Genomic DNA, 114,081 nt, shown 5'->3' on the forward strand with positions numbered 1-114,081 from the left:
CCCATCATGGGAACACACCGGGACGGCCCGCTCTGTATAAGGAGCCGCCATGGCCTGGATACTATTACTCATTGCCGGCATGTTTGAAGTCGTGTGGGCATATTCGATGAAACTCTCCGAGGGTTTCACCAAACTCGCTCCCTCCGTCCTTACCATCGTCATGATGATCGCCAGCTTCGGCTTGCTGTCGCTGGCCATGCGCACCCTGCCCCTGGGCACGGCCTATACGATCTGGACGGGCATCGGCGCCGTCGGCGCCTTTATCGTCGGCATCGTTTTTCTGGGCGAGCAAGTCAACACCATGCGCGTGTGCGCCGCCGTGCTCATCGTGTGCGGCATCGTGCTGATGAAACTGTCATCGAGCCACTGAGAGGAATCCCCATGCTCCTCGAAAACTATTTTCCCGTCCTCCTGTTCATTCTGATCGGCATCCTCGTCGGCATCGTGCCCATGCTGCTGGGCCGCGCGCTCGGTCCGCACAAACCGGATGCACAAAAACTGTCGCCGTACGAATGCGGCTTCGAGGCATTCGGCGACGCCCGCATGAAGTTCGACGTCCGCTTCTATCTGGTCGCCATCCTGTTCATCCTGTTCGATATCGAGGTGATCTTCTTGATGCCGTGGGCGGCCAATGTCAACGAACTGGGCCTGGTCGGTTTCTGGGCCGTCATGGGTTTTCTCTCCGTGCTGACCATCGGACTAGTCTATGAGTGGAAGAAAGGCGCGCTGGACTGGGAGTAAGCGACGAATCTGGTTCCACGTGAAACAGGCGCGGGGCTGGAAAGCGGAGTAAGCTTGGCTTCTGTCCTCACTGTCAGGAGTCTGCATGTCCGCCTTCCAGTTTCGCACCGTGCCCCATCTGATCGTTGAACCGGGCGCCGCCGCCCAGCTGGGCACGCACATCGCCCATCACTTCCCCAGCGTGCGCCGCGCCCTGCTCGTCACCGATGCGGGCTTCCTGCGCACGGGTCTGGCCGATGCTCCCTTGCATAGCTTGCAGTCGGCCGGCATCGAAGTCCACGTCTTTTCCGACGTGCAAGCCGATCCGCCCGAAGCCGTCGTACTGGCCGGTGTGGCCCAGGCGCAGATGTTTCACGTGGAACTGATTATCGGCCTCGGTGGCGGCAGCTCGCTGGACGTGGCCAAGCTGATCGCCGTACTGGCGCCAGGCCACCAGGAACTGGCGCAACTGTATGGCATCGGCAATGTTCACGGCCCGCGCCTGCCCCTCGTGCAATTGCCGACCACGGCCGGCACGGGCTCGGAAGTGACGCATATCGCCATCGTCACCACGGGCGCCACCAGCAAGATGGGCGTGGTCGCGCCGCAACTGTATGCGGACCTGGCCATCCTCGACGCCAGCCTGACCCTGGGTTTGCCGCCCGCCGTGACGGCCGCCACCGGCATCGACGCCATGGTGCATGCGATCGAAGCGTACACCAGCCGCCTGCTGAAAAATCCCTTGTCCGACATGCTGGCCACGCAAGCGCTGTCGCTACTCTCCAATAACCTGGTCACCGCCTGCCGCGATGGCGCCAACGTGCCGGCGCGCCAAGCCATGCTGCTGGGCGCCATGCTGGCCGGCCAGGCGTTTGCCAACGCGCCCGTCGCCGCCGTGCATGCGCTCGCCTATCCCATCGGGGGACTGTTCCACGTGCCACATGGCCTGTCGAATGCGCTGGTGCTGCCGCACGTGCTGCGTTTTAACTTGCCCCATGCCGCCCCGCTGTATGCGCAACTGGCGGCCATCCTGCAGCCCGGCATCGTGGGCAGCGAGGAGGCAAGGGCCGTGGCCCTGATCGAGGCCATGCAGAACATTGCCGTGGCCACCGGCATAGCGCGCACACTGCGCGAAGTGGGCATCGCAGCCGGCGACCTGGACCGCCTGGCCGATGAAGCCATGCTGCAGACGCGCTTGCTAGGCAACAATCCCCGGCCCGTCACGCGCAGCGACGCGCGCGCCATCTATGCGGCCGCACTGTGAGCCAGCAGACGGAGTCCGCCACCCCACCCTGCTACACTGCCGCCATGACGCCTCCCGACATCCCCATCCATCCTGACAGCACCAGCTTTCCATACGGTGCCTGTGCCGGCTGCCACGACAGCGCGCCGCTGCCGTTCGCCTTCGAGTATGCGTATCAGCCCATCGTCGACCTGGCCACGCGCAGCATCTATGCGCACGAGGCGCTGGTGCGCGGCCCCAACGGCGAAAGCGCGGCCAGCGTGCTGGCGCAAGTGAACGACGACAACCGCTACCGCTTCGACCAGGCTTGCCGCGTCAAGGCCGTGGCCGGCGCCGCCAGGCTGGGCATGCAGGGATTTCTGTCGATCAACTTCCTGCCCAACGCCGTTTACCGTCCTGAAGTGTGCATCCGCAGTACCCTGGAAGCGGCCAAGCTCCATCGCTTCCCTACCGACAAAATCATCTTTGAAGTGACGGAGGGCGAACGGGTGCAAGACCGTCCGCATCTGGTCGAGATCTTCCGCGCCTACCGGCGCTTCGGCTTCCAGACGGCCATCGACGATTTCGGCGCCGGCTATGCGGGCTTGAACTTGCTGGCCGAATACCAGCCTGACATCATCAAGATCGACATGGATTTGGTGCGCGGCATCGATACGCATGCGCCGCGCCAGGCCATCGTGCGGGCCATCGCCAGCCTGTGCCATGAACTCGGTATCCGCGTGCTGGCCGAAGGCATCGAGACGCGCGCCGAGCGCGATTTTCTTTCCGGCTGCGGCATTTCCCTGATGCAGGGCTACTGGTTTTCCAAACCGGTCTTCCAGGGACTGGGTCACATCGCCAAGTCGGCCTGGGAATAAAAACGGCCACGTGAAACGTGGCCGCAGCTTCTACATACGATATAGCCTAGTTGGGAATATCGACGACAGTCCCCGTCACGCTGATGACATTGCCGGGCGCCGGCGCCGTAGCAATCGCTGGCACGTTGACATTCGTGATCAGGGTCGACGCATCGGCGCGCGTCACCGTGCGCACCACCTGCGATGGCGGCAGAGCTTGCTTGGCATTCAGATGTGCATACATGGCGTCGAGTGCCCGGTTCAGGTACACGTGCAGCGGCACGATCAGGGTCGGCAAGGCATTGCTGAAGGAATCGAAATGGTTCGCATTGGTCACCTCGATATAGCGCAGCTGGCTATTCGCTCCTTCCACGGCGGCGTTCAGGCCCACGTAAGCGCGCGACGCGTGATTGACGGGAATCAGGGTGTCGCTGCGTCCGTGCACGATGATGGCAGGTTTGCTATTCAATTTACCGCTGGCCGCGACCTCGGTCATGCCTGCCCGCACGCGCACGCTTTGCGTGGCCAATGTTCCCTGCAGGTTGGCGCCGCTGACGGTGTCGCGCCCCGTCGCCAGGCTGCGCAGGCACAGGAAGCCGTCGAGCGACTGGTCCGCCAGGCTGTTTGACGGCGACACGCCAGCCGTGTACACCTTGGCGCCGCCCACGCTGTTCTCGTACACGACATTGCCGAGAATGCCGTTTTGCGCGGCAAAGCTGGCCGCCTTTTGCACGGAGGTAAAGGCGATCGGATTGCCGCTGCCATCCGTCTGCGCAAACGTGAAACCGCACACTTTATCGGTCACGGAGAATTTGCCGTAGGCATACGCATAGGTGACGGCCACGAGGATGTTCGTGCCCGCGTGCGCGGCCTGCAAGGGATCGGAATCAAGCAGCCAGCCATACGCGCGCAAGCGCTGCTTGGCGTCCGCCTGCTGTGCCGCCAGGTCGGCGCCGTTCAATAAGCCCTTGGCGACGAGCGCCGTGCAGCGTCCCGCGTTGCCGGCCACCGAGGCGATGCATGGTTGATACAGGGCCGCATAGGTGGCGTAGTCGAACAGCGCACGCCCGGGATTGGCCACCGCCGCCCCGCCCTGGCGCACGGTGTAGGCGCTCGATGCCGCCGGCTGGACTTGCGGCTCGCTGGCCGCCACGCCGCTGATCAAGCCCCTGGTATCCTGCTCCGCCGCCAGCAAGGCCGAGCCGGCACCGTTGGAAATGCTCGAGGCGATCGTGATGGTGTTCTTCGGCGTCAGCCGCACGATGCGCGAACTGCCGTCGCGGGCCAGCACGCCATAGCGCTCGTTCAACACGTAATACGCCATCTCGACGGCCTGCAAGGTGACCTTGCCCCAGTCCTTCTCCGGATTTTGCTGCGAGTGCGCATGCTTGAAGGCGATGCGGTTCGGGTTGGTGCCAGTCCAGGCCAGCCGCTCGGCGTCGCTCAGGTCCGGCGCGAAGAGCGCATTCTTGCCGGCGGTCACCCTGCCAGCCCGCAGGCCGTTCTGCAGGTTGACGCTGTCGTCCTCGAACACATACAAGCCCGTGCCGGAACCCTTGTCGGCATACGCCACGGCGCAGCCTTTTTTCAAGCCCCATTCACCGGAGCTGCCGATGGCGCCGTAGATGCCGCGCGAGCCGCTCGACGTGCCCGTGACGATGCAGGCATGGTCGGGGTCGAAGCTGGCCGGTACCTGCACCATCAGGGTGACATTCTTCTTGCCCGTGCCATCATCGGCATAGGCGATGTATTCACTGCCCGCGACCAGGCCCTCGCCCGTACCCACGTTGCCGGACGCATCCACGTTCGGTCCGTACAGGGTGCCGTAGCCGCTGTTGGCGGCAATGTCGAGCACGGCGCGGTAATTGGCGTAGATGGCATTGCGGCGCAGTTCAAGCGGCGTCGGCTGTTCCACGTTCGCATACGCGGGAGTTGCTCCCGCCAGCCCCGTCTTGCCGAGGCCAGCCGTCAGCAGGTCGTTCGTCTTGCCGTCGTAGTCGGCCCGCGTGATGGTACCCAGGTAGCCGGGCATCTGGTTCAGTTCTTCCGGCGCATGGTTGCTGCCGCAGGCTGCCAACACCAGCACGGTGCACAGACTGCTCCCCGCGCGCGTGATCGTCATTTGCATGGTGGTACTCTCCGTTGAAGTAACAGTGGACGCACAATGAAAAACGCCGGACGATCCGTCCGGCGTTGCTTGAAAATCAGACCACGGCTTTGGCAGCCCTGCCGCCGAAGCGGGCGATGGCTTCGCCGACGATGCCGCGCCGGAACATCAGCACGCAGATGACGAAGATCACGCCCGTCACCATGCCCACCGATTCGCCTAGGGTGCCGAACCACTCGATGCCCGTGTGCGTGGCCAAATAGGTACCGACATCGCCCAGCTTGTTTTCCAACGCAATGATCAGCACGGCGCCGAGGATGGGGCCGGACAAGGTACCCATGCCGCCCACCAGGGTCATCAGCACGACCAGGCCCGACATGCCCCAATAGACATCGGTGAGGGTTTCAAAGCCCAGCACCAGGGTCTTGGTCGCGCCAGCCAGTGCTGCCAAGGAAGCGGACAACACGATGGCCATCAGCTTGTACTTGTTGACGTCGTAGCCGAGCGAGATGGCGCGCGGTTCGTTTTCCTTGATCGCCTTGAGCACCTGGCCGAACGGCGAGTGGATGGTGCGCACGATCAAAGCGAAGCCGGCGACAAAGATGGCCAGCACGACGTAATACAAGACGGTGTCGTTGCCCAGGTCTATCGTGCCGAGCAAGGTTCCACGTGGAACACCCTGCAAGCCATCCTCGCCACCCGTGAACGGCAGACGCAAGGCCAGGAAGTACACCATCTGCGCCAGCGCCAGGGTGATCATCGTAAAGTAGATGCCCTGGCGGCGGATCGCCAGGCCGCCGATCACCAGGCCCAGCAAGGCGCCCGTGGCGACGCCAGCCAGCAAACCCAGTTCCGTTGGCCAGCCCCAGGTGCGCAGCGCGTAGCCGGTGACATAACCGGCGCCGCCGAAGAAGGCCGCGTGGCCGAACGACAGCAAACCCGTATAGCCGATCAGCAAGTTGAACGCGCAGGCAAACAGGGCAAAGCACAGCAACTTCATCAGGAAGACGGGATAGCCGTAAAACGGGGCCGCCAACGCCAGCAGCAAGGCAATGGCGTAGCCTACATTCTTATTCATCGTGGTAGCTCCAATACATGACTGATGAGGATTACTTTTCTTTGCCGAACAGGCCGGCGGGACGCAGCAGCAGCACGATGACCATCACCACGAACACCACGGTGGCCGAGCCTTCCGGGTAGAACACGCGGGTCAGGCCCTCGATGACGCCCAGGCCCAGGCCCGTCAGGATGGAACCCATGATGGAACCCATGCCGCCAATCACCACCACGGCAAACACGACGATGATCAGGTTCGAACCCATCAGCGGCGAAACCTGGATGATCGGCGCCGCCAGCACGCCGGCGAAACCGGCCAGCGCCACGCCGAAGCCGAACGTCAACGTCACCATCAGCGGCACGTTGATGCCGAACGCTTCCACCAGTTTCGGGTTTTCCGTGCCGGCCCGCAGGTAGGCCCCTAATTTGGTTTTCTCGATGACGAACCAGGTGGCCAGGCACACGGAGAGCGATGCGATCACCACCCAGGCGCGGTAGTTCGGCAAGATCATGAAACCGAGGTCCGTCGCGCCGGCCAGCGCTTCAGGCACGGCATACGGCTGGCCCGAGACGCCATAGAACGAGCGAAACACGCCTTCCATGATCAGGGTGATGCCGAAGGTCAGCAGCAAGCCATACAGGTGGTCGAGTTTATACAGCCAGCGCAGCATGGTCTTTTCGATCAGGATGCCGAGCAGGCCAACGAGGATCGGGGCGATGACCAGCATGGCCCAGTAATTGATGTCGAAATAGCTGAGGCCCATCCAGGCCAGGAAGGCGCCCATCATGTACATGGCGCCGTGCGAGAAATTAATAACGTTAAGCAAGCCGAAGATGACGGCCAGACCGAGGGACAACATGGCATAGAACGAGCCGTTGACAAGACCCAGCAGCAGCTGGCTCATCATCGCTTGTATTGGAACGCCGAAAATTTCCATGGCATCACAGTATAAAAAGCACCGCCGGATAGCGGTGTGGTATCAAGGGAAACGCGCCGCCGCAAACGGGTGCGGCGGCGCAAGGCGAACCCTGCGGGCGAAGCATGCAGGACAGAGCGCCCGCGCGCAGGCGGGCACTCTGTGGAGGTTGCTACAGCATTACTTCCACAGCGAACACTTCGACTCGGCCTTGGTCACATACGCTTGCGCGCCGGGCACGGTGGCGACCACCTTGTAGTAATCCCATGGGTATTTCGACTCGGACGGTTTCTTCACTTCCATCAAGTACATATCGTGCACCATGCGGCCATCGGGACGCACTTCGCCATTCTGGGTGAACATGTCGTTGATCTTGGTCTTTTTCAGGTAGGCCATGACCTTCTCGGTGTCATCCGTACCAATTGCCTTGACGGCTTTCAGGTAGTTCGCCGCCGCCGAATAGTCGGCCGCCTGCAACATCGATGGCTCCTTCTTCATCTTGGCGAAATAGCGTTTCGACCAGGCGCGCGTGTCCGCATTCAAGTCCCAGTACCAGCCATCCGTCAGGTACATGCCTTGCGTCAGGTTCAGGCCCAGCGAATGGATGTCATTGATGAAGATCAGCAAGCCGGCCAACTTCATCGATTTCGTCAAGCCAAACTCGTTGGCCGCCTTGATGCTGTTGATGGCGTCGCCACCGGCATTGGCCAGGCCCAGGATTTGCGGTTTTGCCGATTGCGCCTGCAGCAGGAAGGAAGAGAAATCGGAGGCGCCCAGCGGATGCTTGACGCTGCCCAGCACCTTGCCGCCGGCCGCCTTGACGACCTCGGCCGTGTCTTTTTCCAGCGAGTGGCCAAACGCATAATCTGCCGTCATGAAATACCAGTTCTTGCCGCCCTGCTTGACGATGGTGCCGCCCGTACCGCGCGCCAGCGCCACCGTGTCGTAGGCGTAATGCACGGTGTACGGCGTGCACTCTTCATTCGTCAGGCGCGAGGAGCCGGCGCCGATGGCGATGAAGATTTTTTTCTTTTCCGCCGCGACCTTGGCCATGGCCAGGCTGGCGCCGGAATTGGTTCCGCCGATCAGCATGTCGACGCCCTGCTGGTCGAACCATTCGCGCGCCTTCGAAGCGGCGATGTCGGCCTTGTTTTGATGGTCGGCGGAAATGAATTCCACCTTTTTGCCGGCCAGTACCACGCCGGCATCGGCGATCGCCATCTTGATGGCTTCCGCGCCGCCGAGGCCGTCGACGTCGGAATACACGCCCGACATGTCGGAAATAAAACCGATCTTGATGGTGTCGCCCGATACCTGGGCGTGCGCGGCGGCGGAAAAGCCCAATGCGCAAAGAGTGGCGGTGGCAATGGCGATAGCGTTACGTTTCATGGTGTCTCCGTTGGGATTATTGTTTGCTATTCAGACGATTGCTGGTCGATGACGAGTAAAACGCACTACATGGGGACTACACGCCAAGCAGCTCGGTCAATACCGGCATCTTGGCCTCCAGTTCGGATGCAGCAAAAGTCTCGACGATCTGACCGTGCTCCATCACATAAAACCGGTCCGCCAGCGGCGCGGCAAACCGGAAATTCTGTTCCACCATGACAATGGTGTAGCCCTTCGCTTTCAGGGTGGTGATCATGCGCGCCAGCCCTTGCACGATGACGGGCGCCAGGCCTTCGGAAATTTCATCGAGCAGCAGCAGGCGCGCGCCTGTGCGCAGGATGCGCGCCACGGCCAGCATCTGCTGTTCCCCGCCCGACAGGCGCGTGCCCTGGCTATGCCGGCGTTCCTGCAAGTTCGGGAACATGGCGTAGATTTCCTCCACCGACATGCCCTTCTCGCCGCTGGCCAGGGTCGGCGGCAGCAGCAGGTTTTCCTCGGTCGACAGCGAAGAAAAAATACCGCGCTCTTCGGGACAATACCCGATGCCCAGGTGGGCGATTTTGTGCGTGGCCAAACCTATCGCTTCGACGCCATTGACTTTGATGGAACCCGTGCGCGCGCCCGTCAGCCCCATGATGGCGCGCAAGGTGGTCGTGCGGCCGGCGCCGTTGCGGCCCAGCAAAGTGACAACTTCTCCCTGCGCCACTTTCAGGTTCACGTCGTGCAGGATGTGCGATTCGCCATACCAGGTGTGCAGTTGCGTAATTTCCAGCGCAGGTGCGCCGCCATTCACTTGTGTCGCCATCAATGCGCCCCTTCCAGTTCCGCGTGGGTGGTGCCCATGTACGCTTCCATCACTTGCGGATTGCGCGACACTTCCGCATAACTGCCTTCGGCCAGCATGGCGCCGCGCTGCAGGACGGAAATCTTGTCGCAAATGCCGGAAACCACGCTCATATTGTGTTCCACCATCAAAATCGTGCGGCCAGCCGACACTTTTTTAATCAGCTCCGTCACGCGGTGCACGTCTTCGTGGCCCATGCCTTGCGTGGGTTCGTCGAGCAGCATCATTTCCGGTTCCATCGCCAGGGTCGTGGCAATTTCCAGCGCCCGCTTGCGCCCGTACGGCATGTCGACCGTGATGGTATCGGCAAACTCCGTCAGGTCGACCTCGGCCAGCAAGGCCATGGCACGGTCGTTGAGCTGGTTCAATGCCCGTTCGCTTTGCCAGAAGTGGAACGAGGTACCGAGCTGGCGCTGCAAGCCGATACGCACATTCTGCAGCACGGATAAATGGGGGAAGACGGCGGAAATCTGGAAGGAACGGATCACGCCCATGCGCGCGATCTGGGCCGGTTTGGCGGCCGTGATATCTTTCCCATTGAACAGGATCTGTCCGGAAGTGGGGACCAGGAATTTGGTGAGCAAGTTAAAACACGTGGTCTTGCCGGCGCCGTTCGGACCGATCAAGGCGTGGATATGGCCGCGCTCTACCTTCAGGTTCACGTCGCTCACAGCGGTGAAACCCTTGAATTCCTTGGTCAAATTTCTTGTTTCCAAGATTACGTTTGACATCGTGTCTCCTAGTTGTACTTTTTGTACTACTTAGTCATTTTTATAATACACAACTTAAATTTAACGCACAATACAGTATAACTACGGGGATTTTTCGCCAGCCCGAATGGCGCAAACTCGCACGTTTGCCCCGCTATTTCCAGGCCGCATGTATCATTTGCGCCGCTTTTTCCGCGATCATCACCGTGGGCGAGTTCGTGTTACCAGAAGTAATGTACGGCATGATCGAGGCATCGACGACGCGCAAGCCCGCCACGCCGATCACGCGCAACTGGCTGTCGACCACGCTCGAGGCATCGCTGGCCAGTCCCATGCGGCAAGTGCCCACCGGGTGGAAGATGGTGGTGCCGATCTGGCTGGCCGCCTGCGCCAGTTCTTCCTGGCTCTGGAATTGCACGCCAGGCTTGTATTCTTGCGGCGCAAATTTTTTCAGGGCCGGTGCGGCGGCGATGGTCCGCGTCAGGCGCAAGGCGTCGGCCGCCACGCTGCGGTCCTGCTCCGTACTGAGGTAATTGGGCATAATCTTTGGCGCCGCATAGCTGTCGGCCGATGCGATCTGCACGTGACCACGCGACGTGGGACGCAGATTGCAGACGCTGGCCGTAAACGCGGGAAACGCGTGCAAGGGTTCGCCGAATTTGTCGAGCGACAAGGGCTGCACGTGGTATTGCAGGTTCGGCGTGGCTTGCTGCGGATCGGACTTGGCGAACGCCCCCAGCTGCGATGGCGCCATCGACATGGGCCCGCTCTGAAACAGCGCATATTGCAAGCCGATCTGCATCTTGCCCAGCATATTGCCCGCCATGATGTTCAGGGTTTTCACGCCCTGCACTTTGAAGACCATGCGCAGCTGCAGATGGTCCTGCAAATTGCCGCCCACGCCGGCGGCATCGACCACCGGAACAATTCCATGCTGCTGCAGCAAGGCGGCCGGGCCGATGCCGGACAATTGCAGCAATTGCGGCGAACCGATGGCGCCCGCCGTCAGCAAGGTTTCCCGCTTAGCCGTCGCCTGCCACTGCGTGCCGCCGCCCGTAAACACGATGCCCGTGCAACGGGGCCCCGACTCCGAAGCTTCAATCAACAGACGTTCCACGTGGCAGCCCGTCATGATGGTCAGATTCGGGCGGCGCGATGCCGGTTTCAAGAACGCTTTCGAGGTATTCCAGCGGATGCCGCGGCGCTGGTTGACGTCGAAATACGCGCTGCCGCTATTGTCGCCGCCATTGAAATCGCTGGTTTTCGGGATGCCGACCTGCTGCGCCGCATCGCGGAACGCGTTCAGGATATCCCATGACAGCCGCTGTTTTTCCACGCGCCACTCGCCGCCCACGCCATGGTTTTCCGAAGCGCCGCCGTAATAATCCTCGCTTTGCTTAAATAGCGGCAAGACCTTGTCCCAGCGCCAGGAAGCGTCGTCCGTCAGGTCGGCCCAGTGATCGTAATCGCCGGCCTGGCCCCGCATATAGATCATGCCGTTGATGGAAGAACTGCCGCCGAGCACCTTTCCGCGTGGATAGATCAGGCTGCGCCCGCCCAGTCCCGCGTCCGCCTGCGTGGAATACAGCCAGTCCGTGCGGGGATTGCCGATGCAATGCAGATAGCCGACGGGGATGTGGATCCACACGTAATCGTCCTTGCCGCCCGCTTCCACGAGCAAAACATTGGCGTCCTTGTCGCGTGTGAGCCGGTTGGCCAGCACGCAACCTGCCGTGCCGCCGCCCACGATGATGTAGTCGTATTCGCCTGCCGATTCCAATGAAGCTCCTTTCGGTATGCCATCAAGCTGTCACGCGGCATGTCTCCCCACCGCGTTCCGCTACCAGAGTCTGTCTTTCTTCATGCATGCATGGCTGCTGAGCCGCCTTGAGATTACCACCAGTGCCGAACCAGGGCGACATTAATCGTTGCCTGGGATACGAACAAGCGTTACGGCAAGGTAAAAAAGCATCAAACCAGGGGCGGCAAGCTGTGGATAAGCGTATGGATATCCACAGGGACGATATGTGTGTAAACGAAAAATTTTTTCAGCGGCTTTTTTTGTCCAGAAACCGTCCCAGGCAGATACAACCCTTACTCAGCGCTTATCCGCACGCCAAGCGATTGTTTACAAGGATAAATCAGGACTTATCCACAGAAGATGCCGCCGTTAACTACTATTACTATTCTTGTATACGAACTTGTTAAGGTAAACCCGACAGCGCACGCTTTGCCTGCCCTACGCCTTAGCGAACCTCCGCAAGCCTGTCTTCAAAAAAAAGCCGGGCAGCGGCGTTGGCTGACAAAAAAAATCGAGCCGACAACTGCGCGACGAAAACCGGCACGGCCGGCATCACGCACACAGCACTGCCAAACCGTTTTTCAAAATGGAAACGTCAACAGACCTGAGCAGGCACAGTGCCAGCAGACGGTTCGATGTCGAAAAAAGGGGAAATTTGAAACGATTGTGGATAAGTCACTTGATATCCACAGGATGACTTGTGCGTAAACACGAACTTTTGCACAGGCCCGCATTTTATACAATTTTGCTCCTCGCGTGATACAGCGATTATGCACGCTTTATTTTGCGTGTAAACGATTGATCCTGTTGAAAAAAAGCGACTTATCCACAGAAAAAAACGCGTTTACTATTACTACTATTTTTATATATAGATCTATTGTAAACCGACAAAAAAAGCGGAAGTCCGGGGATATTTCCAAAAAGTACGCCAAACCGTCAAAAAAAAAGCCAACGGCAACATCGCGACCCACTACCAAACCGTCTTCCAGGAATCAACTGGACGCTCACGTCGGTGAAAGAACAACGCTCGTGCCCGCTCACTGTTGATTGGCAGACATGGGCCTATGCCAACGAAACACGTTAAACATGCCACTACAGCAAGAAAAGCCACGATGTTTGCGTACTGGTGTGGATAAGTGCCTGCATATCCACAGGATGAGATGTGGGAAAAGTCGATCTTTGTCCACAAGCCAATTTTTATCCCAAACAAGTCCTCCGTGGATACAATGCTTGTGCGCCTACTTTTTTGTGCGCTAAGTCGATGATTTTTCGATGGTATACCGACTTATCCACAAAAAAATGGCCGTTTACTATCACTACTATTTTTATGTATACATCTTTATTTAAAACACAGAGACAAACGCGAACGGTGGAAAAGTCGCCGAAACGGCTGTTTTCACCATGTAAACCGTTTTGCAATCCCAAAAACCTGTAAAAACAGCATGCATACACATAAAAAAATGCGTTTAGGCATCATCAGTGCCTTGTACGAAGAACAGCAGGGGCTGGTAGAAGCCATGCAAGGCCCCCAGAGGCATTCGCACGGCATGCGCGACTACACCCTGGGAACCTTGTGGAATATCGACGCTGTGTGCGTCCTGTCGCGTCTGGGCAAGGTTGCCGCTGCCATGACAGCTTCTATCCTTGTGGAAAAGTACGGAGTTACCCACATCGTCTTCACGGGCGTGGCCGGCAGTGGGGATAAACGCGTGAAAGTGGGCGATATCGTGGTGGCTGAAGCGCTGTTGCAGCACGATATGGACGCTCGCCCTTTGTTTCCCCGCTTTGAAGTGCCGCTGACGGGCTTGCAGCGCTTTGCCACGGACCTGGAACTGAGCACGCAACTGGCTGGCGCCGCGGAAGATTTCCTGCGTGACGATGTGTCCAGCGTGCTCAAGGCGGCCGATATCGCGGCATTTGGCTTGCAACACGCGCGAGTGCACCGCGGCCTGATCGCCAGCGGCGACCAATTCATCAGCAGTGCCGCGCATCTGAACCAGCTCAAAGTAGATATCCCCGACTTGCTGGCCGTCGAAATGGAAGGCGCCGCCGTGGCGCAAGTGTGTTTTGAACTGGGCGTGCCGTTTACCGTCATGCGCACCATTTCCGACAACGCCAATGAAGAGGCGGCCGTCGACTTCATGCGTTTCGTGCAAACCGTCGCTTCGCCGTATGCGTTTACGGTGATCCAGCAATTGTGCCAGCGTCTGGCTGGTTGATTTTTCATCCAGCGTGCATAAAAAAAGGGCAGAACCACTGGTTCTGCCCTTTTGCGTTGACTACCTGCTTACATGTTAGACACTGAGCATCATCAGGCTGGCATTCCCACCGGCCGCCGTCGTATTCACGCACAGCGCCCGCTCAGCGACCAGGCGCCACAGAGGGATGGCACCGTCCTGCGTGGTAGCGATGGTGCCCACCAGGGCCCCTTCCCGTGCCGCCAGCAGCGGTTTGAGCTGGCCATCGAGGCTAGGCTCGATCATGGCGATCTGGAAATCATGCTTGACCGACTCCAGGTTGCTGACGATCTGGATGCGGTCTTTCAGCGCGGCCGGCAAGTCGCCCGGGATCAGCTCCGGCGCTTGCACCAGCACCAAGGCCTCGTTACCGGTGGCCAGGACGGCCGCCAGCTGGTTCATCAGCGTGCCCGAGGTCGCTGCCGCGCACAGAATCGTGCCGCGCGCGGCAAAGCTCAGGGTATTGCGCTCGCCTGTCGGGCCTGGCAAGACGGTGGTGCTGCCCAGCAAGGTGGTGCGTGCGTATTCCTGCGCCAGTTGCTCTACCTTGTCGTGGCCATGCATCTTTGCCCACACGGTCAGCGCGTCGAGTGCTGGCGGCGCCTGGCGTTGATGCTGCGCGCCGGCCGGCGCATTGCGCTGCAGGCGTTTCAGGTACAGGGGGCCGCCCGCCTTGGGGCCGGTGCCTGATTTGCCTTCGCCGCCGAACGGTTGCACGCCGACGACGGCGCCGACGATGTTGCGGTTCACATAAATATTGCCTACGTGCGCGCGCTTGGTAATGAAATCGATCGTTTCATCGATGCGTGTATGGATGCCCAGGGTCAGGCCGTAACCGCTGTCGTTGATCGATTGCACCAGTTGCGGCAGCTCGGAGCGCTTGTAGCGGATCACGTGCAGCACGGGGCCGAAGACTTCCTGCGTCAATTGCGCCAGCGACTTGATTTCCAGCACGGTCGGGGCGACGAACGTGCCTTTGACGGTCGGCAAATCGAGCGAATAATGGTCGATGGCCATGGTTTTCATCTTGTTGATGTGTGCCAGCAAGTTACCTTGCGCTTCCGCATCGATGACGGGACCGATATCGGTCGCCAGGCGGTCAGGATTGCCGACGCGCAATTCCTGCATGGCGCCCTTGAGCATGTGGATGGTCTTGTCGGCGATTTCCGTTTGTAGGAACAGCACGCGCAAGGCCGAGCAGCGCTGGCCGGCGCTGTCAAAGGCGGACGACATCACATCTTGCACCACTTGCTCCGGCAAGGCCGACGAATCGACGATCAGGGCATTCTGGCCACCCGTTTCGGCGATCAGGGGAATATCGATGCCTTCGGCCACGGCGCGCGCGGCCAGGTTGCGGTTGATCAGTTGCGCCACTTCCGTCGAGCCCGTGAAAATCACGCCTTTCACGCGTGCGTCATTGCACAGGCCGGCACCGACGACTTCGCCGCTGCCGGGCAAGAATTGCAGCGCGCCGCGCGGTACGCCTGCCATGTGCAGCAATTGCACGGCGCGGTGGGCGATCAGCGGCGTTTGCTCGGCCGGCTTGGCCAGCACCACGTTGCCTGCGGCCAGGGCGGCGGCCAGCTGGCCCGTAAAGATGGCCAGCGGGAAGTTCCACGGGCTGATGCAGGTGACGGGACCGAGCGCCAGGGTATTTGGCGCGTGTTCCACCTGCGCCGCGTAGTAGCGCAGGAAGTCGACGGCTTCGCGGATTTCCGCGATCGCGTTCGGCAGGGACTTGCCCGCTTCGCGCACGGCCAGGGCCATCAGCTCGATGTGGTGTTCCTCGAACAGGTCGGCCGCGCGCAGCAACGCTTGTGCGCGGATCGACGGCTCCGTGGTTTGCCAATCCATGGCGTAGGCGCTGGCGCTGGCCAGCGCCGTTTCCACGTCGGCCGGGCCGGCTTCCATGACCTTGCCCACGACATCGTCGTGCTGGGCCGGATTGTGCAGCATGTGCGTGGGGCCATTCAGGCTGACGGCGCCATCGATCAGCGGTGCTGCCTGCCATGTCTGCTGTTGCGCCAGTCCCGTGGCCAGCGTGCGCAAAGTATCTTCATTCGACAGGTCCAGGCCGGCCGAGTTCCTGCGTTCGCTGCCAAACATGTCCAGCGGCAGCGGAATCGACGGATGCGGCAAGCCGCCCTGCAGGCGCGCCTGCTCGAGCGGATCGCGGATCAGGCTATCGATGGCCACGCTTTCGTCGACGATCTGGTTGACGAACGACGAGTTGGCGCCGTTTTCCAGCAGGCGGCGCACCAGGTAGGCCAGCAGGGTTTCATGCGAGCCGACGGGCGCGTAGATGCGGCACGGCTTGTCGAGATTCTCGGGGCCGACGACCTGGTCGTACAAGGTTTCGCCCATGCCGTGCAGGCACTGGAATTCATAGTCGGTGATGCCGTCGCGTTTCGCCCAGGTATAAATGGTCGACAGGGTTTGCGCGTTGTGCGTGGCAAATTGTGGATAGATCAGGCTGCTGGCGGCCAGCAGTTTTTGCGCGCACACGAGGTAAGAGACGTCCGTGTAGACCTTGCGCGTGTAGACGGGATAGCCTTCCTGGCCATCGACTTGCGCGCGTTTGACTTCCGCATCCCAATACGCGCCCTTGACCAGGCGCACCATGAACTTGCGGCCGCTGCGGTGCGCCAGGTCGATCAGGAAATCGATGGCGAACGGGCAGCGTTTTTGATACGCCTGCACCACGTAGCCGATGCCGTCGAAGCCGGCCAGATCCGCATCGAAAGCCAGTGCTTCCATCAGGTCGAGCGACAATTCCAGGCGGTCCGTTTCCTCCGCATCGATGTTGAAGCCGATGTTGTACTGTTTGGCCAGCAACAGCAGGGTTTTGACTTTCGGCAGCAATTCTTCCATGACACGGGCGCGCTGGGCGCGGCTGTAGCGCGCATGCAGGGCCGACAGTTTCACGGAAATGCCGGGACCGTTGCGGATGCCGCGGCCGTTCGACGCCTTGCCGATGGCGTGGATTGCCGTTTCGTACGAGGCGTAGTAGTTGGCCGCGTCCTGCTGCGTCAGGGCTGCCTCGCCCAGCATGTCGTAGGAGTAACGGTAGCCGCGCGTTTCATTCTCGCGGCTGTTTTTCAACGCTTCCTCGATGGTCTGGCCTGTAACAAACTGGTTGCCCAGCATGCGCATGGCCAGGTCAACGCCTTTGCGGATCAGCGGTTCGCCGCCTTTGGCGATGAGCTTGGTCATGGCCGAACCGAGGCCCGATTCGCTGCTGGTACTGACCAGTTTGCCCGTAATCAGCAAACCCCAGGTGGCCGCGTTGACGAACAGCGACGGCGATTCGCCCAGGTGTTTTTTCCAGTCACCCTTGCTGATTTTGTCGGCGATCAAACGGTCGGCCGTCTGACTGTCGGGTATACGCAACAGCGCTTCAGCCAGACACATCAATGCAACACCCTCTTCCGACGATAGCGAGAACTCGTGCATCAGTGCATCGACGCCGGACGCGCGTGTGCGTTTTTGGCGCACGTTCGAGACCAGGCGGTGCGCCAGCGCTTGTCCTTCGGCCATCGTTTCGGTGCTGCTGGGGCGCACTTGTTGCAACAGCCACTGCACGGCGGAAACCTCGTCGCGCCTATAGGCGGCGGTGATGGCGGCGCGTTGTGGTGTCGCTTCGGGCAGGATTTCTGCCTGGAACGCAGCAAAAGGAATCGGGGTAAAAGCCGAGGGGCCTGCAGGGTGCATAAGTGCTCTTTACAAGGAAAAAGGGGACGAAAACTGACGTAATTCTTGCTCTTTTTTGGTGCAAAAAAATACAGAAAGTCGGACGTTAAGATGATTCGATTGTAAAGGGGATTCTTATGGATTAATTCTGGTAATACAGGGGACTAGCAATAGATAGTTTTTGATGCGACAATTTAACCAAATAATATTAATTTGGGGGTGATGGGAATGCTGGACAAGATCAGTAAGAAAATCCTGATGGAATTGCAGAGCGATGGACGCATCAGCAATGTGGAGCTGGCCGCGCGCGTGAACCTGTCGCCGGCTGCCTGCCTGGAGCGCGTGCGCAAGTTGCACGAATCCGGTTACATCATGGGCTATACGGCCCAGTTGAACCCGCAGCTGCTCGACGTGTCGCTGCTGGTGTTCATTGAAGTGGTGCTTGATCGCACGACACCAGAAGTGTTCGACGCCTTCAAGCATAGCGTACAAATCATTCCAGAGGTACTGGAATGTCATATGGTCGCTGGCGGTTTCGATTACCTGGTCAAGGCGCGCGTCAAGGACATGGCCGCTTACCGCGAATTCCTGGGCAAGACGCTGTTGCAGAAAGGTGTGCGGGAAACCCACACTTATGCCGTCATGGAAGAGGTCAAAAACACCACCAAATTGCCAATTAAGTGACCCTGGTGTAGCCGTCCCGTTTTTCTGATTGAGCTATCGGAACAAATGTTGTAGGGTAGAACTACAATTCTGCTATCCGGTAGCCGGCCTGAAAACACGCGCAGACGTTGTGTTCAGGGTGCAAGGTGGGCAATCGTGCCCATCCGCATACGGCCACAGCACGTCCCTCCCGGGACGTGACGGGTTCGCGCAGCGGGGGACAAATGAAGCAGTTGCAGCATCAGCTGGTGCGTTTCTTTGTATTCACGATCCTGGCCATGGCCGTTGCCTGTTGCCTGGTCTATCTGTTGCTGCTGTCGGGCGGCGACCATCCTTATTTGATTGCCTGCATGGCCGCCGTCATCGGCGCCGCGCTGCTGGCGTTTGCCGGCCGTCCGCGTGGCGAACCGGGCTTGCACCAGTTCGCCGACACGGTGGGCAATGCCATCGATGCCATCATGATCGGTGCGGCGGAAACCTCGTATTTTGTCGATTCCGTCAAACAGAAGGTGGAACTCGATGTCCGCACGGCCAGCGACATTGCCGACAGTTCCGTACAAAATGCCGCGATGACGGAAAAGATCGCCGCCAATGCGGAGCGGGCCGCCAAGGTGGCCGCCGGCGTGCGCGTGGAAAACGTGGCGGCGCGTGCCGAAGTGGACCAAGGCTTGCGCCGCATCAATACGGCACGCGAGGAAGCGCAAGGCGCATCCAGCACCATGCTGAGTCTGCAGGAAAAATCCAAACGCATCACGGGCTTCACGGAAGCCATTTCCGATATTTCCGCGCGCACCAACTTACTGGCGCTGAACGCCGCCATCGAAGCGGCCCGTGCCGGCGAACACGGCCGCGGTTTTGCCGTGGTGGCCGGTGAAGTGCGGCAATTGGCGCAGCGCACCAAGGAAGCTTCCGATGAAATCAGCGTGATGGTGCGCGAAATCAATGAACAGTCGGAAAAGGCCGCGCGCGGCATGAGTTCGCTGGCGGCCGGTGTCACGGAAGCGGCGCGCAACGTGGAAAGCGTGCATGCCTCGCTCAGCCATATCGAGCAATCGTCGGGCGAATCGGAAGACGAGATCGGGCAAATCGCCCGCGCCTCGCGTGAACACGTCGACACGACGCAAGTGATCGCCGACGCCATCTTGCAAATCCGCGACAGCATGCTGTCGACGAATGCCGAATTGCCGCGCGCCACGCAATCGGCCATGGCCCTGGCCGAGCGGGCCGAAGTGATCGCCGGCGCCCTCGGTGAATCGAGCGTGGCCACGCCGCATGACGAGATCCGCGAGGCGGCCCAGCGCGCCGCGCGCGAGGTGGGAAAATTGTTCGAACAAGCGATTGCATCGGGCCGCATCACGCGCGAAGCCCTGTTCGACCGCCACTACCGGCCCATCCCGAATACGAATCCGCCCAAGCACAACACGAAATTCGACGCATTTACGGACAAGGTGCTGCCCGACCTGCAGGAAGGCGTGCTGGCCGCCCTGCCCCATTTGGCGTATGCGGGCGCCGTCGACAACAATGGCTATTTTCCAACGCACAACAAGAAGTTTTCCCAGCCGCTGACGGGCGACTACGCCACCGATATGGTCAATAACCGCACCAAGCGCATCTTCAGCGACCGCACGGGCAAGCGCTGCGGCAGCAATACCAAGGCCTTCCTGTTGCAGACGTATAAACGCGACACGGGCGAAGTCATGCACGATTTGTCCGTGCCCATCCACGTCGAGGGCAAGCACTGGGGCGGTTTCCGGATCGGTTATCGCTCCAGCAATCACGCATAGCAAAACGCCTGATGAGAAATCATCAGGCGTTTTTTCTTGTGCAGGCGACGCTTACTCGATATGCGGCTTGGGTGCCACGCCGCCGCCGGCCGCCGTGGCCGTCCGTAAAGTGGGCGTGTTCATGCTTTCCAGATGATTACGCAGCCATTTGTGGGCGGGGCTGCGGGCGTCACGCTCGTGCCACAGCATGTCCAGGTGGACGGCCGGCAAGGTCAGCGGCAAATCCTTGTACAGCAGGGACTCCGTCATGCCCGTCGAGGCGATCAAATGGCGTGGCAAGACCGTGATCAGGTCGGAATTGGCGACCACTCGCCCGGCCGTGAAGAACTGGTTGACCGTCAACAAAATGCGCCGTTCGCGGTGGATCTGCGACAGGGCTTCGTCGATCAAGCCATGCGCGCGGCCGGAAAAGCTCACCAATAAATGGTTGGCCGCGCAGTAGTTATCCAAGGTCAATTCCTTGTCGGCCAGCGGATGGCCGCGCCGCATCACGCACACATACTTGCCGGAATACAGGCGCTCGTGGCGGATCGGCGAACCCGTTTCGCTCGACAATTGCGCCGCCACGCCGGGAAAGAAGCCCACGGCCAGGTCGATATCGCCGCGCAGCAGCATGGGGCGCGGTTCGCGCGTGGTCAGCGGCATCATGCGCACGTTGACGCCCGGTGCTTCCCGTTCGATCGAGCGCATCAGCGAGGGCAGCCAGAACGCGGCCGTCGCATCGGCCATCGCCATGCGGAAAGTGGCGTGGGTCTTCGACACGTCGAAGGTTTCCGGCGTGACGGCCGCTTCGAGGCTGGCCAGGGCCGAGCGCACGGATGGCCACAGCGCTTCGGCGCGGGGCGTGGGTTTTACGCCGTACGCCGTGCGGATCAGCAATTCGTCACCGAGGCTCTCGCGCAGGCGTTTGATGGCGTTTGATACCGCCGGCTGCGTCATCGCCAGGTGGCCAGCTGCGCGCGTCAGGTTTTGTTCCGTCATGACGGCGTCGAAAACACGCAGCAAGTTCAGATCCAGCGTCAGAAAACTCATGGAAAGCCCAAGATAAAAGTTGAATTGATTACTTAAAATTGATTACTTAGGAGTGTAAACCGCGCCGGGCACGAATATTTTCACTCGTTAAAAAATATTACAGTTTTCCATTCACGATTCATATAATTGGTATCAAGAAATGGAATTAGATTTATATGTTGCACTGCACTATAGTACTGGCAAATTCTATAATGCACTGGAACACTATGTCTACCTTCGCCTCCGCCCTGTACGCAGTATCCGCACCCGTGCTGGAGATTTCCCTGCTCAACGCCCTGCAACTCGTGCTGGTGATCGTCGCCGTGGGCGCGTTCGCCCTGCTGTTCAAGCCTTTGCTGGTGGGGATCGCCCGTGCCATGATGCTGGTGGTGCGTCCCAAGCTGAGCCGCGAAGAGCGTCTGGCGCGCCAGCAGATGCGCGAAGCGCAAGCCTTGAAGCGCACTTTGGGCAAGATGGATGGCGTGTCGCCAAGCAACGCCGCCGAATTGCGCGCCCTGTCGACGCGCGCATAAGCTCGCTGTTGCAGATGACAAGCCGGCATACGCCGGCTTTTTTTACGCCCGCGTTGTGCTTCAGGCCATATCGCCCAGCAAATGCGCGCGCAGCAAAGTGTCGGCCGGATGGGCGCCGATCCAGATTTTCAGCAGCGCATTGTAAAAGGCCAGGTCCGGCACCATGTCGCCCACCTGCTTGCCGTTCAGTTTGCACAACGTTCCCTCTTCCGGCAGCCAGTCCACGGTGAGGATGTCGCCCTTTTTCAGGCCGGGCACCATTTCGAACATGGCGCCGAACTGCATCGTCTGGCTCAGCAGGCGCGTGCGGTCGGCCTGGTCGGAACTGCGCTTCAAGCCCTGCATGAAGGCCTGGCCCAGCTCGTCGGAAGTGATGTCGCGCAGCATGACGATTTCCAGACGGCGCGGTCCGGGCAGCGCCAGGATGTCGGCCAGCTGGGTTTTCTTTTCCGGCAGGTACAGCGCGATCGTGTAGACCTTGAAGATGACCTTGTAGCGCACGCCGGCGCCGTTGAGTTTTAATTCGCGGCTGGCCAGTTGCACCGTGTCGTCCAGCTTGACGCCGCCCACCTCGACGGCCAGCGCTGCTTGTGCCAAGGCGGCGTACAGGCAGGCGGCTGCGAGGGAACGGCCGAAACGGGATGTGCGTATTTGCATCTTCTACCTCCGTGGAAACCATGGGCTGTGGATAAGTCAGCACACAGTGTAGAACAGTTGGCAGAAGCTGGCGCCACGCAGAAGTGGTCCAGAAGTGGCGCGGGAGAAAAGCTTAGGTTTTGGCGGCAGGCAGCTCAGCCTGCAGGCGTTCGTACTTGGCCATCAATTGCTCCGGGCTTTCGCGCCAGGCGGGATTGAAGGGGATGCAGCTGACGGGGCACACTTGCTGGCATTGCGGCTCGTCAAAGTGGCCCACGCATTCGGTGCACTTGTTGGGATCGATTTCGTAGATTTCCGCGCCCATGTAGATCGCGTCATTCGGGCACTCGGGCTCGCAAATGTCGCAATTGATGCATTCGTCGGTGATCAGTAATGCCATGATTTCACTCTTACTTATTGCGATGAGGCAGCGTTGGCGGCAATCTTGTTTTGCAGCCAGCGGTTCACCGAGGGGAAGACAAACTTGGAAACGTCGCCGCCCAGCGCCGCGATTTCGCGCACGATGGTGCCCGAAATGAACTGGTACTGGTCGGACGGCGTCAGGAACATGGTTTCGACATCGGGCAACAGGTAGCGGTTCATGCCGGCCATCTGGAATTCGTATTCGAAGTCGGAAACGGCGCGCAAGCCGCGCACGATGACACGCGCTTCATGCTTGCGCACGAAATCCTTGAGCAAGCCGGAAAAGCTTTCCACTTGTACATTCGGATAGTGGCCAAGCACTTCGTTGGCGATTTCCAGGCGTTCGTCGAGCGAGAAAAACGGTTGCTTGTTCTTGCTGTCGGCCACACCGACGATCAGCTTGTCAAACAGACCCGATGCGCGGCGCACCAAATCTTCATGACCACGCGTGAGCGGATCGAATGTTCCTGGATAAACGGCTACAACCATTGCGGCTCCCTGACGATGCACCAATATAGACGCGCATTATGCCTGAAATTGGTGCTGCGCCTCGGGCTAGGGAGCCTTTTTGCCTCATTTATAGGCAGATTCAGGCAGTTGCCGGCACTTTGTTGTAAGTTAGCAAATGATAATAAACGGTGCCCGCCTTGTCGGCGCGGATGACTTCCCACGGCGCCATCCATTCCGGTTTTTCCAGTGCGCTCGCTTCATCGAAGACCAGCGGCAAGCCCGATTCCGCGTAGACGATGCCGCCTTCCTTGAGCAGATTGGCACACAGCGGCAGCACTTTTGCGAGGAAATCCTGCTGGTAAGGCGGATCGAGGAAGATCAGGTCGAAGCGCTGGCCGCGCGCTGCCAGGCCCTGCGCCGTCAGCAGGGCGTCGCCGCGCAGCAGCTGGACATTATCAGCGCGCAATTTCGTCTTGTTCTCTTCCAGCTGGCGGATCACGGGCGTGTGCGTGTCGACCATGGTGACGGACGCGGCGCCGCGGCTGGCCGCTTCGAAGCCCAGCGCGCCGCTGCCGGCGAACAGGTCCAGCACCTGGGCGTTGGCCCAGTCGCCATCGCGCAAGTGATTGATCCAGTTAAATACGGTTTCGCGCACGCGGTCCGGTGTCGGGCGCAAACCGAGTGCCTGCAAAACAGGCAGCACGGAGCGTTTCCACTGGCCGCCGATGATGCGCACCTGGTTCGGTGGCGGCGCGTGGTGGACAGGGACTTTGGCGGGTTTTTTAATCTTCTTTTGCATGGGGATTTCTTCAATTCGATGGCGGCCACTATAGCATATGGCCCCCCCCCCCTGCTGGCGCTGCCCCGCTATTTGGGTTGTGTGGCCAGGGAATTGAAATCGTCGATCCAGCCCTGCATGCGCTTGACGGCGTGGGCCTTTTGCGCCGGCGTGGCGATCTTGATCACCGTCAAGACCATCTGCGCCGTGCTGCTTTCGTAGGCATCGAAGAAAGCCTTGCGCTCCGAATGTTCGAGGCGCTCGAAACTGTCCTTGATCAGGGTCGTGATCAAGCCCACGGTGGCGTCCTTGCCAAGTTTTTCCTGGTGGACCTTCTTGACCAGGTTCAACACATTCTGCTGGCGCCGCATGCGTTCATCGAGCCAGATCTCGTTGTTCAGCGGACGCGCGTCGGACGCCTTGCGGATGACGGCTTCTTGCTCGCTGCTGAAGCTGCCGAACCACAGTTCGAATTGCTCCATGGCTTTCTTGTAGCGCAGTTGCTGGCGCTTCTCCTGGTCGCCGCTCAGATATTTCTTGCGGTAATCATCATTGTTCGATTTGAACTTCTTTTCCATCTGCGCGATCTGCTCGGGTTTGAGCGAACGGGCCAGGTCGGCCAGTTCGGGCGCCGCTTTCAGCAGCAGCGCCTGGGTGCGCTGCTTGATCTCGCTGTAATCGGCCATCAGGTCCGCCTGCGTGATATTGCCTTGCAGCTGCTTCTGGCCCGTGCGCAGGATTTCCACGTAATCCTTCAATTGCGTCTTGCGGTGCCAGTCGAACAGCTTGTCGATATCCTCGCGCACCCAGCCCTTCTGGTCGCGGTCCAGGTCGACATACGCGTTCAGCCACCAGTACAGCACGGTATCGCCATTGTTGTAGGCCAGGCGCAAGCCGCTGCAGCCTGCGACGATAATGAAAAGCATGGCCAGCACGGCGTAACGAAAGCGGCTGGAGAACGGGGCCTGCGTGTTAAACTTTTTCATATTCTTAACTTATAAAAGACGGTCTATGAACGTTGTCATTCTCGCTGCCGGTATGGGCAAACGCATGCAGTCGGCACTGCCCAAGGTATTGCACCCGTTGGCGGGCAAGCCATTGTTGTCGCACGTCATCGACACGGCGCGCGGCCTGGCGCCGTCCCGATTATGCGTGATTTACGGGCATGGGGGCGCAGCGGTGCTGAAGTTGCTTGACGGCTACAAGGTGAACCATGCCGTGCAGATCGACGCCGCTGAGCAGGCGCAGCAGCTGGGCACCGGCCATGCCGTGCAGCAAGCGCTGCCTTTGCTGGACGACAGCGTGCCGACCCTGATCCTGTACGGCGACGTGCCGCTGACCAGCGCTGTTTCCCTGCAAAAACTGGTGGATGCGGCTGGGAACGATAAGCTGGCCATCCTGACCGTGGAACAGGACGATCCCTTCGGCCTGGGCCGCATCGTGCGCGAGCACGGCGCCATCGTGCGCATCGTCGAGGAAAAAGATGCCACGCCAGCAGAGCGCGCCATCAAGGAAATCAACAGCGGCATCATGGTCGCGCCCACCGTGGCCCTGAAGCAATGGTTGTCGGCCTTGTCGAATGACAATGCGCAAGGGGAATACTATCTGACCGATATCGTTGCCCAGGCAGTCGCTGACGGCGTGGCCGTCACCTCGGCGCATCCTGCCGCCGTGTGGGAAGTGGCGGGCGTCAACAGCAAGGTGCAGCTGGCCCAGCTGGAACGCATCCACCAGAACAATATCGCGCAAGCGCTGCTCGAGCGTGGTGTGACCCTGTTTGACCCGGCCCGCATCGACGTGCGCGGCGAACTCGTTTGCGGCCGCGATGTCACCATCGACGTCGGCTGCGTGTTCGAAGGCAGAGTCGAACTGGGCGATGGCGTGCGCGTGGGCGCCAACAACGTCTTCATCAACGCCACGGTGGCGCCCGGCGCGCACATCAAGCCCTTCTGCCATATCGAGGACGCCGTCGTCGGCGCCGCCTCCATCATCGGCCCGTACGCGCGCCTGCGTCCTGGCACGGTCCTGGCGGAAGATGTGCACATCGGTAACTTCGTTGAAGTGAAAAACAGCCAGATCGCCGCGCACAGCAAGGCGAATCACCTGGCCTACATCGGCGACGCCACCATCGGCTCGAAGGTCAACATTGGCGCCGGCACGATTACCTGCAACTATGACGGCGTGAACAAGTTCCGCACGGTGATTGAAGACGACGCCTTCATTGGCAGCGACAGCCAGTTGATCGCGCCCGTCACCGTCGGCAAGGGCGCCACCCTGGGCGCCGGCACGACCTTGTCGAAAGATGCACCGGCCGGCAAGCTGACCGTTTCGCGCGCGCGGCAAGTGACCATCGACGGCTGGACGCGTCCTGTGAAAATCAAGAAGTAAGCGCACCGCCCTCGGTACGCATGACGCCGTCAGCCTGTCCGGGCTGGCGGCGTTTTTTTATACCTGTGGATAATCCTGTGGAGAGTTGGCTGGCAACCCGGGATAAGTCCGACCATTTTTCCCATCCCGCATTTTCTCTGTATTGCTGTGTGTGGATAAACATGTGAACAAGCATGCGGACAAGTGATGGATAAGCCCGGTATAAACTGCGTATAAACGGTACAAAACCTGTGGAAAAGACGGGATAAGTTTTCTGGTCCAGCTTGCCGCTCCAGCGTACAAGCCAGTCCGGGCAGACTGAAAAAGCATCGCCGGTTTTTTGCTTGCCTGAACTGTGGATAAGCTTGTGTGCAATCTACGGATAAGTGATGAATAACTTATAAGTCATTGTATTATAAGGATATTTAAGAATTATTCGTAAGTATGGGCTGTGGGTAAAGCTGTGCAAAAGCCTGTGCTTAAGGCATGGACAAGCGATGGATAAGCCGGGATAAGTTTTTACACGGCATTAGCTACATATTTATTGAGGGGCCTCCTGCGAGGCCGGATGTGGCAGCCGTGAAAATCCGTGATTTTTATGCTGTGGATAAACTTGTGTATAAGCATGCGGAAAAGTGAGGATAAGCAGGGATAACTGTTCTGTCCGCTTGCTTCATACCGCGATGCGTGTCTCGAACTTGCTGCGGAACGTGGAAAAATAGCTTTTCACGTTGCGCACATTCGCGTGTGCGGCAAACAGGCGGTGCGCCAGCGCGTGGTAGGCGGGCATGTCGGCCACCTGCACCATCAGCACGAAATCGGGCCCGGGCGAGACGCGGTAGCATTGCAGCACGGCCGCTTCCTGCGCCACCAGCTGCTCGAATTCCGCCATGCGCTCGGCCGCCTGCACGTCGAGCGTGATTTCCACGATGGCCGTCAGGCGCGCGCCCACCAGCTGCGGCGCGACGATGGCCACTTGCCGCTCGATGACGCCGCTTTCCCGTAAATGCTTGACCCGCCGCAAACACGTGGGCGCCGAGACGTGCACCGCTTGCGCCAGTTCACTGTTGGTTTGCGATGCATCAATTTGCAAGGCGTTCAGGATGCGACGATCGATTTCGTCGAGGGTAATGTTGTCTTCGCTCATGGCATTGATGAATTAGAGAATATATTGAGTTTAAATGAAATAATATTTCATCACAAAATAGAGGTGAAATATTCAGTCAAATATACACGGATTTAGAAAGCATATTTCACACGCTCTGCATTAGCATGCATGCATTGATTAAATTTTAGACAGAGGTTTCCATGTGCGGCATCGTCGGCGCAGTAGCGCAACGTAATATCACTCCCATCCTGGTCGAAGGCTTGAAGCGCCTGGAATACCGCGGCTACGATTCCTGCGGCATCGCCCTGCATGCGGATGGCCGCTTGCAGCGCTCGCGCTCCACCTCGCGCGTAGCCGAGCTGGAAAAGCAGATCGGTGAAGAAGGCTTGAGCGGTTTCACGGGCATCGCCCACACGCGCTGGGCCACGCATGGCGCCCCTGTCTCCTTCAATGCCCACCCGCACTTTTCCCCAACGGAAGAAAACGCCCGCGTGGCGCTGGTGCATAACGGCATCATCGAAAACCACGACGAACTGCGCGCCGAATTGACGGCCCTCGGTTACGTCTTCCAGAGCCAGACGGATACGGAAGTGATTGCCCACCTGGTCGAGCACATGTACAACGGCGACCTGTTCGAGACCGTGCAGCAAGCCGTCAAACGCCTCGATGGCGCGTATGCGATTGCCGTGTTCTGCCGCGACGAACCACACCGCGTGGTCGCCGCGCGCCAGGGTTCGCCCCTGATCGTCGGCCTGGGCAATGGTGAAAACTTTGTCGCGTCCGACGCCATGGCCCTGGCCGGCACGACGGACCAGATCATCTACTTGGAAGAAGGCGACGTGGTCGACCTGCAACTGTCGCGCTGCTGGATCGTCGACGTTGATGGCAAGCCCGTCGAGCGCGAAGTGAAAACCGTGCACGCGCACACGGGCGCGGCCGAGCTGGGCCCGTACCGCCACTACATGCAGAAGGAAATCTTCGAGCAGCCGCGCGCCATCGGCGACACCTTGGAAGGCGTGACGGGCATCATGCCGGAACTGTTCGGCGACGACGCCTATAAAATCTTCAAGCAGATCGACCGCGTGCTGATCCTCGCCTGCGGCACCAGCTCGTACGCGGGCATGACGGCGAAATACTGGATCGAGTCGATCGCCAAGGTACCCGTCAGCGTGGAAGTGGCCAGCGAATACCGCTACCGCGACAGCGTGCCGAATCCGAATACACTGGTCGTCACCATTTCGCAAAGCGGCGAAACGGCCGACACCCTGGCCGCCCTGAAACACGCGCGCAGCCTGGGCATGCTGCACACCTTGACCATCTGCAACGTGGCCACCAGCGCCATGGTGCGCGAATGCGCGCTGGCCTACATCACGCGCGCCGGCGTGGAAGTGGGCGTGGCCTCCACCAAGGCCTTCACCACGCAGCTGGCAGGCCTGTTCCTGCTGACGCTGTGCCTGGCGCAAGTCAATGGTCACCTGTCCGAAGAACAGGAAGCGGCGCACCTGAAAGCCATGCGCCACTTGCCCGTCGCGATTGCTTCCGTGCTGGCGCTGGAACCGCAAATCATCGCCTGGTCCGAAGAATTTGCGCGCAAGGAAAACGCCCTCTTCCTCGGTCGCGGCATGCACTACCCGATCGCCCTGGAAGGCGCGTTGAAACTGAAGGAAATTTCCTACATCCACGCCGAAGCGTATCCGGCCGGTGAATTGAAGCACGGCCCGCTGGCCCTGGTGACGAATGAAATGCCAGTCGTCACCATCGCGCCAAACGACGCCCTGATCGAAAAGCTGAAATCGAACATGCAGGAAGTGCGCGCCCGCGGCGGCCAACTGTACGTCTTCGCCGACGTCGATTCGCGCATCAGCTCCGGCGAAGGCCTGCACGTCATCCGCCTGCCCGAGCACTACGGCGATTTGTCGCCGATCCTACACGTGGTCGCGCTGCAATTGCTGGCGTATCACACGGCGCTGGCACGCGGTACGGACGTGGACAAGCCACGCAATCTGGCCAAGTCGGTGACGGTGGAGTAAGCAGGGCGGATGGTGTCTTTCTCTGGTGGCGCAATGTCACCAGAGCGGCGGTCGTCGCACAGGATGCTCAAAGGCCTGGGTCGGTACGAGCACGGTATTGCTCTATCCACTTCGCCGACTGTACGATGCCGCCAAATGGAAAGAAATGCAGGCTGACCTCGCCATGTGCTGCTGTCAGGCCGGCGGCCAGGCGATCTACAAACAGATCGGGTCCCGCCGTGCCGAACAGCTTGCCGATGGAGACCCCGTACTTTGACCACATCGATGCGCAGGCGCCCACGCCGCATACTGCGGCATAGCGCGCCAGCACCGCGATGCTCGCGGGGCCCGGCACGCCCACGCGCACGGGATGGTTGATGCCGTGCGCGCGCAGCGCTTCCAGCCACGTCAACACGATGTCGGCATCAAAGGCGAACTGGGTGACGATCAAGGGCGTCATGCCGCGCATCTCGATGTTGTGGCACTTGCGTTCAAGCACCTCCCACTGCTCGGCTGTACTCATCACCGGATGGCCTTCCGGGTGGCCGCCCACGCCGATCACTTTCATGCCCGCGCGCTCAAAAATACCTGTGTCGATCAGCGCGGCACTGTCGGTAAACGGCCCCATCGGGATCGATGGATCGCCAGCGATGACGAAGCAGCGCTCGACGCCCGCTTCAGCGGCCGCGCGCTGGACGAATAATTCAAACCCGGCGAGCGAAGCGATACGGCGCGCGGACAAGTGCGGCATGGGCTCGAAGCCGAGTCTGCGCACGGCCCGCGCCGCGGCCAGGCGCGCGTCGTCGTTCTCGCGTGGCAGGTAGGGAATGGCAATGGTGGACCCGGTCAATATCCGCGGCGCCGCCGCGCTCAAAGCAGCAATGTCCTTCGAACTGACTTCCAGCGAATAGGCGTGCGTGATGTTGCTGGCGTGCTTGCGTATATCGTGATGCATCAACGGTTTTACCTTAGCTTCCTTGCGCCATGGCGATGAAGGCCTTGACGTAGTCGATGGCGGTGTCCGTCTCGCGTGCGCCCAGGAAGATCTGCTTGGCGATGCCGCGCGGGCCCAGCCGCACAGGCACCACGTCCATCTTGGTAGCGTATTCCTCGACCAGCCAGCGTGGCAGGGCGGCCACGCCGCGGCCACTGGCTACCATCTGCAGCATGATGTCGGTCGTTTCGATGGCTTTGTGGCGCTTGGGCGTGACGCCGGCCGGCAACAGGAACTGGTTGTAGATGTCCAGGCGCTCGATGTCCACGGGGTAGCTGATCAGCACTTCCTGCGTCAATTGCTGGGGCTTCACATAGGCCGCCGACGCCAGGGCATGGCCCTTGGCCACGACCAGCACCTGCTCGTAGTCGAACACGGGTTCGAATGTCAGCCCCGGCTTGTACAGCGGGTCGGGCGTGACCAGCAGGTCGATCTCGTAGCCGAACAGCGCGCCGATCCCGCCAAACTGGAACTTCTGCTTGACGTCCACATCCACGTCGGGCCACGCGGCCAGATAGGGAGACACCACTTTGAGCAGCCACTGGTAGCAAGGATGGCATTCCATGCCGATGCGCAGCGCACCGCGCTCACCCTGCGCGAACTGCCCCAAGCGCTCTTCGGCCAGGTCCAGTTGCGGCAGCACCCGGTTCGCCACTGCCAGCAAGTACTGGCCGGCCTGCGTCAGGCGCAGGTTGCGCCCTTCGCGCAGCCAGACGTCGGTGCCCAGTTGCTGCTCCAGCTTCTTCATGCTGTGGCTCAAGGCCGACTGGGTCAGGTTCAGCACGCCTGCGGCGGCCGTCAATGACCCTTGTTTCTCGACTTGCTGGACGATGCTGAGGTGGATACGTTCAAGCATTGGAATGAGCCATATTCATGGATGTATGAAATAAGACCATTATACTTCATCGATTCACCCCGTTATCATCCATCCTCTTGCTGTTGGCATTCTTCGCCCTCGCGCATCACTCCCTATGAAAGCAAACATGACACGTCCACTTCGCCTAGTCGCCGTTTCCGGCGGGCTGCAACGCCCTTCCAAGGCAGCAGCCCTGGCCGAGCACCTGATGGACCTGATCGCCGAGGAAGTGCTGTGCGAACAACGCCTGGTCGAACTGGGGCAGCTCGCGCCGCAGCTGGCCGGCGCAACCTGGCGCTCCCATCTGCCCGAGACGGTGGAGCGGGAACTCGCGGCGGTCGAGCAAGCGGACATCCTGGTGGTGGCGACACCGGTCTATCGTGGCTCGTACACGGGTCTGTTCAAGCACTTCTTCGACTTCATTGACCAGGACGCCTTGATCGACAAGCCCGTCTTGCTGGCGGCTACCGGCGGCAGCGAGCGCCATGCCCTGATGATCGACCACCAGTTGCGCCCGCTGTTCAGCTTCTTCCAGGCACGCACATTGCCGCTGGGCGTCTACGCGACCGACAAGGACTTTACCGACTACCGCCTGCAGGACGAGGCTCTGCTCCAGCGCGCCACCTTGGCAGTGCAACGGGCATTGCCCTTGATCGGCTTGACGCGCCATGCGAGATCCGCCACCGCTGAAGAGCTGGTCGCGGCCTGATACGCATCACCACGGTCAATCAACATATTCATCTTTTCGCAGAAACCAGGACAGATCACCATGAGCAAAGATTTTGTATTCAGCATCAAGAGCATTGTTTTCGATGAAAACTATCACCCATCGGACAGCACGCGATTGACGACCAACTTTGCCAATCTGGCCCGGGGAGAGCGTCGCCAGGAGAACTTGCGCAATACCTTGAAAATGATCGACAGCCGCTTCAACAACCTGGCGCACTGGGACAATCCGACCGCAGACCGTTACTCGGTCGAGCTTGAAATCATTTCCGTCGCGTTGAATATCGATGCCGAAGGCGACAATATTCCATTGATCGAGATATTGAAGCCGAACATCATCGATAAAAAAACCAATGAGCGCATCGATGGCATCGCCGGGAATAACTTCTCCTCCTACGTGCGCGATTACGACTTCAGCGTGCTGCTGCCAGAGCACAACAATAATAAATCCACGTTTGGCACGCCGGACAACTTCGGCGATTTCCATGGCAAGCTGTTCAAGCACTTTGTCAGGTCAGACACCTATAAAGCGCACTTCAGCAAGCCGCCCGTTATCTGCATCAGCGCCTCGAGCAGCAAGACCTATCAGCGCACTGAAAACCAGCACCCCATCCTGGGCGTCGAGTACCAACAAAATGAGTTCTCGTCGACCGATGAATATTTCGAAAAGATGGGGATGCAGGTGCGTTATTTCATGCCGCCCAACAGCTCCGCGCCGCTGGCTTTCTACTTTATCGGCGACCTGCTGGCCGACTACAGCAATCTTGAACTGATCGGCACCATCAGCACGATGGAAACGTTCCAAAAGATCTACCGGCCCGAAATTTACAATGCCAATTCCGCGGCGGGGAAGTTGTATCAGCCCAGCCTGAAGAACCAGGATTACTCCTTGACGCAGATTGTCTATGACCGGGAAGAGCGCAGCCAGCTGGCGGTCAAGCAGGGCAAATATACGGAAGAGCACTTCATCAAGCCATACAAGAATATTCTTGAACAATGGTCTGCGAACTACGCGCTCTGATTAAAAAAATAAACGAAAGCATTCAACATGAAAAAATTATTGCCTACTTCTACTGCCGGCAGTTTGCCCAAACCTTCCTGGCTGGCACAGCCTGAAAAACTGTGGTCGCCGTGGAAATTACAGGACGAGGAATTGATCGAGGGCAAACAGGATGCTCTGCGTTTGTCACTGCAGGAACAGCAGCACGCAGGCATCGATATCGTCAGTGACGGCGAGCAAACCCGCCAGCATTTCGTCACCACGTTTATCGAGCATCTGAGCGGCGTGGATTTTGACAAACGCGAGACCGTCAGGATTCGTGACCGCTACGATGCGAGCGTGCCGACCGTCGTGGGCGCCGTGAGCCGCCCGAAGCCGGTGTTTGTGGAAGACGCCAAGTTTTTACGCCAGCAAACCAAGCAGCCGATCAAATGGGCCCTGCCAGGCCCGATGACGATGATCGATACGTTGTATGACAGCCACTACAAGAGCCGTGAAAAACTGGCCTGGGAATTCGCCAAGATCCTCAATCAGGAAGCGAGGGAATTGGAGGCGGCCGGCGTCGATATCATCCAGTTTGACGAACCCGCATTCAATGTCTTCTTTGATGAGGTCAATGATTGGGGGATTGCCACCCTGGAAAGGGCGATCGAAGGACTCAAGTGCGAAACGGCCGTCCATATTTGCTACGGCTACGGCATCAAGGCCAATACGGACTGGAAAAATACGCTGGGCTCCGAGTGGCGCCAATATGAAGAGTCTTTCCCGAAGCTGCAGAAATCGAATATCGACATCATCTCGCTCGAATGCCACAACTCGCGTGTGCCCATCGACCTGATTGAACTCATCCGTGGCAAAAAAGTGATGGTCGGCGCCATCGACGTGGCCAGCAATACCATTGAAACGCCGGAGGAAGTGGCCAATACCCTGCGCAAAGCGCTGCGCTTTGTCGATGCCGACAAGCTCTATCCTTCGACCAACTGCGGCATGGCGCCCCTGGCTCGCCAGGTGGCAAGAGGCAAACTGAATGCGCTCAGCGCAGGCGCGGCAATCATCCGGGGAGAGCTTTCCTAGCAGGCTGGTGAAGTTACGCCTGCGCTTAAGCCGGGCGCAAGCGCTCCGCCATCCGTGCCCGCAAGGCTGCGTTCAGCAGCGGCGCCACCTGCGCAAAAGCTTTCTCGATGCGCGCCAGCAGGGCAGCGACATCATCTTCCGCCTGTTGGCGCGTGGCGAAGCCGAAACGGGTTACGTCGAGCAGCATGGCGTCGCGCGTGATGTCGCGGCGGCCGGCGGATTGTGGTCTTTAATTGGAAGAATATGAACGCCGCAGTTGATTTTTAAAGTGAACATAAAACTGAATTTAATACGATTAAATTCAATCTTATGTTCATATGATCCGTCGTCGCGCTATTCTAGAATTCCTCCCACTGGGCCGGCGCGCAGGCGCGTTGTGGCGCCGCTGTCACGGCCATGCGCATTGCCGTGCCGGCCGCTGGCCGCGCGGCAGGTGTTGGCAAGGTCGCCGCCGGCACGCCGCCCAGTTTAAATGCGCTCACCACCTGCGCCAGGGTCGCCGCCTGTTCCTGCATGGCCGCCGCCGCTGCCGCCGATTCTTCCACCAGGGCCGCGTTTTGCTGGGTGACGTTGTCCATCTCGCTGATGGCCTGGTTGATTTGCTCGATGCCGGCCGTCTGTTCCGCGCTGGCGGACGTGATTTCTTCCATGATGTCGGTAACGCGGCGCACGCTGTCGACCATGTCGGTCATGGTGTTGCCGGCTTGATGCACTAGCTCGCTGCCGGCCGCCACGCTCCGGGTCGAGTCGTCGATCAGGGTCTTGATTTCCTTGGCCGCGGCAGCCGAGCGGTGCGCCAGGCTGCGCACTTCCGTGGCCACGACGGCAAAGCCACGGCCCTGCTCGCCCGCGCGTGCCGCTTCCACGGCCGCGTTCAAGGCCAGAATGTTGGTCTGGAAGGCGATGCCGTCGATAACGCCGATGATGTCGGCGATCTTGTTCGACGAGGCGTCGATTTGCCGCATGGTCGCCACCACTTGCGCGATGACGGCGCCGCCGCGCTGCGCCACGCCGGAAGCCGTGTCGGCCAGCACATGCGCCTGGCGAGCATTGTCGGCATTCTGCTTGACGGTCGAGGTCAGCTCTTCCATGGATGACGCCGTCTCTTCCAGCGAGCTGGCTTGCTGCTCCGTGCGCGCAGACAGGTCCAGGCTGCCCGCCGCCACTTCGGACGAGGCCGAGGCGATCGTTTCCGTGCCGGCACGCACCGTGCCGACCGTTTGCGCCAGGTTGTCGTTCATGCGCTTGAGCGCCTGTAACAACTGTCCCATTTCATCGCGCGACTGCACTGTGATGTGGCTGCGCAAATCGCCCGCGGCCACCGTGTTGGCCACCTGCAGCGCCGTGGCGACGGGGCCGGTGATCGAGCGCGTGATGCCGTACGCCAAGGCCGCCGCGATGGCCAGCGCTGCCAGCGACATGCCGATCAGCAAGGTGCGCGTGTTGGCATAGGTCGCATTGGCATTGTCGCCCGCCGTGTTGGCCAGGGTGTTTTGCAAGCTGATCTGTTCAGCAATCAATTGCTTGTAGACGAGCAAGACGGGGCGCAGCTGGCCGTACAGGTAGGCGCTGCTGTCGTCCGGCGTGCCGCTCCTGATCAGTTCCAGCAAGGCTTCCTGCCCTTGCGCGTAGCGCGTGTTGGCGTCGTTCATCTTGGCCATCAGCGTGCGTTCACGGTCCGAATCGAGCATGTTCGCGAGCTTGCCGAGATTGCCGGCCGCCGTCTGGCGCGCGGCCAGGATGGCGTCCGTTTGCTTGCGCTGGTCGGCCGGATCGGCGCTGAGCATCATGTTGCGTAAGGCAATGGCGATGTCGTTGATGTTGGCCGATACGCTGTTGGCGAGCTCGATCTTCGGCATGCTGTCATGCACGATATGGCCGGTGCCCTGGTTGATCTTGCCCAGCATGGCAATGCCCAGGCAGGAGATGATGATCAGCATGGCGCCGATGGCGCCAAAGCCCACGGCGAGGCGGGTGCCGATGGTTAGGTTGGATAAAAACTTCATGGCGGTCTCAATACGGAGGGAATGGTCAAAAGGTCGGCGGCTGCGGATTGGGGGCCGCGCCGCCAAACGGAGGACGATCCTAGACCTTTTCATATGATATTTCCATAGGGCAATATGCCTAGTCGCCCCCTTGGATGCACGCCGGTTCCGCCTGTTCTGCGGCTTGCGCGTGTTTTCAGCTATATTGGCAGGCACCCGCCTGGCGGCAGGCCATGACCGGCGTCGCCGCCGATTCGGCAATTTTTCCCATTTTCAGCCTTAGGTCCGCATGACTTCTTTCCGTCTCCGTTTCTTCCCCTTCCTGCTGGCGTTGTTGCTGGCCTGCTCGCTGGCCCCGCCGCCCGCCTGGTCGCAGCCCGTCGACGATGCCGCCACGGCCGACCAGCGTCTCGATGGCTTGCGCAAGCAGATTACGAGCATCCAGAAGGCGCTCGATGGCGAGGCGGAGCTCGATGATGCGACCCTGTCGCAGATGCGCGCCGATGCGCTGGCGGCCAGCGCCGAGGCGGACAAGGTGGCCGATGCGCTCGCGCCCACGCTCACCAGCGTGCAGGCGCGGCTGGCCGAGCTGGGCAAGCCGGCGGCGGGCACGAAAGACGCCCCCGACGTGGCGGCGCAGCGCAGCCAGCTGGACCGCACCAGCAGCGCGCTCGATGCGCAAGTAAAACTGGCGCGCCTGCTGGCCGTGGAAGCGACGCAGGCGTCGGAACAAGTGTCGACGGTGCGCCGCGCGCAGTTGCAGGCGCGCCTGGGCGAGCGCACGGCGTCGATTCTGGCCGGCTCGTTCTGGAAGCAGCTGCATGCGGAATTGCCGCAGAATCTGCAACGGCTGCGGGCGCTGGAGCTGGAATTGGCGAACGCGGCAAGCGCCACGCCGTGGTCGGCCTGGGGCGGCTTGCTGGCCGCCATCGTGGCCGTGATCGGTGCCAGCGTCTGGATTTCGCGCTATTTGCTGGTGGTCACGTCCACGCGCGTGCCGCATGGCCGCTTGCGCCGCTCGCTGCATGCACTGGCCGTGCTGGTGCTGGCGCTGGCCACGCCGGGCCTGGTGGCGGAATTGCTGGCCATGGGCTTGCGCTGGGAGGGCGGCCTGTCCGAAAAAACCTCGACTTTCCTCAGCAGCTTGATCGGCATCATCTGTTTTGCCGGTTTTACGGCAGGGCTGGGCCACGCGCTGCTGTCGCCGCGCCGCGTGTCGTGGCGTCTGCTGCCCCTGCCCGATGCGCTGGCGCACCGCATGCGCAATTTTCCATCGATGTTTTCCTTCATCGTCGTGCTCGTGTGGGCGACGGAACGGGTCACCATCGTCATCAATGCGGGCCTGTCGACGGCCGTGGCCGTCAATTGCATCGTCGCCCTCGTGATGAGCACGACCATCGCCTACGGCCTGATGCGGGCCGAGCGCTGCTGGCGCCAGTTGCGCGAGGCCGATCCCGCCACCCTCGTCACGCCGCTGTGGCTGCGCTGCGTCACGGTGCTGCTGTGGCTGGCGCTGGCGTCGAGCGTCATCAGCTTGCTGGTCGGCTATGTGGCGTTCGGCAGCTTTGTCGCCAAGCAAATCGCCTGGGTCATCGTCGTGGTGTGCAGCACGTATCTGCTGACGGTGCTGGTCGACGATATCTGCATGCTGCTGGCCTCCACCCCGCCGCCGCCGGACGCGGCCCATCCCGTGCTGGCCACGCCCAAGGCGCGCGACCAGGCGGCCGTGCTGCTGTCGGGCATCGGCCGCGCCATCGTCGTGCTGCTGGCCCTGATGTTGCTCTTGGCGCCATTTGGCGAAGGTCCGGGCGAGCTGTTCCAGCGCGTCGGCAAGCTGCAGGATGGCCTGGCCATCGGCGAAGTGGCGATCCGCCCGGCTGCCATGATCCAGGCGCTGCTGGTGCTGGTCGTCGGCTTTATCGCGCTGGGCCTGTTCAAGCGCTGGCTGCAAAATAGTTATTTGCCGACCACCAATCTCGATACAGGAATGCAAGTGTCGTTCATCACCCTGTTCGGCTACATCGGCGGCGTGCTGGCCGTGGCGCTGGCCCTGTCGGCGGCCGGCATCGGCCTCGAGCGCATCGCGTGGGTGGCGTCGGCCTTGTCGGTCGGTATCGGTTTTGGCTTGCAGGCGGTGGTGCAGAACTTTGTTTCCGGCTTGATCCTGCTGGCCGAGCGTCCCGTCAAAGTGGGCGACTGGGTGTCGCTCGGTGGCGTGGAAGGCGATATTCGCCGCATCAATGTGCGCGCCACGGAAATTCAGCTGGGCGACCGCTCGACGGTGATCGTGCCGAACTCGGAATTCATTACCAAGACGGTGCGCAACGTGACCCTGGCCAATCCGCTGGGCCTGGTGCAGGTGAAGCTGCCGCTGCCGCTGGGCACGGATGCGCAGGTGGCGCGCGCGCTGATCCTGTCCGTCTTTGTCGACAATCCCGACGTGCTCGACACACCGGCGCCGAATGTGCAGCTGGACGGCATCGACAATGGCCTGTTGTTGTTCAACGCCACCGGCTTTGCCTCGTCGCCGCGCCTGACGTCGGGCATCCGCAGCGCGCTGCTGTTCGAACTGCTTAAGCGCCTGGACGAGGCGCACATCGCGATCGCCAAACCCAGCACGATGGTGCTGAGTACGGTGCCGGCGCAGCCCGAGGCGCCGGCCATGTCAGCCGTTGCACCGGCGCCCGCACCGGTACCGCCGCTGACGAGCTAGTCGGCACAAGTCAGCGCACGGTCGACCACAGCAGGGCCGCCAGGTACAGGCCGACGCCGAACGCCGTGTGCGCCATCAAGCTGCGCAGGCGGGCGGCGTTTGGGTGCGGCGTCTTGCTGGCGGCCAGGCCGGCGCCCATGCCCGGCTGCAAGATGCAAAATGGCGCGGCCACGCTCACGAGACCCGCCAGCAGCGCCGGCGCAAACGTCGGCTGGCTGACCCACTCCTGTCCCACCAGCACCAGCAGCACGGCCGCAAACAGCACGCCGATCATGTAATGGGCCGTCCAGCCCAGGATGGCTTCATCGCGCACGGGCGCCGCCTGGGCAATATTGGTGTGCGTCACGGTGCCGCGCGGCAAATGGCCGAGCCAGCGCCCCACCATCGCAAAGTTCAGCGAGGGGATGCACCAGAAGCGTTTCAAGGCCACTGCCCACACATCCATCACCGCCGTCGCGCCCACGCCGATCGCCAGCGCATCGAGCCAAAGTATTTGCATTGCCGCCCCTAACATTCAATGAATTGCTTGAATGTTATAAGGGTGCTAGCATTGTGTCAATGAAAAATGCCGATATCGAATTCCTCACCGGTTCCGCCGGGTTTGCCCATATTTTAGGCAGCGCGCCGCGTTTGCGCCTGCTCGAGCAGATCGTGCACGGCGAATATGCGGTGGAGCAGCTGGTGGAGTTGACGGGCTTGTCCGTGGCGAACACGTCCCAGCATTTGCAGCAGTTGCGGCGTGCCGGTTTCGTGCAGGCACGGCGCGATGGCAAGCGCGTGCTGTACCGGCTCGGCAGCGGACCCATCGTGCAACTGCTGGCCGCGCTGGACGTGTACGCGCAGCACCAGCGCAGCGAATTGCAGGCGCTGGGACGGGGCGACCACGTGGAAGCGATCACGGGCGACGAACTGCTCGAGCGCATGCGCGAAGCCAGCATCACCGTGCTCGACGTGCGGCCCGCGCAGGAGTTTGCCGCCGGCCACTTGCCCGGTGCGGTCAATATTCCTATTGATGACTTGCAGCGCCGCCTCGACGAATTGCCCGCGAACGCAGAGATCGCCGCCTACTGCCGCGGCCCGTATTGCGTGCTGTCCGTGCAGGCCGTGGCTGCCTTGCGCCAGTACGGCTTGCAGGCGCGCCGTCTCGGCAGCGGCTATGACGACTGGCAGGCGGCTGGCTTGCCTATTGTCAAGGCGGCGTGATGGCGGTCCCCAACAGCAAGTCGGAACTGATCGAAGCGATTACCACCACGTATGCGAAACTGGCGCAGGAGCTGGCGCGCGTGCCGCCGGCGCTATCGCGGGAGCCCGTGCTGGAAGGACAAGTGGCGGGCACGCGCATGAGCGTGTGCGACTTGCTCGCCTACCTGGTGGGGTGGAATGAGCTGGTTTTGCACTGGCACGCGCAGCTGCGCGACGGCAAACACATCGAGGACATCGCCTTTCCCGCCGAAGGTTTCACGTGGAACGCTCTGGGAAAGCTGGCGCAGCGCTTCTATGCCGACTATGCTGAACTGGGCATGGACGATTTGCTGCAGCGCCTGGAGCAGGCGAAAAACCAGTTGCTGGCGCTGGTCGAAAGCCATGATGACGCGCAATTGTATGGCCAGCCCTGGTACACGCATTACACAATGGGGCGCATGATCCAGTTCAACACTTCGTCGCCATATGCGAACGCGCGCACGCGCTTGCGGGCCTGGCTCAAGACCTTGTAGCGGGATCGGCGGGCTTGCACGGTTGCATCAGACGCTCAGAAAAATTTTCAGGCAGGATAGTGGTTTCAAGCGCAACCAACTGAAAGATCGCCATGCTGACCATCGCCCTCGCCCAGATGAATCCCACCGTGGGCGACTTCGACGCCAATGTCGCCGCCATCATCGCGCGCATGCAGCACGCCAGCGAGGAAGGCGCGGATCTGCTCGTCTGTCCTGAACTGTCGCTGTGTGCATATTACCCGGGCGACCTGTTCGAGGATGCCGCCTTCCTGCGCGGCATGCAGCAGGCGCTCGATACCGTGCTGCAGGCGTCCACGCGCTGGCCGGCACTGATCACCGTCATCGGCACGGCGCGGCCCAACTCCGGCGTTGGCAAGCCCCTGTACAACGCCTTGCTGGCGATGCGCGACGGGCGCATCGTCGCCGAATATTACAAGCAGCTGCTGCCCACTTACGGCATCTTTGACGAGGGCCGCCATTTCGAGCCGGGCCCGCCCGGCGCCTGCACCTTGACTATCGCCGGCTGCAAGGTCGGCTTCATGATTTGCGAGGATGGCTGGAATGACGATGGCCGCGCCTACGCCGTCAACCCCTTCGACGCCCTGCACGCGGCGCGGCCCGACCTGATCGTCAGCATCAACGCCAGCCCGTCCGATATCGGCAAGCGCGCGCAGCGCCACGCCGTGTTTGGCGCCGCCTGCGCGCGCGTGAACTTGCCCCTGCTGTTCGTCAACCAGGTGGGCGGCCAGGACCAGCTCGTGTTCGACGGCGCCTCGTTCGCCATGTCACCGAGCCAGGGCGTGCAATTCGAGGCGGCCCGCTTCGTCGAAGACTTTCCATTGCTGTGCTTTGCCGACGGCCGATTTACGCGTACCGACGGTACCGCGTTTCCCGTGCCCGACCCGGACGGCATCCCCGCCGTGGAGTTTGCGCGGCGCCAGATCGTGCTGGGATTACGCGACTACACGCGCCGCTGCCGCTTTACGCAAGTCGTCGTCGGCTGCTCGGGTGGCATCGATTCGGCGCTGACGCTGGCCCTGGCCGTCGAAGCGCTGGGTGCCGACAACGTCGTGGGCATCACCATGCCATCCGTGTTTTCCAGCGCCGGCTCCGTCACCGATTCCGTCGCCCTGTGCGCCAACCTGGGCATCGCCCTCTACACGCATCCGATACGCGACATCGTGGCGCAATACGAAACCGGCTATGCGCAAGCCTTCGACGGCAAGCTGCAGGGACTGCCGCTGGAAAACCTGCAGGCGCGCGTGCGCGGCACGATCTTGATGGAGTACTCGAACGCGTTTGGCGCCCTGCTGCTCACCACCGGCAACAAGAGCGAAATCTCGGTTGGCTACTGCACCCTGTACGGCGACACGAATGGGGGACTGGGCTTGATCGGCGACCTGTATAAAACGGAGGTGTTCGCCCTGTCGCGCCATATCAACGCCAGCGCGGGGCGCGAACTGATCCCCGTCGCCGTGCTGGACAAGCCGCCGTCGGCGGAACTGGCGCCGGGCCAGCGCGACACGGACAGCTTGCCGCCGTATCCCGTGCTCGATGAAATTCTCAAATGGCATATCGAAGGACGCCGCCTGCCGACGCAAGAAAGCGCGCAAGCGTTGACCCTGGTCGACCAGCTGCGCGAGACGGACGAGGGCCGCGCTCTCGTGACGCGCATCCTCGGGATGGTCGCCCGCAATGAATACAAACGGCGCCAGGCGGCGCCCATCATCCGCGTGCGTTCGCGCGCCTTTGGCAGCGGGCGTCAATTGCCGATCGCCGCCCACTACCCCACCGGAGACGACGCATGACCCTCACCTATTCTGCCGACGCGGCCATCCTGATCGGCCGCTTTCAGCCTTTTCACAATGGCCATGCGGGCTTGCTGCAAAAGGCCCTGACGACGGCCGCGCAAGTGGTGGTGGTGCTCGGCTCGGCCTTCCATGCGCGCAGCCCGAAGAACCCGTTTACATGGCAGGAGCGGGCCGCCATGATTGCCGCGACCTTGCCCGAGGCGCAGCGCGCGCGCGTGCATTACGTGGCCGTGCGCGACTACTACGATGATGGCCTGTGGGCCGATGCCGTGCGGCACGCCGTGGCGGGCGCCGTGCCGAAGGCGCAGCGCGTGATGCTGGTGGCTTGCTTCAAGGACGCCACCAGCTACTACCTGCACCACTTCCCGCACTGGCAGCTGCTAAACCTGGAGATCGACCCTGGCGCGCCCATCGGCGCGACGGCGATTCGCAACGTGCTGTTCGAGGCCGAGGACGTGGACGTGTCGCTGAGCGCCGTGGCCCAGCTGCTGCCGGCGGCCATCGGCCAGTATGTAAAAGCGTGGACCTTGCTGCCGTGGTATGCGCCGCTGGTGCAGGAATACCGCGTCATCGAAGCGTATAAAGCGCGCTGGCGCGCGGCACCGTATCCGCCCATCTTCACCACCGTCGACGCGCTGGTGCAGACGGGCGGCCACGTGCTGCTCGTGCGCCGCGGCGGCTATCCGGGCAAGGACTTGTGGGCGCTGCCCGGCGGCTTCCTGGAGCCGCGCGAACGCCTGCTGCAGGGCGCCCTGCGCGAACTGGCGGAGGAAACCCAGCTGGGCGTGCTGGCGCCCACCCTCGTCGAGGCCTTGGTCGGGGTGGCCGTGTTCGACCACCCGGACCGCAGCCAGCGCGGGCGCACCATCACGCATGCGCATTACTTCGATTTGAAGACGCGCCAGCTGCCGGCCGTGACGGCGGCCGACGATGCGGCGCTGGCGCAGTGGGTGCCCGTGGCCGCGCTGCCGGCCATGGAAGAGCAATTCTTCGAAGACCATTTCCATATCCTGAACCACTTCCTCAAGCTCACGCACGAGGGGCGCTGAGAGGGGACCATCCCCCTCCCCGCGCGTCAGGACGTTACGCGTTCCCAGCCATGCCTGACGGCCGCCTTGAACTTGTCCCACGCCGATTGCGGATACGTGTGCTCCCACGTGGAACGCAGGTCCGCTTCCACGTCGTCCCATGGGCGGCCCCGGTAGCTGTCGCTGCTTGCCATCGAATGGCCATAGCGGTAGGCGGGATCGTAGTCCTCGAAGCGCGCGCCGGTGGCGACATAGGTGGCGCTCCAGTGGCTGCGGTAATACTGCTCGTCGTCGTAATTGGTGCCGGGCAGGTTGTCGGCGCTGGGATAGCGGCGCACGTTGGCGCCCGCGCTGGACGGCGGCGGGGCCATGTCGCTGGCAAACTGCTGCGACCCTGGCGCCTCGTTCATGCTGCCCTGCTGCGATGGCGTATTGGACTGCATGCTGGCGCCCTGGCGCATCGCGCTGGCGTCTTGCGGCGCGCCTTGCCAGCCGCCGGCGCGCCAGTGATCGGCGTGCGCATCGATGTCGAGCGGCGCGTAGCGTTCGACGATGTCGGTGGCGCGCTGGATATCGGCGTCGCCGGCCTCTTCCAGGGTCAGCACGACATGCCCGCGCCGCACGGCTTCCGCATAGATGTGGCGGTCGGCGTGGCTGCCGAACAGGTCGGTGAAGAAATGCTTGACGCTGTCGAGCAGGCTGTCGCTGTCGTCGCGGCGGATGTTTTCGGTGGCGGAAAAATCGTCACTGCCCGCATCATGCAGGCGGATGCTGGCGCCGGGGAAGCCAGCCGTGATCAGGTCGTGCCGGGCGCGCTCGGCCATATCGCGCACGGCGAAAACTGCTGCCAATGTATGTGCCATGATGGTCTCCAATCGGTGAACAACGTCCTTCCAGTGTAGGCCGGGAAAAACGAAAGTGGCGCCCGTTTGCCCCTTGGAAATTGTTGTATTTCACAAGTATTGACCACGTGAAACCTCAGTCCGGCGTGCCCACGAAGGCGCGCAAAAAGTCGATAAAGGCGCGCACTTTTTCCGCGATATGCTGGGTGTTCGGATACACGGCATACACGCCCTGCTCCGGGAAGACGACGTCGGGCAGCAGGCGGCGCAGGCGTCCCGCGCGCACTTCCGCCTCCACCTGCCACTGCGGCAGCAGGGCCACGCCGCAGCCGCCCAGGGCAAAGCCCAGCAGGGCCGAAGCGGAGTCGGAATGGATGGCGGCGTCGTCCTGCGCCGTGAAGGCGGCGGGGCCGTCCGGCGTCTGCACGTCCCAGCGCAAGGGCGTGCTGAGCCGGCTGTGCGCCAGCCAGCGTGCGCGCTGCAAGTCGTCCAAGGTGGCGATGCCCTTCGCAGGCAGGCTGGCCAGGTAGGCGGGCGAGGCGACCGGCCAGATCGCGTACGGCTCGATCAGCGCGGCGCGGTAGCTTGAATCGTTGAGGGAACCCATGCGGATGGCCAGATCGTAGCCGCCCGAGATCAGGTCTTCATGCGAGGACGACGACGAGTGCTGGATCTGCAGCTGCGGGTGGGCGGCGGCAAAGGCGATCAGCGCGGGGATTACCGTGCGGCTGCCGTATTCGACGGTAGTGGTCAGGCGCAAGGTGCCGCGCAAGCCCTGGTGGCCCTGGCGCGCCGTTTCGATGGCGCCCTGCGCTTCGCTGAGCACGCGCTGGCAATCTTCATAAAAGCGCCGCCCCACGTCGGTCAGCGCCAGGCTGCGCGTGCTGCGTGTGAGCAGAGACACGCCCAGTTCCGCCTCCAGCTGTTTCAAATTAAAACTGACGACGGCCTTGCTCTGGCCCAGCACGGCGGCGGCCGCCGTCAGCGAACCGGCATCGACGATGGCGATAAAAATACCCAGGCGGTCAAGACTGATCATAGATAAAAATAAGAAGAGATGCGGGTTGCAGGGCTTTGTCAAAATAGATTTGACAGTGTAATCGGGGCTGGCCCGTTACGCAAATGGCGGTTGGCGCTTAAGCTGGCCGTTTGCCATTCGGAGCACCATGGACTATCGCAAAAAGGTCGCGGCCATCTATCTGCTGGGATTTTTCGTCGACCTGATCAACATGTTCATCACCAGCGTCGCCTACCCCGACATCGGTCATGCCTTGCACGCTTCGGTGGCGCAGCTGGCCTGGATCAGCACCGCCTACATCCTCGGTCTGACCATCGTCATCCCTGCCAGCGCCTGGCTGGCTGCCTATTATGGCAGCAAAACCGTGTTCATGGCATCGTTGCTAACTTTTTTAGTCGCCAGCATCGGCGCCGGCCTGGCGCCATCGATCGAGGCGCTGATCGCCTGGCGCTGCGTGCAGGGCCTCGGCGGCGGCTTGCTCATTCCGCTGGGGCAAAGCATGACCTACCAGCTGTATCAGCCTGCCGAGCGGCCGGGACTATCCTCCGTCATCATGCTCGTGGGCTTGCTGGCGCCGGCCCTGTCGCCCGCGCTGGGCGGCGTCATCGTCGACAGCCTGTCGTGGCGCTGGATTTTCTATTTGAACGTGCCGTTTGCCGCGCTGGCGCTGTTGCTGGCCGCCTGCTGGTTGCGCCCCGACCCGCCGCGCGGGGCCGTGCCCCGTCTCGACGTGGCCGGCCTGCTGGCGGGCAGCACGGCGATTTTGCTGCTGTTGCTGGGCTTGACCATGCTGGGCACGCCGGACGAGCTGCTGGCCGGCGCCGGCGTGCTGGCGCTGGGTGCCGTCTGCGCCTGGGGCTACGTGCGCGGTGCGCTGCGCAAGTCGACGCCGCTGCTCAACCTGCGCCTGGCCGCCGAACCGCTGCTGCGCATCGCCATGCTGATGTATCTGCTGGTGCCGGGTGTTTTCATGGGCGTGAGCCTGCTGGCCATGCTGTACCTGCAGGGCGTGCTCGGCATGTCGGCGTCGACGGCCGGTGCGCTGATGCTGCCGTGGGCGCTGGCTTCGTTTGCCGCCATTTCATTGACCGGCAAAAGCTACCGCCGCGTGGGTCCGCAACCGCTGTTCATCGCGGGCGCCCTGTTGCAGGCGGCGGGCATGCTGATGCTGCTGCGCGTGAATGCGGCCGATCAGCTGTTCTGGCTGGCCGGCGCATATGCCGTGATGGGCTTTGGCGGCGGCTTGTGCAGCAGCACGGCGCAAAGCACGGCCTTCTTGCGCACGCCGGACGCGCAGCTGAGCCAGGCCAGCGCCGTGTGGAATATCAACCGCCAGCTGGGCTTTTGCCTGGGCGTGGCGCTGCTCAGCGTACTGCTGAATGGCTTGCTGGCGGCGCAGGGCATCGCATCGCTGGACGACCCCGCCCAGCATCTGCGTGCGGCGCAGGTGTTCCACTGGTGCTTTGCGCTGGCCGCCGCCTCGTGCGTGCTGCCTTTGGCACTGTGCTTGCGCATCGACAACCGCGCCGTTCTCGACCTTTTACAACACCATGGAGTAGCAAAAAAATGACTGCAACGAATCCCTATTTTGACGACGTTTTATCCACGCATGTGCTGATCCGCGCATGGCTCTCTGGTGAGGCGGCGGCGGAAAGCTGCGCACAATTGCTGGCGCGTTTTTCGCCCGGCTTTACGATGGTGGCGCCGAGTGGAATGCGGCTCGATCACTTTGGCTTGACCAGGTTTTTCCAGGGCGCCGGCGGCAGCCGCCCGGGCCTCGCCATGCGCATCACGGACTTGCAGCTGATCCAGGAAAGCGCCGCCGGCGCCACCGTCTCCTACCGCGAATTCCAGTCGCTGCCGGGGGCGGAAAACACCGAGCGCTGGTCCACCGTCGTGTATGACAAAACGCCCGATGGCGCCTTGCTGTGGCGCCACCTGCATGAAACGTGGGCGGTGCGGGCGGATTGATCCTACAACGTGGCGGCGGGCGCGCCGATGGACAATGGCGCCATGGCGGCTAGGCTGACAAGGTCCCCTCGTTCATCAGGAGCGCCTCATGACCAAGCAAAAATCGCAGGCCGGCCAGAACCGCCAATCGGCCGGCCCCACGGAAGACAAAAGCAGTACCGACAATGACGTTGGCAAGCGCGGCAAGGATGCGGCCAGCCATACGAAGGCCGGTTCCGGCAAGGGTGCCGGCGGCGGCAAGAAGCAGGGTCGCAAGCACTGACGCAAACCCGGTGATGCGTGTTCAAGCCGGCTTGGCCGTCATCAGGTAAAACACGACGATGAGGGCGAAGAAGGCGGGCACGCCCAGCGCCGTCCAGATGCGCAGGTAGCGCCAGTACAGCGCCGGCAAGGCTAGCCCGTCGCGCGCGCTGGCCTGCGCCATGTCGCGCATGCGCATCTGCAGCCAGACGACGGGCAGCCAGCAGGCGCCCGCGACCAGATACAGCACCACGGACCAGACGATCCAGCGGCTGCCCAAGGGATAACCGGCCAGATGGGCCAGGTAAAAGCCGCTCAGGGGCTGGAACACCACCGTGGTGGCCGTAAACAGCCAGTCGGCGCGCACCAGGTGGCGGCTGACGACGGCGATGGCGCGCACGTCGCGGCTCAGGCTCGTGAACAGCAGGTAGAAGGCCGAGCCGATGCCGGTGCCGAACAGCAGGGTCGACGAGACGATGTGCAGCCATTTGACGATCAGGTATTCCATGGATGTTCCTCCAGTTGGTACAGCAGCCACAGGGCCGCCAGCATGGGCAGGTTTTTCGTCAGGGGGCCGTATGGATGCCAGAGGAATTCCGGCAGGAACACGGCGATCCAGACGGTATAGAACACGATGAGCGCGGCCTGCAGCGGCCATAGCCAGCGCCGCCACGGCGGGTGCAGCGCCAGGGTGGCCATGCCCAGCAGCAGGTCGAACAGGCAGGCGCCGGCCAGCAGCGGTGGCGCCCAATCTGGGGGCACGCCGCTGCGTTCGAGCAGGTCATAGCTGTCTTCGACTGGATGGACGCCGGACGAGACGATGGCCGTGGCGATCCACACGATGGCAATCGACAGGCGCAGCACGGGCAGCAGCCAGTCCAGCTGGGCGCGCACGGCCGCGCCGCGCGCGTCGCTGATGAACTGCGCCACGGGCCGCGGCGCGCGCCCCAGCAAACGCCGCGTGAGCCCCGCATCGGCTGTATTGCCCCGTTCGAGCATGCCCAGGGTGGCGCGGTCCGGCATGGCAAAGCCCAGCAGCCTGGCCAGCAGCAGCACGGGCGGCATCAGCCACCGGGGCAGCGGCACGACGCGCAGGCGTCCCAGCCCCATGGCCGCGCGCAGGGCCGCCAGGTAGGCCGCAAACGGCAGCGCCTGCGGCCCCACGACGGGCACGCGGCGCGTCTTCTGTCCGCCCAGCGCGCCCGCGCCGCGCACCAGCGCCACGATGACATCGGTCAGGTCGTCCACGTGCACCGGTTGCACCGGTTGCGGCGCGCGGCCGAAGCGGGGATACACGGGCAGACTGGCCAGCATGCGAAACAGGCGCGCGCTTTCGCCGTCGTCGCCATACACGAGCGAAGGCTGCACGATGACGGCGCGCAGCGGCAGGCCGGCGAGAAAATCGTCGGCCGCCTTCTTGCTCAGATGGTAGGGCGAGACGGCGCCTTCGTCGGCGCCCAGGGCCGAAAGCTGTATCACCAGCTGCACCTCGCTCTCGGCGCAGGCGGCGAACAGGGCGCGCGGCGTCTGCGTGTGCAGGGCCGCAAACGTCTGCGTGCCATGCTCGGCGATGATGCCGACGCAGTTGATGACGACGTCGATGCCGGCCAGGCGCGGTAGCCACGCGGCCTTGGCCGTGTCGCGCGCAAAATCGGCCTCGATCAGGCGCACGCGCGGCTCCTTGCCGCTGCGCGCGTGCGGCGGCGCGCGGCGTGTCGTGCACGCGAGCTGGAAACCTTCGGCCAGCAGCGCGGTCGAAACATGCGTTCCAATGAAACCGCTCGCCCCCGTCAGCAGTATGCGCATCGATACCCTTTCCTGATGGGAGTTGGATTCGTCTTTTGCGTTTCAGTTCATTGCCGCATCACCATAGGAGATCACCATGCCATCCTTGCCTGCCACCCTGCGTCATGGCGCCCTGTCGGGCAGCCTTGCCTCCCTCCTGTCCGCCGCCGCCCTGGCCCTGTGCGGGCGGCGCGAAACGGGCAGCGTGTTCGCCGCCGTCAACGCCGTCAGCCACTGGCTGTGGGGCGACCAGGCGGCGCGCCGCGACGACGCCTCGCTCAGGCACACCCTGGTCGGCTATGTCATCCACCATTGCAGCGCCATGTTCTGGGGCGTGCTGTTCGAGCGTTATGCGGCGCGCATCCTCGACCGGCGCCGCGTGGCGTCCACCGTCGCGGCGGCGGCCGGCGCCACGGCCGTGGCCTGTTTCACGGATTACCAGCTGACGCCGCACCGTTTGCAGCCCGGCTACGAGATGCGCCTGTCGCGCCCCTCGCTGCTGTTGGTGTACGGCGCTTTCGGCATCGGCCTGGCCGCCGGCGCGCTGTGGCTGCGGCGGCGCTGAGGCGCTGCGCGAGTCACTTTCCTACACGCCGGCCCGCCGCGCGCCTATCTTGCCGGCCGCTGCGCGCCAGTAGCATGGAACTTCATCCACTACCCGAGGAGAAGCGCATGCAGGAAAAACACGGTAATACGCCCCAGCACCCCACCGACCAGGGCCGCAACACGCGCATGGACAAGAGCGACGTCAATCAGTCGCAGGGCGATGCGTATGCCAACCAGGGCGGCGGCAAGCTGGCCAGCGGCAATGCCAACAGCGGCCACTGGGCCAATGACGTCATCACGCCGCAGGGCGGGCCCGACCCGGTGGAGCAGGAAAACCTGCGCACCCTGACGCAGCCCGATGGCAATGCCCATGTCAAGGGCGCGGCGCAGCGGCCGCAAAGCGAAGCGGGCAAGCTGGCTGACGACCGGCCGGGCCGCAACGAGTCGAAGGACATCCACAGATCACTGAATCAGCACGAGTAGGCCGGCGTGCTGCGAACGAGGAGAACCCCATGTTTGCACACAACAAGCGACTGCAATACACGGTCAGGGTGGAGCAGCCCAATCCCGGGCTGGCCAACCTGATGCTGGAACAATTCGGCGGCCCGCAGGGCGAGCTGGCCGCCGCCTGCCGCTATTTCACGCAAGCCTTGTCCGAGGACGATCCGGGCCGCAAGGACATGCTGTTCGATATCGCGACAGAAGAACTGAGCCACCTGGAAGTGATCGGCAATATCGTCGTCATGCTCAACAAGGGCGCCAAGGGCAGGCTGGCCGAGGGCGTCGACCAGGCGGCGGAGCTGTACCGTAATATCACGGGCGCGGGCAACGACAGCCATGTGACGCAGGTGCTGTACGGCGGCGGCGCACCCCTGGTCAACTCGGCCGGCGTGCCGTGGACGGCCGCCTACATCGACACCATCGGCGAACCGACGGCCGACCTGCGCTCGAATATCGCCGCCGAGGCGCGCGCCAAGATCGTCTACGAGCGCCTGATCAACCTGACGGACGACCCGGGCGTGAAGGAAGCGCTGGGTTTCCTGATGACGCGCGAAGTGGCGCACCAGAAGTCGTTTGAAAAAGCCCTGTATTCGATCGAGCCCAATTTCCCGCCGGGCAAACTGCCGGGCGATCCGCAGTACGCGGATGTGTATTTCAATATGTCGCAGGGGCCGGGCGAGGAACGGGGACCGTGGAACCAGGGCGGCAAGTGGCAGTACATTTCCGACCCGCGCCAGCAGATGGCCGTCGATGGCGGCACGGGCGAAGCGGAAGTGAAATTGCCGCAGGACGAACTGGCCACCGTGCAGCAGATGGCCGCGCGCACGGCATCGAATCCCGATGCCGATCCGCTGACGGGCGCCGAACTGGGCATGCGGCCGAACGGGCGCGATGGCGGCACCTCGTCCATGCCCTTGTAGCGCGGCAGGCCGGGTACCGCCAGCGTGAACACGCCGCGCGCGCTGCAGGCCCTGGCCAGACACTGGTCCTGGCCCCAGGCACTGGGCTTTGCCTTGTGCGGCGGTGGCGCGCTGTGGTTGCTGTACGCGCTGACGACCGAGCTGGCGCTGCGCCATGCCCATCTGGAGCCGGCCCTGATCGGCGGCGGCATGGCGGCAGCCGCCACGGCGTTGGGGACCGTGCCGGTGCTGCTGTCGCACAAATTTTCGCAGCGCAGCTACGACTGCTTCCTCGGTTTTGGCGCCGGCGTGATGCTGGCGGCCACCGCGTTTTCACTGGTGCTGCCGGCGCTGGCGGCGGCCAGGGAGCGCGTGGCAACGCCCATGCACGCCAGCCTGCTGGTGGCCTTCGCCATGGGACTGGGCATGCTGCTGATCGTCGCGCTCAACCTGGTGGTGCGCGAACGCGTGCGGCACGGCGCGCCCGTCGCCGCCAGCAGCCTGAAAAGGGTGTGGATTTTTGTGCTGGCCGTCACCTTGCACAACCTGCCCGAGGGACTGGCGATCGGCGTCGGCTATGCCGGCGTGGAGTTGGAACGCGCCAATGCGCTGGCGGCCGGCATCGCCATCCAGGATGTACCCGAAGGCTTGGTCGTGGCGCTGGCGCTGCGCAGCGTGGGCTACAGCCGGCGTCTGTCGGTGGCCATGGGCGCCGCCTCCGGCCTGGTTGAACCCGTGGCGGCGCTGGCGGGCCTGGCCCTGATCGGCCTCTCGTCCGCCCTGCTGCCGTGGGGACTGGCGGCGGCCGCCGGCGCCATGCTGTTCGTCATCGTGCACGACGCCATTCCCGAGGCGCAGCGCAGCGGCAATGGCGGTTTTTCCAGTATCGCGCTGGTGTTTGGTTTTCTCCTGATGATGGTGCTCGATACGGCCTTGAGCTGATGGCGCTGTGCGTGTGCGCTGCCGGAAGCACGATGTGCGTATCATGCGGTTCTTGCATTCGGAGAAAACAAAGATGCGCATAGACACGACATCGGACTCGCCAAGCTGGACCAAGGTCTTTGACATTGGTCATGAACTGCGGCAGCTTGGTCCCTTGATGGAAGAAAAATATCCTGCCCTCGACTGGGAATTGTTTGTCTGCCTGCGCTGCGTGCCGAAAGACTTGCAGAGAAAAACCTTTTGCCGCTACTACGCCAGCGACAACATGTTCGGCCTCGATATCGCCATGGACGAGGAAGACTTCGTGCCGGTGAAAAAAGACACGCCGGGACAACGCAAATTGATCGGCGCCGCTTTCTTCACTTTTTTTGCAGCCAGCATCCGGAAATACGAGAAAAAACCCCCGGGACTCCAGCCGGTTTCAGTACAACTGACCGCCGACGTGCGGCAATGGTGTGTCGAGAATCAGTGGCTCGATTCCGCCACCTGATCCACCACGCACGCACGGCCACTTAACTGAGATCGTGCAAGTCTTTTTGCAGCGCCGGGCCGGTGGAAAACTGCGAAAACACGACCTCGAGTCCAGCGCGTTCCGGCGTGCAGCACATGGGACCGACGAGGTAGCGCGATGCCACGGGAAACGGCGCCAGGCGCAGCAGCGGCCACCGCGTGCCATCGGTCGAATACTGCACGCGGATGGCGCCTTTTTCCACCGTCACGCGCAGCCAGAAACCGTCCGGCATGGCGGGCGCCAGGCTGACGGCCCAATCGGATGTATCGACCGTCAGCACGGTGCTCAACAAGAGCTGACCGTCGGAAAATTCGACGCCGCACTTGATCCAGTTTTCCGCATCGATGCGCACCATCAGGCCCGCCTGGTCGTACAGCGCTGCGTACTGCGCCGACACATGCAGCTGCGCCGTGAAATCGCCCTCGATGCCGGTGCCGAAAAAGTGGCCGCTGTCGCGGATAAAACCGTACGAGGTCTTGCGCCAGAAATCCGTGCTGGCGTCCGTCGTCACGCGCAATTGCGCGCCGTCGTCGGACCAGTTTTCCGGTGCATTGAGCCAGCTGCCTTGCGTGAACATCGTCTCTCCTTTTGATCGAAAATACTACATAGTTTGCCCCCATCCCAGCGCCTTGTACAGGGCAATCGCATCGATGTAGGACGCCGTTTCCGCCAGCAGCGCTTCGCGCCGGATATCGTACAAGGCGCGCTGGTTTTCCAGCACGGCCTGGTAGCTGCCGGAACCGCCCTGATAGCGCGTGCTGGCGATGCCGAGGGCCGCGTTGCCATGGCGCGCCGACTGCAGCAGGGACGCCAATCGCGTCTGGTTTTCCGCCAGTTGCGTGACGGCGTTTTCCACGTCTTCCTGCGCCAATAACATCGTCTGCTCATAGCGCGCCAGCGCGCCCTGCGCTTCTGCCTGCGTGCCGCGCAAGCGTGCCTTGACGCTGCCCAGGCGGAAGGCCGGATAGCTGACCGATGGCGCCACCTCGAAGGCGCGCGCGCCGCCGTCGAATACACCGCTGCCGCGCAGCGCGAAGAAGCCCAGGAAACCGCCCAGGCTCAGGCGCGGATACAGGTCGGCCGTGGCGGCCCCCACGTCTTCGCTGGAGGCGGCCAGCAGGCGTTCGGCGCGCACCACGTCGGGACGCTGCTTGATCAGGCGGTTCACGTCGCCGAGCGGCAGCTGGCCCGCCAGCGGCGCCTGTTGCCACGGCGTGGTGGCCAGCGCGATGGCGCCCGGGGTTTGACCGCTCAACACGTCGAGCCGGTACTGCGCCTGGAGTAAACCCGCCTGCAAGGGCGGTAGCATCGCCTCGCTGCGCGCCAGGTTGGCCAGCGCATTGTGGCGCTCTTCCGGCAAGCCGCTGCCGGCGCGGATGCGCGCGTCGGTCAATGCCACCGTATCGCGCCAGCTTTGCACCTGCGCCTGCGTCAGCGCCAGGTTTTGCTGGTAGCCCAGCGCCTCATAGTAATTGCGCGCTACTTCGGCGGCGATCGTCAGCCGCACCTGCCGCAAGTCCGCCTGCGCCGCGGCGGGGGGGGGCCGCGCCGAACGGCTCATGTGCCCGAGGCGGCCGAACAGGTCGATCTCCCATTGCGCGTCGAACCCTATGCGCGTGCTGGCGCTGGCGGCGCGGCTGTCTGGAGTGTCCTGCTTGACTGCGCGCTGCCATCCTGCCTGGCCCGTGACGGTGGGCAGTTCATCGAGCCGGCGTTCGTCGAAGATGGCACGCGCGGCCAGCAGATTCGCCTGCGCCTGGGCGATATCGAGGTTGTGTTCGAGCGCGCTGGCGATCAGCCGCGACAGGCGCGCATCGTCGAAAAACGTCCACCAGGCGGCCTCGCTGACGGCGCTCGCGCCGGGTGCGAATAGCGCTTGCTGCGGACTGGCCAAATGGATGGCGGGCGTGCCCGGCGTGACATAGGCGGGGCTGACGGCGCAGCCGGCCAGCACGGGGAAGAGGGCGACAAAAAGGGAGGCTAGATAGCGGTAATTTTTCATACGGATTCCTTCAGCGCCTGCGACAAATCGCGTGCGCGCGGCGTGGCATGGTCGGCCGTGTGGCGGCGGGCCAGAAAGGTGTAGACGGTGGGCAGCACGAACAGGGTAAAGAAGGTGCCGATCAACATGCCCGAGACGATCACCACACCGAGGCCGAAGCGGCTGTTGGCGCCCGCGCCCGAGGCGAACAGCAGCGGCACCAGGCCCACCACCATGGCGGCCGTCGTCATCAAAATCGGGCGCAAGCGGATCTGCGCCGCCTTGCGGATGGCCGTGATGCGGTCCAGCTGTTCATGCACCTGCAATTCGTTGGCAAATTCCACCATCAGGATGCCGTGTTTGCTGATCAAGCCGATCAGGGTCACGAGGCCGATCTGCGTGTAGATGTTGACGGTGGCGTAACCCAGGGCCAGCGGAATCAGCGCGCCGCAGATCGACAGCGGCACGGTGATCAAAATGATCAAAGGGTCCGTCAGGCTTTCATACTGCGCCGCCAGCACCAGGTAGATGACGACGACGGCCGCGAGGAACGCCAGCAACAGCGCATTGCCTTCCGTGGCGAACTGGCGCGCATCGGACTGCCAGTCATAGCTGAAGCCCGGCGGCAGGGTCTTGGCCACGCCATCGAGGAAGGCGACGGCGTCGCCGAGGGTCACGCCCGGCGCCGGCACGCCCTGGAAGGTGGCCGCATTTTGCTGGTTGAATTGCGTCAGCATGTTCGGCTCGATCTGTTCCGTCACCGAGACAACGGCGGACAGGGGCAGCAGGCTGCCATCGTCAGCGCGCACGTACTGCTGCGTCAGGGCTTGCGCCGTGAGCCGCTGTTCGCGCGGGCTTTGCGCGATGACGTCATACGCGCGGCCATCCATGCCGAAGCGGTTCAGGTAATTTTCACCCACCAGCACGGCCAGCGATTCGCCGATATCCTGCATGCGGATGCCCAGGCTGTTGGCTTTTGAACGATCCACGCGCACTTTGACCACCGGGTTGTTGTAATCGAGGTCGCTGTCGACGACGGCAAACAGGCCGCTATCGCGCGCACGCTGCTTGACGTCTTCCATGGTGCGGAACAGGGTGGCGTAATCCTGCGCGCTGCGCAGCACCATCTGCACGGGCAAGCCGCCGCTCGATCCCGGCAAGGGCGCCAGCTGGAAGGCGAAGATGCTCGTGCCTTCCACGTCGCCCACGGCATGCTGCAATTCGGCCTGGATGACGGCCGCATTGCGCGCGCGTTCGGCCCACGGCGTCAGGTTGATGCCGCCGATGCTCGATGCCGGACCTTCGCCGCCGTTGATGATCCAGCGCGAGTCCGTTTCCGGGATATTTTTGTAGATGGCATCGAGCTTGTAGGAAAAGCGCTCGACGTAATCGAGGTTGGCGTGCTGCGGCGCCTTGATCGCCGTCAGTACGCTGGCCTGGTCTTCCGCCGGCGCCAGTTCGCGCTGCGGCAGCAGGTATAAAAACGGCAAACTGACCATCACCAGCGCGGCGAAACCGGCACTGAGCCAGCGGTGGTGCAGCGAGCGGTCCAGCAGGCGCGCATAGCGGCTGGTGAGACCTTCGAAGAAATGCTCGGCGGCGCGCGCCATGCGTCCTTCCGATTGTTTGGGCTGCAGCAGCAAGGAGCTCATCACGGGCGACAAGGTCAAGGCCACCACGCCCGACACCACCACGGCGCCGGCCAGCGTGAGCGCGAATTCCTTGAACAGCGCACCCGTGAGTCCCCCCATCATGCCGATCGGCGCATACACGGCGGCCAGGGTGATCGTCATGGCGATCACGGGGCCGGCCACTTCGCGCGCGCCGACGAGGGCGGCCGCCACGGGCGTCTTGCCTTCCTCGATATGCCGATGGACGTTTTCCACCACGACGATGGCATCATCGACCACCAGGCCCACGGCCAGCACCATGGCCAGCAGGGTCAATAAATTGATGCTGAAGCCGAAGGCCAGCATCAGCGCCGCCGCGCCCAGCATCGACAACGGGATCGTCACGACGGGTATCAGCACGGAGCGCAAGGAACCCATGCACAGGTAGATGACGATGACGACGATCAGCAGCGCTTCGAGCAGGGTGTGCGCCACCTCGTCGATGGACGACTGGATGAAGCGCGCCGTCTCGAACGCCAGTTCGACTTTTACGCCCGGCGGCAGGGTTTTCTGGATTTCGGGCAGCAGCTTCTTGATGCCGTCGACGATCACCAGCGGATTGCCGCCTGGTGTGGGCGACAGGCCCAGGTACACGGCCGGCACGCCGTCCATGATGCCGCTCGTCTCCGTGGCGGCCGCGCCCAGTTCCACCGTGCCCACGTCTTTCAGACGCACGAGCGACGCGCTGTCATCGCCGCCCTTGCGTATGACCATGTCGCGGAACTCCGCCACGCTGGTCAGATCCGTGTTGACGCTGATGTTCGAGACGACGAATTGTCCTTTGACTTTGCCGGGCGCCGCCTGGTAGTTATTGCGCCGTACGGCGTCGGCCACATCGGCCGCCGTCAATCCGCGCGCCGCCAGTTTCGCCGGGTCGATCCACAAACGCATGGCCAACTGCTGGCCGCCATATACGTCGACTTTCGCCACGCCGTCGATGGTGGCGAACATCGGCTGCACGACGCGCGCCAGGTAGTCCGTCAGCGCGGGCGCGGACACGCTCTCGCTGGCAAAGCCGACATAGGCGACGGCCGAGGAATCGCCGGCCGAGCGTTCGATGACGGGGTCGAAAGCCCCTTCGGGCAGCTTGTAGCGCACCTGGTTGACCTTGGCCATCACTTCCGTCAACGCCTGCGTGGAATCGCGGTTCAATTCCATGCGCACGGTGACCGTGCTGCTGCCCTGCACCGATGACGAGGTGAGGTAATCGATGCCCTCCACCGACGATACGGCTTGCGCGATCGGCTGCGTGACAAAGCCCTGCATCAGTTCCGCCGAAGCGCCCGGATACGTGGTTTTCACCGTGATGGTCGACGATTCGAGCATCGGGTATTGACGGATCGGCAGTTGCAGGATGGCGACCACGCCCAGCATCAGAATCAAGGTACTGATCACCAGCGCCAGCACGGGGCGGCGTACGAATAAATCGGTAAATTTCATGGTGATGTTTTCCTTTACGAGCCGGTTTTGGGCGCGGCGCGTTTTACTTCGTCCAGGGTATTGGCGACCGCTTGCACGGCCATGCCGTCGGCCAGTTTCAGCTGGCCCGAAGCGACCACGCGCTGGCCTTCGCGCAAGCCGTCGAGGATGGCGATCCGGCCCCCTGCCCGCTCGCCCAGTTTCACGCCCACGCGCTTGACGGTGAGCGGCTGTTTCCCTTCCTGCTGCGCGACGAAGACCGTGTCGCCATACGCGCTGTAGGTCACGGCCGTTTCCGGCACCGTCAACTGCTGGCCCGCCTCACGCGCCACGCGCACGTTCGCGTACATCCCCGCTCTGAGCGCGCCGCGCGGATTGGCGAGCACCGCTTGCACCTGCACCATGCGCGAACGGGCGATCAGCGGGTCGATGGCGTTGATCTTGGCCGTGAAGATGTCATCGGGATAGGCGTCCACCAGCACTTGCACGGCCTGGCCCGGCGCCAGTTTCGCGCTGCTCTGTTCATCGAGGGCGAAGTTCACCATCAGCGACTGCGTGTCGATCAGGCTGGCCACCGTGTCGGCCGCGTTCAGGTACTGGCCCGCGTGCACCTTGCGGATGCCCAGCTGTCCGGCGAACGGCGCGCGGATGGTCTTTTGCGCGATCAGCGCCTCCGTCTGGCGCACGTCGCCCAGCGCCGCATCGCGCGCTGCCAGCGCACTATCGAGCTGCTCCTGCGTGGCCGCCTTTTCCTTGACCATCTGCGCGGTGCGCGCATGGCTGCTTTCCGCGTTTTTCAGTTGCGCGCGCTGGCGCAGCAGGGCCGCCTGTTCCGGCGCATCATTGAGCTGCACCAGCACGGCGCCGGCCGCCACGCTTTGCCCCGATGCGAAGCGGATCTGCGTGATGCGCCCGCCCGTTTCGGCCGCCACCTGCACCTGGCGCGCCGCTTCCAGTTCGCCTACGCCAGCGAAGTAGCGCTCCTGCGTGCCCAGCACGACGGGCACCAGCGCCACCTTGGTGGCGGGGTAGGCGGCGGCATCGGCCGCATGCGAGTCCGCGCGCGGGGTCAGCGCGGCGCCCGCGACGGCCAGGGCGATGGCCAGCGCGCAGGCGCCGACGATTTTCGTATTCATGATGAAGTCCTTTACAACTGGGAAGAAGAGGCGCAGCGGAGGCTGATCAGGTCCGCTGCGCGTTGAAAAGAAAGAACAGGCCGATGGTCCACAGCAGCAGCACCAGGTGCGTCGTCTGCAAGCCTTCCTGTGCGATCCAGTAGCCGAACCACAGGCCGCCCAGGTGCATCAGCAGCAAAAAGGCGGCCATGGCGCACAGGGCCAGGTTCAGCCAGGGCAGCGCCTGCGTCAGCGAGGCGCCGAAGAACAGCGCCACGCCCGTCCAGGCGGCGATGGCGGCCAGCAGTTGCAAGGTCAGCACCACGCCCAGCGACAGCCGGTGCAAGGTCAAGGACGTGAGCGCGCGGCGCAGCAGCGGCGTCTGGATGGTCGGGTCCTGGCGCAGCGGGTCCATGCGCATGGTGTTGCCGATGGCCCAGACGGAGCCGTGGAAGGCGTGCAGGTTGTTGATGGCGGCCAAGGTCAGCCAGATGGCCAGGCCGGTAGCGAGGATGGCGTGAAACAGCCAGATCGAGTGCTGCAGCTGCATGGGATTCCCGTCCAAAGAGTGTCTTGCCGGCATGCGGACGTGGAAACTCCTCGACAGCGGGGAGCTACCGGCCTATTATGCAAGCAATTAGTTGGTTAACTGGCCCCATGATAGTTGAGCGAAATGAATTACACAAGTAAACGTTTGGATAATAGCGAAGCGCCGCAAACGACGGAGCGCATCCTGTATTTCATCAAGACCAAGGGACCCGTCTCCACGGCGACCCTGGCCAAGACCTTGGACATGACGGGCGAGGCGGCGCGCCAGCAAGTGCAAAAGCTGGTGGCGGCCGGCTTGATTGAAGGACGGCAGGAAGCGCAAGCGGGCGCCGGCCGGCCGCGCCAGAACTGGGTCTTGACGGAAGCGGGCAATGCGCGCTTTCCCGACACGCATGCGCAGCTGACGATCAAGCTGATCGGCTCGGTGCGCCAGCTGTTCGGCGAAGCGGGTCTGGACAAACTCATCACGCAGCGCGAAGAGGAGAGCCGCGGCGCATATGCGCTGGCGTGCTCGGCGCCGGACTTGCCCACGCGGCTGCGGCAACTGGCGGCCGTGCGCGACGAAGAGGGCTATATGGCGCGCGTGGAAGCGGACGGCGACGACTGGCTGCTGATCGAAGACCACTGCCCCATCTGCGCCGCCGCGCGCACCTGCCAGGGCTTTTGCCGCTCCGAATTGCAGCTGTTCCAGGAAGTGGTGGGGCCGCACGCCAGCATCGTGCGCGAGCAGCACGTGCTGGCCAATGCGATGCGCTGCGTGTACAGGATCCGGGCGCTGCCCTAGGCTTTCGGAAACAGCGGTCGGGCCAACAGCGCCACCAGCCCCGCCAGCCACCACACGACGGGCCAGTTGCTGGCCGCCAGCAAATGCGGGATGGCAATCGGTGTGAGGAACAAGCCCACGTAGACGGCCGTGTTCGCCATGCCCAGCGCCGTGCCCGCGTTGGCGCCGCCCGCTTCCGTGGCCAGCTCCGTGTAGGCCACGCCATGCCAGGCGGACACGGCGATGCCGGCCAGTACCACGGCGGCCATCAACAGCCAGCCCGGCGCATCGCACGCGGCGGCCATGCCCAGCAGCATGAACGTGGCCAGCGCCACCAGGGCCGAGCCGCGCAGGTAGGCGGGCCGGTTCGCATGGCGGTCCGTGTGGCGTCCGCTCCAGATGCGCATCACCATGGCGCCCACTTGCAAGGCCACCATCACGGCCGTGATTCCCGCCAGGCCCAGGTGGCCATGGTCGTGCAGGAACACGGTGGCATAGCTGAGCACGGCAAACTGCGGCACGCACAGCAAGCCGATGGCGGCCACCATGCGCCAGACCTTGCGGTTTTTCAGGGGCGATGTTGCCTGGTCTTTCATCAGGCCCGTGGGCGCGTTGTGCGGCCCCGTGGCGACCTCGGCAGAGAAATCGGGCTCATGCATCCAGCGCCACGTAAAAAACGCCGACAGGCCGCATACGAGGGCCAGGGCGCCAAATACGGGCATGAAGCCATAACGCGATGCCAGGCTGGGCAGGACGAGGGCGCCGAGGCCACCGCCGAACGGCACGGCCGTCTGGCGGATGCTCATGGCGAAACCCCGTTCGCCGGGGCCGAACCAGCGCATCACGGCGCGGCCGCTGGCGCCATTCACGCTGCCGCCCAGCACGCCGACCAGGGCCAGCCCGGCCGCCAGCGCCCACAGGGGCGGCACGGCGCCGTCAGCGGGCGTGATCCACAGCAGCAAGGTCAACAGCGCCAGCATGGTGCCCAGCAAGCCGGTCAGCAACACGGGGCGGTCGCCCCAGCGGTCGGTGGCCATGCCCCACGGCAATTCGGTCAGGGCCACACCCAAGCCCATGGCGCCCAGCGCCACCCCCAGTTCCGTATTGCTCAGGTGATAGCCGCTGCGCAGCCAGATGGCCGTGGTGGGCATGCCGTTGGCGGCGGCGGAAAAGCTGGCATTGGCCGCCACGCCGACGGCCAGCACTTTCCAGCGGTGGGCATCGCCCAAGGCGGGCGTGGTGACGGGGACAGGAACAGGAACAGGAACAGCTTGGCAATTGGTGCTCATGGCAAGGACAGGAAAGTGGTTGACCCTGACAGTGTTGCGCAGTACGATCATTCTGAATATCAGATAATTTACGTTAAACCATCCCATAAAACCGGACGATTGTATTGATGCCATGAGCTTGCTGAATTTCGACATTGCCTTTCTGCGCAGCTATGTGGCTGGCATCGAGCTGGGCAGCTTTGCCCGCGCGGCGGACAAGGTGGGGCGTTCTACCTCGGCCGTCAGCGCCCAGCTGAAAAAACTCGAGGAGCAGGCGGGCATGCCCCTGTTCCGCAAGGATGGGCGGGGGCTGGCGCTGACGCCGGCCGGCGAAGTCTTGCTTGGCTATGCGCGCCGCCTGCTGGAACTCAATGACGAGGCGGCCGTCGCCTTGCGCGGCGCGGAACTGGAAGGCTGGATCAGGCTGGGCTTGCAGGAGGATTTTGGCGAAGCCTTGCTGCCCGACGTGCTGGGGCGTTTTGCCCGCGCGCATCCGAAAGTGCGGATCGAGGCGCACGTGGCGCGCAACACGGCCTTGATGGAAGGTCTGGCCATGGGGCAGCTCGACCTGGCCCTGCTGTGGGGCGGCGCGTGCATCGCCGACGTGGCTGAGTATCCGCCGCAGCAGCGCCAGCATATCGCCGAACCGGCCATGCGCTGGATCGCCTCGTCCAGCCTGGCCTGGCGGCCCGAATCGGGCGAGCCTTTGCCGCTCATTGCGTTCGACCGCGAATGCCTGTTCCAGCGCTGCGCCACGCAGGCGCTGGACCGGGCCGGCATCGCCTGGCGCACGGCGTTTACCAGTCCCAGCCTGGCCGGACTGTGGGCGGCCGCAGCAGCGGGGCTGGGCGTGACGGTGCGCACGGGCCTGGGCTTGCCGTCATCCGTATGCGCGCTCGATCACGTGGCGGCGGGCTTGCCCGCCCTGCCCCCGCTGTCGCTGGAACTGCTGCGTGCGTCACAAGTGAGCAGGCCGCCCGTCGAGCGGCTGGCGGACCTGATCATCGAGTCGCTGCAGCAAGACGCGGCTTAGAACGCCTGCGCCGTCGGGCGCAGCACGATTTCATTGATGCTCACGTCGTCCGGCTGCTCGATCGCATACGCGATGGCGCGCGCCACCGAAGCGGCGGGGATGGCAATCTCGTAGAACTCCTTGACGGCCTTGGCGCTCTCGGCGTGGCTGCTGCCCTCGCTCAATGGCGTGTCCACGGCGCCCGGCAAGATGGTGGTGGTGCGGATGGTGCCGCCGCTGGCCGCCAGCTCATGGCGCAAGCCTTCCGAAATGGCGCTGACGGCAAACTTGGTGCCGCTGTAGACGGTGCCGCCCGGACTGAAGACTTTTTGTCCCGCCACCGACGAGATATTGATGAAGTGGCCGCTGTTTTGCGCCTGGAAATACGGCAGCACGGCGGCGATGCCATTCAACACGCCTTTGATGTTGATATCGATCATGTTGTTCCACTCGTCGACTTGCAAGGCGCTCATCGGTGCGATGGCCATCAGGCCCGCATTGTTGATCAGCACGTCGACCTTGCCGAACACGGCCAGGGCCGTGTCGATCAGATTCTTGACGTCGGCAGGCACCGTGACGTCGGTCTGGGCGATGGCGGCCTGACCACCGGCCGCCGTGATTTCCTCGGCGATGGTAGTGAGCAAGTCCATGCGCCGTGCACCGAGCACGACAGAAGCGCCCAGCGCAGCCAGATGGCGCGCCGTGGCTTCGCCCAGGCCGCTGCTGGCGCCGGTGATGACAACGACTTTCCCTGCGATATGTAGACTCATGATGGATTCCCTGTGGAGGCAGCGGAGTGCTGCGGATGACATCGATCAATGCTGGCACAGCTTAGCGCATTTGCATCCCTTTTTGCTATAAAAAAGATAATTACCAAATGGTAATTGTTAGGTACGAGCAATCAGCACTTGCACGGGCGCCATGGGAAAATCGCTGGCGCCGTATTGCTCCACTTGCTTCCAGCCCGTGTCGCGCAGCAGCTGAGCCAATTCTCCGTGCCGTGTCACCGTGCGGCCCAGCATGCGCATCGGCAAGTAATACGGCAGCACGCGCGCCGCATCGCCCGGCGCCGGGGCGATTTCCGCCTGCACGCAGACGAGTACGCCACCGGGTTTTAACGCCGCCTGCATCTTGCGCAAGGCGGCCGCCATGTCGGGCACGAAATGCAGCACGGACGAGCACCAGATCAGATCGTAATCGCTGCCGATATCGTCGCAGCCCAGATCGCCGCCCACCGTTTCCAGGCGGTCGGATAGTTGCGCATGGGCGATGTTGGCGGCCGCCACGGCCACCGTTTCCGGCCAGTCGAAAACGCAGCCGTGCAAGCCCGCATGGGCTTGCGCCAGCGCAATGGCCACCCAGCCCGGCCCGCCGCCCATATCGAGCAGGCGCAAGGGCGTGCTGCCGTCCGCAAACGGGGCGATCCGTTGCATCACGGACAGGGCCGCGCGCATGGTGACGGCGCGTTGTTCCTGGCCAATTTGCTGCTGCGCGGCGGCGGCCCAGTTGATGCCATTGGCCGTGCTGTACGGCGCCGCCTTGCCGCCGTCGCGCACCAGCGTACTGAGCTGCGTGGCGAAGTGGCGCAGCGCATGCAGCCGGTACAGCCAGGCGTCGCCGCAAAAGGCCACGGAGTTGCGGCAGAAATACTGCAAGGTGGCGGCCGTGCAGCGGTAGCGCTGGGCATCTGCGTCGGCCCCGTCGCGCTCCAGCACCTGCATGCTCCAGAGCAGTTCCAGCAGCAGGGCCGTGTGCGGCGCATGCAGCGACAGGGTGTCGGCCAGCTGCGCCGGCGTGTGCGGTGTGGCCAGCACATCGAAAATGCCCAGTTCCAGGGCGGCGGCCAGCCCGTCCGCCTGCACGGGCGCGACGGCCAGGTCCCAGTACGGTTGCAAAGTGTGTTGCGACGTGAACGGCATGGCGCTTCCTTTCGGCGAGATGGGCATGGAAGCTATTTTATGCAACAATGAGAATAATTATCATTTGCATTTGTATGCGGCACGGCGCATTTCGTATGCGCGACGGCGCGCAAGGACAGGGAGGAGCGATGATGGAACAGGACAGGGAAGCGGCAGGCTGGACGCGGCGCCAGCTGGACCCGGGGATGGGCGAGTGCCGCGCCGACCAGCGCCAGGTCGACCAGGGCTTGCTGCTCGTGCATTCCGATTACCGCCCACGGCTGGCGCTCGTCGAGCAATCGAAGCATGACGACGCGGGCGGCATGGTGATCACCATCGGCCTGGAAGGCGCGTCCGCCTACGTTACGCGCGATGGCGAACAATTGCGTTTCCGGGGCGGCCATACGACGGTGACGGCGTTTCGCCACACGAGCGGCGAGCGCCGGTTCGAGGCGAATCAGCGGGCGGCGCAGTTGCGCGTGCTGGTGGGGGAAGAAGCGCTGGCGCGCTACTGGCCGGAAGGCCTGGCGTCCCTGCTGCCCGACGGCGGCGCGCGTCAGCTGGCGCATGCGGCCACGACGGCTGCCTGCGCCCTGCACGCCCGTTCGCTGCTGCGCGCGACGGACCCGCTGGCCGTGCATATCGGCGTGCTCAGCCTGCTGGCGGAGCAGCTGCGCGCACTGCGGCCGGCGCCCTCTGCCGTGCCGCGCTGGTCCGAGACCGATATCGCCAAACTGGAACGCGTGCACGCGCTGATGCAGGAACAGATGGCACAGGAACTCACGCTCGATTACCTGTGCGCGCAGGCGGGGCTGAGCTTGTTCAAACTCAAGCAGGGATGGCGCTACCGCTACAACGACAGCCCCCAGCGCACCCTGCTGGCGCTGCGCATGCAGCGGGCAAAGTTACTGTTGGGAAATGGTTGCCAGGTGGCGCAGGCGGGCTGGCAAACCGGCTATCGCCACCCGGCCAATTTCAGCGCCGCGTTCAGCCGCTATTTCGGCTACGCGCCGAAGACCGTGGCGCGCGCGAAGGGCTGAATAGCCGGTGTAGAATCGGCGGGCAGCACATACTCATACGACCCACAAGGAGACATGATGGCCCGCAAAATCTTTGTCAATCTGCCCGTCCAGTCGCTGGAACGTTCCGTCGCGTTTTTCACGGCGCTGGGCTTCAGTTTCAATGCCCATTTCACCGATGAAACGGCGACGTGCATGATCGTTGCCGACGACATTTTCGTCATGCTGTTGACGCACGACAAATTCAAGCAATTTACGCCCAAGCAGCTGTGCGACACCACCGTGGCGACGGAAGTACTCGTGTGTTTGTCGGCCGAGAGCCGCGGCGAAGTCGATGAGCTGGTGGCGAAGGCCGTCCAGGCGGGCGGCAGCATCTACAAGGAGCCGATGGATTTCGGCTTCATGTATGGGCATAGTTTCCAGGATCCCGATGGGCATCAGTGGGAATTGATGTATATGGAACCTAATTCTGTCCCCCAATAGCATCGTAGGTCGGATTAGTGCGGCAGGGCCGCACGTAATCCGACAACATTGTTGGCCCGTGGCGGTGTCGGATTAGCGGCGGCACGCCGCGTAATCCGACACGATCCGCCTGCCCAGCTTAAGAAGCCAGCGCCAGCAGATCCACCACTTCCAGCCCGGCCAGATCCTGCGTTGTATTGCCCGCAAACGCGGCGCGGCTCGGCTGGCCGTTTTTCAGCCAGGTGCGCGTGACGGCCTTGATCTGCGCCAGGGTGCAATTGAGCACGCCGGTGCGGAACTGCTGGCGCACGGCTTCCGTCGTGCCACGCTGCTGCATGTTCCACGCCGTCAGCGCTTCCGCGTACGGCGAATGCGGCTTGTCGAGGCCCTTGATGACGCAGATGATGGCCTCTTCCACTTGTTCCTGCGAGAAATCGCCGTCGAGGATTTGATCGAGCGTCGTGCCGAAGTCGGCGAACGTGCCGGCCAGACGCGGATCGCGGTAGGAGCTCAATGTAAAGGTGCCGGCGCCGGCCGCATAGCTGGCGCTGCCGCCATACGCGCCGCCTTTTTCGCGCAGGGCCGTATGCAGCACCTGGTTGGTCATCAGTTCGGCGGCCACGGCCAGGGCCGAAGCGTCCGGATTGTGCACACCCGGCACGGCCCAGGAAACGAAGCAATGGTTGATCTGGCTTGTCGCATGCAGGGCCGTGTTGGCCAGCGGCAAAGCGGCAGGTGCGACGGTTTCCGCCGGTGCGATGGCATCTGTGCTCGCTGCAGGCAATTCCAGCAAACGGGCCAGGGTGATGCCATCCTGCTCCAGGCCGGCACACAGCACGGTCGGTTGCTGGGCGATGATGTGCGCGTGCAGGGTGTCGAGTTCACGCGCGATTTCCTGCAAGCCTGCGGACGTTTTGCTCAGCTGCTGCAAGCGGCGGTAGAACGGCAAGGCGGCCGGGCCGCCGACGATGTCGTCAAAACGGCGCGTGGGCGACAGGGGAGCCGCCGAGGCCAGCATGGCGTAGCGGTTGCCCGATTCGGCCAGGCTGGAGAGTTTGTCTTGCACCAGGCTTTCGATCAGGAAAGCCAGGCGCTCTTCTTCATCGAAGCGTGGCTTGGCGATCCAGGCCGACAGCACGGCGGCAATCGCCGCGTGTTCTTCGCGCAAGCCGCTGGCCGAGAACGACAGTTCCACGCGCATCGCTTGTTGCGGACGGGGAATTGCTTCCAGGCCGATGTGGAACGAGGGCACCATGCTCTGGCGCCAGGCGCTGGCGTCGTCGAACGACATGTCGCCCACGCCCAGTTCCGGCGCCAGGTCCGTGTACAAACGCAGCCATGGCCACGACGCTTCCGGCAGGTTCGACACGTCGTACAGCACGTTGGCATAGCTGATGCCGTTGGAAGCGATGCTGAACGCCACGGCGCCGTCGACGGCGGCAGGAATCGGCAGGGCCGGACGCGGCAAGGCGCTGACGTCGCCAGGGCGGATGCGCGGCAAGACTTCGGAATTCGATGGCAGTTGCTGATGCGCTTCCAGCGCGGCGGACTCGGCCACGATGTGCTCGCGCTCGGCATCCGTCAGCGTCGCTTGCAGGGCCGCCAGTTTGGCGTCTTCCTGGGCGGCGCGGGCCGTGAAGTAAGCGCTGTCGGGCACCACGTGCGTCGTCAAGCGGGTCGGGTTGGCGATCAGCTCGCGCACCAGCTGCTTGAAGAAGGCCGGGTCTTCGATCTGCTGTTCCAGGGTTTCCAGGATGGCCGCATTGTCGAACGCGTCCATCACGTCGCCGCCGTACATGGCCAGCGGCAAGGCGTGCAGCAAGCGGCCCAGGCCGTAAGGCATGCGGCCGCTGCTGATTTCGCGCTGGCTGTACTTGATGTCGCGCAAGGCCGCGTGCAGCACGGCGGCGGGAATGCCTTCTTCCGCCGTCTCTTCCAGTGCCGTCCAGATGCGCTGGTGCGCGTCGGCGATCTGTTCTTTGGTTAAACCTTCCATGCCGATGTGGAACACCATCTGGCGGATACCCGCGTCGCGGCCATTCATGTCCGATGGACGGCCGTAGCCGGCCGATTCCATGGCGCGCATGACGGGCGCCGACGATTCACCGAGCAAGCCGTGCGACAGCAGATGCGCGTGGTAGTAGGCGATGGGGTCGCTTGACTCGCCCATCAGCCATGCGAATTGCAGGCCGAACTCATCGTCGCGCGCTTCCTGCGACGGAATCTTGACAATATTTTCCTGCGGCGCCGTCCACGCGGGCGCCAGTTGCGGCAGGCGGCGTTCGGAGAAACCGCTGAGCTTGGACAACACGCGCTCGGCGACTTGCTCCTGCACGGCCGACGCTTCGATATTGCCGGCGGTCATGATCACGGCTTGCGAAGGGTGATAGTGGCTGGCGTGGAATGCTTTCAGCATGTCATGCGTCAGTTCGGGAATGTCGAGCGGGTCGCCGCCCGATTCCACTTCATACGTCGTGCCTTTGAGCAAGGCGCTGGCGATGCCGCTGTCGAGCGCTCGCATGGGGCTGTTGAACGCGCCCTTCATTTCATTGAAGACGATGCCCTGGTACACGAGCTTGTCGCCTTCGAACGCATGGCGCCAGCCTTCCTGGCGGAAATTCAGGTAATCGAGGTTCGGGAAGAAGGCCGCATCGAGGTAGACGTCGAGCAGGTTGAAGAAATCCTTGCGGTCGGTGCTGGCGAACGGGTACACGGTGCGGTCCGCATAGGTCATCGCATTCATGAACGTGGCCGTCGAGCGGCGCAGCATCGAGAAGAACGGGTCGCGCACCGGGTAGCGCGACGAGCCGCACAAGGCCAGGTGTTCGAGAATGTGGGCGCGCCCGTCGCTCACTTCGGGCACAGTGGGAAAGGCCACCAGGAACACCATCTCAGCCTGCTCGGTATGCATATGGATATGGCGCATGCCCGTTGCTGGCTCGACATATTGCTCGATGGTTGCCTGCAAGACTGGAATGAAGTTGCTGCTGACTTTTTCAAATGTGCTCATGCGGTATGGGATCTCTGCGGTAGGTGATTCGGAGTGTCGGTGGGGCTGCATCACATGTGGGGGCAAAGTGGCGCAATGCCAGGGCCGGCGGCCACTTTGATGCCTGTATGAAGTTTTTCCCTATTGTACTAGGAGTATCTGCGCGCCGCCGCCGACGCTTGCTTGTCGGACGCAAAAGCAACAAGGTTGCCAAATCGGCTATTTTTTGACAGCTGGCGCCCCGCAATGGAGGCTTAGCGTACCATGCGCCTTTTGCATTCCAGACTGAACCGAAGGCGCCTATCTTGTCTCGACTTTCCTTTCGCCAACTGTTATTTGCCGCCTTCATTTTGACGACGGGCATTTTGACGGCCACCTCCGTGCAAGCCCTGCTGACCCTCGAACACCTGGCGCGGCTGGGGCGCGAAACGGCGGCGCAGGCGATTGCCCTGACGGAACAGTCGCAGCGCCTGTCCGAGCGCACCTTGGCCATGGAGCGCAGCGCGCGCCAATTCCTCGTGCTGGACGACCCCGTGTTCCGCGAGCGCTTCGCGGCGGCCCGCGACGAAGCGACGGCGGCGCTGCAAGTGCTGAACCGTGCCACGCCCGAGTTCGCTCCCCAGCTGGCCGACGAATGGACGGTGCAGGCGCAATCGGCTTGGGAAGTTTTACAGGCAGGCAAGCGCCGCAAGCGCGATGGCCACGCCGTCGTGTACCGCGCGTTTGCCCGCATGACGCAGATCAATGACAGCCTGGCGCGCGAAAGCAAGACGGAAATCGGCAGCCGCAACGATGCCCTGCTGGCCGAGCTGGAACGCCAGCGCCGCCTGCTGGGCGTGCTGGTGGGCGGCGCCGTGCTGCTGGCGGCCGTGCTGGCCACCTGCTTCGGCTTCCTGCTGTCGCGTCCGCTGCGCCGCATCGAGACGGCCATCGAGCGCCTCGGTGACAAGCGCTACGATCAACCCATCGTCGTCGGCGGCCCGGCCGACACGCGCCGCCTGGGCCAGCAGCTGGACTGGCTGCGCCAGCGCCTGGCCGACCTCGATGCCGACAAGGAACGTTTTCTGCGCCATATTTCCCACGAGCTGAAAACCCCGCTGGCGGCCCTGCGCGAAGGCGTGGCCTTGCTGGAAGACGAGGTGGCAGGCAAGCTCAGCGATAGCCAGCGCGAAATCGCCGGCATCCTGCAGCAAAACACGGCGTCCCTGCAAACGCAAATCGAGGACTTGCTGCGCTACAATACCGCCGCTTTTGACGCCCAGCACTTGGCGCACAGCAAGGTCGATTTGCTCGTCTTGCTGCAAGATGTGGTGGCCGGCCAGCGCCTGCAATGGCTGGCGCGCCGTTTGACGGTTGAAGTGCAGGGTGTATCCCTGATCGTGCAGGCCGACCGCGACAAGCTGGCGACGGCCCTGGCCAATTTGCTGTCGAATGCCGTGCGCTTCAGCCCGGAAGGCGGCACCGTGCGGTTTGCCCTGTCTTGCGCAGGCGGCCGCGTGCGCATCGATTGCATCGACGAGGGGGCCGGCGTGGCGCCCGAGGATGCCGCGCGTATTTTTGAACCGTTTTACCAGGGAGTGCGCCAGGCGGCCGGCGCGCGTAACGGCAATGGCATCGGCCTGTCCATCGTGCGCGAATATATCGCCGCCCATGATGGCAGCGTCACTCTTTTACCGCGCCCCGCCGGCGCGCATTTTCGGATAGAACTGCCCTTATGATGACGAGAATTTCCCTGGCCGCCATGGCCGCCTGCGTATTGCTGTTGGGCGCTTGCGCCGCCAAGCCCCCCGTCCAGACGCCCGTGCTCGTGCAAACGCCGCCGCGCGTGGTGGTGGTGGCCGATCCCCAGCTGACCGAACTGCTCGCATATCAAAGCGCCCTGCGCCTGATGACGCCGTCGGAACTGGTAAAAGCGCAACTGGACCTGGCAAAAGCCGACCATGCGCCGCACAACACCATACGCCGTGCCATGCTGCAAGCGGCCTTGCGCGGCCCTGGCGACCTGGCCCGCGCGCAAGCCTCGCTGGAACCGCTGGCCACGGCCACGGGCAAGGATGCGCAACTGCTGGCGCCGCTGGCGCAATTGTTGGGCAGCCAGTATGCGGAACTGCGCCGCCAGGAAGAGAGCATCGACAAGCTCAACACGCAGTTGCGCGACGCCCAGCGCCGCATCGACTTGCTCAATGAAAAACTCGAAGCGCTGAAAAACATCGAGCGCAGCCTGTCCGTGCGTCCTGCCGCGGGAGCGCCGAAATGAGCGAGCACGCCCACATCTTGTTGGTCGATGACGATCCCGACCTGCTGCGCCTGTTGACCATCCGCCTGAAGGCGGGCAATTATCGGGTCACGGCCGTGGGCAGCGCGGAAGCGGCGCTGGCGCGCCTGGCCGTGGAATTGCCGGCTTTGGTCATTACCGACGTGCAATTGCCGGGCCGCGACGGCCTGGCCCTGTTCGATGAAATCCGCCGCCAGCATTCGGCCCTGCCCGTCATCCTGCTGACTGCCCACGGCACCATTCCCGACGCCGTCGACGCGACGGCACGCGGCGCATTTGCCTACCTGACGAAACCATTCGACGGCAAGCTGCTGATGGAAAAAGTGGCATACGCCATCAACTTGTCCACCGTCATGCCGGCGCAAGCGTCCGGCGACGAGAGCTGGCGCGCCGAGCTGATCAGCCGCAGTTCGCAGATGGCCGAGCTGCTGGCCGAAGCCAAGCTGGTGGCGGGCTCCGACGCCAGCATCCTGATACGCGGCCCCAGCGGCACGGGCAAGGAATTGCTGGCGCGCGCGCTGCACAACGCCAGCCGCCGCGCCAAGGCGCCATTCATCGCCGTCAACTGCGGCGCCATTCCCGAGCAGCTGCTGGAATCGGAATTGTTTGGCCACGTGAAGGGATCGTTTACGGGCGCCGTCGGCAACCGCGAAGGCTTGTTCCAGGCGGCCGATGGCGGCACCCTGTTTTTGGATGAGATCGGCGACATGCCCTTGCCGCTGCAGGTGAAACTGCTGCGCGTGCTGCAGGAGCGGGCCGTGCGCCCCGTCGGCGCCGACCAGACGCGTCCGGTAGACGTGCGCTTGCTGTCGGCCACGCACCGCGACCTCGACGTGGCGATGGCCGAAGGGCAATTCCGCGAAGACCTGTATTACCGACTCAACGTGGTGACCTTGACCCTGCCGCCGCTGGCCGAGCGCCGCGAAGACATCGCCCTGCTGGCGAACCATTTCCTGCAGAAACTGGCGGCCAAGTATCAAAAACCGTTGAACGGCTTCGCGCCCGATGCCTTGACTGCCCTGGTGGCGGCGCCATGGCCCGGCAACGTGCGCCAGCTGGTCAATGTCGTCGAGCAAGTGTGCGCGCTGGCCACGGCGCCGCTGGTGCCCTTGTCCCTGGTGCAGCGTGCCCTGCGCGTGCCGTCGCTGGAAGCGCTCAGCTATAACGAAGCGAAGCAGCGCTTCGAGCGCGACTACCTGATTCAGCTGCTGCGCCTGACGGATGGCAACGTGGCCGATGCCGCCCGCCTGGCCGACCGCAACCGCACGGAGTTCTACCGCTTATTGCAGAAATATGAGCTGACGCCGGCCCTGTTCCGGGCCGATGGCGACCCTGTCGCTGAATAGCGACAAAAATAAAGCGTTATAAATCAGGGGCTTGGCGTAAAACATTGACGGTCTTGCCACAAGCTGTCGCTGCCAGGCGACAAAAAGCCCCATTTTTCCGGCCAGATCGGCGCGAAACGGGCTGGAAAAATCGAGATGGAATGTAAGTCCTTGATTTTCAATGAAATTTAAAAGCTGGCACGGCGCTTGCTGTATGGGTAGATGTGACGCTTCAAAGTGTTGCTTTATCCAAGTAAGAAGCTTTTAACTTCATTGAGAGGAACTACCATGCAAACATCGAAACTGTTCAATACCCTGGTTGCCGCTATCGTACTGTCGGGCGCCTCGATCACCGCTTCGCATGCCGCTGACTCCGCACCAAAAGCACAAGCTCCTGCTGACACCGTCGTGGCCGCCAACGCTGCCGCAGCCGTCCCTGATGAAACCATCACTTCCTCGGCCAAGGCCGCCCTGAGCGCCGATGCGCAAGCCGCCGCCCTGCCAGTCAAGGTAGCAACCCAGCAAGGTGTGGTCGTCCTGTCGGGCGACGTGCCGAGCGCCGAAGCGGGTGACCGCGTCGTGCAGATCGTCGCTTCCGTGAGCGGCGTGAAAGAAATCAAGAACGAGCTGAAAGTCAAAGCCGCCGGTTAATCCCCTCGCGCTGTACTTTACTCCGGGTTGCCCTGTCTGCGGACAGGGCATTTTTCGTTTACACCTGCAGTGGTGTTGTCGAATGACGGTCCTGCGGACCTAATCCGGCCTGCAAATCGCCCTCCATTGCGCACGGTATGCGGTCAAACCATCCACTTCCATCATGGGCTCCACCGTCGCCTCCATCGCAGGCACCTGGCCCCAGCGGTGCAGCATCCAGCCGCCGCACGTCGTGCCGCTGGCGTCTTGCGACACGCTCACTTCCTGCCCTGGCCGCAAGGCCGCCAGCAGGGCGGCGAAATGCGGGTTGTCCGTGAAACTGCCTTCCACCGTCACGGCCCCTTGAGCATCGAGGGCATCGAGGCAATAATCGCTCATCAGCGCGCAATACAGGGTGGCCAGCGCATAGCGTTCCTGGGCCGTACGTGGTGCCGGTCCGGCGATGTGCCCCGCCTGCCCGACGAAGGGGCCGCCCGATTCCGCAAAGCAGGGCAGCGCCAGCGTACCCTGCTTGACCAGGTGGGCGATATCATCGATGCCGCACACTTGAGGTTCGCTGCCCGCCAGCACGGCAAATTCGCGCCCGCCCATGAAGCGCATGCAGGCCACGGGTTGGCCCAGCGCATGCACATTGGCCAACATGTCGGCCGTTTCATCGAGCCGGCCGAGGGGCGCGCCGAAGGCGGCGGCAATGGCCCAGGTGCCGGTCGACAAGACCGTGCGCGACTGGGCTTGCTCTTGCGCATCGAGATAACGCAGCAAAGAAGCATTGCTGTCGTGGATGCCGCACAGCACCTGGCAATCGGGCAGCAAGCCATTGCTCTCGCGCCACTGCGGCAGCACGGGTCCCAGCGCCGTCCATGCCGCTTGCAGTGGGGGAAACAACGGCGCCCAATCCATCGTCTCCACCAGTGACGAATAGGCCCCTTGCTGCGGCTGCCATAAATCCGTATGGCAACCGAGCGAAGTCACTTCGCTGGCGGCCACGCCCGATAGCCGCCAGGCCCAGTATTGCGGATAGGTCAGGATATGGCGCGCGCGGGCAAATTCTTGTGGGTAAGTCTTGGCGAGCCAGAACAGTTGCAAGCCCAGGTTCAGGCCGCAGGGCAATTGCGGCGACAGGCTGTTGGCAAAGGCCGGCCGCAAGCTTGCATACTCTGCCGCCAGCGATTGCGGCAAGCTGGACTCATAGTCGAGGATGGGCAGCACCAGGCCGGCATCGTCGACCAGCGCCGCCGTGGCGCCGTGCGTGACGGGCACGATGGCGGTGACGTGCGCCAGGCGCGCAAAGGCGGCCAGGCCCGTTTGCAGCCAGTCCCACAGGCGCTCCGTATCGTGGTGCGGATACGGCCCTGCATGCACGATGTTGTTCGGGCGGCGCTCTTCGGCCAGGATGGCGCCGGCGGCGTCCAGCAGGGTCAGCTTGGCATTCGTCTTGCCGATATCGAATACTACGGTGGCGTCGATGGTCACGGCCGTCCTTATGCGAGGTGAAACATGGGGGTTAAAGGCACGGCGACGGGCGAGGCATCGGCCTGCGTTTCCATCAGGTCGGCCATATGTGCCCACCAGCGGCGCATCACGGGATGCTGCGGCAGCGCCTCCATCGTGTGGCCGTCCATGCGGCGCAGCACGGCGAACAGCGCGCCCGTCTCCTCATCGAGAAAGATGCTGTAGTCGCGCACGCCCGACTCCTGCAGCAGGCTGGCCAGCTCGGGCCAGATGGCGTCGTGGCGGCGCTGGTATTCGGCGGCATGGCCGGGTTTCAACTGCATCTTGAAAGCGATCTGTTGCATGGTTTATTTTCGTGTGTGTTTGCGGTTCAACAGGCGCGGCAGTGCAATCGTGATCAAGAGCAAGATGCCGACGACAATCGTCATGATAACGCCGGGAATATTCAGCAGCGCCAGGCCATACGTCACCATGCCCAGCAGCAGCACGGCCAGCAGCACGCCGCCGATGCTGCCCTTGCCGCCGGCGATGCTCACGCCGCCGAGGATGACCATGGTGATCACTTCGAGTTCCCAGCCCATGGCGATGTTCGGGCGCGTGCTGCCGATGCGTCCCGTCAGCAGCCAGGCGGCCAGGCCCGCCATGGCACCGGTGGCCACGAACAGGGCGAAGCGGTAGCGGTCCACGGCCACGCCGGAAAAGCGCGCCGCGCCCGGATTGCAGCCGATGGCAAAGATGCGCCGGCCCCAGCTGGTCGCATGCAGCAGCACGGCAAACAGCGCGCAAAACACCAGCAAGATAACGAAGGGGCGCGGCACGATATCGAAGAAATAGCCTTGCCCCCAGTCGATCAGCAGTGGCGGATAGCCCGTGTAGGCCTGGTCGCCCAGGATCACGCTGGCCAGGCCGCGGAACAGGGCCACGGTGCCGATCGTCACGACGATCGATGGCAGGGCGAAGCGCGTGACGAGCACGCCGTTCAGGCAGCCGCAGAGGGCGCCCATGGCCAGCGCGACGAACAGCAAGCCTTGCGGCGGCACGCCGTGGTGATGCGCAAACCCCATCGCCACCGAGGACAGCGCCAAAATGCCGGAGACGGAAATGTCGATCTCGCGGCAAATGATCAGCAAGGCCATCGGCAGCGCAATCAGGGCCTTTTCGCTGAAGTTGAAGGTGCTGTCGGCCAGATTGTAGGCGTCGAGGAAATTCGGCAGCAGCACGCTGTTGGCCGCAAACACGGCGATCAGCAGCAGCGCCAATAACGCTTCCCAATGGGCAAAATACTGGCCGAGACGGTGCGCCTTGCGGTCGAGGATGGTGTAGCGCGAACGCACGGGTGCGCTGTCCGGCGCTTCGCTGTGCAAGGTCTGTGAAGTGGCATTCATGCGGCGCTCCTGCGGGTCGAGGGGGCTTGCAGTGTGAGCGGCAAGATCTGGCGACCCATGTTCCTGGTGCCGCGCGCATTGAGCAGCACGGCCGTGAGGATCACGATCCCTGTCAGCGCGCTTTGCCAGAAGGGCGAGACCTTGACGATGGGCAAGGCATTGTTGATGACGGCCAGGAACAGCGAGCCGAGCACCGCGCCGCCCACCGTGCCGGCGCCGCCGGCGATGCTGATGCCACCGATCACGCAGGCGGCGATCACGGTAAATTCAAAGCCATACGCGATTTCCGAGTACGCCACGGCGTAGCGGGCCACCCACAGATAGCCGCACAGGCCGGCCATCAGGCCCGACAGGCCATACGTCCACAGTAGCCGCCGCGCCGTGGCGATACCGACATAGCGGGCCGCCTGCGGCTGGTTGCCGATCGCATACAGGTCGCGGCCGAAGCGCGTGTAGCGGGCCAGGAAACAGGTTGCCAGGATGGCCGCCAGCGCGATCCACACGAGGTGCGTCACACCCAGCAGGCGTGCCAGCGGAAAGTCGATGAAGGCGGCCGGCATCTGGTGCGACGATACCCAGGCGCCGCCCGACAGCACGAATACCAGGCCCCGGTACACGCTCATGGTGCCCAGGGTCACGACGATGGGCGGCAGGTCCAGGTAGCCGATCAGGTAACCGTTGATCAGGCCCAGCAGCAGGCCGATGCCCAGCGCCGCCAGCACCACCAGCGGCAGCGGCAAGTGCTGATACTGCACGGCCAGCAAGGCCGACAGCATGCCCGACAGCGCCAGGTTGGACGCCACCGACAGGTCGATGCCTCGCGTAATGATGACGAACATCTGCGTCAGCGCCAGCATGATCAGCAAGGTGCTGTCGGTGAGCAGGTTGGCCAGGCTGCCCGGGGTCAGGAAAACGGGCGAGCGCAGGCCCACCAGCAGCACCAGCAGCACGATCAGCAGTGCCAGCTGGATTTCACGTTGCTTCAGATAGCGCATGTCAATTCCTCGATCGGATGGCCGCTGCCGGACGCGGCGGCGACGACGTTTTCCGGGGTCGCCTGGGCGCGCGGAAAGACGCGGTGGATATGGCCCTGGTGCATGACCACGATGCGGTCCGCCATGCCCAGCACTTCCGGCAACTCGGACGAGACGAGGATCACGGACAGGCCTTGCGTGACGAGCTCGCTGATGAAGCGGTGCACGGCCGCCTTGGAGCCGATATCGATGCCCTTCGTGGGTTCATCGAGAATGATCACGCGGGGCTTGGTGGCCAGCCACTTGGCCAGCACGACTTTTTGCTGATTGCCGCCCGACAGTTCCGACACCATCTGCGTAAAGTGGCTGGCCTTCAATTCCAGCTGCTCGCTCAGGTGGCGCGCGATGGCCGTCTCCTGCGCGCGCCGTGGCCGCAGGAAAAAGCCGATGCTGTCCAGAATCGGCAAGGTGATGTTTTGCACGATGGACATCGACAGGTGCGCGCCTTGGTGCTGGCGGTCTTCGGGCACATACGCGATGCCGTGCCGGATGGCGTCGCTGGCGCAGCCGATGCGCACTTTCTCGCCGGCGATGGTGATCGTGCCGCGCACGCCCTCGGTCAAGCCGAACAGCGCTTGCATCACTTCCGAGCGGCCCGCGCCGACCAGGCCGTAGAAGCCGACGATCTCGCCTTGCCGCACGGAGAAACTGACGCCGTGAAATTCCGTCGCATGGCACAGTTGCGACACTTCCAGCAAGGTTGGTCCCAGGGGGACGTCGACCTTGGGAAACACTTGCTGAATGGTGCGCCCGACCATCAGCGACACGAGCTGCGGTTCGCTGATGTCGGCCATTGCGCCGGCGGCGACGAAATGGCCGTCGCGCAGCACTGTATAGGTGTCGGCGACGGTAAAGATTTCATCGAATTTGTGCGAAATGAAAATCACCGCCGTGCCCGCCGCGCGCAGCTGGGCGATGATGCGGTACAGCTCATGGATTTCGCGCTGCGACAGCGAGGCGGTGGGCTCGTCCATGATCACCACGCGCGCCTCTTGCGACAGGGCGCGCGCGATTTCCACGAAGTGGCGTTGCGCCACGCTCAATTCCTTGACCTTGGCCAATACGGGTAACTGCACTTCCAGGCGCGCGAAGATCTGCTCGGCCTCGGCCGCCATGCGTGGCCAGTCTATGCGCGGCGGGAAACCCGTTTGCGGCTGGCGCCCGATATAGATGTTTTCGGCCACCGTCAGTTCGTCGAACATCATGGTTTCCTGGTGCACGGCGGTAATGCCGGCATCCATCGCATCTTGCGGATTGGAAAACAGCACAGCCTTGCCGCCCAGTTCCATGCTGCCCGCATCCGGTTGATAAATGCCCGTCAACGTCTTGACCAGGGTCGACTTGCCGGCGCCGTTTTCACCGATCAGCGCCATGACTTCACCGGCGCGTACCGTCAGCGCCACGTCTTTCAGCGCGGTGACGCCATGGAAGTGCTTGCAGATGCCATGCAGGCGCAACACCGGCGCCGCGTTCTGCGCAATAGGGGGATTCTGTGACATAGCCATTCACACTTGAGAGATATTCGCAGGTCGGGTTAGCGCGCCAGCGCGTAACCCGACAACATTGTTGGCTTTACCGGTGATATCGGATTACGGCGCTTCGCGCCTGATCCGACCCACGGCCGTCGGTACACAAACAAATCAGAATATCTTCGAGAACTTGTCGACGTTATCCTTGTTGTAGGTGAACGGCGGCGCCAGCGCCGCTTCGCCGCCCGCATCGAGTGTCAGCTTGCCCATGCGGCCGACGGCGATGCTTTCGCCCGGCTTGCCGCTGGCCTTGCCGGTGACGAATTGATGGGCGGCATACGTGGCGGCGTAGCCGAGGTCGATCGGGTTCCAGATGGCAAAGCTTTTCACGGCGCCGCTCTTCACGTGGCCGGCCATTTCCGACGGTAAGCCCAGGCCCGTCACATACACCTTGCCCACGAGTTTCTCGTCGACCACGGCCTTGCCGGCCGCATTGATGCCCACGGTGGTTGGCGCGATGATGGCTTTCAGGTTCGGGTTGCTGCGCAGCAGGCCGATCGCTTCGCGGTAGCTCTTGTCGGACTGGTCGTCGCCATACACGGTGGCCACCAGCTTGATCTTGGCGTACGCAGGCTGGGCCAGCGTTTTTTTCATTTCGCCGATCCAGATGTTCTGATTCGTCGCCTGCGCCGTGGCCGACAGGATGGCGATCTCGCCCGTGCCGCCGATGGCGTCGGCCGCCATTTCAATCTGTTTCTGGCCGATCAGGGCCGGGCTGGACGGGTTCAGCTGCATCAAACGCCCCTCCTTGGCCAGGCCGCTGTCGAAGGAAATGACCTTGATGCCTCGCTGCATGGCTTTCTTGGTGATCGGCACGAGCGCATTGGCGTCGTTGGCGGAAATGACGATGGCGCTGACCTTCTGGCTGATCAGCGAGCTGATGATTTCGATCTGCCCTTCCGCCGTCGCCGTGGTGGGCCCCGTGTAAATGACTTCCACGTCGCCCAGCTGCTTGGCCGCCTCGTTCGCGCCTTCGTGGGCGGCGTCGAAGAAGCCGTTGCCCAGGCTCTTGACGACCATGGCGATCTTGATTTTTTCCGCCGCCTGGGCACTGGCGGCCAGGCAGCCGATCATGCACATGCTCAATGCCGTCACCATCATTTTGTTCAATTTCATGCCGCGTCTCCTTTTTTATTGTTGCTGCCGGGGCGGTAGACACCATGTCTCCAGCCCTCTGTTTTTGTCACTGACTAGGTATTGCCTATTGCTCTTGCCACGCCTGCTCCGCCGGCGACAGCGGCGCCGCCATCGCCTCGGGGGCGACGGCCAGTACCTTGACGCCCGACTGCTCCAGCATCTGCACGGCCGCGTCCGAAGCGCCCGTGTCCGTGATGACGCAGGACACGCGGTTCAGGCCGCACAGGATCAGGCCTGCCTTCCTGGCAAACTTGGAACTGTCAGCCAGGACAATCAACTCCTCGGCCTGGCTGATCAGGCGTTTCTCGGCCTGGATCAGCAAGGGATCCGCTTCCATCAAGCCCAGCATCGACAGGCCGTATACGCCCATGAACATTTTTCCCGCGTAATGATGCTGGCTGATGTCGTTGTCGAAGGGACTCAGGATGACGTTTTGCTCGCGATACACCTTGCCGCCGGGCAGGATGATTTCATTCTCGCTGGACATCAGCAGGCGCTCGGCCATCAGGAAGGAATTGGTGAGGATTTTCAGCCGCTTGTCGACCAGGAACTCGACCATGCGGTAGGTGGTGGTGCCGCCATTGATGATGATGGTGTCGCCATCGGCGCACAGGCCGCAGGCGTGGCGGGCGATGGCGCGCTTTTGCGCGGCGCAGCGGTCCAGGTTGTTTTGAAAGGTTTCGCCCGACAACGCAAACGTGCGCTGTTTTTTTTGCGGCAGGCTCTCGGCGCCGCCGCGGGTGCGGGTCAGCAAATTGCGCTCGGCCAGCCAGGCGATATCGCGCCGCACCGTCGCCGGCGAGGAATTGAGCCAGTCGACCAATTGGTCGACGCTCGCCACGCTATGTTCGGCGAGTAGTTTCAGCAAGCCTTTGCGGCGTTTGTGATTAACCACGTTGTCTCCTTTTTGAGTCCTCTCCCGTACCAGCTGCCCGGGGACGACTTCTTTATCGGTGAGCCAGCCTAAGCAGTTGAGCAGTGCATGTCAACAATCAATCAATCAACATCGTGATTATTTGGATAGCGCGCAAATGCGTGATCGGAGTTCCAATCAACCTGGTGATTATTTGCGTTTCCCTCACGTTTTTGATTGCTTGTTGATTGACATGATTGGCACGCTGGCTTCTACTGAGTGCTGCCGTCATGGCGTCCCGCACACAGATGCGGCCATGGCGATCCGCACGCACAACCAAGAATGGAGACACTGTATGACCGCCACGATGGACACCACACCACCTGCGCCCATGGCCTCGCTATGGGACGATGCGCACGCCGCGACCTTGAGCGAACCGGAGCTTTTGCTGTACCGTTCCAACCTGCTCGGTTCCGACATGCGCATCACCAATTTCGGCGGCGGCAATACCTCGGCCAAGATCCGCATGACGGATCACCTGACCGGCGACGAGGTCGAGGTGCTGTGGGTGAAAGGCTCCGGCGGCGACCTGGGCAGCATCAAGCTCGATGGCTTTTCCACCCTGTACATGGACAAGCTGCGCGCGCTGAAGGGCCGCTACCGTGGCCTGGCGCTGGAAGATGAAATGGTTGCCTACCTGCCCCATTGCACTTTCAATCTGAACCCGCGCGCGGCCAGCATAGACACGCCCCTGCATGCGTATATCGCGCGCAAGCATGTCGACCATATGCACCCGGACGCCGTGATCGCGATCGCCGCCTGCGCCAATAGCCAGGCACTGACGCACAAGATTTTCGAAGGCGAACTGGGCTGGCTGCCGTGGCAGCGTCCCGGCTACGACCTGGGCCTCAAACTCGAAGCGCTGTCGCAGTCGCAGCCGCATTTGAAAGGCATCATCCTCGAAGGCCATGGCCTGTTTACGTGGGGCGATACGGCCAAGTCCTGCTATGAAACCACCTTGGCCATCATCAAGCGCGCGGAAGACTGGCTGGCGGCCAACACGACGCAGCCGGCGTTCGGCGGCGCCAAATCCGCGCCGTTGCCGGCGCACGAGCGCGCGGCCCTGGCGCAGCGTTTGATGCCTGTGCTGCGCGGCAAGATCAGCCAGGACGAGTACAAGCTGGGCCACTTCGACGACAGCGCCAACGTGCTCGAGTTCGTTTGCAGCGCCGACCTGCTGCCGCTGGCCGCGCTCGGTACCTCGTGCCCCGACCATTTCCTGCGCACCAAGATCCGCCCCTTCGTCATCGACTTCGATCCGGCCTATCCTGATTTTGACCGTTTGGTCGCCGGCCTGGACGAGGCGCTGGCCGCCTACCGCGCCGACTACCTCGCCTATTACACGCGCTGCAAGCACGACAACAGCCCCGCCGTGCGCGACGCCAACCCCATCATTTATCTGATCCCCGGCGTGGGCATGCTGTCGTTCGCCAAGGATAAGGCGACGGCGCGCATCGCCGGCGAGTTCTATGTCAATGCCATCAATGTGATGCGCGGCGCCAATGGCGTCGACACCTATGTGGGCTTGCCGGAACAGGAAGCGTTCGATATCGAATACTGGCTGCTGGAAGAAGCCAAGCTGCAGCGCATGCCCAAACCCAAAAGCCTGGCCGGACGCATTGCGCTGGTGACGGGCGGCGGCGGCGGCATCGGCCAGGCCGTGGCGCGCCAGCTGCTGCAGGAAGGCGCTTGCGTGATGCTCACCGATATCGACGGCGCCGCGCTGGAAGAGGCGGAGCAGAGCCTGCTGAAGGTGGCGGGACGCGACAATATCGCCACGGTGCGGGCGAACATCACGGCCGAAAACGACGTCGAGGCCATCCTGAATGCGGCCGCGCTGCGCTTTGGCGGCATCGACCTGCTGGTCTCGAACGCGGGCATCGCTTCCTCGGCGCCGCTGGAAGAAACGACCCTGGAGATGTGGGAACGCAACCAGTCGATTTTGGTGACCGGCTATTTTCTCGTCAGTCGCGCCGCCTTCCGCATCATGCAGCAGCAGAAGCTCGGTGGCAGCATGGTGTTTGTCGCCAGCAAGAACGGTCTGGTGGCATCGGCCGGTGCCTCGGCCTATTGCACCGCCAAGGCGGCGGAAATCCATCTGGCCCGCTGCATCGCGCTCGAAGGGGCGCCGCACGGCATCCGCGTCAACGTGGTCAACCCCGATGCCGTCATTCGCGGTTCGCGCATCTGGGATGGCAAGTGGAAGGAAGAGCGGGCCGCCTCGAACAAGATCGAGACGGGCGACATTGAGGAATTCTATCGCCAGCGCAGCATGCTCAAGCGTAGCGTGCTGCCGGAAGATATTGCCGAAGCCGTGTATTTCCTCTCCAGCGACAAGGCCGCCAAGAGCACGGGCAATATCATCAATGTCGACGCGGGCAACGCGGCCGCATTTACACGTTAATCTAAAAAAACGACGCAGCCGGCCATGGCGCCGCTGCGCGCAAGGAGACAAGATGCATACCATGATCGACAGCGGCCTGGTGGCCGACCACAATGCCAAGCTGCAAGCGAACCTGGAAGCTGACTATGCGGCCCTGGGCGGCGTGCTTGCCCGCCGCGGCCAGGACATTGAAAAACTGACGGCGCTGGCGCAGACGTTTGCCGTGGCCGTACCCAGCTGGGGCACCGGCACGGGCGGCACGCGCTTTGCCCGTTTCCCCGGCCTGGGCGAACCGCGCAACGTGTTTGAAAAGCTCGAAGATTGCGCCGTCATCAACCAGCTGACGCAAGCGACGCCCGCCGTCTCGCTGCATTTTCCATGGGACAAGGTCAGCGACACGGCCGCCCTGCGCGAGACCGCCCAGGCTTACGGCCTGGGCTTTGACGCCGTCAATTCGAATACCTTCCAGGACCAGGCCGGACAGGCGCAGTCGTACAAATACGGCAGCCTGACGTCGCACAGCGCGGCCGTGCGCGCGCAGGCCGTCGAGCACAATATCGAATGCATCGAACTGGGGCGTGCGCTGGGCTCGACGGCGTTGACGGTATGGGTGGGCGATGGCGCGAATTTTCCGGGCCAGCACAATCTGCGCGGCGCGCTCGAGCGCTACCTCGACAGCATGCGCGACATCTACGGCGCCCTGCCCGCCGACTGGCAGTTATTTATCGAACACAAGCTGTTCGAGCCGGCCTTCTACGCCACCACGATCGCCGACTGGGGTACCAGCTTTGCCTGCGCCAGCGCGCTGGGACCGAAGGCCAAATGCCTGGTCGACCTGGGCCACCATGCGCCGAACACGAATATCGAAATGATCGTCGCGCGCCTGGCGCAGTTCGGCAAACTGGGCGGCTTCCATTTCAACGACAGCAAGTACGGCGACGACGACCTCGATTCGGGCAGCATCAACCCTTTCCAGCTGTTCCTCGTGTTCAACGAACTGGCTGACGCCGCCGAGCGCGAGGGCGCCGCCTTCAAACCCGCCTACATGCTGGACCAGTCGCACAATGTGACGGACCCTATCGAAAGCCTGATGAGCAGTGCCGTCGAAGTGCAGCGCGCCTTCATCCAGTCCGCGCTGGTCGACCGCGCCGCCCTGCGCCACTACCAGGAAGCCAACGACGTGCACGCCTCGGCGCAAGCACTGAAACAGGCGTTCCGCACCGATGTGAGCGCCATCCTGGCGATGGCACGCCAGCGCTCGGGTGCCGCCATCGACCCTGTGGCCTGCTATCGCGGCAGCGGCTATCGGGAGCAGCGCGGCGTGGCGCGCCCCCCGAAGGCAGGCGCCAGCAGCAGCGGTATCGTGTAAGGCGGGTAGCGAGTGGGAGCCGTGCTGCTTCCAGGCAAGCCGCCTGGAAGCAGGTAGAATGGCTGGCACTGGCGCCGTTCCCGGCGCCGTTTGTCATCCCCGGCACAGCGTGTAAGGCTGCGCCGTTACCAGGCTACCGCATGTCTTCTTTTTCTCCCGCTGCCCTGCTGCGCAATCTGAAACCCGATAATTTCACCATCGCCCTGCTTGTCACCGTGGCGCTGGCCACCTTCCTGCCCTGCACGGGCCAGACGGCCGTGGTCTTCGGCAACATCACCACCGTCGCCATCGGCGCCCTGTTCTTCCTGCATGGCGCCAAGCTGTCGCGCGAAGCCGTGGTGGCCGGCGCCATGCACTGGCGCTTGCACTTGCTGGTGCTGGCCAGCACCTTTGTCCTGTTTCCTCTGCTGGGCCTGGCCCTGCGCCCGCTGGCGCTGACCTTCCTCACGCCCGACCTGTACATGGGCATCTTGTTCCTGTGCGCGCTGCCCTCGACCGTGCAGTCCTCGATCGCCATGACGGCCATGGCGCGCGGCAACGTGCCGGCCGCCATCTGCAGCGCCTCGGCCTCGAACTTCATCGGCATCTTCCTCGCCCCCATCCTCGTCGGCTTGCTGGTGGCCAAGGGCGCGGAAAGCAAGTCGTCGGTCGATGCCGTGCTGTCCATCGTCATGCAGCTGCTGCTGCCCTTCCTGGCCGGCCAGTTCCTGCGCCGCTGGATCGGCCGCTGGGTCGACCGCCACAAAGCCACCTTGAAATACGTCGACCAGGGTTCGATCTTGCTGGTGGTCTACACAGCCTTCAGTGAAGCCGTCAGCGAAGGCTTGTGGCATACGATTTCCGTGGAAACCCTGGTCGCCCTGGGCCTGATCAGCACCTTGCTGCTGGCGCTGGTGCTGGGCATCTCGACCTTCGTCAGCCGCCGCCTGGGCTTCAACAAGGAAGACGAAATCGCCATCGTCTTTTGCGCCTCGAAGAAAAGCCTGGCCAGCGGCGTACCGATGGCCAAGGTGCTGTTTTCCACCCGTTCGCTGGGCATGGTGATCCTGCCGCTGATGCTGTTTCACCAGATTCAGCTGATGATCTGTGCCGTGATCGCGCAGCGTTATGCGCGGCGCGATGAGGGGCAGGATGTGCCGGCGACAACGCTGTGATGGCTATCCTGCTCTAGCCGCAGCGCCTGCCGCAGCCCCGCCAATATGACCGCGTAAGCCTGCCGCCGGCTGGACTCATCCGGCGCGCGCAGCACATACGACGGGTGATACACGGTCACCACCGAGCGTCCCGCATGCTCGATCAGCGTGCCGATCAGCGGTGTCATGCTTGCCGCGCCATCCTGCAGGATGGACTTCAAGGCCGTGCTGCCCAGCGCCACGATCACCTGCGGCTGGACGCGCTCAATCTCTTCTTCCAGCCAGCCATGACAGGCGAGGATCTCGCGCTGCGCGGGCGTCTTGTGCAGGCGGCGCTTGCCGCGTGGCTCCCACTTGAAATGCTTGACGGCGTTGGTCAGATAGATGCTGTCGCGCGCCATGCCCGCTTCCTGCATGGCTTGCTCGAGCAGCACCCCGGCCGGGCCTACGAACGGCAAGCCGGCCAGGTCTTCCTGGTCGCCCGGCTGCTCGCCCACGAGCATGATGCGCGCCTGTGCCGGGCCAATGCCGGGCACGGCTTGCGTGGCGCTTTTCCACAGTTCGCAGCGGCGGCACTGGTCCAGGCTGGTCGCTACCTCGCGCACTGGCTGGGCGCGCTCGGCGGCAATCGGGATCATGGCCGCGCCGCTGCGCTGGCCCACGCTGGCCGTCTGGCCCGTGCGCCGTTCGCCGTTGGCGGCGCCGCTGAGCATGGCGGGCACGATGGCCCCTTCCGGCAGATTTTTCCAGAAACGCGAGGGGATATGGCTGTGCAGCAAATCCGCATTCACGCGCGCGGGATTGAAGATGCTGCGGTAGTAGGTCAGCCACAGGGCTTCGCCCGCATCGTCGATGTCGGCCGCGCCTTGCATCAGTGCTGGGCCCGCGTGCAAGGTCGTGCCATCCCACAGCATGCTGGCGGCGGGCGTGGCGATCATCCAGCTGGTAGCTCCCATGCGGCGGGCAAAGTGGCGCGCCACCTGCGGCAGCACCTCGTGCACGGGTTCGAACCAGGCGACAAAACGGGGCGCGCCCTCGCATTCTGGCCGCTCGCGAAAGCGCACATACGCATGCATGTCGTGCTCCTCGCGGTGCACGGCCTTGACCATGGCGTGCAGGCGCGCGCCGTCCGCGTCGGCCGGCGACATCACGTCGTGCTGGCCCAGCTGCCAGCGCCACAGCACCTGGTACAAAAAGGCCCAGCGGTCAGGCACGTTGAAGCAGGCGGCCGCCTGCAGCAGTTCCACCAGGGGACGAGGCAGCCGCAGCCGTGGCGCACTGGCATCGGTCGCATCCGGCGTGGCGGAAAACAGGTCGCCCTCACCGTGTTGACACTGCCAGGCAACGTCGGCAGGTGGCACGCCAAGCGCGATCAGTTCCCTTGCTGCAGCGCGCCACTCGTCGAACGACTGCGCCAGCCGCACCACCGTACTCATGCGGCCTGCAGCTCCGGCCACAGATTCATTTGCTGCGGCGCCTCCGCCATGGCGCGCCGCAGGTGTTCCGAGGCGGTGGTGTCGCGCGCGGGAAAGTAGTCGGCCGTGATGATGAAGGGAGCGATTTTCTTCATGCTGCAGCGCAGGCGCGACAGATCGGCGTAGCGCACCTGCCGCAGCCTTCGCAGGTCGACGATGCGCTGGGCATTGCGCAAGCCGATGCCGGGCACGCGGGCGATCATGTGCTGCGCCGCGCGGTTCAAGTCCAGCGGAAAATGTTCGCGGTGCGCCAGCGCCCACGCCAGTTTCGGATCGATATCGAGCGCCAGGTTGCCGCCCGTGGCGGGCAGCAACTCGCTGGCCTGGAAACCATAGCTGCGCAGCAGGAAATCGGCCTGGTACAACCTGTGTTCGCGCAGCATCGGCGGCGGCGCCAGCGGCACGCTTTTCGGGCTGTCGGGGATCGGGCTGAAGGCCGAGTAGTACACGCGCTTGAGTTTATAACTGCCGTACAGGGTCTCGGCCGTGGAGAGGATCTGCTGGTCGTCGCTGGCATCGGCGCCGACGATCATCTGCGTGCTTTGCCCGGCCGGCGCGAAACGCGGTGCGCGCGGTTCTTCCGCTTTCTCGTCGAGCTTGCGGCGTATCGACCCCATCGCCAGCTTGATCGTATGCACGCTTTTTTCCGGCGCCAGCTTTTGCACGCTGTCCTGTGTCGGCAGTTCGATATTGACGCTGAGCCGGTCGGCATAGCGGCCCGCCTGCGCGATCAGCGCGGGGTCGGCGTCAGGGATGGTTTTCAAATGGATGTAGCCGCGGAACTGATGCACCTCGCGCAATTCGCGCGCCACCTGCACCAGTTGTTCCATCGTGTAGTCGGCCGACTGGATGATGCCGGAACTGAGGAACAGGCCGTCGATGTAGTTGCGCAGGTAAAAGTCGCTCGTCAGTTTCACCACTTCGGCCACGGTAAAGCGCGCGCGCGGCACGTTCGACGTGCGGCGGTTGACGCAGTACTGGCAGTCGTACAGGCAGTAATTCGTCAGCAATACTTTCAGCAGCGAGACGCAGCGTCCGTCCGGCGTGTAGCTGTGGCAAATGCCCATGCCCGAGGTGGCGCCAAAGCCGTCCTTGCCGATGGAATCGCGCCTGGGCGCGCCGCTGCTGGCGCAGGACGCGTCGTACTTGGCCGCGTCGGCCAGGATTTCCAGCTTGTCCGTCAATTCCATGGCTCACCTCAATATACTGTGTTTATATACAGTATATCAGGGAATGCAGCTTGCGCTGGCTTGACCTGTGCGATGGCAGAGCGCTATATATCGGTGTATATTACGGACCAGGTTCTCTTCTCATCAAGGATACGATCATGCGCCTCACCTCCCTCGCCACACTGCTCGGCGCCGCCCTCTTCGCCACCGCCGCCTCGTCCGCCCTTGCCGGTGAAGTGGTCGTGTCGGCCGCGGCCAGCCTGACGAATGCGTTCAAGGAGGCGGCGCAAAGCTACGAGGCGCAGTATCCGGGCAGCAAGGTGTCCTTGAACTTCGCCGCTTCGGGCGTGCTGCTGCAGCAGATCGTCAAGGGCGCGCCCGTGGACGTGTTTGCCTCGGCCGACCAGGAAACCATGGATGCGGCGCAAAAGCAGGGCTTCGTCTTGCCGGCCGAGCGCATGGACTTCGTCGGCAACAGCCTGGTGCTGATCGTGCCGCACGATAGCAAGCTGGGCATCAAGAGCCTGGCTGACCTGACGCACAAGGGCGTGACCCGCGTGGCCATCGCCAATCCGGCCAGCGTGCCCGTCGGCCGTTACGCCGAAGGCGCGCTGAAGAAGGCCAAGCTGTGGGATGCCGTGCAGCCCAAGGCCATCGGCACGCAGAACGTGCGCCAGTCGCTCGACTACGTGGCGCGCGGCGAAGTCGATGCGGGCTTTGTCTACGCGACCGACGCGGCCATCATGAAAGACAAGGTCAACGTCGTGCTGGACGTGCCATTGGAGGCGCCCGTGCTGTACCCGATCGCCACCATCAAGGGCAGCGGCAATGGGGCGGAAGCGAAGCGCTTTGTCAGCTATTTGCAGACGACGCCGGCGCAAGCCATCCTGGCCAAGTACGGCTTTAAGAAGCCATAAAACAAACGAACGCGCATGGATATCGCCTGGACCGCACTGGCCCTGTCGCTCAAAGTGGCGGCATGGGCCACGGCGCTCAACTTGTTGCTCGGCATCGGTACGGGCTATCTGCTGGCGCGCACGCGTTTTCCCGGGCGCGAATTGCTCGACGCCCTGTTGACCCTGCCGATGGTGATGCCGCCCACCGTGCTCGGCTACTACCTGCTTGTGCTGCTGGGCCGGCGCGGCACCCTGGGCATCTGGCTGCAGGACAACTTCGGCATCAACCTGATTTTTACATGGCAGGGCGCGGTGATCGCTTCCACCGTGGTCGCCTTTCCCCTCGTCTTCAAGCCCGCGCGCGCCGCCTTCGAGGCTGTCGACGGCCAGCTCGAGCAGGCGGCCCGCGTGTTGGGCATTTCGGAAATGGCGATCTTCTTTCGCGTCACGTTGCCGCTGGCCTGGCGCGGCATCCTGGCCGGCGTGCTGCTGGGATTCGTGCGCGCGCTGGGCGAGTTTGGCGCCACCCTGATGGTGGCCGGCAGCATTCCCGGCAAGACACAGACCCTGTCGGTGGCCGTGTATGAAGCCGTGCAGGCGGGCCAGGACGACGTGGCCAATACGCTGGTCGTGATCATCTCGGTGGTCTGCATCGTGGTGCTGCTGTTGGCTGGCCGCCTGGCGCCCGGGCGCGTCGCGCACAAAGGACGCTGAGGATGACGCCCATGCAACTCGACCTCGACATCCGCGCCACCTTGCGCTCCGGCAAACGCCGCTTCGACCTGCAGGTGCAATGTACGTCCGGCAGCCAGCGCATCGCCATGTATGGCCCGTCCGGCGCCGGCAAGAGCATGACCCTGAAAGCCATTGCCGGACTCTTCACGCCGAACGAAGGCCATATCCGCCTGAACGGGCGCACCTTGTTCGACTCGGCCGCCGGCATCAATTTGCCGCCGCAGCAGCGCAATGTCGCCTACCTGTTCCAGGATTACGCGCTGTTCCCGCACCTGACGGTGCGCCAGAACGTGGGCTTTGGCCTGAGCCGCGGCTGGTTCAATCCGCGCGCGCGCGAAAAATTACAGAAGGTCGAGCATTGGCTCGACGCCTTCCACTTGCAGGAACTGGCGCACCAGTTCCCCGACGAGTTGTCCGGAGGCCAGCGCCAACGGGTGGCGCTGGCGAGGGCGCTCGTGGCCGAGCCGTCCGCGCTGCTGCTCGACGAGCCGTTCGCCGCCCTCGATCCGGCCCTGCGTGTCAAAATGCGGCTGGAACTGAGCCAGTGGCAACAGCGTCTGGACGTGCCCATGATCCTGATCACGCACGATCCGGAAGATGCGCGCATCCTGGGCGAGCACGTGCTGTACTTGCGCGACGGACAGATCGATAACAGGGAAGACCACATGGCATTGGGTGAACGCATTGGATAAAATCGGCTTGCAAGGCTCGCTATGGATGACGGTGGGCGGGGAAAACCTGGGCGGCGCCGGCAGGGTGGAATTGCTGGGCGCCATCGCCGAATGCGGTTCCATCACGCAGGCGGCCAAGTTGGTAAAGATGAGCTACAAGGCGGCCTGGGACGCCATCGACGCGATGAACAACCTGGCCGGCGAGCCGCTGGTCGAGCGCCTGACGGGCGGCAAGGGCGGCGGCGGCACGCGGCTCACGCAGCGGGGGCGCCAGCTGGTCGACAATTTCCGCATCATCGAACGCGAGCATGCGCGCTACCTGCGCCAGCTGGGCAGCCAGGCCGAAGGCATCGCCGACGATCTTTTACTCATACGGAGAATGGCCATGAAAACGACGGCACGTAATCAATTCCTGGGCAAGGTGGCCGAACTGAAACAGGGTGCCGTCAACGACGAAGTCACCCTGGAATTGCCCGGCGGCCAGCACATCGTGGCCATCGTCACGCAGGGCAGCAGCGCAAGCCTGGGCCTGGTGCCTGGCGCCGAAGCGTTTGCGCTGATCAAGGCTTCGTCCATCATCCTCGTGGCCGACAGCGAAGGCGCGCGTTTTTCCGCGCGCAACCAGCTGGCCGGCACGGTCACGCGCGTGCAGACGGGCGCCGTCAACACGGAAGTGGTGCTGGACTTGCCGCGCGGCGGCACGATCGCCGCCATCATTACCAATCAGAGCAGCACGGACCTGGGCATCGCCATCGGCAGCAGCGTGACGGCGATGTTTAAAGCATCTAGTGTGATCCTCGGTGTACCGGCGTAAACGGCGGCGCTGAGCAAAGTTCCGGGGTCAGACCCGGCGGGTCTGACCCCAGCTTTACGTTGCAGGCCTAATCTTTCAACCGCGACAACCAATCCGCCGCCGCCGCCAGCGCCAGTTCCAGCTCCTGCGCCGTGTGCGCCAGCAGGCTTGGGACTTCATCCAGGCGACCCGCGTCGATGGCTTCCTCGGTGGCGAACGCGGCGCGGATCAGGCGTTTCGTGCCCAGGGTGCCGACGGAGCCGCGCACGCTGTGCAGGATACGCGCCACGTCGCTGTGGCGGCCTGCCTGCAATGCTGTTTCCGCGTCGCGTACGGGCGTCATGCCCTTGTTCAGCGCGTCTTCGACCATGCGCCGCAGTACACCGCGCCCCTTCGCGTCACGTCCCATCACGCGCATCAGCGGCGCCATGGAAAACACCTCTTCATCGGCGACGCGTACGGGCTCGGCCGTCTGCACTGGCGGGCGCTTGGGCAGGTGGCGCAGGATGACTTCCATCATCTCTTCCACCACCACGGGCTTGGCGATGAAGTCGCTGATGCCGGCCGTCATGCAGCGCTCGCGCTCGGACGCCAGCACGCCGGCCGTCATGGCGATCACGGGCAGGCTCAGGCGCAGCTCCGTGCGGATGATGTGGGTGGCGCTGAAACCGTCCATGACGGGCATCTGCATGTCCATCAGCACGATGTCGTAGCGCAGCGCTTCCGTGCGCAGCCGTTCCACGGCTTGCAAGCCGTCGCCCACCACGTCGAGGGTGGCGCCCATGTGTTCGAGGATGCCGCGCGCCACGGCCTGGTTCAAATGATTGTCTTCCACCAGCAGGAAATGCACGCCGGCCAGTTCCGTGCCCAGTGGCTGGTGCAGGATGCGCTGCTCGCCGCCGTCGTTCTTGGTGATCAGTGCCTGGTGCAGGGCATCGAACAGGCTCGATCCCGTGATCGGTTTCATCAGCACGACGTCGGCCTCGGCCGCGCTGGAAATTTCCTCGAGGTGGTTGCGGGCGAAGGCGTTGACCATCACCACGATGGGCTGGCGCTGGCCGCTGGCCGCCTGGCGGATGGCCTTGGCCGTGGCCAGGCCGTCCATGACGGGCATGTGCCAGTCGGCCAGCACCACGTCGTACGGTTGCTGCTGCGCCAGGCGTTCGCGGTACAGTTCGATGGCGGCAAAGCCGGAATCGACTTCGTCGGCCAGCCAGCCCCACGCCTCGATCAGCTTGACGATCAGTTCGCGCGTGGTGCGGTTATCGTCGGCCACCAGCAGGCGCAGCTGGCCCAGTGCCGGCGTGCGTCGCGTTTCGGCTGGCTGCGCCAGCATCTCGAACGGCACGCTGAACCAGAAGCGGCTGCCCTTGCCTTCGCTGCTGGCGACGGCGATGTCGCCGCCCATCATGTGGATCAGCTGCTTGCTGATGGCCAGGCCCAGGCCCGTGCCGCCGAAGCGGCGCGTGATGCTCTGGTCGCCCTGCGAAAACGCGGCAAACAGCTGCTGTTGCTGCAGTTCCGTCATGCCGATGCCCGTGTCGCGCACTTCGAAGCGCAGCCAGGCGCGGCCGCTCTCGCTCCTGCTCTCGGCCAGGCTGACGGCCACCACCACTTCGCCGTTCTCCGTGAACTTGATGGCGTTGCCGGCCAGGTTGACGAGGATTTGCTGCAGGCGCTGGGCGTCGCCCACGAGGCGCCGCGGCACGTCGGGCTCGACGGCGATGGCCAGTTCCAGCTCCTTTTCGCCCGCATTCATCGTCATCGTCGTGGCCAGGGTATTCATGACTTCGTCGAGGTCGAATTCGACGGGCGACAGTTCCATGCGCCTCGCCTCGATCTTCGAATAATCGAGCACGTCGTTGAGGATACCCAGCAGCGACTGGCCCGCCACGCGCACCATGGTCAGATACTTGCGCTGTTCCGTATCGAGCTTGGTATTTCCCAGCAAATACACCATGCCCAGCACGGCATTGAGGGGCGTGCGGATTTCATGGCTCATGTTGGCCACGAAATCGCTCTTCGCGCGGTTGGCGGCCTCGGCCCGGTCGCGTTCCTGCTCCAGTTCGGCCGCGCGCGATTCGAGTTCCTGCTGCAGACGGTCGCGCTCGCTCATCAGGCCGTTGAACGCCTCCGTCAGTTCGCCGATCTCGTCGCGCTGCTGCACCGGCACGGGGGTGAAACGGCTGCCGCTGGTGCGCAGGGCCAGCAGGGTGTTGCGCAGGCGCACCAGCGGCGACAGCAGGCGCACGGTGACCCAGCCCAGAACAAATGCGGCCAGCAGCGAAGCGAGGATGCTCCACAGCACCAGCCGGTACAGGACGCCATCGAACGGTTCGAAGGCGTCCGCGACGGGCAGCGAGGTAGCCAGCAGCCAGTTCACCGATTTCAAACGCTTGAAGCTGTTGACGGCCGTGATGCCGCGGCTGTTGGTGCTGACCATGCTGCCTTCGCCATCTTCCTTCAGCAGCTGGGTGGTCGTCAGGTTGGCGCTCGGCTGGCGCGGCTGCAGCAAGCGGCTGGTATCGGGATGCAGCACGTAGCGCGGCACGGCGCCGCGCGTGAGGATGAAGTAATAGCCGCTCTTGCCGATCTTTTCCGAGCGCAGGCGTCCCAGCAGGTTGTCCTTGTACAGGCGCAGCACGCCGATCACCACGCCGGCCACCTGGCCATCGGCGGCCAGCACGGGCGCGACCATCTGCACGATGGGCATGCCGCTCGACTTGCCGAGCATCGGCTCGGTGATCATGGGCTGGCGCGTGCGCAGCACGGTCTGGAAATACTCGCGCTCGGCAACGTTGATGCCCGTGCGCCCCGCCACTTCCGGCATGTCGGCCACGACGGCGCCCTGCGCATTAAGCACCAGCACGTCGTCGAACAGCACCAGCATCGAGCGGCGCGAATAGTATTCGCGCAATTGGGCCGGCTGGGCCATCAATTCCGGCGGCTGCTGCCTGGCCGTCAGGGTGACGATCTGCAGCAGCATGCCCAGCTTGTCGTCGAGCTCGGCAGCGGTGCGGCTGATCAGGGATGACTGCTGGCTCAGCAGTACTCGGGTGAAGTCGTCGCGCATGTGCTGCACCTGTATCATGGTGACCAGCGCGATCATGGCGATCGAGGTCAGACTGGTGGCCAGCGCGACTTTTGCTTTGATGCCGAGAGGCTTCATGATTTCCTTTTCAGTACCGGGCGGCACAGGCGGCAGATAATGCTGTTAGGAATTTTCCTATCAATACATCAAGTTGGCAAGCGGCGCCGCGCAAATGGCCCTCCCCGCATGGGCTTTTGACGATGTTGCCATATAATTAAAGTCGGAACGTCGTTTATTCGCCGAAATTGCGGTGAAATTGGCACACGGCAACCCTGTATGCAGTAAACTTGTTGTTGCATTTTCTAAAAGGTACCGACATGACTGAAGCGCTCCTCACTCCAACCTTGCCCACAGTGACCGTGGAAGCGTTGCGTGCGCGATGCTCGACCTGCAGCATGCATCAATTGTGCCTGCCGATGGGCCTCGATATGGGCGACATGGACAGGCTGGACCAGATCATCGGCCGCCGCCGCAAGATCGTGCGCGGCGCCTCGCTGTTCCGCATCGGCGACTCGTTCCAGAACCTGTACGCGATCCGGCTGGGGCACTTCAAGACGTACCAGATCAATCCGGGCGGCGAGGAGCAGGTGACGGGTTTCCAGATGGCCGGCGAACTGCTGGGCATGGACGCCATCAGCGCCGACCGCCACCACTGTAATGCGGTGGCGCTGGAAGACAGCGAAGTGTGTGAAATCCCGTTTTCCAGCCTGGAACAATTGCTGGGCAATATGCCGACCCTGCTGCGGCATTTCCACCGCATGATGAGCCAGGAAATCACGCGCGAGCAAAGCGTGATGCTGTTGCTGGGCAATATGCAGGCGACGCAGCGTTTTGCCGCCTTCATCGTCAACCTGGCGTCGCGCTATGAGGCGCGCGGCTATTCGAGCAGCAAATTCCAGCTGCGCATGTCGCGCGAGGAAATCGGCAACTACCTGGGCCTGACCATCGAGAGCGTCAGCCGCCTGCTGTCCAAATTCAAGAAGGAAGGCTGGCTGCGCGTGTCGAACCGCGAGATCGAGATCCTGCAACCAGCCAAGCTGAAAGCCATTACGGCAGGCACGGACGTCTGCAAGTAAGGCTTATAACTCTTCGTCCGCATGCAGCGCGATGCTGCGCTGCACGGGCCAGGTCCAGATGCCGGACAGGCGCCACTCGCGCTTGTCGTTTTCCACCAGCACCTGCCAGCGGCTGCGCTCGAGCATCGGCAGCGCGACCGAGAAATTGCCGGCCGCATCGGGCTGCACCAGCAGCTTGATATCTTTTTCCGGCAGGGTCGCATGCGCCAGGTGCAGCTGCAGCGGTCCCTGGTAGGCCTTGCCGAAGCTGTGCACGGAACCGCTCAGGCGCGCTTGCGCCACGTCGTACGCCAGGCTCGTCTCCATCGCCAGGTCGCTGGCGATCGTGTCGCGCTTCAAATCCTGGTTGATCGCCTTGCCCTGCTTGTAATAATCGCCCACCACCAGCGCGTCGGGCTGCGTAAACGCGATATAGCCCATGAAGCTGCCGACGACCACGGACAGGCCGGGGCCGATCATCAGCAGCCATGGCCAGCGATGCTTGTACCACGGTGCAACGGGAGGCTGCAGTTTCAGACTGTCGGACATGGTATTTCTCCTGTGTAAACGGCCAGCCCCCATGCGGGGACCGGCCTTCCTGCATTAACGCGGCACGATGAAGACCGCGCTTTCACGCACATGCAGCGACGGGTTGTCCAGCGATTGCAATTCGATCGCAATCTTGTTCGACCCCTTCTCGCCCACGCCGTGCGGCACGCGCAGGCGGATCGGCCAGCCCAGCGTTTCCGTCGGCTGCAAGGTCACTTCTTCGCGCGTCAGCAAGGTCAGGCCCGGCAAGCCGGAAGCGCTGATCTTGAAATGCTGGCTTTGCTCGGACGTGTTCATGATCTGCAGGCGGTAGACGTTTTCGATCATGCCGTCTTCCACTTCGCGTCCCATCGAACCGCGGTCGCGGATCACGTCCATTTTCAGGGGCGTGCGCAGGGCCAGCGAGGTACATACGGCGATGATGATCAGGGCCAGGATGGAAGTGTAGATCAAGACGCGGGGGCGCATGGCGCGCTGGCGTATCTGCTTCGAATTGAAGTTGTTTTCCATCGCATGGTCGGTGCTGTAGCGTATCAGGCCACGCGGCCGCTCGACCTTGTCCATCACGCTGTTGCAGGCATCGACGCAGGCGGCGCAGCCGATGCATTCATACTGCAGGCCGTTGCGGATATCGATGCCGGTCGGACACACCTGCACGCACAGGGTGCAGTCGATGCAATCGCCCAGCTTGTCGTTGTTGCCGGCCTTCTTGCTCATGGCGCCGCGTGGTTCGCCGCGCTTGGCATCGTAGGTAATGATCAGGGTGTCCTGGTCGAACATGGCGCTCTGGAAGCGCGCATAGGGACACATGTATTTGCACACCTGCTCGCGCAGCCAGCCCGCGTTGCCGTAGGTTGCCAGGCTGTAGAACAAGACCCAGAACCATTCCCAGGGACCGAAATTCAGGGTGGTCACCTCGCGCGCCAGTTCCTTGATCGGCGTGAAGTAGCCGACAAAGGTAAAGCCCGTCCACAGGGCGATGGCGCCCCACACCAGGTGCTTGGCCGTCTTCTTGAATGCCTTGCGCACGGACGGGCCTTGCTTGTCGAGGGCCATGCGCGCGCTGCGCGTGCCCTCGATGCGGCGTTCGACCCACAGGAAGATTTCCGTGTATACCGTTTGCGGGCAAGAGAACCCGCACCACACCCGCCCGGCAATGGCCGTGACGAGGAACAACAAATACGCACAGATGATCAGCAGGGCCGCCAGATAGATGAAATCCTGGGGCCACAGCACGACGCCGAAAATGTAGAACTTGCGCGTGGTCAAGTCGAACAGCAGGGCTTGCCTGCCATTCCAGGTCAACCACGGCAAGCCGTAGAACGCGAGCTGGGTAAGCCATACGCATACCCATCGCCAGGTAGCGTAGCGTCCTTTGGCCTCGCGAGGGTAGATCTGCTCGCGGGCCGCATACATCTTGATGACTTGAGGTTCCATTACATCATTTCACGGGCGTCTGAGGATTCGACAGGCTCCAGACATACGCCGACAGCACGTGTACCTTGGATTCGCCGAGGAAATCGCTGAAGGCCGGCATGGTGTTGCTGCGTCCCTTGCGTACGGTTTCCATGATGGTATCGGCGCTGCCGCCGTACAGCCAGACCTTGTCCGTCAGATTCGGCGCACCGAGCATCTGGTTACCCTTCGCATCGGCGCCATGACAGGCCATGCAGGCGCCAAACTTGGCCTTGCCCAGCACGGACTTGACGGGATCCGAGGTCGAACCGGACAGGCTCAGCACATAATGGGCCACGTTCTCGACATCTTTTTCGGAGCCGAGGGCGGCGCCCATCGGAGGCATCTGCCCATTGCGGCCGTGCAGGATGGTGGTCTTGATGATGTCGGGTTCACCGCCATACAGCCAGTCCTTGTCCGTCAGGTTGGGGAAGCCCTTGTTGCCGCGCGCATCCGAACCGTGGCATTGCGCGCAGTAGGTCAGGAACAGGCGCTGGCCGATGGCTTGTGCCTGCGGGTCGGCGGCTACCGTCTTCAAGTCCTGGCTCAGGTACTTGTTGAACAGGGGACCGTAGTCGGCTTCCGCCTTCTTCAGCTCTTCCTCGTACTGGCCCGTCGATTTCCAGCCCAGGCTGCCGGCATAGTTGCCCAGGCCCGGATACAGGAACAGGTAGGCCAGCGCGAAGACGATGGTGATGTAGAACAGCCACATCCACCAGCGCGGCATCGGCGTATTGAGTTCCTTCAAGTCCTCGTCCCAGACGTGGCCCGTGGTGCCGTCGGCGGGGGCGCCGGCGACCACTTTCACTTTCGACTGCGAGTACAGCAGCACGCCGCAGCCGATGATGCCCAGCAGGGACAGCACGATGATGTAGATATTCCAGAAGCCATTGGTAAAGTCAGCCATGGTTATGCTCCTTCGCCAGGTTCATCTCGGCCTCGGCCGGATAGTCGAGCGCGTCGTCGGCGAACGGCAGGCGTGCCGCCGCGTCGAAGTCGCTGTTGCTGCGGCTGAACGTCCACCACAGGATGCCCACGAACGTCGTAAAGGAAACCACCGTCATGACGCTGCTGGCGCTGTCAAACAGGTTTTCGATTGCCATGCTAATTCCTTGTTTTGATTAATGTACCGAGGCCTTGCAGATAGGCGACCAGGGCGTCTTCTTCCGTCTTGTCCTGCAGCTGCGCGGGGCCGGCGGCGATTTCTTCCTCGCTGTACGGCTGGCCCAGGCGTTTCAGGGCGCGCATCTTCGGCACGATCTCGTCAGGCACCAGCTTGGTCTTCGCCAGCCAGGGGTAGGACGGCATGTTCGACTCGGGCACCACGTCGCGCGGGTTGTTCAAGTGCGTGCGGTGCCATTCATCGCTGTAGCGGGCGCCCACGCGGGCCAGGTCGGGCCCCGTGCGCTTGGAACCCCACTGGAACGGACGGTCATAGACGAACTCGCCGGCGACCGAATAGTGGCCATAGCGTTCCGTTTCCGCGCGCAGCGGACGCACCATCTGCGAGTGGCAGTTGTAGCAGCCTTCGCGCACGTAAATGTCGCGGCCCGCCAGGCGCAGCGGCGAATACGGCTTCAGGCCGGCGACCGGTTCCGTCGTGCTCTTCTGGAAGAACAGGGGGACGATCTCGACGGCGCCGCCGATGCTGATCACCACCGTGACCAGGGCGATCAGCAGCCAGGGGTTTTTCTCAATCCATGCATGTGAAAATTTCATTTGCTTTCGCTCCTATCAGGCGTGCGCCGCGTTCAGTTCCGGAATGCGGGCGACGGGGAGTTTGCTGCCGCGCAGAGTCATCCAGGTGTTGTAGCCCATGATGCACATACCCGACAGGTACAGCAGGCCGCCGGCCACGCGCACCACGTAGTACGGATACGTCGCTTTCACGCTCTCGACAAAGGTGTAGGTCAGGGTGCCGTCCGGATTGACCGCGCGCCACATCAGGCCCTGCATCACGCCGGCGATCCACATGGCGGCGATGTACAGCACGATGCCGATGGTGGCCACCCAGAAGTGCACGTCGACCAGGCGCGTGCTGTGCATCTGCGTGCGGCCAGCCAGGCGCGGCAGCAGGTAGTAGATCGAACCCATGGTGATGAAGCCCACCCAGCCCAGAGCGCCCGCATGCACGTGGGCAACGGTCCAGTCGGTGTAGTGCGACAGCGAGTTGATGGTCTTGATCGACATCATCGGACCTTCGAAGGTGGCGATGCCGTAGAACGACAGCGAGACGATCATGAATTTCAGGATCGGGTCGGTGCGCAGCTTGTGCCAGGCGCCCGACAGGGTCATGATGCCGTTGATCATGCCGCCCCAGCTTGGCGCCAGCAGGACCAGCGAGAAGACCATGCCGATCGATTGCGTCCAGTCAGGCAATGCCGTGTAGTGCAGGTGATGCGGGCCCGCCCACATGTAGGTGAAGATCAGTGCCCAGAAGTGGACGATCGACAGACGGTACGAGTACACGGGGCGCTCGGCCTGTTTCGGGATGAAGTAGTAGACCATGCCCAGGTAGCCGGCGGTCAGGATGAAACCCACCGCGTTATGGCCGTACCACCACTGGATCATGGCGTCCTGCACGCCCGCATAGGCGGAATACGATTTCGTGAACGAGGCTGGCATGACGGCGCCATTGACCACGTGCAAAATCGTCACGGCCAGGATGTAGGCGCCGAAGAACCAGTTGGCCACGTAGATGTGCTTGACCTTGCGCTTGATCAGCGTGCCGAAGAACACGATGGCGTAGGCGATCCAGACGATGGCGATGAGGATGGCGATAGGCCATTCCAGTTCCGCGTATTCCTTGCCGCGTGTCATGCCCATGGGCAGGGTAACGACGGCGCACAGGATCACGGCTTGCCAGCCCCAGAAGGTGAAGGCGGCCAGTTTGTCGGAAAACAGGCGCACCTGGCAGGTGCGTTGCACGACGTAGTACGAGGTAGCGAACAGGCCGCAGATGCCGAAGGCGAAAATCACCGCATTCGTGTGCAGCGGACGCAGGCGTCCGTATGTCAGCCATGGTATGTCGAGGTTCAGGGCAGGCCAGGCCAGCTGAGCGGCGATGATAACGCCAACCAGCATGCCGATGATGCCCCATACCACAGTAGCGACCGCGAATTGCTTCACGATCTTGTAGTTATAGTTCAGCGATTGATCCACAAAGACTCTCCCTGGAATTACTATTTATGATGGTGGCCAGAGAGTAAGTGTTTGACCGTGAAAAAACTTTGATGTGGATCAAAATTCCCCGGATGAAATAAGCGTAGCGAACTGGCATCGAAATAAAGTGATATTTCGGTCAAATTCCGCTCAAAAAAGCCATACAAGATCCCTGCAATCAGGGCGGGGCAGACGCGCCGGCCATGGCGTGCGGAACGCCGGCCGGGCTGGTGCGGTCAGGGATGCGGTTCGCCGGGCGCCGGCTGGGGCGGCGTGTCGTCGTCCTGCAGCACGCGCAGGCCCGGTCCGACGAGGTCGTCGAACTGGCCGCCGTCCGAGGCCGTGAAATACACCCACAGGGCGATGAAGACGACCACGACGCTCAAGGGGATGAGGAGATACAGTGCTTCCATGTTCAGGCTTTCCGCAGGCGCAGGGCGTTGGCGATGACGACGGCCGAGCTGGCAGCCATGCCGACGCCGGACAGCCAGGGGTTCAAAAAACCCAGCGCGGCGGCCGGGATGGCCGTCAGATTGTACAGGGTGGCCCAGCCCAGGTTCTCGCGGATGATGCGCATGCTGCGCGCGGCCGTCTTCGCCGTGTCGAGCACGGATACCAGTTGGCTCGACAGCAGCACCGTGTCCGCATGCGCCTGCGCCAGCGCGGCGCCGGAACCCATGGCGAAGGACACGTCGGCGCCGCTCAGCACGGCCGCGTCGTTGATGCCGTCGCCCACCATCGCCACAACGGCGCCCGTTGCCTGCAACTGCTGCACGAAATCGAGTTTTTCATCGGGCAGGCATTCGCCGCAGGCCGTGTTGATGCCCAGTTCCGTCGCCACGCTTTGCGTCAGCGCTTCCTGGTCGCCGCTGAGCAGTACGACCTGCTTGCCGCGCCGGTGGAAATACGCGACGACGTCGCGCGCTTCCGGGCGCAGCGCGTCGCTGAGCAGGAAACGCGTCAGCCAGCGGCCCTGCGTGCCAAGGTACAGCGGCGTCATGCCCTGCATGCCGACGGCCGTGTCGCCCAGCGGCGGCCCGGCGATGGCGGCGACAAAGGCCGCGTTGCCCAAGCGGTAGCGCACGCCATCGACGATGCCTTCCAGGCCCTGGCCTTGCACTTCCTGCAACTGTTCCGCATGCATGCGAAGTTGCTTTCCTGGTAATCCATCCGCTGCCGTCAGGATCGCCTGCGCCAGCGGATGGGCGCTGCCCGCTTCCAGCGCGGCGGCCACTTGCAAGCATGCGTCCTCGCTCAGGCTGCCGAGCCCCTCGATTTGCCGCAGCACGGGCCGGCCCAGGGTCAAGGTGCCCGTCTTGTCGAAGACGATGTGGGTGGCGCGGTGCAGGGTTTCCAAGACATGCGGCTGGACGATCAGCACGCCGCGCCGCAGCAGGCTGTCGGTGGCGGCCGCCAGCGCCGTCGGCGTGGCAAGCGACAGTGCGCACGGGCACGACACAACCAGCACGGCAATCGCCACGGGCCACGCCTGCGACGGGTCATGCCAGCTCCAGAAGGCGAACACGGCGACGGCGAACAGCAGCAGGCCCAGGACGAACCAGGCGGCGACCTTGTCGGCCCACTGCGCGATCTGCGGCTTGCCGCTGCCGGCCCGCTCGATCAGTTTCAACAAGTCGGACAAGGTGCTTTCGCGTGCCGGTTTCAGCACGCGCAGGATAAGCGCCGCGCTGGCGTTGATGGCCCCGCCCGGCACCTGTTCACCTGTCTTGCGTCGCTGGGCCGCGCTTTCGCCCGTCAGCAGCGACAGGTCCAGCGCACTGCTCCCTTCGATGATGACGCTGTCGGCGGCGATCGCTTCGCCCGGCTTGACCAGGATGATGTCGCCCACGGCCAGGCTGCCGGCCGGCACCAAGGTGGTGGCGCGGTTGTCGGGAAAGCCCGCCATCAGCGAAGCGGAGGCGGGCAAGGCGTGCTGGAGGCGCTCGAGCGCGGAGGCCGCCTTGCGGCGCGCCTGCAGCTCGAAATAGCGGCTGCACAGCAGCAGGAAAATGAACATCGTGGCCGAGTCGTAATACACCTCGCCGCGGCCCGTGAAGGTCGCCACCACGCTGCCGAAGAAGGCCGCCAGGATGCCCAGTGCGACGGGCACGTCCATGCCCAGGGTGCGCGCGCGCAGGCTGGCCCAGGCGCCCTGGAAGAACGGCATGGCGGAGTAACAGATGGCGGGCAGGGTCAGCAGCAAACTGGCCCAGCGCATCAGGCTGGCCATATTGTCGTCCAGCGTGCCATCCTCGGCCAGGTAGGCGGGCGCCACGTACATCATCACCTGCATCATCGACAGGCCGGCCACGAACAGCTGGCGGCCCAGGGTGTTGCTGGCTTTTTGCAGGCGCTCGCCATGGCGCACGGCGTCATACGGATAGGCCGTGTAGCCGACTTGCCGCACGGCTTGCAGGATGTCGCCCGGTTCGCACTGGGCGCGGCTCCAGCGCACGTACAGGCGCTCGGTGGCGACGTTCAGGCTGGCCGCCTGCACGCCGGGCAGGCGCGTCAGCTGGCGCTCGATCAGCCAGACGCAGGCGGCGCAGCGGATGCCTTCGACGGACAGGGTCGCTTCGCAGCTGCTGGCGTCGCGCGCGAATTGCGCGTCGTCATTGCTGTACAGGCGCAGTTCGGGCGGCACCATGGTCGCATCGGCCGCATTGACGGCATATTCGTCGCGGTCGCGGTAGTAGGCGCTCTGGCCGATGTCGACGATGGTTTGCGCCACCGCTTCGCAGCCGGGGCAGCACATGGCGCGCGGCACGTCGTCGATGGTCACGTTCCAGCTGGAACCGCTTGGTACGGGCAAGCCGCAATGGAAGCAGGCGGAGGGTTGTAAAACAGCATTCATAGGTTTGTTTTCATGCGTCTTTTCATGGATGGCCCGTGACGCACAGGGCGTCGAGCCAGCCCAGCGAGACGCCATTCGCGGCGCGCAGCAGGCCCAGCAAGCCAAAGCCCAGCACCAGCAAGCCGCTGGCGATGCGCACGGGACGGCGCTGCATCTGCGTGCGCAAGCGCGTGCCCAGCAAACCCATGCCCAGCAGGGTGGGCAGGGTGCCCAGGCCAAAGGCGGCCATCGTGGCCGCGCCGTTCAGGGCCGAACCCTGCATCATGGCCGTCAGCAGCGCGCTGTAGACCATGCCGCACGGCACCCAGCCCCACAGCCCGCCCACGGCCAGCGCTTTTAATGGCGTATCCATCGGCATCAACGGTTTGAGCAGGGGGCGCACGCGGCGCCAGACGACGTTGCCGGCCGCTTCCAGATGGGCCAGGCCGCGCCAGGCATCCATCAGGTACAGGCCCAAAGCAACGAGCATCAGGTTGGCCAGCCAGTAGCCGGCCACTTGTAGTGACGCCAGGTGCAGCATGCCCGCGCCCGCGAGGCTGCCGGCCAGGGCGCCGGCCAGCATGTAGCTGACTATGCGCCCGCCGTTGTAGGCCAGCACGCGCAGCATGTTCGTTTGCAAGGTGGTTTGCAGGGCGGGCCGTGCCACGGAGATGGCGATGACCGGGCGCGCAGGCGCCGCCGGTGCGCTTGCGCCCAGCGACAGGGCGCCCACGATGCCGCCGCACATGCCGATGCAGTGCACGCTGCCGGCCAGGCCGACGAGGAACATGGGCACGAGGCTGAGGGCGTTCATCGCGTGGCGCTACACCGTTTTCGAGTAGCGCAGCGGCTGCACCGTGTCGGGCGCCGTATTCGCGCGCGCCATGGTCAGGTAGCGGTCGAAGACCATGCAGATATTGCGAATCAACAAGCGCCCTTTCGGCGTCACCGTCAGCCAGTCTTCCTCGATGACGAGCAAGCCGTCACGGGCCAGTTCGCGCAGCTTGTCCAGCTCGGCGGCGAAATAGCTGCGGAATTTCACGGGGTGTGCTTGCTCGATGCTGGCGATCGACAATTCGAAATTGCACATCAGCATCTGGATGATGATACGGCGCAACAAATCGTCCGTGTCGAGCTTGATGCCGCGCGCGATCGGCAGCACGCCTTCGTCGAGCTTTTCATAGTACGCGTCGAGCGTCTTTTCATTCTGGCTGTAGACGGCACCGACGGAACTGATGGCCGACACGCCGCAGGCGATCAGGTCCGCTTCCGCGCGCGTCGAGTATCCCTGGAAATTGCGGTGCAAGCGGCCCTGGCGCTGCGCCACGGCCAGGTCGTCCGTCGGCTTGGCGAAATGGTCCATGCCGATGTAGACATAGCCGGCGGCCGTCAGGCGCGCGATGCACAGGCCCAGCATGGCCAGCTTGGTGGCGCTGTCTGGCATGTCGGCGTCGAGGATGCGGCGCTGCGGCTTGAACAGATGCGGCATGTGCGCGTAGTGGTACAGGGCGATGCGGTCGGGGCTGGCGTTGATCACCTTGCGCAGCGTTTCCGTCATCGTTTCCAGGTTTTGTTTCGGCAGGCCGTAGATCAGGTCGATGCTGATCGAGCGGAAACCGGCGTCGCGCGCCGCCTGCATGATGGCCACCGTTTCCGCTTCCGGCTGGATGCGGTTGACGGCCTTTTGCACGTCGGCGTCGAAATCCTGCACGCCCAGGCTGATGCGGTTGAAACCTTGCGCGCGCAGCGAGAACACGCGCTCGCGCGACACGGTGCGTGGGTCGATCTCGATCGAATATTCGCCGTCTTCATCGGAAGCGAACTCGAAATGCTGGCGCAAATGCGCCATCAGTTCGTCCATCTGCTTTTCGCTCAGGTAAGTGGGTGTGCCGCCGCCGAAGTGCAATTGTTCGATCTGGTTCATGCCGGCAAACAGCTTGCCCTGCATGGCGATTTCCTGTTTCAGATAGCTGAGATAGGTGGCGGCCTTGCTGCGGTCTTTCGTGATGATCTTGTTGCAGGCGCAGTAGTAGCACAGGGTGTCGCAGAACGGCACGTGCACGTACAGCGACAGCGGACGGCGGCCGCCGCGCATGCGCAGGGCGGCCAGCGCTTCGAGGAAGTTGCCATAGCCAAAGTCGGCATGGAAACGGTCGGCGGTCGGGTAGGACGTGTAGCGGGGGCCGGACTGGCTCATCTTGCCGATGATGACCGGGTCGAATTCGACGACCGCGTCCAGGTCGGCGGAAGCACTGCTGAGTAGTGTAGGCATGATGTGTATGAAGTCTTGAAAGGTTTAGGCGGCCAGGCGTTTCATGGTGGGCTTGCCGGCGTTCGCGGCGCCCGCAGCACCGGATTTGCCGCCGGGCGTGGCGACGCGGCGCGGTGGCGGCATCTTGCCGAAATTGAACAGGCTCACGGCTTGCGACAGGCTGGCCGCTTCTTCCGCCAGGCGCGTGGCGGCCGCGGCGGCTTCTTCCACGAGGGCCGCGTTCTGCTGCGTCACCTGGTCCATATGGGCGATGGCCTGGTTGACCTGGTCGACGCCGATGCTCTGTTCGCGCGAAGCGATCGAGATTTCCTGCATGATGGCCGTCACCTGCTTGACGGAGCTGACCACCTGTTCCATGGTGGCGCCGGCGCGGTTCACCTGCAGCATGCCGGCGCCCACCTTGCCGACGGAAATTTCAATCAGTTGCTTGATGTCCTTGGCCGCCACGGACGAGCGCTGCGCCAGGTTGCGCACTTCGCCCGCCACGACGGCAAAGCCCCTGCCCTGCTCGCCGGCACGCGCCGCTTCCACGGCCGCGTTCAGGGCCAGGATGTTGGTCTGGAAGGCGATGCCTTCGATCAAGCCGATGATGTCGACGATTTTCTTCGACGAGGTATTGATGTCGTCCATGGTGGTGATCACTTCGGAGACGATCTCGCCGCCCTGCACGGCCACTTTCGAGGCAGCCACGGCCAGCTCGTTCGCCTGCACCGAATTGTCCGCGTTCTGTTTCACGGTCGACGAGAATTCTTCGATGCTCGAAGCCGTCTCTTCCAGGCTGGCCGCCTGCGATTCCGTGCGGCCCGACAAATCCATATTGCCGACGGCGATTTGCCTGGTGGCCACGGCCATGGTTTCCACGTTGATGCGCACGTCGCGGATGGTGGCGATCAGGTTGCTGTTCATCTGTTGCAGCGCGCGCAGCAATTGCCCCATTTCATCCGTGCTGTCCGTTTCGAAACTGCCCGACAGGTCGCCGGCGGCAATCGCCCGTGCGCCGTTCAGGGCCTTGCCCAGCGGCTTGAGCACGGACATGCGCAAGGTGTACCAGAGGAAAACGTTGATCAGGAAACCGAACAGGGTGGCGCCGAAGATGGCGTAATTGGTGATCTTGCCGCCGCTGGCGAACAGGCTGATGACGCACACCAGCAGTTGCAGACAGTTGACGATGGAGGTGGCGGCCCAGATGCGCAGGTTGAGCGACATGTGCGTCAGATTGTGCAGCAGGTGCGCCAGGCCCGGGCGCACGATCTGGCCGTGCTTGATGACGATGTTGCCGCCTTCCTTGTTGCGGATGGCCGCGTAGGCTTCCTCGGCCGCTTTCACCTGATCTTTGTCAGCCTTGACGCGCACGGACATGTAGCCGATGGTCTTGCCCGCTTCGCGGATCGGCGTGACGTTGGCGCGCACCCAGTAAAAGTCGCCGTTCTTGCAGCGGTTCTTGACCAGGCCCGTCCACGGCGTGCCGGCCTGGACCGAGGCCCACAGGTCGGCAAACGCTTCGGCCGGCATGTCCGGGTGGCGCACGATGTTCTGAGGCGAACCGAGCAGCTCGGCCTCGCTGAAGCCGCTGACCTGGCTGAAGTACGGATTCACATACACGATATTGCCGTTCATATCCGTTTTCGACACGATGGCCTGATCGTCCAGGACGAGGACTTCACGGTTAGTCACTGGCAAATTTTGTCGCATGGTCGCGGCTTCCTGATCAGTTGAATAGCTAATTGGTGAGTAAGACTTGCACGATTGCAAGAATGGAGATCAGTGTAAGGAGTCGCCTGCGCAAATTTATTGATGTAGATCAAAATCCTCCAGATTGGTCGTGCTTGCACGCATTTAGCAATAGCAATGCGGCATTGTTTTAAAGCTACTGGTTGCCGTTGGTGGCTAATCCACGCCCGCCGTCAGCGGGCGCAGGCTGCCCACGGCGTAGCCTTGCGCGTAGTCGATGCCCAGCTCGCGGATGACGGCCAGGGTGGCTTCGTCTTCCACGTATTCGGCCACCGTTTTCAAGCCCATCACGTGGCCCACTTCATTGATGGCCTTGACCATGGCGCGGTTGATGGCGTTGCTGGCGATGTCGCGCACGAAGACGCCGTCGATCTTCAGATAGTCGACGGGCAGGGCCTTCAGGTAGCCGAACGAGGAAAAGCCGCTGCCGAAGTCGTCGAGCGAGAAGCGGCAGCCCATGGCCTTGAGCTGGCGCATGAACACTTGTGCCTTGGGCAGGTTGGCGATAACGGCCGTTTCCGTGATTTCAAAGCAGAGCTGCTCGGGCGCGATGGCGAATTGCACGAACTGCTCGGTGATGTAGTCGTGCAAGCCGGCATCGGCCAGCGACATGCCCGACAGGTTGACGGAATACAGGGCCGGTGCGCGGCGCCGGCTTTCCGCCATCGCTTCGATCGGCGGCAGGCTGTCGCGCACGCTCTCGATATGCGCGCAGACGGCACGGATGACCCAGCGGTCGATGGACAGCATCATGTCGTAGCGCTCGGCGGCGGGGATGAAGGCGCCCGGCAAGATCAGGTCGCCCTGGCTGTTGCGGATGCGGATCAGCACTTCGTCGTGGTGTTCCTGGCTGTCGTTCAGGTGCACGATGGGCATGGCGTACAGGCGGAAGTAATCGTGGGCGAACGCTTCGTTCAGGCGCGAAATCCACAGCATTTCGCCGTGCCGCTGGGCCAGCATGACGTCGGACTCCTGGTAGACATGGATGCGGTTGCGGCCCTGCTCCTTGGCCAGGTAGCAGGCCTGGTCGGCGGCGCTCAGCAGCTCGCTCATGGACTTGCTGTCCTGGCTGATTTCGACCATGCCGATGCTCACGCCCAGCTCAAAACTGCGGCTATCCCAGGCGAAACGGAAATCGCGGATGGACTGGCGCAGCTGTTCGCCGATCTGGCGTGCATGGTCGAGCGGACAGTGCGGCAACAGCACGCCCAGTTCGTCGCCGCCCAGGCGCGCGAGGATGTCGCTGTCGCGCATTTGTGCCTGCAGCATTTTCGCCAGCAGCTGCAGCAGCACGTCGCCGGCGCCATGGCCGCAGGTATCGTTGATGACCTTGAACTGGTCCAGGTCCAGGTACAGCAGCGCATGCACGTGGCCATCCTGCTTGGCCGTGTGCAGGGCGCCGGCAACCAGGTGTTCGAATTCGCGCCGGTTGATCAGGCCCGTCAGGGTATCGTGCGTGGCGTGCCACGACAGTTGCTGGCTCAGCTTGCGCTCATGGCTGACGTCGCGGAACACGACGACGGCGCCGAGGATGTCGCCGTCGCGCGACCAGATCGGCGCGGCCGAGTCTTCCACGGCGATGTGCCGTCCATCGCGCGTGACCAGCTGCGAATGCGCTGAAATGCCGATGGCCTGGCGCTGCTGCAGGCATTTGTATGCCACGTGTTCGAGCGCTTCGCCCGTGCGTTCGTCGACCAGCGGCAAGGTCTGGCTGATATCCATGCCGCGTGCCAGTTCGTTGCTCCAGCCCGTCAATTGCTCGGCCACCCGGTTCAGGTAGCGTGTCTTGCCGTACGGATCGGTGGTGATCACGCCGTCGCCGATGGAGCTGAGTGTCACTTCGGCCAGTTCCTTGCGCTCGGCGATCAGCAGTTCGCGCAGCATGTGCTCGGTGATATCCCAGATGATGCCCAGGGTGCGGTCGGGCTGGCCATCCGCATCCGTGAACACTTGCGCCTTGGCCGCCAGCCAGCGTTCGCTGCCATCGGGCCAGACGACGCGGTATTGCAGGGCGTAGCCGTCGCGCTGGCGCACGGCTTCCTGCATCACCTCGAGCAGCGGGCCCTGGTCATCCACATGGACGAAGCCGAGAAAGGTGCGAAATGGCTGTGTCAGGGCCCGCTCTTCCAGGCCCAGCAAGGCAGCCCCCTTGGCCGACCAGCTGACCGTGCCGTCGATGACCTGGCCGTCGATGAGGCGCGAATCCCAGATCGCCATGTGCGCCGCCTCCAGCGCCATCTGCAAACGTTTTTGCTGGTCGCTCATCGTCCTCTCCTGAGATGGATACAAGGATAGATACGCGGCTGGTGTTTAAGTTCCCGGTATCTCGGCGGGCGTCGCGGCCGAGGCGCGCGCCACGTCGCGCACATTCTTTTGCACGGCCACGGCGGCAAACAGGCTGAGCAGGAATGCCATCGCATAGAAACCCTTCTCGCTGTTCTGCAGGGTGGCGTTCCACAGGCCGACCGTCAGCAGCAGCAAGGCCAGCAGGACGGAAATCCAGCACAGGCCGAAATAGATGCCCGTCACGGCGATGCCTTCGGCGCGGTCGCGCACGGATTTTTGCAGCGAGATGGCGGCGAACAGGCCGTACATGAGGATCGTGAAGTAATAGCCCTTCTCGTTGAGCGCCATGCTGGTGTTCCACAGGCCGGACAGATAGGTGATGACGCCGATCAGCAATGCCGCCCAGGAGGCGCCGATAAAGGCGCTGCTGGGACGTTGGATGGGGGAAGTCTGCATAGGGTCTCCATGGACGGACGGCGCCGCCGGCATGGCCGGGGCGGCAGGCACGGATGCGCCTGCCGCCCCATCAGATCAGAAAGTTTATTTGCTTGACTTGACCATGCGCAACAAAGCCGACACGGCCGTGACGCCGGCCAGCACCAAGCCACCGGCGATGAGGCCGGCTACCGCGTTGATCAGGCTGGGCGTGACGGCTGCCAGCACGGGGCCGATGCCGGCCACGCCGCCGACGGCAGCTTCCGCATGGTGCAGCATGCCGCTGGCCCACGGCCAGCCATGCGTCAGAATGCCGCCGCCGACCATGAACATGGCCAGGGTGCCCACGACGGAGAGAAATTTCATCAGTTTCGGCGCCGCCGACACGAGCATGCGGCCAAAGCCACGCACGCCGTCCATCAGCGCGCCCGCGCCCTTGCGCGCAGCCAGGTAAAAGCCGGCGTCATCGAGCTTGACGATGCCGGCCACCAGGCCGTACACGCCGACCGTCATGAGAAGGGCGATGCCGACGACGACGGCCACCTGCTCGGCGAAGGTGGCCGCGGCCACCGTGCCCAGCGCGATGACGATGATTTCCGCCGATAAAATGAAGTCGGTGCGGATGGCGCCCTTGATCTTGTCTTTTTCCAGCGCGACGAGGTCGACCTGCGGGTCGCGCAGCGCCTGCGCCAGCTCGGCCTTGTGGCTGTCGTCCGGGTGCAGGTATTTGTGCGCGATCTTCTCAAAACCCTCGAAGCACAGGTAGGCGCCGCCCACCATCAAGAGCGGCGTGATGGCCCACGGCGCAAACGCGCTGATGGCCAGCGCGGCAGGCACGAGGATGGCCTTGTTTTTCAGCGAACCGACGGCGACGGCCCAGACGACGGGCAATTCGCGTTCGGCGCGCACGCCGGCCACTTGCTGTGCGTTCAGGGCCAGGTCGTCACCGAGCACGCCGGCCGTCTTCTTGGCGGCCACCTTGGTCATCAGGGAAACGTCGTCGAGGATGCTGGCGATGTCGTCGAGCAGGGCCAACAGGCTGGAGCCGGCCATCTCAGCGCGCTCCCGCTTTGGTGACAGGGAATCGGGGAGCGAAGAAAGTGTTGTTTTTCATGATGTTATTCTTGGTTGTACGGCAAGGGATGGCCCAGGTAAGGCATGACTGCGATCTTACCTCAGGGCGGGCCGGCAAGGCCGCACTGAGCGGGTTAAAATTGCCCCTCATTCCCATTTTTTTGGAAACCGCATGCCATTTGCCACCTGGATCACCTTTGTCGTCGCCGCCTCCATCATCGCCGTCTCGCCCGGCTCGGGCGCCGTGCTGTCGATGTCGCACGGCCTGTCGTACGGGGTGAAAAAGGCCAGCGCCACCATTCTCGGCCTGCAGCTGGGGCTGCTGGTGGTGCTCGGTATCGCCGGCGCCGGCGTCGGCTCTTTGCTGCTGGCCTCCGAAGTGGCGTTCAATATCGTCAAGACAGTGGGCGCCCTGTACCTGATCTACCTGGGCCTGTCGCAATGGCGCGCCAAGGTGGCGGTGGCCGGCGACCTGCATGCCGACGCCGTGGTTCCGTCCTGGCGCCGGCGCGTGCTGACGGGTTTTTTGACGAACGTGACGAATCCGAAGGGCATCATCTTCATGGTGGCGGTGTTGCCGCAATTCATCAGCCCTGCTGCGCCCTTGCTGCCGCAATTGCTGATCCTGGCCGTTACGATGTGCACGATCGACCAGATCGTCATGCACAGCTACGCTTTCCTCGCTTCGTCGATGCAGCGCTTTTTCCGCGATGCGAAGGCCGTGAAAAAGCAGAACCGCTTCTTTGGCGGCTTGCTGATGGCCGTCGGCGCGGCCCTGTTCTTCGTCAAGCGCGGTGGCCAGACGGCATCCTGAACGAAGTCAATATGCAAACATTTGTAAGCCCGCTTGCGATGTCCGCCTGATGCGGATGTAATCGGCCTGTTGTCTTCCTTTCATCTGCGTCCTGCCTGGAGCGCGCCATGCGTCCGACCCTGCCCCTGCTGAAAACCATCTGCGCCGTGCTGCTGTCGTCGGCGTGTTCCCTGGCCTTGGCCGAGGATCCGCCCGCCCGCGTGGGGCGTATTTCCAACGTCGAAGGGCAGGTGCTGGTGCGCGCCGGCGATGGCGACGCGCAAAACGCCCTGCTGAACTGGCCCGTCACGACGGATAACCGTTTGAGCACCATGCGCGGCGCGCTGGCCGAGTTTCGCGTGGGCGCGGCCGCCGTGCGCCTCGATGGCGATTCCGAGCTGGAAGTGAGCGAGCTCGATGACGACAGTTTCAAATTGCACCTCAGCTATGGCACGGTCAGCGTGCGCGTGCGCAATCCCGACGCGCTGCGCGGCTTCGAGCTGACCACCGCCCAGGCCCGCGTGATCCTGACCCAGCCGGGCTGGGTGCGCATTGAGGCGGGGCGCCAGCCCGGCGCCAGCGTCGTCAGCGTACTCGACGGTGCGGCCGACGTGGATGGCGCAACGGGCAGCGTCACCTTGCGCGCAGGCAAGCGCGCTGAACTGACGGACGAAGAATTGCGCACGGGCGCCTTGCAGCGGATCGCCTTCGACAACTGGCCCGAAGCCTTGCCCGCCGCCGCGCCGGCCTTGCGCTATGTCACGGACGATACCACCGGTTATGAAGAGCTGGACCGCTACGGCGCCTGGCAGGAAGACGCGGAATACGGCCCCTTGTGGCTGCCCAGCGCGGTGCCGGCCGGCTGGGCGCCGTACAGCGACGGGCGCTGGACGTGGATCGCACCGTGGGGCTGGACCTGGGTCGACAATGCGCCGTGGGGTTATGCGCCCTCGCACTACGGCCGCTGGGTGCTGCTGGGCCACCGCTGGGGCTGGGCGCCGGGACGCGAGCGCGGCCGCGTGCCCTGGGCGCCGGCGCTGGTGGGCTGGGTCGGCGGTAATCATGGACCACATAACGGACCACAGCATGGCCAGCGCCCCGGCGTCGGCTGGTTTCCTTTGTCGCCGCACGAGCGCTACGTGCCCGGCTACCGCGCCAGCGCCGAGTATGAGCGCCGCATCAACCGGATGGCCGAGGGGCGCCGCCCCGTGGCGGGCGAGCGCGAACGGCGCGAAGGCATGACGATGCTGCCCGGCGAGCGTTTTGGCGGCTCGCGGACGGTCGACGTGCCGCGCCGCAACCGCACCACCATGCCGCCGCCCGTCATGCAAAGCTTGCCGTTGAGCACTGCGCCTGCGCCGGCCGGCAACTGGCAGCGTCCCGTTGATGCACCGCGCGGCGACAGGGAGCCCCGGCGCGACTGGGTCAACCGCCCTGGCCGCTTGCAGACGGACGATGGTCAGACGCACCTGGCGCCGCGTCCCCTGCAGCCGAACCGGCCGCCCGTGCCGGCCCAGCCGCCGGTGCCGCCGCAGCCCCTGATGCCGGCCATGCCGGCCTTACCGCCCGTGCAAGATCATGTGGCCCGCCCCGGGTGGCGAGGCGAGGAGCGGCCCCGCGCCGACTGGCACCGCGCCGAGCGTGACTCCCGCCGCGAAGCGTTGCAGACGGCGCCGCCGCCGTCCTTGCCTGCCCCGCCGCCCGTGGCCCAGCCGCGCCCCGCGCCGCCGCCGATGCCGGCCCCAGCCGCCCGTCCACCCCAGGAAGCGCGCGGTGCCGAGCGCGCCAATCCGCCGCGTGAGCGCAACCATGAGCGTCACAGCGAGCGCGGCGGTCCCGGCCGCAATGGCCGGATGCAGGAGGTGGAGCGCTGACGGCCGCGCCGTCTGTCGCCCCGTATCGACATTCACGCCGCGAAATGCGCAGTTCGTCACATACCGGAGGCAAAGCCGCCGTCGTTTGTCTACAGTACGACCACTGCTTATCCTCCAAGTGACAGCATCGCTTTTCCGGCTATTTTGTCCAAACGAAATAGTTTTCCGCCAGCTTACCCAGCTGGCTTTTTTTTTGCCTTGCCGTCTGCGCCATGGCGGCTGGCGCAGCCGCCCTCAAAGTTGGCTACAATACGCTTTTATGCAGCCGCCGCGCGATAAGCGCTGCCTGTTCTGACCGGCACTGATTGGAATTCCCATGCAAACGACCCCACCGACCGAAGTGACGATTCCCCCTAGCGAATCGCTGATCGAATACCCGAGCGATTTTCCCATCAAGATCATGGGCCCGACGCATGTCGACTTCGCGCCGACCATGCTGGAGCTGGTCATCAGCCACGACCCGACCTTCCACGCGGGCCGCATGGAAGAGCGCCCATCGGGCAAGGGCAATTACACGGGCCTGACCGTCACC

At 63.1% G+C, this 114,081-nt stretch carries 102 protein-coding genes (1 of these 102 only partly in view); 45 read left to right on the forward strand and 57 right to left on the reverse strand.

All coding sequences use genetic code 11. From position 1 onward, the window contains the following. The first annotated feature begins 49 nt into the window (after positions 1 to 49). The 4 genes from sugE (at position 50) to KO538_RS13650 (ending at position 2,820) form a co-directional block, all read left to right on the forward strand. A complete protein-coding gene (gene sugE / locus KO538_RS13635; protein ID WP_219328591.1) occupies positions 50 to 370 on the forward strand; it encodes a quaternary ammonium compound efflux SMR transporter SugE in 321 nt (106 codons plus the stop codon). Positions 371 to 381: 11 nt separating this feature from the next. After that, complete coding sequence (locus KO538_RS13640) at positions 382 to 741, forward strand: NADH-quinone oxidoreductase subunit A (protein ID WP_219328592.1); 360 nt, start codon at positions 382 to 384, stop codon at positions 739 to 741. 85 nt (positions 742 to 826) lie between these two features. Next, positions 827 to 1,984: an iron-containing alcohol dehydrogenase gene (locus tag KO538_RS13645; RefSeq protein ID WP_219328593.1), complete on the forward strand. Its 1,158-nt coding sequence runs from the start codon at positions 827 to 829 to the stop codon at positions 1,982 to 1,984. 44 nt (positions 1,985 to 2,028) lie between these two features. Then, positions 2,029 to 2,820 carry an EAL domain-containing protein gene (locus tag KO538_RS13650; protein WP_219328594.1) on the forward strand — a complete coding sequence of 264 codons (792 nt, stop codon included), beginning with the start codon at positions 2,029 to 2,031 and terminating at the stop codon, positions 2,818 to 2,820. A 46-nt stretch (positions 2,821 to 2,866) separates the two neighbouring features. On the opposite strand, the gene KO538_RS13655 is transcribed toward KO538_RS13650, so the two are convergent. The 7 genes from KO538_RS13655 to KO538_RS13685 all read right to left on the reverse strand — a co-directional run bounded on the left by KO538_RS13655 (position 2,867) and on the right by KO538_RS13685 (position 11,602). Further along, entirely contained in the window at positions 2,867 to 4,927 is a 2,061-nt protein-coding gene (locus tag KO538_RS13655) for a D-(-)-3-hydroxybutyrate oligomer hydrolase (protein ID WP_219328595.1), read from the reverse strand. A 76-nt stretch (positions 4,928 to 5,003) separates the two neighbouring features. Beyond that, positions 5,004 to 5,984 (reverse strand): branched-chain amino acid ABC transporter permease, encoded by a 981-nt coding sequence (locus KO538_RS13660; RefSeq protein ID WP_219328596.1) that lies wholly within the window; start codon positions 5,982 to 5,984, stop codon positions 5,004 to 5,006. 31 nt (positions 5,985 to 6,015) lie between these two features. Continuing rightward, positions 6,016 to 6,900 carry a branched-chain amino acid ABC transporter permease gene (locus KO538_RS13665; protein ID WP_219328597.1) on the reverse strand — a complete coding sequence of 295 codons (885 nt, stop codon included), beginning with the start codon at positions 6,898 to 6,900 and terminating at the stop codon, positions 6,016 to 6,018. 159 nt (positions 6,901 to 7,059) lie between these two features. After that, positions 7,060 to 8,268, reverse strand: coding sequence for an ABC transporter substrate-binding protein (locus KO538_RS13670; protein WP_072456017.1), 1,209 nt, complete (start codon positions 8,266 to 8,268; stop codon positions 7,060 to 7,062). Positions 8,269 to 8,344: 76 nt separating this feature from the next. Beyond that, positions 8,345 to 9,073: an ABC transporter ATP-binding protein gene (locus KO538_RS13675; RefSeq protein WP_034752656.1), complete on the reverse strand. Its 729-nt coding sequence runs from the start codon at positions 9,071 to 9,073 to the stop codon at positions 8,345 to 8,347. Continuing rightward, the gene (locus KO538_RS13680; protein WP_034752653.1) at positions 9,073 to 9,843 is read right to left on the reverse strand and encodes an ABC transporter ATP-binding protein; all 771 of its coding nucleotides are present in this window, start codon (positions 9,841 to 9,843) and stop codon (positions 9,073 to 9,075) included. Before KO538_RS13680 ends, KO538_RS13675 begins: the two co-directional genes overlap by 1 nt. A 133-nt stretch (positions 9,844 to 9,976) precedes the next feature. Next, entirely contained in the window at positions 9,977 to 11,602 is a 1,626-nt protein-coding gene (locus tag KO538_RS13685; protein WP_219328598.1) for a GMC family oxidoreductase, read from the reverse strand. A 1,463-nt stretch (positions 11,603 to 13,065) separates the two neighbouring features. Here KO538_RS13685 and KO538_RS13690 point away from each other — a divergent pair. After that, a complete protein-coding gene (locus KO538_RS13690; RefSeq protein WP_257620342.1) occupies positions 13,066 to 13,842 on the forward strand; it encodes a 5'-methylthioadenosine/adenosylhomocysteine nucleosidase in 777 nt (258 codons plus the stop codon). Positions 13,843 to 13,917: 75 nt separating this feature from the next. Here KO538_RS13690 and putA read toward each other — a convergent pair whose 3' ends face one another. Beyond that, the gene (gene putA, locus KO538_RS13695; RefSeq protein ID WP_219328599.1) at positions 13,918 to 17,571 is read right to left on the reverse strand and encodes a trifunctional transcriptional regulator/proline dehydrogenase/L-glutamate gamma-semialdehyde dehydrogenase; all 3,654 of its coding nucleotides are present in this window, start codon (positions 17,569 to 17,571) and stop codon (positions 13,918 to 13,920) included. A 207-nt stretch (positions 17,572 to 17,778) separates the two neighbouring features. On the opposite strand from putA, the gene KO538_RS13700 reads away from it, so the two are divergent. Next, the gene (locus KO538_RS13700; RefSeq protein WP_010393827.1) at positions 17,779 to 18,234 is read left to right on the forward strand and encodes an Lrp/AsnC ligand binding domain-containing protein; all 456 of its coding nucleotides are present in this window, start codon (positions 17,779 to 17,781) and stop codon (positions 18,232 to 18,234) included. Between the two features lie 203 nt (positions 18,235 to 18,437). After that, positions 18,438 to 19,997, forward strand: coding sequence for a methyl-accepting chemotaxis protein (locus KO538_RS13705; RefSeq protein ID WP_219328600.1), 1,560 nt, complete (start codon positions 18,438 to 18,440; stop codon positions 19,995 to 19,997). A gap of 51 nt (positions 19,998 to 20,048) precedes the next feature. On the opposite strand, the gene KO538_RS13710 is transcribed toward KO538_RS13705, so the two are convergent. Next, complete coding sequence (locus KO538_RS13710; protein ID WP_034752642.1) at positions 20,049 to 21,029, reverse strand: LysR family transcriptional regulator; 981 nt, start codon at positions 21,027 to 21,029, stop codon at positions 20,049 to 20,051. Between the two features lie 206 nt (positions 21,030 to 21,235). On the opposite strand from KO538_RS13710, the gene KO538_RS13715 reads away from it, so the two are divergent. After that, positions 21,236 to 21,541: a hypothetical protein gene (locus KO538_RS13715; protein WP_034752641.1), complete on the forward strand. Its 306-nt coding sequence runs from the start codon at positions 21,236 to 21,238 to the stop codon at positions 21,539 to 21,541. Positions 21,542 to 21,601: 60 nt separating this feature from the next. Here the strand turns inward: KO538_RS13715 and KO538_RS13720 are convergent, their stop codons facing one another. The 5 genes from KO538_RS13720 to KO538_RS13740 form a co-directional block, all read right to left on the reverse strand. Further along, positions 21,602 to 22,198, reverse strand: a complete 597-nt coding sequence (locus KO538_RS13720; RefSeq protein ID WP_219328601.1) for a chalcone isomerase family protein — start codon at positions 22,196 to 22,198, stop codon at positions 21,602 to 21,604. Positions 22,199 to 22,310: 112 nt separating this feature from the next. Beyond that, the gene (locus tag KO538_RS13725) at positions 22,311 to 22,577 is read right to left on the reverse strand and encodes a YfhL family 4Fe-4S dicluster ferredoxin (protein WP_034752637.1); all 267 of its coding nucleotides are present in this window, start codon (positions 22,575 to 22,577) and stop codon (positions 22,311 to 22,313) included. Between the two features lie 14 nt (positions 22,578 to 22,591). Continuing rightward, on the reverse strand, positions 22,592 to 23,089 hold the full coding sequence (gene coaD, locus KO538_RS13730) for a pantetheine-phosphate adenylyltransferase (RefSeq protein ID WP_034752633.1): 498 nt from the start codon (positions 23,087 to 23,089) through the stop codon (positions 22,592 to 22,594). A gap of 100 nt (positions 23,090 to 23,189) precedes the next feature. Next, the gene (rsmD, locus tag KO538_RS13735; protein WP_152988600.1) at positions 23,190 to 23,849 is read right to left on the reverse strand and encodes a 16S rRNA (guanine(966)-N(2))-methyltransferase RsmD; all 660 of its coding nucleotides are present in this window, start codon (positions 23,847 to 23,849) and stop codon (positions 23,190 to 23,192) included. A gap of 68 nt (positions 23,850 to 23,917) precedes the next feature. Further along, a complete protein-coding gene (locus tag KO538_RS13740; protein ID WP_219328602.1) occupies positions 23,918 to 24,814 on the reverse strand; it encodes a DUF6279 family lipoprotein in 897 nt (298 codons plus the stop codon). Positions 24,815 to 24,839: 25 nt separating this feature from the next. Between KO538_RS13740 and glmU the strand changes: the two genes are divergently transcribed. Further along, a complete protein-coding gene (gene glmU, locus KO538_RS13745; RefSeq protein ID WP_219328603.1) occupies positions 24,840 to 26,216 on the forward strand; it encodes a bifunctional UDP-N-acetylglucosamine diphosphorylase/glucosamine-1-phosphate N-acetyltransferase GlmU in 1,377 nt (458 codons plus the stop codon). Positions 26,217 to 26,868: 652 nt separating this feature from the next. Here glmU and KO538_RS13750 read toward each other — a convergent pair. Further along, positions 26,869 to 27,342, reverse strand: a complete 474-nt coding sequence (locus KO538_RS13750; protein ID WP_034752625.1) for an Lrp/AsnC family transcriptional regulator — start codon at positions 27,340 to 27,342, stop codon at positions 26,869 to 26,871. 161 nt (positions 27,343 to 27,503) lie between these two features. Here KO538_RS13750 and glmS point away from each other — a divergent pair, with 161 nt between their 5' ends. After that, positions 27,504 to 29,333, forward strand: a complete 1,830-nt coding sequence (gene glmS / locus KO538_RS13755; RefSeq protein WP_034752623.1) for a glutamine--fructose-6-phosphate transaminase (isomerizing) — start codon at positions 27,504 to 27,506, stop codon at positions 29,331 to 29,333. A 67-nt stretch (positions 29,334 to 29,400) separates the two neighbouring features. Here the strand turns inward: glmS and KO538_RS13760 are convergent, their stop codons facing one another. Both KO538_RS13760 and KO538_RS13765 read right to left on the reverse strand, forming a co-directional pair. Beyond that, on the reverse strand, positions 29,401 to 30,267 hold the full coding sequence (locus KO538_RS13760; protein WP_219328604.1) for a methylenetetrahydrofolate reductase: 867 nt from the start codon (positions 30,265 to 30,267) through the stop codon (positions 29,401 to 29,403). A gap of 13 nt (positions 30,268 to 30,280) precedes the next feature. Further along, positions 30,281 to 31,162 carry a LysR family transcriptional regulator gene (locus tag KO538_RS13765; protein ID WP_219328605.1) on the reverse strand — a complete coding sequence of 294 codons (882 nt, stop codon included), beginning with the start codon at positions 31,160 to 31,162 and terminating at the stop codon, positions 30,281 to 30,283. Between the two features lie 127 nt (positions 31,163 to 31,289). Here KO538_RS13765 and msuE point away from each other — a divergent pair, with 127 nt between their 5' ends. The 3 genes from msuE to KO538_RS13780 are packed head-to-tail and all read left to right on the forward strand — an operon-like array spanning position 31,290 to position 33,962. Then, positions 31,290 to 31,871 (forward strand): FMN reductase, encoded by a 582-nt coding sequence (gene msuE / locus KO538_RS13770; protein ID WP_219328606.1) that lies wholly within the window; start codon positions 31,290 to 31,292, stop codon positions 31,869 to 31,871. 60 nt (positions 31,872 to 31,931) lie between these two features. After that, positions 31,932 to 32,909, forward strand: a complete 978-nt coding sequence (locus KO538_RS13775) for a DUF1852 domain-containing protein (protein WP_072456035.1) — start codon at positions 31,932 to 31,934, stop codon at positions 32,907 to 32,909. 27 nt (positions 32,910 to 32,936) lie between these two features. Continuing rightward, positions 32,937 to 33,962: a methionine synthase gene (locus KO538_RS13780; protein WP_034752611.1), complete on the forward strand. Its 1,026-nt coding sequence runs from the start codon at positions 32,937 to 32,939 to the stop codon at positions 33,960 to 33,962. Positions 33,963 to 33,987: 25 nt separating this feature from the next. Here KO538_RS13780 and KO538_RS13785 read toward each other — a convergent pair whose 3' ends face one another. Together KO538_RS13785 and KO538_RS13790 are read right to left on the reverse strand one after the other, a co-directional pair. After that, entirely contained in the window at positions 33,988 to 34,149 is a 162-nt protein-coding gene (locus tag KO538_RS13785; RefSeq protein WP_219328607.1) for a hypothetical protein, read from the reverse strand. A 151-nt stretch (positions 34,150 to 34,300) separates the two neighbouring features. Beyond that, on the reverse strand, positions 34,301 to 35,968 hold the full coding sequence (locus KO538_RS13790) for a methyl-accepting chemotaxis protein (RefSeq protein WP_034752608.1): 1,668 nt from the start codon (positions 35,966 to 35,968) through the stop codon (positions 34,301 to 34,303). 268 nt (positions 35,969 to 36,236) lie between these two features. Between KO538_RS13790 and KO538_RS13795 the strand changes: the two genes are divergently transcribed. Then, positions 36,237 to 38,660, forward strand: coding sequence for a DUF3772 domain-containing protein (locus KO538_RS13795; protein ID WP_034752606.1), 2,424 nt, complete (start codon positions 36,237 to 36,239; stop codon positions 38,658 to 38,660). 10 nt (positions 38,661 to 38,670) lie between these two features. On the opposite strand, the gene KO538_RS13800 is transcribed toward KO538_RS13795, so the two are convergent. Continuing rightward, positions 38,671 to 39,159, reverse strand: coding sequence for a DUF2938 domain-containing protein (locus tag KO538_RS13800; RefSeq protein WP_200873025.1), 489 nt, complete (start codon positions 39,157 to 39,159; stop codon positions 38,671 to 38,673). Positions 39,160 to 39,218: 59 nt separating this feature from the next. Between KO538_RS13800 and KO538_RS13805 the strand changes: the two genes are divergently transcribed. The 4 genes from KO538_RS13805 to KO538_RS13820 all read left to right on the forward strand — a co-directional run bounded on the left by KO538_RS13805 (position 39,219) and on the right by KO538_RS13820 (position 43,235). After that, the gene (locus tag KO538_RS13805) at positions 39,219 to 39,863 is read left to right on the forward strand and encodes a metalloregulator ArsR/SmtB family transcription factor (protein WP_034752602.1); all 645 of its coding nucleotides are present in this window, start codon (positions 39,219 to 39,221) and stop codon (positions 39,861 to 39,863) included. Then, entirely contained in the window at positions 39,863 to 40,375 is a 513-nt protein-coding gene (locus KO538_RS13810; protein WP_034752600.1) for a ClbS/DfsB family four-helix bundle protein, read from the forward strand. The genes KO538_RS13805 and KO538_RS13810 overlap by 1 nt, the downstream gene beginning before the upstream one ends. Positions 40,376 to 40,467: 92 nt before the next feature. Continuing rightward, positions 40,468 to 42,183, forward strand: a complete 1,716-nt coding sequence (locus KO538_RS13815) for an NAD+ synthase (protein ID WP_219328608.1) — start codon at positions 40,468 to 40,470, stop codon at positions 42,181 to 42,183. Further along, positions 42,180 to 43,235, forward strand: a complete 1,056-nt coding sequence (locus KO538_RS13820; RefSeq protein ID WP_219328609.1) for a bifunctional nicotinamide-nucleotide adenylyltransferase/Nudix hydroxylase — start codon at positions 42,180 to 42,182, stop codon at positions 43,233 to 43,235. Before KO538_RS13815 ends, KO538_RS13820 begins: the two co-directional genes overlap by 4 nt. A gap of 26 nt (positions 43,236 to 43,261) precedes the next feature. Here the strand turns inward: KO538_RS13820 and KO538_RS13825 are convergent, their stop codons facing one another. After that, complete coding sequence (locus tag KO538_RS13825; RefSeq protein WP_219328610.1) at positions 43,262 to 44,077, reverse strand: hypothetical protein; 816 nt, start codon at positions 44,075 to 44,077, stop codon at positions 43,262 to 43,264. 115 nt (positions 44,078 to 44,192) lie between these two features. Continuing rightward, a complete protein-coding gene (locus tag KO538_RS13830) occupies positions 44,193 to 45,095 on the reverse strand; it encodes a LysR family transcriptional regulator (protein WP_219328611.1) in 903 nt (300 codons plus the stop codon). Positions 45,096 to 45,222: 127 nt separating this feature from the next. Between KO538_RS13830 and KO538_RS13835 the strand changes: the two genes are divergently transcribed. The 3 genes from KO538_RS13835 to KO538_RS13845 all read left to right on the forward strand — a co-directional run bounded on the left by KO538_RS13835 (position 45,223) and on the right by KO538_RS13845 (position 47,307). Further along, positions 45,223 to 46,644, forward strand: coding sequence for an MFS transporter (locus tag KO538_RS13835; protein WP_034752592.1), 1,422 nt, complete (start codon positions 45,223 to 45,225; stop codon positions 46,642 to 46,644). Then, the gene (locus KO538_RS13840; protein WP_034752591.1) at positions 46,641 to 47,045 is read left to right on the forward strand and encodes a hypothetical protein; all 405 of its coding nucleotides are present in this window, start codon (positions 46,641 to 46,643) and stop codon (positions 47,043 to 47,045) included. The genes KO538_RS13835 and KO538_RS13840 overlap by 4 nt, the downstream gene beginning before the upstream one ends. A gap of 88 nt (positions 47,046 to 47,133) precedes the next feature. Beyond that, the gene (locus tag KO538_RS13845) at positions 47,134 to 47,307 is read left to right on the forward strand and encodes a hypothetical protein (protein WP_161781496.1); all 174 of its coding nucleotides are present in this window, start codon (positions 47,134 to 47,136) and stop codon (positions 47,305 to 47,307) included. 21 nt (positions 47,308 to 47,328) lie between these two features. On the opposite strand, the gene KO538_RS13850 is transcribed toward KO538_RS13845, so the two are convergent. Both KO538_RS13850 and KO538_RS13855 read right to left on the reverse strand, forming a co-directional pair. Next, positions 47,329 to 47,793, reverse strand: a complete 465-nt coding sequence (locus tag KO538_RS13850) for a DUF2269 domain-containing protein (protein ID WP_072456065.1) — start codon at positions 47,791 to 47,793, stop codon at positions 47,329 to 47,331. Then, complete coding sequence (locus KO538_RS13855) at positions 47,781 to 49,091, reverse strand: SDR family oxidoreductase (protein ID WP_219328612.1); 1,311 nt, start codon at positions 49,089 to 49,091, stop codon at positions 47,781 to 47,783. Before KO538_RS13855 ends, KO538_RS13850 begins: the two co-directional genes overlap by 13 nt. Before the next feature lie 76 nt (positions 49,092 to 49,167). Between KO538_RS13855 and KO538_RS13860 the strand changes: the two genes are divergently transcribed. From KO538_RS13860 to KO538_RS13880, 5 genes are all read left to right on the forward strand, one after another. Continuing rightward, complete coding sequence (locus tag KO538_RS13860; RefSeq protein WP_219328613.1) at positions 49,168 to 49,635, forward strand: hypothetical protein; 468 nt, start codon at positions 49,168 to 49,170, stop codon at positions 49,633 to 49,635. A gap of 107 nt (positions 49,636 to 49,742) precedes the next feature. Beyond that, positions 49,743 to 50,099, forward strand: a complete 357-nt coding sequence (locus KO538_RS13865) for a hypothetical protein (RefSeq protein WP_219328614.1) — start codon at positions 49,743 to 49,745, stop codon at positions 50,097 to 50,099. Positions 50,100 to 50,128: 29 nt separating this feature from the next. Further along, positions 50,129 to 51,037 carry a manganese catalase family protein gene (locus KO538_RS13870; protein WP_034752585.1) on the forward strand — a complete coding sequence of 303 codons (909 nt, stop codon included), beginning with the start codon at positions 50,129 to 50,131 and terminating at the stop codon, positions 51,035 to 51,037. 24 nt (positions 51,038 to 51,061) lie between these two features. Further along, the gene (locus tag KO538_RS13875; protein WP_374106850.1) at positions 51,062 to 51,958 is read left to right on the forward strand and encodes a ZIP family metal transporter; all 897 of its coding nucleotides are present in this window, start codon (positions 51,062 to 51,064) and stop codon (positions 51,956 to 51,958) included. Between the two features lie 73 nt (positions 51,959 to 52,031). After that, complete coding sequence (locus KO538_RS13880; RefSeq protein ID WP_219328615.1) at positions 52,032 to 52,448, forward strand: hypothetical protein; 417 nt, start codon at positions 52,032 to 52,034, stop codon at positions 52,446 to 52,448. A 22-nt stretch (positions 52,449 to 52,470) separates the two neighbouring features. Here KO538_RS13880 and KO538_RS13885 read toward each other — a convergent pair whose 3' ends face one another. From KO538_RS13885 to KO538_RS13905, 5 genes are read right to left on the reverse strand one after another with little or no spacing between them, the layout of a single operon-like run. Beyond that, positions 52,471 to 53,046 (reverse strand): DUF1349 domain-containing protein, encoded by a 576-nt coding sequence (locus KO538_RS13885; protein ID WP_219328616.1) that lies wholly within the window; start codon positions 53,044 to 53,046, stop codon positions 52,471 to 52,473. Between the two features lie 24 nt (positions 53,047 to 53,070). Further along, complete coding sequence (locus KO538_RS13890) at positions 53,071 to 54,471, reverse strand: efflux transporter outer membrane subunit (protein ID WP_219328617.1); 1,401 nt, start codon at positions 54,469 to 54,471, stop codon at positions 53,071 to 53,073. Beyond that, positions 54,468 to 57,560 (reverse strand): MexW/MexI family multidrug efflux RND transporter permease subunit, encoded by a 3,093-nt coding sequence (locus KO538_RS13895; RefSeq protein WP_219328618.1) that lies wholly within the window; start codon positions 57,558 to 57,560, stop codon positions 54,468 to 54,470. Before KO538_RS13895 ends, KO538_RS13890 begins: the two co-directional genes overlap by 4 nt. 14 nt (positions 57,561 to 57,574) lie before the next feature. Next, entirely contained in the window at positions 57,575 to 58,675 is a 1,101-nt protein-coding gene (locus tag KO538_RS13900) for an efflux RND transporter periplasmic adaptor subunit (protein WP_219328619.1), read from the reverse strand. Positions 58,676 to 58,721: 46 nt separating this feature from the next. Continuing rightward, on the reverse strand, positions 58,722 to 59,204 hold the full coding sequence (locus KO538_RS13905) for a DUF2165 family protein (protein WP_070303193.1): 483 nt from the start codon (positions 59,202 to 59,204) through the stop codon (positions 58,722 to 58,724). A 123-nt stretch (positions 59,205 to 59,327) separates the two neighbouring features. On the opposite strand from KO538_RS13905, the gene KO538_RS13910 reads away from it, so the two are divergent. Further along, on the forward strand, positions 59,328 to 59,987 hold the full coding sequence (locus tag KO538_RS13910; protein ID WP_072456243.1) for a metalloregulator ArsR/SmtB family transcription factor: 660 nt from the start codon (positions 59,328 to 59,330) through the stop codon (positions 59,985 to 59,987). On the opposite strand, the gene KO538_RS13915 is transcribed toward KO538_RS13910, so the two are convergent. After that, complete coding sequence (locus KO538_RS13915; protein WP_219328620.1) at positions 59,984 to 61,255, reverse strand: MFS transporter; 1,272 nt, start codon at positions 61,253 to 61,255, stop codon at positions 59,984 to 59,986. The two genes, KO538_RS13910 and KO538_RS13915, sit on opposite strands and share 4 nt — an antisense overlap. Before the next feature lie 112 nt (positions 61,256 to 61,367). On the opposite strand from KO538_RS13915, the gene KO538_RS13920 reads away from it, so the two are divergent. Then, the gene (locus KO538_RS13920) at positions 61,368 to 62,267 is read left to right on the forward strand and encodes a LysR substrate-binding domain-containing protein (RefSeq protein ID WP_034752566.1); all 900 of its coding nucleotides are present in this window, start codon (positions 61,368 to 61,370) and stop codon (positions 62,265 to 62,267) included. On the opposite strand, the gene KO538_RS13925 is transcribed toward KO538_RS13920, so the two are convergent. Both KO538_RS13925 and KO538_RS13930 read right to left on the reverse strand, forming a co-directional pair. Next, positions 62,264 to 63,016 (reverse strand): SDR family oxidoreductase, encoded by a 753-nt coding sequence (locus KO538_RS13925; RefSeq protein WP_219328621.1) that lies wholly within the window; start codon positions 63,014 to 63,016, stop codon positions 62,264 to 62,266. The genes KO538_RS13920 and KO538_RS13925 overlap by 4 nt on opposite strands. Positions 63,017 to 63,133: 117 nt before the next feature. Then, positions 63,134 to 64,165: a methyltransferase domain-containing protein gene (locus tag KO538_RS13930; protein WP_219328622.1), complete on the reverse strand. Its 1,032-nt coding sequence runs from the start codon at positions 64,163 to 64,165 to the stop codon at positions 63,134 to 63,136. 95 nt (positions 64,166 to 64,260) lie between these two features. On the opposite strand from KO538_RS13930, the gene KO538_RS13935 reads away from it, so the two are divergent. After that, a complete protein-coding gene (locus KO538_RS13935; protein ID WP_257620345.1) occupies positions 64,261 to 65,184 on the forward strand; it encodes an AraC family transcriptional regulator in 924 nt (307 codons plus the stop codon). A gap of 57 nt (positions 65,185 to 65,241) precedes the next feature. After that, complete coding sequence (locus KO538_RS13940; protein WP_219328684.1) at positions 65,242 to 65,646, forward strand: VOC family protein; 405 nt, start codon at positions 65,242 to 65,244, stop codon at positions 65,644 to 65,646. A 118-nt stretch (positions 65,647 to 65,764) separates the two neighbouring features. Here KO538_RS13940 and KO538_RS13945 read toward each other — a convergent pair whose 3' ends face one another. Then, positions 65,765 to 68,635, reverse strand: coding sequence for an insulinase family protein (locus tag KO538_RS13945; protein WP_219328623.1), 2,871 nt, complete (start codon positions 68,633 to 68,635; stop codon positions 65,765 to 65,767). A 284-nt stretch (positions 68,636 to 68,919) separates the two neighbouring features. Between KO538_RS13945 and KO538_RS13950 the strand changes: the two genes are divergently transcribed. From KO538_RS13950 to KO538_RS13965, 4 genes are all read left to right on the forward strand, one after another. Next, a complete protein-coding gene (locus tag KO538_RS13950) occupies positions 68,920 to 70,332 on the forward strand; it encodes an ATP-binding protein (RefSeq protein ID WP_070303184.1) in 1,413 nt (470 codons plus the stop codon). Then, entirely contained in the window at positions 70,329 to 70,871 is a 543-nt protein-coding gene (locus tag KO538_RS13955) for a hypothetical protein (protein ID WP_070303183.1), read from the forward strand. Before KO538_RS13950 ends, KO538_RS13955 begins: the two co-directional genes overlap by 4 nt. Further along, a complete protein-coding gene (locus tag KO538_RS13960; protein WP_034752548.1) occupies positions 70,868 to 72,235 on the forward strand; it encodes a sigma 54-interacting transcriptional regulator in 1,368 nt (455 codons plus the stop codon). Before KO538_RS13955 ends, KO538_RS13960 begins: the two co-directional genes overlap by 4 nt. 267 nt (positions 72,236 to 72,502) lie before the next feature. Beyond that, on the forward strand, positions 72,503 to 72,865 hold the full coding sequence (locus KO538_RS13965; RefSeq protein ID WP_034752546.1) for a BON domain-containing protein: 363 nt from the start codon (positions 72,503 to 72,505) through the stop codon (positions 72,863 to 72,865). Positions 72,866 to 72,964: 99 nt separating this feature from the next. Here the strand turns inward: KO538_RS13965 and KO538_RS13970 are convergent, their stop codons facing one another. The 7 genes from KO538_RS13970 to KO538_RS14000 all read right to left on the reverse strand — a co-directional run bounded on the left by KO538_RS13970 (position 72,965) and on the right by KO538_RS14000 (position 80,297). Continuing rightward, positions 72,965 to 74,338, reverse strand: a complete 1,374-nt coding sequence (locus KO538_RS13970; protein WP_219328624.1) for an FGGY family carbohydrate kinase — start codon at positions 74,336 to 74,338, stop codon at positions 72,965 to 72,967. Positions 74,339 to 74,346: 8 nt separating this feature from the next. Next, entirely contained in the window at positions 74,347 to 74,661 is a 315-nt protein-coding gene (rhaM, locus tag KO538_RS13975) for an L-rhamnose mutarotase (protein WP_219328625.1), read from the reverse strand. Positions 74,662 to 74,664: 3 nt separating this feature from the next. After that, positions 74,665 to 75,702 carry an ABC transporter permease gene (locus KO538_RS13980; RefSeq protein WP_219328626.1) on the reverse strand — a complete coding sequence of 346 codons (1,038 nt, stop codon included), beginning with the start codon at positions 75,700 to 75,702 and terminating at the stop codon, positions 74,665 to 74,667. After that, a complete protein-coding gene (locus KO538_RS13985) occupies positions 75,699 to 76,697 on the reverse strand; it encodes an ABC transporter permease (protein WP_034752540.1) in 999 nt (332 codons plus the stop codon). Before KO538_RS13985 ends, KO538_RS13980 begins: the two co-directional genes overlap by 4 nt. After that, on the reverse strand, positions 76,685 to 78,235 hold the full coding sequence (locus KO538_RS13990) for a sugar ABC transporter ATP-binding protein (RefSeq protein ID WP_257620346.1): 1,551 nt from the start codon (positions 78,233 to 78,235) through the stop codon (positions 76,685 to 76,687). The genes KO538_RS13985 and KO538_RS13990 overlap by 13 nt, the downstream gene beginning before the upstream one ends. 141 nt (positions 78,236 to 78,376) lie before the next feature. Beyond that, complete coding sequence (gene rhaS / locus KO538_RS13995; RefSeq protein ID WP_374106851.1) at positions 78,377 to 79,363, reverse strand: rhamnose ABC transporter substrate-binding protein; 987 nt, start codon at positions 79,361 to 79,363, stop codon at positions 78,377 to 78,379. A 103-nt stretch (positions 79,364 to 79,466) separates the two neighbouring features. Beyond that, entirely contained in the window at positions 79,467 to 80,297 is an 831-nt protein-coding gene (locus KO538_RS14000) for a DeoR/GlpR family DNA-binding transcription regulator (RefSeq protein ID WP_219328629.1), read from the reverse strand. 313 nt (positions 80,298 to 80,610) lie between these two features. Between KO538_RS14000 and KO538_RS14005 the strand changes: the two genes are divergently transcribed. The 3 genes from KO538_RS14005 to KO538_RS14015 all read left to right on the forward strand — a co-directional run bounded on the left by KO538_RS14005 (position 80,611) and on the right by KO538_RS14015 (position 85,221). Beyond that, complete coding sequence (locus KO538_RS14005; protein ID WP_257620347.1) at positions 80,611 to 82,719, forward strand: bifunctional rhamnulose-1-phosphate aldolase/short-chain dehydrogenase; 2,109 nt, start codon at positions 80,611 to 80,613, stop codon at positions 82,717 to 82,719. Positions 82,720 to 82,771: 52 nt separating this feature from the next. After that, entirely contained in the window at positions 82,772 to 84,067 is a 1,296-nt protein-coding gene (gene rhaI / locus KO538_RS14010; protein WP_219328630.1) for an L-rhamnose catabolism isomerase, read from the forward strand. A gap of 140 nt (positions 84,068 to 84,207) precedes the next feature. Further along, positions 84,208 to 85,221, forward strand: coding sequence for a bile acid:sodium symporter family protein (locus tag KO538_RS14015; protein WP_051991317.1), 1,014 nt, complete (start codon positions 84,208 to 84,210; stop codon positions 85,219 to 85,221). On the opposite strand, the gene KO538_RS14020 is transcribed toward KO538_RS14015, so the two are convergent. Both KO538_RS14020 and KO538_RS14025 read right to left on the reverse strand, forming a co-directional pair. Then, positions 85,173 to 86,636, reverse strand: a complete 1,464-nt coding sequence (locus KO538_RS14020) for a UdgX family uracil-DNA binding protein (RefSeq protein ID WP_219328631.1) — start codon at positions 86,634 to 86,636, stop codon at positions 85,173 to 85,175. The two genes, KO538_RS14015 and KO538_RS14020, sit on opposite strands and share 49 nt — an antisense overlap. After that, entirely contained in the window at positions 86,633 to 87,865 is a 1,233-nt protein-coding gene (locus tag KO538_RS14025; protein WP_034752533.1) for a putative DNA modification/repair radical SAM protein, read from the reverse strand. Before KO538_RS14025 ends, KO538_RS14020 begins: the two co-directional genes overlap by 4 nt. A gap of 137 nt (positions 87,866 to 88,002) precedes the next feature. Here KO538_RS14025 and modA point away from each other — a divergent pair, with 137 nt between their 5' ends. From modA to KO538_RS14045, 4 genes are read left to right on the forward strand one after another with little or no spacing between them, the layout of a single operon-like run. After that, positions 88,003 to 88,761 carry a molybdate ABC transporter substrate-binding protein gene (modA, locus tag KO538_RS14030; protein WP_219328632.1) on the forward strand — a complete coding sequence of 253 codons (759 nt, stop codon included), beginning with the start codon at positions 88,003 to 88,005 and terminating at the stop codon, positions 88,759 to 88,761. Between the two features lie 15 nt (positions 88,762 to 88,776). Beyond that, positions 88,777 to 89,454, forward strand: a complete 678-nt coding sequence (gene modB, locus KO538_RS14035; RefSeq protein WP_219328633.1) for a molybdate ABC transporter permease subunit — start codon at positions 88,777 to 88,779, stop codon at positions 89,452 to 89,454. A gap of 11 nt (positions 89,455 to 89,465) precedes the next feature. After that, positions 89,466 to 90,167 carry a sulfate/molybdate ABC transporter ATP-binding protein gene (locus KO538_RS14040; RefSeq protein ID WP_219328634.1) on the forward strand — a complete coding sequence of 234 codons (702 nt, stop codon included), beginning with the start codon at positions 89,466 to 89,468 and terminating at the stop codon, positions 90,165 to 90,167. Positions 90,168 to 90,192: 25 nt separating this feature from the next. Further along, the gene (locus KO538_RS14045) at positions 90,193 to 90,960 is read left to right on the forward strand and encodes a TOBE domain-containing protein (protein ID WP_139143380.1); all 768 of its coding nucleotides are present in this window, start codon (positions 90,193 to 90,195) and stop codon (positions 90,958 to 90,960) included. A gap of 67 nt (positions 90,961 to 91,027) precedes the next feature. Here the strand turns inward: KO538_RS14045 and KO538_RS14050 are convergent, their stop codons facing one another. Next, on the reverse strand, positions 91,028 to 94,108 hold the full coding sequence (locus tag KO538_RS14050) for a response regulator (RefSeq protein ID WP_219328635.1): 3,081 nt from the start codon (positions 94,106 to 94,108) through the stop codon (positions 91,028 to 91,030). A gap of 239 nt (positions 94,109 to 94,347) precedes the next feature. Between KO538_RS14050 and fnr the strand changes: the two genes are divergently transcribed. Continuing rightward, positions 94,348 to 95,106, forward strand: a complete 759-nt coding sequence (gene fnr / locus KO538_RS14055) for a fumarate/nitrate reduction transcriptional regulator Fnr (RefSeq protein ID WP_034752524.1) — start codon at positions 94,348 to 94,350, stop codon at positions 95,104 to 95,106. Positions 95,107 to 95,109: 3 nt separating this feature from the next. Here the strand turns inward: fnr and KO538_RS14060 are convergent, their stop codons facing one another. The 14 genes from KO538_RS14060 to KO538_RS14125 form a co-directional block, all read right to left on the reverse strand. Beyond that, positions 95,110 to 95,634 (reverse strand): FixH family protein, encoded by a 525-nt coding sequence (locus KO538_RS14060; protein ID WP_219328636.1) that lies wholly within the window; start codon positions 95,632 to 95,634, stop codon positions 95,110 to 95,112. A 54-nt stretch (positions 95,635 to 95,688) separates the two neighbouring features. Beyond that, positions 95,689 to 97,071, reverse strand: coding sequence for a cytochrome c oxidase accessory protein CcoG (ccoG, locus tag KO538_RS14065; RefSeq protein ID WP_230516841.1), 1,383 nt, complete (start codon positions 97,069 to 97,071; stop codon positions 95,689 to 95,691). A 4-nt stretch (positions 97,072 to 97,075) separates the two neighbouring features. Continuing rightward, positions 97,076 to 97,996 carry a cytochrome-c oxidase, cbb3-type subunit III gene (gene ccoP / locus KO538_RS14070; RefSeq protein WP_034752517.1) on the reverse strand — a complete coding sequence of 307 codons (921 nt, stop codon included), beginning with the start codon at positions 97,994 to 97,996 and terminating at the stop codon, positions 97,076 to 97,078. Next, entirely contained in the window at positions 97,989 to 98,192 is a 204-nt protein-coding gene (locus KO538_RS14075; RefSeq protein WP_034752515.1) for a cbb3-type cytochrome c oxidase subunit 3, read from the reverse strand. The genes ccoP and KO538_RS14075 overlap by 8 nt, the downstream gene beginning before the upstream one ends. A gap of 1 nt (position 98,193) precedes the next feature. Further along, positions 98,194 to 98,808: a cytochrome-c oxidase, cbb3-type subunit II gene (gene ccoO, locus KO538_RS14080; RefSeq protein ID WP_034752513.1), complete on the reverse strand. Its 615-nt coding sequence runs from the start codon at positions 98,806 to 98,808 to the stop codon at positions 98,194 to 98,196. A 15-nt stretch (positions 98,809 to 98,823) separates the two neighbouring features. Continuing rightward, on the reverse strand, positions 98,824 to 100,251 hold the full coding sequence (gene ccoN, locus KO538_RS14085; protein WP_035823294.1) for a cytochrome-c oxidase, cbb3-type subunit I: 1,428 nt from the start codon (positions 100,249 to 100,251) through the stop codon (positions 98,824 to 98,826). A 236-nt stretch (positions 100,252 to 100,487) separates the two neighbouring features. Then, the gene (ccoS, locus tag KO538_RS14090) at positions 100,488 to 100,664 is read right to left on the reverse strand and encodes a cbb3-type cytochrome oxidase assembly protein CcoS (protein WP_034752510.1); all 177 of its coding nucleotides are present in this window, start codon (positions 100,662 to 100,664) and stop codon (positions 100,488 to 100,490) included. A 2-nt stretch (positions 100,665 to 100,666) separates the two neighbouring features. After that, positions 100,667 to 103,105 (reverse strand): heavy metal translocating P-type ATPase, encoded by a 2,439-nt coding sequence (locus KO538_RS14095; protein ID WP_219328637.1) that lies wholly within the window; start codon positions 103,103 to 103,105, stop codon positions 100,667 to 100,669. A 22-nt stretch (positions 103,106 to 103,127) separates the two neighbouring features. Next, complete coding sequence (locus KO538_RS14100) at positions 103,128 to 103,898, reverse strand: sulfite exporter TauE/SafE family protein (protein ID WP_219328638.1); 771 nt, start codon at positions 103,896 to 103,898, stop codon at positions 103,128 to 103,130. Between the two features lie 9 nt (positions 103,899 to 103,907). After that, positions 103,908 to 105,356, reverse strand: coding sequence for an oxygen-independent coproporphyrinogen III oxidase (hemN, locus tag KO538_RS14105; protein WP_219328639.1), 1,449 nt, complete (start codon positions 105,354 to 105,356; stop codon positions 103,908 to 103,910). 24 nt (positions 105,357 to 105,380) lie between these two features. Further along, positions 105,381 to 107,048 carry a PAS domain-containing methyl-accepting chemotaxis protein gene (locus KO538_RS14110; RefSeq protein WP_219328640.1) on the reverse strand — a complete coding sequence of 556 codons (1,668 nt, stop codon included), beginning with the start codon at positions 107,046 to 107,048 and terminating at the stop codon, positions 105,381 to 105,383. Between the two features lie 195 nt (positions 107,049 to 107,243). Beyond that, positions 107,244 to 109,352, reverse strand: a complete 2,109-nt coding sequence (locus KO538_RS14115) for an EAL domain-containing protein (protein WP_072456125.1) — start codon at positions 109,350 to 109,352, stop codon at positions 107,244 to 107,246. Positions 109,353 to 109,397: 45 nt separating this feature from the next. After that, positions 109,398 to 109,829, reverse strand: coding sequence for an inner membrane protein YiaA (yiaA, locus tag KO538_RS14120; protein WP_034752499.1), 432 nt, complete (start codon positions 109,827 to 109,829; stop codon positions 109,398 to 109,400). A gap of 84 nt (positions 109,830 to 109,913) precedes the next feature. After that, on the reverse strand, positions 109,914 to 110,861 hold the full coding sequence (locus KO538_RS14125) for a DUF808 domain-containing protein (RefSeq protein WP_139092122.1): 948 nt from the start codon (positions 110,859 to 110,861) through the stop codon (positions 109,914 to 109,916). Between the two features lie 193 nt (positions 110,862 to 111,054). On the opposite strand from KO538_RS14125, the gene KO538_RS14130 reads away from it, so the two are divergent. From KO538_RS14130 to KO538_RS14140, 3 genes are all read left to right on the forward strand, one after another. Beyond that, entirely contained in the window at positions 111,055 to 111,696 is a 642-nt protein-coding gene (locus KO538_RS14130) for a LysE family transporter (RefSeq protein WP_219328641.1), read from the forward strand. Between the two features lie 107 nt (positions 111,697 to 111,803). Further along, a complete protein-coding gene (locus tag KO538_RS14135; RefSeq protein WP_219328642.1) occupies positions 111,804 to 113,549 on the forward strand; it encodes a FecR family protein in 1,746 nt (581 codons plus the stop codon). Between the two features lie 316 nt (positions 113,550 to 113,865). Beyond that, positions 113,866 to 114,081: the 5' portion of a DUF493 family protein gene (locus KO538_RS14140; protein ID WP_034752493.1), read on the forward strand. It continues 81 nt past the right edge of the window; the window shows 216 of its 297 coding nt (coding positions 1–216); it begins with the start codon at positions 113,866 to 113,868; its stop codon lies beyond the right edge, outside the window.

It is taken from the genome of Janthinobacterium sp. NKUCC08_JDC (assembly GCF_019345575.1).
In the GTDB taxonomy this organism is placed as follows: Bacteria; Pseudomonadota; Gammaproteobacteria; order Burkholderiales; family Burkholderiaceae_D; genus Janthinobacterium; species Janthinobacterium aestuarii.

Coding starts and splice junctions, on each gene's coding strand:
- KO538_RS14050 (WP_219328635.1), bottom strand. CDS start 94,108: ATGAAGCCTCTCGGCATCAAAGCAAAAGTCGCGCTGGCCACCAGTCTG.
- ccoO (WP_034752513.1), bottom strand. CDS start 98,808: ATGAAATTTTCACATGCATGGATTGAGAAAAACCCCTGGCTGCTGATC.
- KO538_RS13820 (WP_219328609.1), top strand. CDS start 42,180: ATGACCCTCACCTATTCTGCCGACGCGGCCATCCTGATCGGCCGCTTT.
- KO538_RS13890 (WP_219328617.1), bottom strand. CDS start 54,471: ATGAAAAATTACCGCTATCTAGCCTCCCTTTTTGTCGCCCTCTTCCCC.
- KO538_RS14005 (WP_257620347.1), top strand. CDS start 80,611: ATGACCGCCACGATGGACACCACACCACCTGCGCCCATGGCCTCGCTA.
- KO538_RS14110 (WP_219328640.1), bottom strand. CDS start 107,048: ATGCGACAAAATTTGCCAGTGACTAACCGTGAAGTCCTCGTCCTGGAC.
- modB (WP_219328633.1), top strand. CDS start 88,777: ATGGATATCGCCTGGACCGCACTGGCCCTGTCGCTCAAAGTGGCGGCA.
- KO538_RS13980 (WP_219328626.1), bottom strand. CDS start 75,702: ATGAATGCCACTTCACAGACCTTGCACAGCGAAGCGCCGGACAGCGCA.
- KO538_RS13750 (WP_034752625.1), bottom strand. CDS start 27,342: ATGAGCGAAGACAACATTACCCTCGACGAAATCGATCGTCGCATCCTG.
- rhaM (WP_219328625.1), bottom strand. CDS start 74,661: ATGCAACAGATCGCTTTCAAGATGCAGTTGAAACCCGGCCATGCCGCC.
- rsmD (WP_152988600.1), bottom strand. CDS start 23,849: ATGCAAAAGAAGATTAAAAAACCCGCCAAAGTCCCTGTCCACCACGCG.
- KO538_RS14130 (WP_219328641.1), top strand. CDS start 111,055: ATGCCATTTGCCACCTGGATCACCTTTGTCGTCGCCGCCTCCATCATC.
- KO538_RS13945 (WP_219328623.1), bottom strand. CDS start 68,635: ATGAGCACATTTGAAAAAGTCAGCAGCAACTTCATTCCAGTCTTGCAG.
- KO538_RS13940 (WP_219328684.1), top strand. CDS start 65,242: ATGGCCCGCAAAATCTTTGTCAATCTGCCCGTCCAGTCGCTGGAACGT.
- KO538_RS14100 (WP_219328638.1), bottom strand. CDS start 103,898: ATGAACGCCCTCAGCCTCGTGCCCATGTTCCTCGTCGGCCTGGCCGGC.
- KO538_RS13870 (WP_034752585.1), top strand. CDS start 50,129: ATGTTTGCACACAACAAGCGACTGCAATACACGGTCAGGGTGGAGCAG.
- KO538_RS13700 (WP_010393827.1), top strand. CDS start 17,779: ATGCTGGACAAGATCAGTAAGAAAATCCTGATGGAATTGCAGAGCGAT.
- KO538_RS14095 (WP_219328637.1), bottom strand. CDS start 103,105: ATGAATGCTGTTTTACAACCCTCCGCCTGCTTCCATTGCGGCTTGCCC.
- KO538_RS13660 (WP_219328596.1), bottom strand. CDS start 5,984: ATGAATAAGAATGTAGGCTACGCCATTGCCTTGCTGCTGGCGTTGGCG.
- KO538_RS13860 (WP_219328613.1), top strand. CDS start 49,168: ATGCCATCCTTGCCTGCCACCCTGCGTCATGGCGCCCTGTCGGGCAGC.
- KO538_RS13985 (WP_034752540.1), bottom strand. CDS start 76,697: ATGCGCTATCTGAAGCAACGTGAAATCCAGCTGGCACTGCTGATCGTG.
- KO538_RS13885 (WP_219328616.1), bottom strand. CDS start 53,046: ATGTTCACGCAAGGCAGCTGGCTCAATGCACCGGAAAACTGGTCCGAC.
- KO538_RS13930 (WP_219328622.1), bottom strand. CDS start 64,165: ATGCCGTTCACGTCGCAACACACTTTGCAACCGTACTGGGACCTGGCC.
- KO538_RS14025 (WP_034752533.1), bottom strand. CDS start 87,865: ATGGAATTGACGGACAAGCTGGAAATCCTGGCCGACGCGGCCAAGTAC.
- KO538_RS13835 (WP_034752592.1), top strand. CDS start 45,223: ATGGACTATCGCAAAAAGGTCGCGGCCATCTATCTGCTGGGATTTTTC.
- fnr (WP_034752524.1), top strand. CDS start 94,348: ATGACTGAAGCGCTCCTCACTCCAACCTTGCCCACAGTGACCGTGGAA.
- KO538_RS14045 (WP_139143380.1), top strand. CDS start 90,193: ATGACGGTGGGCGGGGAAAACCTGGGCGGCGCCGGCAGGGTGGAATTG.
- KO538_RS13810 (WP_034752600.1), top strand. CDS start 39,863: ATGGCGGTCCCCAACAGCAAGTCGGAACTGATCGAAGCGATTACCACC.
- rhaI (WP_219328630.1), top strand. CDS start 82,772: ATGCATACCATGATCGACAGCGGCCTGGTGGCCGACCACAATGCCAAG.
- KO538_RS13725 (WP_034752637.1), bottom strand. CDS start 22,577: ATGGCATTACTGATCACCGACGAATGCATCAATTGCGACATTTGCGAG.
- KO538_RS13915 (WP_219328620.1), bottom strand. CDS start 61,255: ATGAGCACCAATTGCCAAGCTGTTCCTGTTCCTGTTCCTGTCCCCGTC.
- KO538_RS13935 (WP_257620345.1), top strand. CDS start 64,261: ATGCGCGACGGCGCGCAAGGACAGGGAGGAGCGATGATGGAACAGGAC.
- KO538_RS13795 (WP_034752606.1), top strand. CDS start 36,237: ATGACTTCTTTCCGTCTCCGTTTCTTCCCCTTCCTGCTGGCGTTGTTG.
- KO538_RS13965 (WP_034752546.1), top strand. CDS start 72,503: ATGCAAACATCGAAACTGTTCAATACCCTGGTTGCCGCTATCGTACTG.
- KO538_RS14020 (WP_219328631.1), bottom strand. CDS start 86,636: ATGAGTACGGTGGTGCGGCTGGCGCAGTCGTTCGACGAGTGGCGCGCT.
- KO538_RS13905 (WP_070303193.1), bottom strand. CDS start 59,204: ATGCAGCTGCAGCACTCGATCTGGCTGTTTCACGCCATCCTCGCTACC.
- KO538_RS13680 (WP_034752653.1), bottom strand. CDS start 9,843: ATGTCAAACGTAATCTTGGAAACAAGAAATTTGACCAAGGAATTCAAG.
- KO538_RS14015 (WP_051991317.1), top strand. CDS start 84,208: ATGTCTTCTTTTTCTCCCGCTGCCCTGCTGCGCAATCTGAAACCCGAT.
- hemN (WP_219328639.1), bottom strand. CDS start 105,356: ATGCCTACACTACTCAGCAGTGCTTCCGCCGACCTGGACGCGGTCGTC.
- KO538_RS13865 (WP_219328614.1), top strand. CDS start 49,743: ATGCAGGAAAAACACGGTAATACGCCCCAGCACCCCACCGACCAGGGC.
- KO538_RS13715 (WP_034752641.1), top strand. CDS start 21,236: ATGTCTACCTTCGCCTCCGCCCTGTACGCAGTATCCGCACCCGTGCTG.
- KO538_RS13925 (WP_219328621.1), bottom strand. CDS start 63,016: ATGAGTCTACATATCGCAGGGAAAGTCGTTGTCATCACCGGCGCCAGC.
- KO538_RS13785 (WP_219328607.1), bottom strand. CDS start 34,149: ATGCTGCTCGACGTAACCCGTTTCGGCTTCGCCACGCGCCAACAGGCG.
- KO538_RS13705 (WP_219328600.1), top strand. CDS start 18,438: ATGAAGCAGTTGCAGCATCAGCTGGTGCGTTTCTTTGTATTCACGATC.
- KO538_RS13665 (WP_219328597.1), bottom strand. CDS start 6,900: ATGGAAATTTTCGGCGTTCCAATACAAGCGATGATGAGCCAGCTGCTG.
- KO538_RS14125 (WP_139092122.1), bottom strand. CDS start 110,861: ATGGCCGGCTCCAGCCTGTTGGCCCTGCTCGACGACATCGCCAGCATC.
- KO538_RS13720 (WP_219328601.1), bottom strand. CDS start 22,198: ATGCAAATACGCACATCCCGTTTCGGCCGTTCCCTCGCAGCCGCCTGC.
- putA (WP_219328599.1), bottom strand. CDS start 17,571: ATGCACCCTGCAGGCCCCTCGGCTTTTACCCCGATTCCTTTTGCTGCG.
- KO538_RS13690 (WP_257620342.1), top strand. CDS start 13,066: ATGCATACACATAAAAAAATGCGTTTAGGCATCATCAGTGCCTTGTAC.
- KO538_RS13775 (WP_072456035.1), top strand. CDS start 31,932: ATGAGCAAAGATTTTGTATTCAGCATCAAGAGCATTGTTTTCGATGAA.
- KO538_RS13910 (WP_072456243.1), top strand. CDS start 59,328: ATGAATTACACAAGTAAACGTTTGGATAATAGCGAAGCGCCGCAAACG.
- KO538_RS13895 (WP_219328618.1), bottom strand. CDS start 57,560: ATGAAATTTACCGATTTATTCGTACGCCGCCCCGTGCTGGCGCTGGTG.
- KO538_RS14135 (WP_219328642.1), top strand. CDS start 111,804: ATGCGTCCGACCCTGCCCCTGCTGAAAACCATCTGCGCCGTGCTGCTG.
- KO538_RS13780 (WP_034752611.1), top strand. CDS start 32,937: ATGAAAAAATTATTGCCTACTTCTACTGCCGGCAGTTTGCCCAAACCT.
- KO538_RS14060 (WP_219328636.1), bottom strand. CDS start 95,634: ATGTCCGACAGTCTGAAACTGCAGCCTCCCGTTGCACCGTGGTACAAG.
- KO538_RS13790 (WP_034752608.1), bottom strand. CDS start 35,968: ATGAAGTTTTTATCCAACCTAACCATCGGCACCCGCCTCGCCGTGGGC.
- KO538_RS13740 (WP_219328602.1), bottom strand. CDS start 24,814: ATGAAAAAGTTTAACACGCAGGCCCCGTTCTCCAGCCGCTTTCGTTAC.
- KO538_RS13760 (WP_219328604.1), bottom strand. CDS start 30,267: ATGCATCACGATATACGCAAGCACGCCAGCAACATCACGCACGCCTAT.
- KO538_RS13800 (WP_200873025.1), bottom strand. CDS start 39,159: ATGCAAATACTTTGGCTCGATGCGCTGGCGATCGGCGTGGGCGCGACG.
- glmU (WP_219328603.1), top strand. CDS start 24,840: ATGAACGTTGTCATTCTCGCTGCCGGTATGGGCAAACGCATGCAGTCG.
- KO538_RS13855 (WP_219328612.1), bottom strand. CDS start 49,091: ATGCGCATACTGCTGACGGGGGCGAGCGGTTTCATTGGAACGCATGTT.
- KO538_RS13640 (WP_219328592.1), top strand. CDS start 382: ATGCTCCTCGAAAACTATTTTCCCGTCCTCCTGTTCATTCTGATCGGC.
- KO538_RS13710 (WP_034752642.1), bottom strand. CDS start 21,029: ATGAGTTTTCTGACGCTGGATCTGAACTTGCTGCGTGTTTTCGACGCC.
- KO538_RS13845 (WP_161781496.1), top strand. CDS start 47,134: ATGACCAAGCAAAAATCGCAGGCCGGCCAGAACCGCCAATCGGCCGGC.
- KO538_RS13645 (WP_219328593.1), top strand. CDS start 827: ATGTCCGCCTTCCAGTTTCGCACCGTGCCCCATCTGATCGTTGAACCG.
- glmS (WP_034752623.1), top strand. CDS start 27,504: ATGTGCGGCATCGTCGGCGCAGTAGCGCAACGTAATATCACTCCCATC.
- modA (WP_219328632.1), top strand. CDS start 88,003: ATGCGCCTCACCTCCCTCGCCACACTGCTCGGCGCCGCCCTCTTCGCC.
- KO538_RS13655 (WP_219328595.1), bottom strand. CDS start 4,927: ATGCAAATGACGATCACGCGCGCGGGGAGCAGTCTGTGCACCGTGCTG.
- KO538_RS13960 (WP_034752548.1), top strand. CDS start 70,868: ATGAGCGAGCACGCCCACATCTTGTTGGTCGATGACGATCCCGACCTG.
- KO538_RS13675 (WP_034752656.1), bottom strand. CDS start 9,073: ATGGCGACACAAGTGAATGGCGGCGCACCTGCGCTGGAAATTACGCAA.
- msuE (WP_219328606.1), top strand. CDS start 31,290: ATGACACGTCCACTTCGCCTAGTCGCCGTTTCCGGCGGGCTGCAACGC.
- KO538_RS13765 (WP_219328605.1), bottom strand. CDS start 31,162: ATGCTTGAACGTATCCACCTCAGCATCGTCCAGCAAGTCGAGAAACAA.
- KO538_RS13900 (WP_219328619.1), bottom strand. CDS start 58,675: ATGAATACGAAAATCGTCGGCGCCTGCGCGCTGGCCATCGCCCTGGCC.
- KO538_RS13805 (WP_034752602.1), top strand. CDS start 39,219: ATGAAAAATGCCGATATCGAATTCCTCACCGGTTCCGCCGGGTTTGCC.
- KO538_RS13880 (WP_219328615.1), top strand. CDS start 52,032: ATGCGCATAGACACGACATCGGACTCGCCAAGCTGGACCAAGGTCTTT.
- KO538_RS14040 (WP_219328634.1), top strand. CDS start 89,466: ATGCAACTCGACCTCGACATCCGCGCCACCTTGCGCTCCGGCAAACGC.
- yiaA (WP_034752499.1), bottom strand. CDS start 109,829: ATGCAGACTTCCCCCATCCAACGTCCCAGCAGCGCCTTTATCGGCGCC.
- sugE (WP_219328591.1), top strand. CDS start 50: ATGGCCTGGATACTATTACTCATTGCCGGCATGTTTGAAGTCGTGTGG.
- ccoG (WP_230516841.1), bottom strand. CDS start 97,071: ATGGAACCTCAAGTCATCAAGATGTATGCGGCCCGCGAGCAGATCTAC.
- coaD (WP_034752633.1), bottom strand. CDS start 23,089: ATGGTTGTAGCCGTTTATCCAGGAACATTCGATCCGCTCACGCGTGGT.
- KO538_RS13815 (WP_219328608.1), top strand. CDS start 40,468: ATGCTGACCATCGCCCTCGCCCAGATGAATCCCACCGTGGGCGACTTC.
- rhaS (WP_374106851.1), bottom strand. CDS start 79,363: ATGGTGACGGCATTGAGCATGTGCATGATCGGCTGCCTGGCCGCCAGT.
- ccoP (WP_034752517.1), bottom strand. CDS start 97,996: ATGGCTGACTTTACCAATGGCTTCTGGAATATCTACATCATCGTGCTG.
- KO538_RS13955 (WP_070303183.1), top strand. CDS start 70,329: ATGATGACGAGAATTTCCCTGGCCGCCATGGCCGCCTGCGTATTGCTG.
- KO538_RS14115 (WP_072456125.1), bottom strand. CDS start 109,352: ATGAGCGACCAGCAAAAACGTTTGCAGATGGCGCTGGAGGCGGCGCAC.
- KO538_RS13920 (WP_034752566.1), top strand. CDS start 61,368: ATGAGCTTGCTGAATTTCGACATTGCCTTTCTGCGCAGCTATGTGGCT.
- KO538_RS13990 (WP_257620346.1), bottom strand. CDS start 78,235: ATGTCACAGAATCCCCCTATTGCGCAGAACGCGGCGCCGGTGTTGCGC.
- KO538_RS13830 (WP_219328611.1), bottom strand. CDS start 45,095: ATGATCAGTCTTGACCGCCTGGGTATTTTTATCGCCATCGTCGATGCC.
- KO538_RS13825 (WP_219328610.1), bottom strand. CDS start 44,077: ATGGCACATACATTGGCAGCAGTTTTCGCCGTGCGCGATATGGCCGAG.
- KO538_RS14075 (WP_034752515.1), bottom strand. CDS start 98,192: ATGGCAATCGAAAACCTGTTTGACAGCGCCAGCAGCGTCATGACGGTG.
- KO538_RS13670 (WP_072456017.1), bottom strand. CDS start 8,268: ATGAAACGTAACGCTATCGCCATTGCCACCGCCACTCTTTGCGCATTG.
- KO538_RS13840 (WP_034752591.1), top strand. CDS start 46,641: ATGACTGCAACGAATCCCTATTTTGACGACGTTTTATCCACGCATGTG.
- ccoS (WP_034752510.1), bottom strand. CDS start 100,664: ATGGAAGCACTGTATCTCCTCATCCCCTTGAGCGTCGTGGTCGTCTTC.
- KO538_RS13650 (WP_219328594.1), top strand. CDS start 2,029: ATGACGCCTCCCGACATCCCCATCCATCCTGACAGCACCAGCTTTCCA.
- KO538_RS13850 (WP_072456065.1), bottom strand. CDS start 47,793: ATGGAATACCTGATCGTCAAATGGCTGCACATCGTCTCGTCGACCCTG.